The 81,121-nt window shown below is 68.6% G+C and carries 73 protein-coding genes, 1 tRNA gene and 2 pseudogenes (1 of these 76 running past the window's edge); 32 read left to right on the top strand and 44 right to left on the bottom strand.

Annotated features, from left to right (window positions below; genetic code table 11):
• The 7 genes and pseudogenes from P2T65_RS15115 to P2T65_RS15085 all read left to right on the top strand — a co-directional run.
• A pseudogene (locus tag P2T65_RS15115) lies at nt 1-254 on the top strand (DNA cytosine methyltransferase); the annotation flags it as partial.
• A gap of 292 nt (nt 255-546) precedes the next feature.
• On the top strand, nt 547-972 hold the full coding sequence (locus P2T65_RS15110; RefSeq protein WP_276200090.1) for a hypothetical protein: 426 nt from the start codon (nt 547-549) through the stop codon (nt 970-972).
• A gap of 12 nt (nt 973-984) precedes the next feature.
• Entirely contained in the window at nt 985-1,890 is a 906-nt protein-coding gene (locus tag P2T65_RS15105) for a phage Gp37/Gp68 family protein (RefSeq protein WP_276200089.1), read from the top strand.
• 1 nt (nt 1,891) lies between these two features.
• Nucleotides 1,892-2,782 carry a hypothetical protein gene (locus tag P2T65_RS15100; RefSeq protein WP_276200088.1) on the top strand — a complete coding sequence of 297 codons (891 nt, stop codon included), beginning with the start codon at nt 1,892-1,894 and terminating at the stop codon, nt 2,780-2,782.
• Between the two features lie 20 nt (nt 2,783-2,802).
• Nucleotides 2,803-3,828 (top strand): hypothetical protein, encoded by a 1,026-nt coding sequence (locus P2T65_RS15095; protein ID WP_276200087.1) that lies wholly within the window; start codon nt 2,803-2,805, stop codon nt 3,826-3,828.
• Entirely contained in the window at nt 3,821-4,291 is a 471-nt protein-coding gene (locus P2T65_RS15090) for a thermonuclease family protein (protein WP_276200086.1), read from the top strand. The genes P2T65_RS15095 and P2T65_RS15090 overlap by 8 nt, the downstream gene beginning before the upstream one ends.
• A 229-nt stretch (nt 4,292-4,520) precedes the next feature.
• Nucleotides 4,521-6,152 carry a recombinase family protein gene (locus P2T65_RS15085; protein ID WP_276200097.1) on the top strand — a complete coding sequence of 544 codons (1,632 nt, stop codon included), beginning with the start codon at nt 4,521-4,523 and terminating at the stop codon, nt 6,150-6,152.
• Here P2T65_RS15085 and P2T65_RS15080 read toward each other — a convergent pair.
• From P2T65_RS15080 to mnmA, 3 genes are all read right to left on the bottom strand, one after another.
• A tRNA-Met gene (locus P2T65_RS15080) sits at nt 6,109-6,185 on the bottom strand. The two genes, P2T65_RS15085 and P2T65_RS15080, sit on opposite strands and share 44 nt — an antisense overlap.
• Before the next feature lie 159 nt (nt 6,186-6,344).
• Nucleotides 6,345-6,998: a class I SAM-dependent methyltransferase gene (locus P2T65_RS15075; RefSeq protein ID WP_071924255.1), complete on the bottom strand. Its 654-nt coding sequence runs from the start codon at nt 6,996-6,998 to the stop codon at nt 6,345-6,347.
• A gap of 25 nt (nt 6,999-7,023) precedes the next feature.
• Complete coding sequence (mnmA, locus tag P2T65_RS15070) at nt 7,024-8,196, bottom strand: tRNA 2-thiouridine(34) synthase MnmA (protein WP_055460251.1); 1,173 nt, start codon at nt 8,194-8,196, stop codon at nt 7,024-7,026.
• 292 nt (nt 8,197-8,488) lie between these two features.
• Here mnmA and P2T65_RS15065 point away from each other — a divergent pair, with 292 nt between their 5' ends.
• Nucleotides 8,489-8,764 (top strand): DUF1153 domain-containing protein, encoded by a 276-nt coding sequence (locus P2T65_RS15065; RefSeq protein ID WP_026015031.1) that lies wholly within the window; start codon nt 8,489-8,491, stop codon nt 8,762-8,764.
• 429 nt (nt 8,765-9,193) lie between these two features.
• Nucleotides 9,194-9,397 (top strand): annotated as a pseudogene (locus P2T65_RS15060) (helix-turn-helix domain-containing protein); the annotation flags it as partial.
• 13 nt (nt 9,398-9,410) lie between these two features.
• Here P2T65_RS15060 and P2T65_RS15055 read toward each other — a convergent pair.
• Together P2T65_RS15055 and P2T65_RS15050 are read right to left on the bottom strand one after the other, a co-directional pair.
• A complete protein-coding gene (locus P2T65_RS15055) occupies nt 9,411-10,247 on the bottom strand; it encodes a class I SAM-dependent methyltransferase (RefSeq protein ID WP_276200085.1) in 837 nt (278 codons plus the stop codon).
• Nucleotides 10,247-11,248: a lysylphosphatidylglycerol synthase domain-containing protein gene (locus P2T65_RS15050; RefSeq protein ID WP_055460248.1), complete on the bottom strand. Its 1,002-nt coding sequence runs from the start codon at nt 11,246-11,248 to the stop codon at nt 10,247-10,249. The genes P2T65_RS15055 and P2T65_RS15050 overlap by 1 nt, the downstream gene beginning before the upstream one ends.
• A gap of 233 nt (nt 11,249-11,481) precedes the next feature.
• Between P2T65_RS15050 and P2T65_RS15045 the strand changes: the two genes are divergently transcribed.
• Nucleotides 11,482-12,081 carry a GNAT family N-acetyltransferase gene (locus P2T65_RS15045; RefSeq protein WP_055460247.1) on the top strand — a complete coding sequence of 200 codons (600 nt, stop codon included), beginning with the start codon at nt 11,482-11,484 and terminating at the stop codon, nt 12,079-12,081.
• Between the two features lie 13 nt (nt 12,082-12,094).
• On the opposite strand, the gene P2T65_RS15040 is transcribed toward P2T65_RS15045, so the two are convergent.
• Nucleotides 12,095-12,463, bottom strand: a complete 369-nt coding sequence (locus P2T65_RS15040; protein WP_055460246.1) for a flagellar export protein FliJ — start codon at nt 12,461-12,463, stop codon at nt 12,095-12,097.
• 621 nt (nt 12,464-13,084) lie between these two features.
• Here P2T65_RS15040 and P2T65_RS15035 point away from each other — a divergent pair.
• On the top strand, nt 13,085-13,786 hold the full coding sequence (locus P2T65_RS15035) for a response regulator transcription factor (protein WP_019401585.1): 702 nt from the start codon (nt 13,085-13,087) through the stop codon (nt 13,784-13,786).
• 120 nt (nt 13,787-13,906) lie between these two features.
• Here the strand turns inward: P2T65_RS15035 and P2T65_RS15030 are convergent, their stop codons facing one another.
• From P2T65_RS15030 to P2T65_RS15005, 6 genes are all read right to left on the bottom strand, one after another.
• Nucleotides 13,907-14,740: a protein-glutamate O-methyltransferase CheR gene (locus P2T65_RS15030; protein ID WP_055460245.1), complete on the bottom strand. Its 834-nt coding sequence runs from the start codon at nt 14,738-14,740 to the stop codon at nt 13,907-13,909.
• Complete coding sequence (gene cheB / locus P2T65_RS15025; protein WP_276200084.1) at nt 14,733-15,773, bottom strand: chemotaxis-specific protein-glutamate methyltransferase CheB; 1,041 nt, start codon at nt 15,771-15,773, stop codon at nt 14,733-14,735. Before cheB ends, P2T65_RS15030 begins: the two co-directional genes overlap by 8 nt.
• Nucleotides 15,774-15,854: 81 nt before the next feature.
• On the bottom strand, nt 15,855-16,220 hold the full coding sequence (locus P2T65_RS15020) for a response regulator (protein ID WP_055460243.1): 366 nt from the start codon (nt 16,218-16,220) through the stop codon (nt 15,855-15,857).
• Nucleotides 16,221-16,281: 61 nt separating this feature from the next.
• Nucleotides 16,282-16,770 (bottom strand): chemotaxis protein CheW, encoded by a 489-nt coding sequence (locus P2T65_RS15015; RefSeq protein WP_055460242.1) that lies wholly within the window; start codon nt 16,768-16,770, stop codon nt 16,282-16,284.
• A complete protein-coding gene (locus P2T65_RS15010) occupies nt 16,767-19,316 on the bottom strand; it encodes a hybrid sensor histidine kinase/response regulator (protein WP_055460241.1) in 2,550 nt (849 codons plus the stop codon). The genes P2T65_RS15015 and P2T65_RS15010 overlap by 4 nt, the downstream gene beginning before the upstream one ends.
• Before the next feature lie 135 nt (nt 19,317-19,451).
• On the bottom strand, nt 19,452-20,102 hold the full coding sequence (locus P2T65_RS15005) for a histidine phosphotransferase family protein (RefSeq protein WP_063185443.1): 651 nt from the start codon (nt 20,100-20,102) through the stop codon (nt 19,452-19,454).
• Between the two features lie 192 nt (nt 20,103-20,294).
• Here P2T65_RS15005 and P2T65_RS15000 point away from each other — a divergent pair, with 192 nt between their 5' ends.
• The 3 genes from P2T65_RS15000 to P2T65_RS14990 all read left to right on the top strand — a co-directional run bounded on the left by P2T65_RS15000 (nt 20,295) and on the right by P2T65_RS14990 (nt 23,222).
• A complete protein-coding gene (locus P2T65_RS15000) occupies nt 20,295-21,143 on the top strand; it encodes a 3'(2'),5'-bisphosphate nucleotidase CysQ (protein ID WP_071924261.1) in 849 nt (282 codons plus the stop codon).
• Nucleotides 21,144-21,338: 195 nt separating this feature from the next.
• Complete coding sequence (locus P2T65_RS14995; RefSeq protein ID WP_082464864.1) at nt 21,339-21,929, top strand: DUF1134 domain-containing protein; 591 nt, start codon at nt 21,339-21,341, stop codon at nt 21,927-21,929.
• Nucleotides 21,930-22,055: 126 nt separating this feature from the next.
• Complete coding sequence (locus P2T65_RS14990) at nt 22,056-23,222, top strand: hypothetical protein (protein ID WP_055460238.1); 1,167 nt, start codon at nt 22,056-22,058, stop codon at nt 23,220-23,222.
• A 25-nt stretch (nt 23,223-23,247) separates the two neighbouring features.
• Here P2T65_RS14990 and cysN read toward each other — a convergent pair whose 3' ends face one another.
• The 8 genes from cysN to P2T65_RS14950 all read right to left on the bottom strand — a co-directional run bounded on the left by cysN (nt 23,248) and on the right by P2T65_RS14950 (nt 31,135).
• Nucleotides 23,248-25,167 carry a sulfate adenylyltransferase subunit CysN gene (gene cysN / locus P2T65_RS14985; RefSeq protein ID WP_063185436.1) on the bottom strand — a complete coding sequence of 640 codons (1,920 nt, stop codon included), beginning with the start codon at nt 25,165-25,167 and terminating at the stop codon, nt 23,248-23,250.
• Nucleotides 25,167-26,132, bottom strand: coding sequence for a sulfate adenylyltransferase subunit CysD (gene cysD, locus P2T65_RS14980; RefSeq protein WP_245280582.1), 966 nt, complete (start codon nt 26,130-26,132; stop codon nt 25,167-25,169). Before cysD ends, cysN begins: the two co-directional genes overlap by 1 nt.
• Before the next feature lie 23 nt (nt 26,133-26,155).
• Entirely contained in the window at nt 26,156-26,680 is a 525-nt protein-coding gene (locus P2T65_RS14975) for a DUF934 domain-containing protein (protein ID WP_055460236.1), read from the bottom strand.
• Nucleotides 26,680-27,432: a phosphoadenylyl-sulfate reductase gene (locus tag P2T65_RS14970; RefSeq protein WP_055460235.1), complete on the bottom strand. Its 753-nt coding sequence runs from the start codon at nt 27,430-27,432 to the stop codon at nt 26,680-26,682. Before P2T65_RS14970 ends, P2T65_RS14975 begins: the two co-directional genes overlap by 1 nt.
• On the bottom strand, nt 27,419-29,080 hold the full coding sequence (locus P2T65_RS14965; RefSeq protein WP_055460234.1) for a nitrite/sulfite reductase: 1,662 nt from the start codon (nt 29,078-29,080) through the stop codon (nt 27,419-27,421). Before P2T65_RS14965 ends, P2T65_RS14970 begins: the two co-directional genes overlap by 14 nt.
• 27 nt (nt 29,081-29,107) lie before the next feature.
• Nucleotides 29,108-29,437, bottom strand: coding sequence for a DUF2849 domain-containing protein (locus tag P2T65_RS14960; RefSeq protein WP_055460233.1), 330 nt, complete (start codon nt 29,435-29,437; stop codon nt 29,108-29,110).
• A gap of 11 nt (nt 29,438-29,448) precedes the next feature.
• A complete protein-coding gene (gene cysG, locus P2T65_RS14955; protein WP_276200083.1) occupies nt 29,449-30,879 on the bottom strand; it encodes a siroheme synthase CysG in 1,431 nt (476 codons plus the stop codon).
• Between the two features lie 82 nt (nt 30,880-30,961).
• Entirely contained in the window at nt 30,962-31,135 is a 174-nt protein-coding gene (locus P2T65_RS14950; protein WP_157672579.1) for a hypothetical protein, read from the bottom strand.
• A 527-nt stretch (nt 31,136-31,662) separates the two neighbouring features.
• Here P2T65_RS14950 and P2T65_RS14945 point away from each other — a divergent pair.
• The 6 genes from P2T65_RS14945 to P2T65_RS14920 all read left to right on the top strand — a co-directional run bounded on the left by P2T65_RS14945 (nt 31,663) and on the right by P2T65_RS14920 (nt 37,123).
• Nucleotides 31,663-32,469: a MetQ/NlpA family ABC transporter substrate-binding protein gene (locus P2T65_RS14945; protein WP_276200082.1), complete on the top strand. Its 807-nt coding sequence runs from the start codon at nt 31,663-31,665 to the stop codon at nt 32,467-32,469.
• Between the two features lie 102 nt (nt 32,470-32,571).
• Nucleotides 32,572-32,784 carry a hypothetical protein gene (locus P2T65_RS14940; RefSeq protein WP_055460229.1) on the top strand — a complete coding sequence of 71 codons (213 nt, stop codon included), beginning with the start codon at nt 32,572-32,574 and terminating at the stop codon, nt 32,782-32,784.
• Nucleotides 32,785-32,819: 35 nt separating this feature from the next.
• Entirely contained in the window at nt 32,820-33,932 is a 1,113-nt protein-coding gene (locus tag P2T65_RS14935; RefSeq protein WP_071924265.1) for a methionine ABC transporter ATP-binding protein, read from the top strand.
• Nucleotides 33,922-34,587 (top strand): methionine ABC transporter permease, encoded by a 666-nt coding sequence (locus P2T65_RS14930; RefSeq protein ID WP_055460227.1) that lies wholly within the window; start codon nt 33,922-33,924, stop codon nt 34,585-34,587. Before P2T65_RS14935 ends, P2T65_RS14930 begins: the two co-directional genes overlap by 11 nt.
• Before the next feature lie 40 nt (nt 34,588-34,627).
• Nucleotides 34,628-35,410 carry a MetQ/NlpA family ABC transporter substrate-binding protein gene (locus P2T65_RS14925; protein WP_071924266.1) on the top strand — a complete coding sequence of 261 codons (783 nt, stop codon included), beginning with the start codon at nt 34,628-34,630 and terminating at the stop codon, nt 35,408-35,410.
• 135 nt (nt 35,411-35,545) lie between these two features.
• On the top strand, nt 35,546-37,123 hold the full coding sequence (locus tag P2T65_RS14920; protein WP_063185414.1) for an adenylate/guanylate cyclase domain-containing protein: 1,578 nt from the start codon (nt 35,546-35,548) through the stop codon (nt 37,121-37,123).
• Nucleotides 37,124-37,156: 33 nt separating this feature from the next.
• Here the strand turns inward: P2T65_RS14920 and efp are convergent, their stop codons facing one another.
• Nucleotides 37,157-37,723 (bottom strand): elongation factor P, encoded by a 567-nt coding sequence (efp, locus tag P2T65_RS14915; RefSeq protein ID WP_055460224.1) that lies wholly within the window; start codon nt 37,721-37,723, stop codon nt 37,157-37,159.
• Between the two features lie 174 nt (nt 37,724-37,897).
• Between efp and epmA the strand changes: the two genes are divergently transcribed.
• Nucleotides 37,898-38,962 (top strand): EF-P lysine aminoacylase EpmA, encoded by a 1,065-nt coding sequence (gene epmA / locus P2T65_RS14910; protein WP_055460223.1) that lies wholly within the window; start codon nt 37,898-37,900, stop codon nt 38,960-38,962.
• Nucleotides 38,959-40,029, top strand: coding sequence for a lysine-2,3-aminomutase-like protein (locus P2T65_RS14905; protein ID WP_276200081.1), 1,071 nt, complete (start codon nt 38,959-38,961; stop codon nt 40,027-40,029). Before epmA ends, P2T65_RS14905 begins: the two co-directional genes overlap by 4 nt.
• Here the strand turns inward: P2T65_RS14905 and P2T65_RS14900 are convergent.
• From P2T65_RS14900 to mscL, 4 genes are all read right to left on the bottom strand, one after another.
• Nucleotides 40,017-40,349 (bottom strand): hypothetical protein, encoded by a 333-nt coding sequence (locus tag P2T65_RS14900; RefSeq protein ID WP_055460221.1) that lies wholly within the window; start codon nt 40,347-40,349, stop codon nt 40,017-40,019. The genes P2T65_RS14905 and P2T65_RS14900 overlap by 13 nt on opposite strands.
• A 121-nt stretch (nt 40,350-40,470) precedes the next feature.
• Entirely contained in the window at nt 40,471-41,523 is a 1,053-nt protein-coding gene (locus P2T65_RS14895; RefSeq protein WP_055460220.1) for an AbrB family transcriptional regulator, read from the bottom strand.
• A 107-nt stretch (nt 41,524-41,630) separates the two neighbouring features.
• On the bottom strand, nt 41,631-42,803 hold the full coding sequence (locus P2T65_RS14890; RefSeq protein ID WP_055460219.1) for a pyridoxal phosphate-dependent aminotransferase: 1,173 nt from the start codon (nt 42,801-42,803) through the stop codon (nt 41,631-41,633).
• Between the two features lie 130 nt (nt 42,804-42,933).
• Nucleotides 42,934-43,356 (bottom strand): large conductance mechanosensitive channel protein MscL, encoded by a 423-nt coding sequence (gene mscL / locus P2T65_RS14885; protein ID WP_019400206.1) that lies wholly within the window; start codon nt 43,354-43,356, stop codon nt 42,934-42,936.
• A 209-nt stretch (nt 43,357-43,565) separates the two neighbouring features.
• Between mscL and P2T65_RS14880 the strand changes: the two genes are divergently transcribed.
• Nucleotides 43,566-47,090 (top strand): NahK/ErcS family hybrid sensor histidine kinase/response regulator, encoded by a 3,525-nt coding sequence (locus P2T65_RS14880; RefSeq protein ID WP_276200080.1) that lies wholly within the window; start codon nt 43,566-43,568, stop codon nt 47,088-47,090.
• Between the two features lie 3 nt (nt 47,091-47,093).
• Here P2T65_RS14880 and P2T65_RS14875 read toward each other — a convergent pair whose 3' ends face one another.
• The 5 genes from P2T65_RS14875 to P2T65_RS14855 form a co-directional block, all read right to left on the bottom strand.
• A complete protein-coding gene (locus P2T65_RS14875) occupies nt 47,094-47,714 on the bottom strand; it encodes a 2-hydroxychromene-2-carboxylate isomerase (RefSeq protein WP_055460217.1) in 621 nt (206 codons plus the stop codon).
• 34 nt (nt 47,715-47,748) lie between these two features.
• Nucleotides 47,749-48,339: a thioesterase family protein gene (locus tag P2T65_RS14870; RefSeq protein WP_276200079.1), complete on the bottom strand. Its 591-nt coding sequence runs from the start codon at nt 48,337-48,339 to the stop codon at nt 47,749-47,751.
• 144 nt (nt 48,340-48,483) lie between these two features.
• Nucleotides 48,484-50,700, bottom strand: a complete 2,217-nt coding sequence (locus tag P2T65_RS14865; protein ID WP_055460215.1) for a 3-hydroxyacyl-CoA dehydrogenase NAD-binding domain-containing protein — start codon at nt 50,698-50,700, stop codon at nt 48,484-48,486.
• Between the two features lie 7 nt (nt 50,701-50,707).
• Entirely contained in the window at nt 50,708-51,916 is a 1,209-nt protein-coding gene (locus P2T65_RS14860) for an acetyl-CoA C-acetyltransferase (RefSeq protein ID WP_055460214.1), read from the bottom strand.
• Between the two features lie 130 nt (nt 51,917-52,046).
• Nucleotides 52,047-53,837, bottom strand: coding sequence for an acyl-CoA dehydrogenase C-terminal domain-containing protein (locus tag P2T65_RS14855; protein ID WP_276200078.1), 1,791 nt, complete (start codon nt 53,835-53,837; stop codon nt 52,047-52,049).
• Between the two features lie 280 nt (nt 53,838-54,117).
• Between P2T65_RS14855 and P2T65_RS14850 the strand changes: the two genes are divergently transcribed.
• The 3 genes from P2T65_RS14850 (at nt 54,118) to P2T65_RS14840 (ending at nt 59,127) form a co-directional block, all read left to right on the top strand.
• Nucleotides 54,118-57,216 carry a hypothetical protein gene (locus tag P2T65_RS14850; RefSeq protein WP_276200077.1) on the top strand — a complete coding sequence of 1,033 codons (3,099 nt, stop codon included), beginning with the start codon at nt 54,118-54,120 and terminating at the stop codon, nt 57,214-57,216.
• Between the two features lie 190 nt (nt 57,217-57,406).
• Nucleotides 57,407-58,333, top strand: coding sequence for a sulfite exporter TauE/SafE family protein (locus P2T65_RS14845; RefSeq protein WP_055460211.1), 927 nt, complete (start codon nt 57,407-57,409; stop codon nt 58,331-58,333).
• Nucleotides 58,330-59,127 (top strand): TIGR02186 family protein, encoded by a 798-nt coding sequence (locus P2T65_RS14840; RefSeq protein WP_276200076.1) that lies wholly within the window; start codon nt 58,330-58,332, stop codon nt 59,125-59,127. Before P2T65_RS14845 ends, P2T65_RS14840 begins: the two co-directional genes overlap by 4 nt.
• A gap of 6 nt (nt 59,128-59,133) precedes the next feature.
• Here P2T65_RS14840 and pdeM read toward each other — a convergent pair whose 3' ends face one another.
• Genes pdeM through P2T65_RS14825 form a run of 3 tightly spaced genes read right to left on the bottom strand, consistent with a single transcriptional unit; the run spans nt 59,134 to nt 63,335 of the window.
• A complete protein-coding gene (pdeM, locus tag P2T65_RS14835; protein ID WP_276200096.1) occupies nt 59,134-59,832 on the bottom strand; it encodes a ligase-associated DNA damage response endonuclease PdeM in 699 nt (232 codons plus the stop codon).
• A gap of 5 nt (nt 59,833-59,837) precedes the next feature.
• A complete protein-coding gene (locus P2T65_RS14830) occupies nt 59,838-62,339 on the bottom strand; it encodes a ligase-associated DNA damage response DEXH box helicase (RefSeq protein WP_276200095.1) in 2,502 nt (833 codons plus the stop codon).
• Between the two features lie 48 nt (nt 62,340-62,387).
• Nucleotides 62,388-63,335 carry a methyltransferase gene (locus P2T65_RS14825; protein WP_276200075.1) on the bottom strand — a complete coding sequence of 316 codons (948 nt, stop codon included), beginning with the start codon at nt 63,333-63,335 and terminating at the stop codon, nt 62,388-62,390.
• 128 nt (nt 63,336-63,463) lie between these two features.
• Here P2T65_RS14825 and P2T65_RS14820 point away from each other — a divergent pair, with 128 nt between their 5' ends.
• From P2T65_RS14820 to P2T65_RS14810, 3 genes are read left to right on the top strand one after another with little or no spacing between them, the layout of a single operon-like run.
• Nucleotides 63,464-64,498 carry a ligase-associated DNA damage response exonuclease gene (locus P2T65_RS14820; RefSeq protein ID WP_055460206.1) on the top strand — a complete coding sequence of 345 codons (1,035 nt, stop codon included), beginning with the start codon at nt 63,464-63,466 and terminating at the stop codon, nt 64,496-64,498.
• The gene (locus tag P2T65_RS14815; protein WP_276200074.1) at nt 64,495-66,183 is read left to right on the top strand and encodes a cisplatin damage response ATP-dependent DNA ligase; all 1,689 of its coding nucleotides are present in this window, start codon (nt 64,495-64,497) and stop codon (nt 66,181-66,183) included. Before P2T65_RS14820 ends, P2T65_RS14815 begins: the two co-directional genes overlap by 4 nt.
• The gene (locus P2T65_RS14810; protein WP_276200073.1) at nt 66,180-66,668 is read left to right on the top strand and encodes a secondary thiamine-phosphate synthase enzyme YjbQ; all 489 of its coding nucleotides are present in this window, start codon (nt 66,180-66,182) and stop codon (nt 66,666-66,668) included. Before P2T65_RS14815 ends, P2T65_RS14810 begins: the two co-directional genes overlap by 4 nt.
• Here P2T65_RS14810 and P2T65_RS14805 read toward each other — a convergent pair.
• Nucleotides 66,647-68,155, bottom strand: coding sequence for a hypothetical protein (locus tag P2T65_RS14805; protein WP_276200072.1), 1,509 nt, complete (start codon nt 68,153-68,155; stop codon nt 66,647-66,649). The two genes, P2T65_RS14810 and P2T65_RS14805, sit on opposite strands and share 22 nt — an antisense overlap.
• 196 nt (nt 68,156-68,351) lie before the next feature.
• On the opposite strand from P2T65_RS14805, the gene P2T65_RS14800 reads away from it, so the two are divergent.
• On the top strand, nt 68,352-69,035 hold the full coding sequence (locus P2T65_RS14800) for a response regulator transcription factor (RefSeq protein WP_019402562.1): 684 nt from the start codon (nt 68,352-68,354) through the stop codon (nt 69,033-69,035).
• A 1-nt stretch (nt 69,036) separates the two neighbouring features.
• Here P2T65_RS14800 and P2T65_RS14795 read toward each other — a convergent pair whose 3' ends face one another.
• Nucleotides 69,037-69,978 (bottom strand): alpha/beta hydrolase, encoded by a 942-nt coding sequence (locus tag P2T65_RS14795; RefSeq protein WP_276200094.1) that lies wholly within the window; start codon nt 69,976-69,978, stop codon nt 69,037-69,039.
• A gap of 146 nt (nt 69,979-70,124) precedes the next feature.
• On the opposite strand from P2T65_RS14795, the gene P2T65_RS14790 reads away from it, so the two are divergent.
• A complete protein-coding gene (locus P2T65_RS14790; RefSeq protein ID WP_063185383.1) occupies nt 70,125-70,391 on the top strand; it encodes a DUF6460 domain-containing protein in 267 nt (88 codons plus the stop codon).
• 244 nt (nt 70,392-70,635) lie between these two features.
• Here the strand turns inward: P2T65_RS14790 and P2T65_RS14785 are convergent, their stop codons facing one another.
• Together P2T65_RS14785 and P2T65_RS14780 are read right to left on the bottom strand one after the other, a co-directional pair.
• Nucleotides 70,636-71,721: a quinone-dependent dihydroorotate dehydrogenase gene (locus tag P2T65_RS14785; RefSeq protein ID WP_055460202.1), complete on the bottom strand. Its 1,086-nt coding sequence runs from the start codon at nt 71,719-71,721 to the stop codon at nt 70,636-70,638.
• A complete protein-coding gene (locus P2T65_RS14780) occupies nt 71,722-72,063 on the bottom strand; it encodes a DUF952 domain-containing protein (RefSeq protein WP_055460201.1) in 342 nt (113 codons plus the stop codon).
• A gap of 200 nt (nt 72,064-72,263) precedes the next feature.
• On the opposite strand from P2T65_RS14780, the gene P2T65_RS14775 reads away from it, so the two are divergent.
• Nucleotides 72,264-72,893 carry a helix-turn-helix transcriptional regulator gene (locus P2T65_RS14775; RefSeq protein WP_055460267.1) on the top strand — a complete coding sequence of 210 codons (630 nt, stop codon included), beginning with the start codon at nt 72,264-72,266 and terminating at the stop codon, nt 72,891-72,893.
• A 228-nt stretch (nt 72,894-73,121) separates the two neighbouring features.
• Here the strand turns inward: P2T65_RS14775 and pnp are convergent, their stop codons facing one another.
• The 7 genes from pnp to nusA form a co-directional block, all read right to left on the bottom strand.
• Nucleotides 73,122-75,266, bottom strand: coding sequence for a polyribonucleotide nucleotidyltransferase (gene pnp / locus P2T65_RS14770; RefSeq protein ID WP_055460200.1), 2,145 nt, complete (start codon nt 75,264-75,266; stop codon nt 73,122-73,124).
• Nucleotides 75,267-75,578: 312 nt separating this feature from the next.
• The gene (gene rpsO / locus P2T65_RS14765) at nt 75,579-75,848 is read right to left on the bottom strand and encodes a 30S ribosomal protein S15 (protein WP_055460266.1); all 270 of its coding nucleotides are present in this window, start codon (nt 75,846-75,848) and stop codon (nt 75,579-75,581) included.
• 173 nt (nt 75,849-76,021) lie between these two features.
• Entirely contained in the window at nt 76,022-77,038 is a 1,017-nt protein-coding gene (truB, locus tag P2T65_RS14760) for a tRNA pseudouridine(55) synthase TruB (RefSeq protein WP_055460265.1), read from the bottom strand.
• Between the two features lie 20 nt (nt 77,039-77,058).
• Entirely contained in the window at nt 77,059-77,490 is a 432-nt protein-coding gene (rbfA, locus tag P2T65_RS14755) for a 30S ribosome-binding factor RbfA (RefSeq protein WP_063185378.1), read from the bottom strand.
• A 155-nt stretch (nt 77,491-77,645) separates the two neighbouring features.
• Nucleotides 77,646-80,312, bottom strand: a complete 2,667-nt coding sequence (infB, locus tag P2T65_RS14750; protein ID WP_055460198.1) for a translation initiation factor IF-2 — start codon at nt 80,310-80,312, stop codon at nt 77,646-77,648.
• Complete coding sequence (locus tag P2T65_RS14745) at nt 80,305-81,003, bottom strand: RNA-binding protein (protein WP_276200071.1); 699 nt, start codon at nt 81,001-81,003, stop codon at nt 80,305-80,307. Before P2T65_RS14745 ends, infB begins: the two co-directional genes overlap by 8 nt.
• A 58-nt stretch (nt 81,004-81,061) precedes the next feature.
• On the bottom strand, nt 81,062-81,121 hold the end of the coding sequence (gene nusA, locus P2T65_RS14740) for a transcription termination factor NusA (RefSeq protein ID WP_055460196.1). Its footprint extends 1,554 nt past the window's final position; only the last 60 of its 1,614 coding nucleotides appear in the window; its start codon lies beyond the right edge, outside the window — the gene reads right to left on this strand; it ends in the stop codon at nt 81,062-81,064.

Below are 81,121 nucleotides of genomic sequence, written 5' to 3'. Positions count from 1 at the left end.
CGCTGCAGAGCCTCGTAGATCCCGAGGAGGTCGGCACCTGGTGCCTCTCCGGCACCTCAGATAGCGCGTGGCGCGAGCACATCGGCAATGCCGTGCCGCCCGATGCCGCGCAGGCAATCGCCGAAGTAATGGGCCGGACGCTGCTGCTCGCCGAGATGGGCGAGACCTTCATGCTGAGCGCGGATCGCATCTGGGTCCGGCCGATCGAGGTCGCGCTCGCCGTCGACACGCCGGTGCCGGAGGTGAGGCCATGATCTGCGCCCGCTGCAACACCGACACCGTCCAATGGACCGGCAGCATCCTGGCACCGAGCGGGATCCGATGCACCGCCTGCGGCTGGAGCGCCTCGGGCCCGGCGCCCGAACCGGCACAGGACGAGGAGCCCGACGAGGGCGGCCCGTGCCCACATTGCCGGACCATCGGCCTCGAATGGCGCCAGGACGAAGAGATGGGCGGCTGCTCGTGCCATCGGGGACACGCCCCCTGCGGCTACTGCCTGAGCGCGCACCTCTATTGCTCCGAATGCGGATGGGAGGGCGAACGGCCATGAGCGACATCAAGACCATCCCTGATTTCTCGCCGCCGATTTGCACAAGCGATCACTGCCGGCACTACAGCTTCGATCTCGACGGGTTCCTCTCCGGCACCGGCCCGCGATGCGCCAAGGGGATCGACATCTCGGGACCGGGCGAAGCCAGTCCTTGCCTGCCGGCTGGCAGCCAGTTCCGCGCAAGGATCGATTGCCCACTGCGCGAGGACTACACCGATGAGGAGCGGGTTGCCTGGCGCGCATGGGTCGATGAAAGCCATGAGCGCGTCCGGATCGTCATGGCGGCGATCCCGAAGGGCCAGGGCGGCGTGATCAATTGCCCGGCCTGCAAGGTCGGCCGCGTTCATTGGTCCCGATCCCCGCGCAACGGCCACCTGCACGCCCAGTGCACGACCCCGAATTGCTTCTCGGTCATGCAGTAGAGGGCCGACGTCATGGCTTCCAACACCAAAATCGAATGGGCGCATCACACCTTCAATCCGTGGGTCGGTTGCACGGCCGTCTCGCCGGCCTGTGACCACTGCTACGCCGAAAGCTGGGCGAAGCGCACCGGGCAAGCACACCTCTGGAAAGGCGACCGCCGCCGGACGTCAGAGGCCAACTGGCGCCTGCCCCTGAAATGGAACCGACAGGCTGAAGCGGCCGGTATCCGATTTCGCGTGTTCTGCGCCAGCCTCGCCGACGTGTTCGACAACCAGGTCCCCCAAATCTGGCGCTCGGACCTGTTCGCCCTGATCGAGGACACACCGCACCTCGACTGGCTGCTTCTGACGAAGCGTCCGCAGAACATCCAGAAGATGATCTGGCCGAAATGGGATGCCGGACTGACCAGGAATATCTGGCTCGGCACGACTGCCGAAGACCAGCACGAGGCCAACCGTCGCATCCCGCATCTTCTGGAGGCGCCGGCGGCCGTGCGGTTCGTCTCGGCGGAGCCACTGCTCGGCGCGATCGACTTCGAGCCGTGGCTTGACCGGATCGACTGGGTCATCGTCGGCGGCGAGAGCGGCGCTGGCGCCAGGCCGATGCATCCCCACTGGGCCCGATCGATCCGCGACCAATGCGAGGCGGCGGGCACGGCGTTCTTCTTCAAGCAGTGGGGCGCGTGGGTGCCACACCGGCCGTGGACGGCGGAGACCATCACGGTTTGGCCCGATGGTTCCGTGGGCGCCGGGAACGCCAATGAGAACGGCGGAGGCGGCTGCGACATGCGGAAGGTCGCCAAGAACGCTGCCGGCCGCTTCCTCGACGGGCGCGAGCACAACGCCATGCCGGAGGCGCGGGTGGCCGTCTACGGCTTCCGGCCCGTCCTCGCGAACATCGACGCCATGGAGGGCTGAGATGGGATCGGAACCGTTCACGCTAGTTGCGCCTCCCGCCCCGAAGAAACCCCGCGTCCGCCGCGGCGGCTGGTCTTGGGGACCGGTCGAGGGTGCAAAGCTAAGGGCCCTATCGCTCGGAGGCGGCATCCAATCCACAACGCTGGCGCTGAAGGCCGCCCACGGCGAAATCGTGCCAATGCCAGATCTCGCCATCTATGCGCCCGTCAATGACGCTGAGGCCACCCGTGAGCATATCCGGTGGCTCGGGTCGGGGAATGTCCTGCCGTTTCCTGTCGTGTGGCTGGAGGAACCGGAGGTGCCACTACGCCAAGCAATAGAGAGGCGGGCGAAACAGTCCGGGCGCTATGTTTCTATTCCCGCGTTTCTCGACGGAGAAAAGCAGGGCCAAGACCGACGCCAATGCACACGTGAGTACAAAACAGACCGGCTGAATGCGAAGCAGCGTGAGCTGATGGGCTTCACACCCCGTCAACGCATCCCGGCCGGTTCCGCCGAAATATGGATCGGATACTCGACGGACGAGGTTGTTCGTGCCGGTGCCGCGTTCGAGAGATGGGCCGTCAATCGTTTCCCTCTACTCGAAGAGCGCATGTCGCTGCACGACTGCATTGCATGGCTTGCGAACCACGGATACCCGGTTCCTCCCCGTAGTAAATGCACCTTTTGCCCGTTCCGCACGAATGCTGAATGGCGGTGGCTTAAGGAGAACGAACCGGACGCTTGGGCCGACGCCATCGAAATCGATCGGCTTATCCGTGAGACGCCGGGCATGCGGGCCCGGAGCTACCTGCATTCCTCCCGCGCGCCGCTCGACCAGGTCGACCTTTCGACGGCGGAAGAGCGCGGCCAGGGCATGCTCATGGTCTGCGAAGCGGGGTGCGGCCTATGAGCGAGAACAGGAGCCCACCCATGACTGACATCGACACGAAAGAGCTGCGGCGGCTGATGGAGGAGGCAACGGCGGGGCCGGTGAAATGGTGGACGAGCAATTCGTGGCGGCGGCTGCGTCGAGATGATCGCGGCATCGCGCAGTCCATCGCAGAGCCCTATGTGGCTCGGGACGGACACCCTGACCTCGACATCAAACAGGCCGACATGGATTTCATTGCGGCGCTGTGGAACTCGGCCCCCGCCCTCCTCTCCGAAGCAGAGGAGGCAGCAAGGCTGAGGGAGGAACTCGCCGCCCTCCGCGCCGCGCCGACCGCTGAGCCGATGGCCTCGCCTAGGTGTCCAATGCACGGCTCCCCGGACAGCTTACCGGCGGAGTGCCCGTCTTGCGGGCGCGCGCTCCATACTGGCTGCGGCCTCTTTGACGGAGAGATTCCCCTCGCCGCCCCGCCTGTGGCTGGGCACGACATGAAAAGCCCGTTCATGTTCGACGGCCCTATTCACCGAGTATCGGCTAAGACAATGCCGCCCCTAGGCAGGGAGATGCCCACCGCCTCGTTGGCAGAAGGCGAATTGCCATCGTTTTCGGATGATATTGATATGGCCTGGACGGAGCTATGCCTAACCAAGCGCGACCACACGTCACCGACCGAGTACCCCGACATGCGCCTGATCACACGTGACGAACTTGCTGAGTTCATGTCGCGCAGGATGCCGCCCGCGCCGGCCGCTGAGCCGGTGATGTGGCGATTTCGATTTTTGAGCAACGGGGAGCCGGGCGGGTGGTATTTCACGATGGAGCCCCCTCGCGAGACGGGGAATAGATCGGCCGAGTATCAAGCCCTCTACACGGCCCCGCCTGTGGCTAATGGTAGGCGGGATCGCTACCGCCGTGCCGCCGAGTTCGCCGCCAAGATGGCGTGGCGTGAAGACCCGCCGAATGCCCATCAAAAGCTGACGGATAGCGAGCGGCTGTCCGCGATCAAGTACCACCCCGATATCAAGGCGCTCGCCGTCGCGCCCACGGAGGCGGGACGAGATGAGTGAGTGGCCGGATCCCGTCCCGCCGCGCGAAGTGCAGGAGCGCATGCGCACCGGCTGCCTCGTCGTGATCGCAGCCTGCCTGCTCGGGATCGTGCTGGCGCTACTCGTCGAACACGCCTGGGGCGCCGAACCGCCTATCGTCGCGGTCGACGGCGACACGATCTATCTCGGCGAGGAGAAGGTGCGCATCGTCGGCCTCGACGCGCCGGAGACCTACCAGGCGCGCTGTGACAGCGAGCGGCAGCGGGGCCACTCCGCCACCGCCTATCTGCGGCGCCTTCTCACCTCCGGCACCGTCACCTTCCGTCGGCAGGGCCGCGACCGGTACGGCCGGACGCTCGCCCGTGTCTATGTGGACGGCCGCGACGTCGCCGGCCTCATGATCCGCGCGGGCCATGCTGTGCCCTATGTTTGCCCACGCGGCCGCTGCCCAAGGCGCATCGACTGGTGCAGCGCCACCCCATGACCCTTCCCCACCTGCAAAGAAGAGCTCGCCAGATGTGCGGAGCGGAAAGGCCTCCCTTGAATGACGACGAAATCCACAGCGGCTCTGCCGCCGGGGACAACGTCTGGTCCATCCCTCGATCCCGAATTGCGCGCCAAGGCAAAGCCCGCTTTGATCAGGTTCGTGGAGGCGCTCGCCGATCGGCAAGCTCTGATCGACCACGAGGCGGCGCTAGGCAAGGGTAGCCCCAATGACCAGACACGCTCGAGGAACCCGCGCCGCCGTTTACGCCCGGTTCTCGACTGACCTTCAGCGCGACCGGTCCATCGACGATCAGGTCGCGCTCTGCCGTACCTTCGCCGAGCGCAACGGGTACGAAGTTGTCGCCACCTTCCACGATCGGGCGCGCTCCGGCGCATCCATATTCGGCCGGGACGGCTTGATGCGCCTGATAGAGGCCGCGCGTGCGCAGGCCTTCGACATACTGGTCGTCGAAGCCCTCGATCGTCTCTCGCGCGACCAGGAAGACCTCGCCGGCCTCTACAAGCGCCTCACGTTCCAAGGCGTGAAAATTATCGCCGTACACGACGGCGCGGCCGATCCGGTGCAGATCGGCGTGCGCGGCATGCTCGGAAGCCTTTATCTGCTCGACCTGGCGAACAAGGTGCGCCGCGGCATGGATGGTGTGATCCGCGACGGCCGCCACGCTGGCGGCCGCGCCTACGGCTATCGGCCGATCCCGGGCAAGCCCGGCGAGCTCGAGATCGTCCCGGAGGAGGCCGAGGTGGTGCGCCGCATCTTCAGCCTCTATCGCAATGGCACCTCGCCGCGTTCAATCGCCGCTATGCTCAATAAGGAAGGCGTTCCACCGCCGCGCGGCCGCGCCTGGAACGCCTCCACGATCAACGGCAACAAGGCGCGCGGACACGGCATTATCCAGAACCCGCTCTACCGCGGCCAGATCGTCTGGAACCGGGTCCGCATGGTGCTCGACCCGGACACGGGCAAGCGCATCTCGCGGGTCAATCCCGAATCGGAATGGCGCTATGCCGACGCTCCTCACCTGCGCATTGTTGAAGACGATGATGCGAAAGCGGCGCTGCGACGGAAGGAAGAGACGACGCGCGAAGGGACGCTGAAAGTGCCGAGGACCAAGCGGATGCTTTCCGGGCTGCTGGAGTGCGGATGCTGCGGCGGCGGTATGGCTATCGTGGGCCGGGATTTCAGTGGCCAGCGCATCCAATGCAGCACCTTTCGGGAGAGTTCGTCATGCACCAATGGTAGCCGTTACTACGTCGAGAAGATCGAGCGGATCGTGCTCGACGCGCTCCGGCAGCAGCTGGCTGACCCCGACCTCATCGCGGCCTATCTCCAGCGGTATCAGGCACAACGGCGCGCCTTGGCTTCGGAAGCGCGACGCGAGCGGGCGCGGATCGAGCGGCGCCTCGACGACGTCGAGGGCGCGATTAAGCGGCTGGTGGATGCGCTGGTCGACGGCACGGTCGAGAAAGACGACGTCGCCCCGCGGATGGCGGAACTCAAGGCCGAGCGCGAAGATCTGAAGAGGCAGATCGCGCTGGCGGGCGACAACAGCAACGTGGTCGAGCTCCATCCGACGGCGATCGAGCGCTACCGGCAGAACGTCGCCGAACTCGGGATGATCATGAGCGGCAGCGGAAACCCGCCTTGGGAGATCGTCCAGCCGCTGCGCGAAGTCGTCGACAGCGTCATCGTAATGCCGCGCGCTGCGCGCGAGCCTTACGAGATCCGGATCATGGGCGTTCTGAGCGCCCTGACAGGCCAGGAAATCTGGCCGGCCGAAGTTTCGGCTATAGCGGTGGTAGCGGAGGAGGGACTCGAACCCCCGACACGCGGATTATGATTCCGCTGCTCTAACCAGCTGAGCTACTCCGCCCCGTTCGGGCACGGCGCCTGACACCGTGCGGCGGGATATAAGGAGGTGGCGCGGCGGCTGTCAAGGAAGCTCGCGCGCTTTCCACGCATTGTGCAGCAGGCGGTGCGCCCTTGGATTGCCCGCCGGGAGAGACCCGCGGTGTCTCGCCTTCCCCGATGGTCAGGCAAACTTGCGCAGTTGCATGACCTTGAAGAAGCCGCCGGGGAAGACCGACTCGAGCGAGACGACTTCGGCCACCCCGCGCGAGCGCGCCCAGCGGGCGATGCGCTCCGCCTTGAAGGCCGAGCTCCAGCCCACCTTGCTGGCGAGCGGCGCCACCGCCTCCTCGAGGCTGGCGAGCGCGCCGCCGGCAGCACCGAAATGATTGGCGAGGACGATTTCGCCGCCCGGCCGCAGCACCCGCGCGAATTCGTCGAGCGCGGCCTCGGGATCGGGCACGAGGGTGATGACGAACTGCGAGACCACGGCATCGAAGGTCCCGTCCGGGAAGCCGAGGCGGCAGGCGTCCATCACCGCGAGCGCCTCGACCTGGCGAAGGCCGAGCCGGTCGACCTTCTGCTGCGCCCGCCGCAGCATGTGTTCGGACAGGTCGACGCCGGTCACCCGCGCGCTCGTCGGATAAGCCTCGAGCGACAGGCCGGTGCCCACGCCCACCTCGAGGATGTGTGTGCCGCAGGCGAGCGCAGCCGCAACCGCCCGCTGGCGCGCCGGCGCCGTCAGCTTGTCGTAGACCACATCGTAGACCGGCGCCCATCGCGCGTAGGCCTTGCGCATCGAGGCCGTATCAGGCCCCCGGATGTCGGCCGCTGCCATCGTCCCCCTCGTCGAACCGTCCGCGTCAGGCCGCCGCTCCCTCCCCGAGCGCTTCACGCATCGGCATCGGGCGCGTGGCGCGGATGGTGCCGCCGCCCAGCACCTGCGCCCGCCCATCTACACCATCGTAGATGACACAGGCTTGACCGGGTGCAACACCCTCCTCGGCGCTGGCCAGCACGATCTCCACACCTTCCGCATCGCGTCGCAGGAAGGCCGGGCAGGGCTGGCGCGTGGAGCGCACCCGCACGGCCACCTCCAGGCCCTCGGGCGGCAGCGCGTCGAGCGCCACCGGGCCAAGCCAGTTGACGTCGCGCAGCCTGATGCTCTCGGTGCCGAGCATCTCGCGCGGACCGACGATGACCCGGCCCTTCTCCGCATCGAGCTTGAGGACGAATAGCGGCTCGCCGACCGACAGGCCGAGGCCGCGCCGCTGGCCGACGGTGTAGTGGATGATGCCCTCGTGCCGGCCGAGCACCCGGCCGTCCACGTGCACGATGTCGCCGGGCGCCACGGCGCCGGGCTTCAGCCGCTCGATGATGTCGGTATAGCGCCCGTTGGGCACGAAGCAGATGTCTTGGCTGTCGGCCTTGTCGGCCACCGTGAGGCCGAATTCGTGGGCGAGCGCCCGCGTTTCGGTCTTTGCCATGTCCCCGAGCGGAAACCGCAGGAAATCGAGCTGCGCGGCTGTCGTCGCATAGAGGAAGTAGCTCTGGTCACGGTCCGGGTCGGCGGCGCGGAAGAGGCCGCGGCGGCCGTTCGCCAGAAGGCGGCTGGCCACGTAATGGCCGGTCGCCAGCACGTCGGCGCCGAGGTCGCGCGCCGTCTCCAGAAGATCGGCGAATTTCACCGACCGGTTGCACTCAACGCAGGGGATCGGTGTCTCGCCGGCGAGATAGCTCTCGGCGAAACGCTCGATCACGGCGTCACGGAAGCGCGATTCGTAATCGAGCACGTAATGGGCGATGCCGAGCCGCTCGGCCACCCGGCGCGCATCGTGGATGTCCTGGCCGGCGCAGCAGGCCCCCCGGCGGTGGACTGCGGCGCCGTGGTCGTAAAGCTGCAAGGTGATGCCGATGACATCGTAGCCGTCGCGCTTCATCATCGCGGCGACGACGGAGGAATCGACCCCGCCCGACATGGCGACGACCACGCGCGTCTCGGCGGGTGGCTTGGCGAGATCAAGGCTGTTGAGCATGGCTCATCCTCTCCTCCCCGCCCGGCAATGCGGGGGTGCAGCTGGCTTGGGCATACATATAATGCCCGACAAGCGCAGTAAAACCCGGTGTTCCCCTTAGGCGCGCCGTGTGTCGGCTTTGCGGCGGCGGACGTCTCGCTCTGCCAGGACCGGGCAATTCCTGCCGCCTTCGCAGCGTCGTGACGGCTTCATCGGCCAGGAAGCGTTGCAGCCTTTGCTTTAGGCAAATCTTAAATCACGCAGGTCTAAGCTCCCTCTCGACGTTGGTCAGTCGAGTTAGTGTGAGCGTATCATGACCGAACCCCAACGCCCGAGGGTGAAATACGTCATCGGGCCCGACGGCAGTCCATTGACGATTGCCGACCTGCCGCCGTCGTCCACCAAGCGCTGGGTCATCCGGCGCAAGGCGGAGGTCGTCGCCGCCGTACGCGGTGGCCTGCTGAGCCTCGACGAGGCTTGCCAGCGCTACACGCTGACGGTGGAGGAGTTCCTGAGCTGGCAGCAATCCATCGACCAGCACGGCCTCGCCGGCCTGCGGACGACGCGCATCCAGCACTACAGACAGTGAACCATCTCCGCCGGGTGGTGCGGTCTCCCGGACGCAACCTCGGAAAGACAAGGAAACGCCGGCCCAGGGGTCGGCGTTTCCGCTTCCGAAGCAACGGCAGGCGCCCTCGGTGACCGTTTTCCATCCGGACACGACAATTGTCGCGAGCTGTTTAACCGCTCCCTAACCATAAGCGCGAAAACATCCGCACGCACAGCGGCGGGGGCTTGCGGCTCGCGCCATCACGCACGGAGACGGCGGTATGGGAATGAAGCCCTCACGGCACGCAGGGTCGCTTCGGCAGGGATGGGCATATCGGCAGACATGGGCCTATCGGGGACATGGCCGGTTCGTTGTCGGACCTTCGCTGATGACGGCATGCGATGCCGGTGCGGCCCGATGAGCGATGCGACCCCACGGGAGTTCCCGCCCACCCTCCCCGCCGCGCTTGCGCTCGTCGGCCAGCCCATGGCCGTCGTCGAGCGGGAACTGATCCTCGCGACGCTCGTCCACTGCGGCGGCAACCGAACCCATGCCGCGCGCATGCTGGGCATCTCTATCCGCACCCTGCGCAACAAGCTCGCCGATTACACGGCCGCCGGCTTTGCCGTGCCGGAGGCCGGCAGCGGCATCGCGCGCAACGCTCCCGCCTGAACCAGCGGATTCCTCAGCGCTTGCGCAGCCACAGGCTCGTCTCGAAGGCACCGTCCACCAGCGGCAGCATGCCTGCGGCGCTCGCCGCAACCGCCCCTTCGAGGCGGGTTGCGGCGTAGTGGCTCGTGAAGACGATGTCATAGCCGCCGCCCTGTAACAGGGCTGCGACGAGCATCTGCTCGTTGTAGCCGCGCCAGCCCCACGCCTGCGGATAGGCGTCGGGCAGGAAGATGTCGTGCACATGCACGAGGACGCCGGCCGGCAGCCCCGGCAGGATGTCGAGGAACAGCCGGTCGACGTCGTTGCCCGGCATGGCGATGTGGCTCGAATCGATGAACAGGACGTCGCCCGCCGCCAATGGCGGAAAATCGTCGCTCTCCACATCCTCGACCACGACCGGCCGGTGCGTCACGGTAAGGGCTGTGATGTCGGCGCGCGGCGCCGGATCGATGCAGGTGATCGCGGTCGCGAGGCCGCCGTCCGCGACGGCACGGGCCATGAAGCGGGTGGAATGGCCGGAGCCGATCTCGACGATGCGCGTCGGCTTCTCGCGGCGCACGATGGCATAGGCCGCCGCCGCGTCGAGCCGGGGAAACCACATCTGCCGCCACCGCAGCCCCGCTCCCTCGGCCGGAATGGCGAAAAGCTCCGCCGCCACCGCGTCGATCGCCGCGAGCGTCGCCTCCATCGCCGGCTCGGCGGCCGCGAACAAAGGTTCGAGCGCGGCATAGGGTGCGGAGCGTGCCTCGCGGGCGTGCCGGTAGGGGATGAAATAGCCGCGGCGCGCAAGACCGGTGACGGTACCGAGACCGAAGGCGAGCCGGCGCAGGCGCGTGCGCAGCGCCGGCATCAGGACGCGCCGTCTCCCGAACGCGACGCGCCGGCCTTGCCGGTGCCGACCTTCGCCGTGACCCGCTCCTTGAGCGTGCGGGCGATGCGCGAGCGCTCGAACAGCACCACGACGACGATCGAGAAGGCGAGCGGGATCAGCAGGTAGAACAGCCGGAAGACGAGCAGCGCCGCGAGCACGTCCGCCGGATCCATGTCCGGCATCGCCTTGAGGAAGACGAATTCGAGCACCCCGAGGCCGCCGGGTGCGTGCGAGATGAGCGCCGCCGAAAAGGAGGCGAGGAAGACGCCGAGGACGACGAAATAGCCCGGGTTGCCGGCTTCCGGCAGCGCAAAATAGATGATGCCGGCGGCGCCGAGCAGCTCGAGCGGAGCCGCGAACAGCTGGCGCAGCGTGATGTTGAGCCGCGGATAGTAGATGGCGAAATTGCCGATCTTCAGCGGCTTGAACTCACGCCACGACCCGAGCACGTAGAGCGCAACGAAGGCGAGCATGGCTATGCCAGCGAGCCGCGACAACCATATGGGCGCGTCCTCGACGAGCCGGTTGACGATCTCCGGCTCACCGACGAGCACGAGCCCGCCGAGCAGGACACTGCCGAGACCGAAGGTGAAGGAGCACAGAGCGACGAGTACACCGACCTCGGCGAGGCTGAGCCCCATGGTGCCATAGGCCCTGAGGCGCACCATGGCGCCTGACAGCACCGAGGCGCCGATGTTGTGCGACAGCGCGTAAGTCGTGAAGGAGACGAGCGAGATGACAGCCCAGGATAGCTTCTTGCCAAGATGCAGGAGCGCTATGCGGTCGTACCAGGCCAGCGCACCATAGGCGATGATAGTGGACAGGCCGGCGAGCAGCCACTGCTTCGGCTGGATGGCGGCGATGCTGTCGAGCACCTCGCTGGCAGAAATGTCCTTCAGCTCCCGGTAAAGGAGCCAGACGGAAAAGACGACCGCAGCAAGGCCGATGACCGGCCAGACATACTCGAGCTTCTTCTTCATCGATCCTTGAGCTTCGCCCCTGCTGCCAAATGCTTCCGCAGTGCAGTCCCGGATGCACCGCGGGGTGCACTCTTCGCCAATCCCTGCCGGCATCTGTGCCCGACCGGGGGCGCGCCCGCAAGGCTTTCTTGACGCCAGGGCACCTTGTCGTGCAAGGGCTGGGACAGGCTCCCGCCACTGACTCCAGGGGCTGCGGCAAAAGGGCCCGATCAGGATCAGGAGAAGCGCCGGCCATGCTTTGCGACGGCTATACCGACATTCCCGCCGGCAAGCTCGCCACGGTCGTCACCTACCTCGAGATGACCGCGCCGCCGGCGGTCGGCAGGATGGGCAGCGTCGATTTGTCCCTGCTGAGGCTCGATGCACCGGATGTCGAGCATTATCTTGGGCTGTTCAGGACCGTCGGCGGACCGTGGCTGTGGGTCAGCCGCCTAGCAATGCCGATCCCGGAGGTGGCCCGGATCCTCGCCGATCCGGACGTCGAGGCCTATGCCGTCGTGCTCGCCGGCGAGGACGCCGGCCTGCTGGAGCTCGACTTCCGTGGCGGCGACGAGGCCGAGATCGTCTATTTCGGGCTCGTGGAAGCAGCCGTGGGCCGCGGCGCCGGGCGAGCGCTGATGCAGCTTGCCCTCGCCCGGGCGTGGTCTCGGCCGATCCGACGGCTGATGGTGCACACCTGCCATCTCGACCACCCCGGCGCCCTGCCCTTTTATGTCCGGATGGGGTTTCGTCCCTACAAGCGGGCCGTCGAGGTCATGGAAGACCCGCGTCTCGCCGGCCTGCTGCCGCCAGAGGCTGCGCCACACGTTCCGCTGATCGCGCCGCCGCGCTGAACCGCCGGCGCGTTCAGGCGTGGGCGACGATCTCGCGGTTGGAATCGCGAACCGCCTCGCGATCGTCGAGCAGTTCGACCTTGCGCAGTTCCTCCAGAGCCTCGTCGAGTTCGGCCCGGGCGTCGTCGAGCTGACCACGCAGTTCCTCGGCCGAGCGCACCAGGTTGTCGCGCCGCTGCGCCGCCGCCTTCGCATAGGTCGGATAGGCGAAATGAGCCGGATCGGTGATGCCGGCCCGCGCTTCCTCGGCTGCAATCTCGCGTGCCAGTTCGTCGGCCATGCGCGTGAACTCGGCCGACATGGTCTCGATCTGGTGGACCCTGCGGCGCTTCTCCTCCACATGGAAGCGCTTCAGGCGAATAAGCGTGTTCCGCGACTTCATCGCTTGTACTACTCCTCGACAAGCCGCCAAAGACGGGGGCACAGCCGCCGCAAAAAGGCCGCTGACCTGTCGAACCATCGCCGACGGAGGTTAGTTCTTCCTTACTCTCCGGCATTCGCCGCCGTGGCGACGGCGATGACATCGCCGTTGCGACATTCCTGCAACAGCGCAACCCGGAGAACCCCTGCGGGAGCGTCCGCAAGTGCGCGAGTTATCCAACGGGGGGCGAGGATGGACCCCCTCCTGTGGCGAGGATGGGCCCGTCAACCTTTCATTTACCGAGGTCGTTAAGACTGCGGCTACGTCGGCTCTGCCGGCAGCGCGGCCTGCCGTGTCGGAGCAAGCGAGTCACATGAATCACTTGCGCCGATTTCCTCATGCGTTGCGTTAACTGTGTAGAGACTGGAAACCGACTGCGATTCAATCTTTTACGTCGACTTTCACATGTTTCGACGAGAGGTTCTTGCAAGAGGGAATCAGTTTTTGTTAACCATTTGGGCGTAGCGTCGCGAGTCGGAACGAGTGGGAAGATCGGACGCCAGCACCGCGGCGTAACGCGGGCAGCGTCGGAAAGCCGGGACACCGCCAGCGCGGGCCTCGGGGCGAGGTTGGGGACCTGACATGCGCGTATTGCTCATCGAAGACGACAGCGCCACCGCGCAAAGCATCGAGCTCATGCTCAAGTCCGAGAATTTCAACGTCTACACGACCGATCTCGGCGAGGAGGGCGTGGATCTCGGCAAGCTCTACGACTACGACATCATTCTCCTCGACCTCAACCTGCCGGACATGTCCGGCTACGAAGTGCTGCGGAGCCTGCGTGTCGCCAAGGTCAAGACGCCGATCCTGATCCTGTCCGGCCTTGCGGGTATCGAGGACAAGGTCAAGGGTCTCGGCTTCGGCGCCGACGACTACCTGACCAAGCCCTTCCACAAGGATGAACTCGTCGCGCGCATCCACGCCATCGTGCGCCGCTCCAAGGGCCACGCCCAGTCGGTCATCACGACCGGCGACCTCGTGGTGAACCTGGACACCAAGACGGTGGAGGTGGCAGGCAACCGCGTGCATCTCACCGGCAAGGAGTACCAGATGCTGGAGCTCCTCTCCCTGCGCAAGGGCACCACGCTGACCAAGGAGATGTTCCTCAACCATCTCTACGGCGGCATGGACGAGCCGGAGCTCAAGATCATCGACGTCTTCATCTGCAAGCTGCGCAAGAAGCTCGCCAATGCCTCGAGCGGCAAGAACTACATCGAGACCGTCTGGGGCCGCGGCTATGTGCTGCGCGAGCCCGGCGAGATCGAGGAGCGCATCTCCGCCTGAGGCCGCCTCCCAACCGGCAAGAGGCGCCACGACAGAAAGCCCCGCATCGCGGGGCTTTTTTCTTGTCCACCTCTCACCATGGAGGCCGGCAGCGACGATGGCCCCTGCCGGCTGCCCCGTTCACGCGGCCCGGGTCGCGCCGCGCCGCCGCGGCACGTAGACGCCGCGCAGGGTGGGATGCATCTCCACCTCCTCGCCGAGGCCGATCACCGTCTCGGCCGCGCCGAGGAACAGGCAGCCGTCCGGCGCAATCTGCCGCCCGATCCGCGCCAGGATGTCCGCCTTCATCGCCATGTCGAAATACAGCAAGACGTTGCGGCAGAACACGACGTCGAACGTGCCCAGTGGCGCGAAGTCACGCATCAGGTTGAACGGCCGGAAGGTGATGCGCCCACGCAACTCTGGCGCGATCTGCCATTGATCGCCCGCTTGCGTGAAATAGCGCAGCAGGAGCTGGACGGGCAGGCCGCGCTGCACCTCGAACTGGCTGTAGAGCCCGGCGCGGGCTCGCTCAAGCGCCTGGGTGGAAAGGTCCGTCGCCAGGATCTCGATGCGCCAGCCGGCGAGCCGTTCGCCCATCTGATCGAGCATCATGGCGAGCGAATAGGGCTCCTGTCCGGTGGAGGCCGCGGCGCACCAGATGCGCAGCATCCGTGTGCTGGCCCGCGCCTCCAGAAGCCGGGGCAGGACGTCGTTGCGCAACGTGTCGAAGGGCGTCTTGTCGCGGAAGAAGAAGGTCTCGTTGGTCGTCATCGCCTCGACGACGGCCCGCTCGAGGTCCGCATCGCCGCCGGCCCGCAGCGCCCTCACCAGCGCCTCCAGCGTCTCGAAGCCCCGCGTGCGACCGAGCGGCTGCAGGCGGCTTTCGAGGAGATAGCGTTTTTCGGGCGTCAGCGCGAGGCCCGAGCGGGCGCGGATGAATGTGCACAGGTAATCGAAATCGGCGTCAGTCATCGGCGCCCCCCTCCATGAAAACGCAAATCGCCGGCGCGATGCGGTCGAGCGGCAGAATGGCGTGCGCCAGCCCTTCGCGCGCGATCGCACCCGGCATACCCCAGACAATGCTGGTAACCTCGTCCTGCACCACGATGGGCGCGCCGGCGGCCGCGAGGCTGCGCGCCCCGACAAGCCCGTCCCGGCCCATGCCCGTGAGCACGATGGCGAGCGCCGCGCCACCGTAGACGGCGGCCGCCGCCTCGAACAGGACATTGACGGACGGCCGGCAGACGTTGGTCGGCGGGCCATCATGGACGTGCAGGAGAATGTCGGCTCCCCGCCGGACGAGCCCCGTGTGCAGCCCGCCGGGCGCGACATGGATCACGCCTGGCCGCACAGCCTCGCCGTCGCGCGCTTCGCGCACCTCGCAGCCTGCGATGGCGGCGAGGTGCTCTGCAAAAACAGCCGTGAAAATCGGCGGCATGTGCTGCACCACGACAACCGGCAGGCGCGCGAGGACAGATGCCGGCAACTGGCCGATCAGGCGCATCATCGCCCGCGGGCCGCCGGTCGAGGCGCCCACAACAAGACAAGCCGGCCTCGTGGCAACGGAACGGGACGCGGCAAGGCGCGGAGGCCCGGCAGCGGCATCCGGATTCGCCCCACGCCCTGCGATCGCCCGGATCTTCTCGACGAGTTCGTTGCGAAAGGCAACAAGCGCCTCCGCATCCCCACGCGAAGAGGGCTTCGGCACGTAATCCGCCGCGCCGCGCGCCAAGCAGTGCAGCGAGATCTCCGCATTGCGTCGCGTAAGCGTCGAGACAACGAGAACGGCGACGCCGGGCCTCGCCGCGAGCAGCTCAGGCAGGGCGGTCAAACCGTCCATGTCCGGCATGTCGAGGTCGAGCACGATGACGTCAGGGTCGGCGCGCGCGACAAGGGCCAGCGCGACGCGGCCGGTCTCGGCCTCGGCCACCACGTCGATGCCAGGCTCCTCGCTCAGCCAGCGCAGCGCAAGGGCGCGCGCAACGGCCGAATCGTCGACGACCATGACCCGTATCACGATACCGCCCCCGCCGATGCCTCTGGCGCGGATCGGCCACAGCCGGCCCTGCCGCCCTTGCGCAGCGCCTTAGACCAGCCCGACTTCCTGAAACTTCGCTTCCACGATGTCCTTGTCGAAGGGCTTCATGATGTATTCGTCGGCACCGGCTTGCAGGGCCTTGGCGATATGGGCGACGTCGTTCTCTGTAGTGCAAAAGATGACCTTCGGACGATCACCACCGGGCAACTGGCGCAGCGCCTTGAGGAACTCGTAGCCGTCCATCACGGGCATGTTCCAGTCGAGCAGCACGGCCTCGGGCATGGCCTGCTGGCATCGGGCGAGGGCCTGGGCCCCATCTTCGGCCTCACTCACCTCGAAGGCGAGCGCCTCGAGGATGCGGCGCGCCACCTTGCGAATGACCGCCGAGTCGTCGACGACAAGACAATGCTTCATGCTGCGAGACTCCCAGTCAACGCTCGATCATATTCGGCCAGGGCGGCATAGGGGACAAAGATCAACTGGCCCCTCCCTCCCCATCGAAGGCAAGCACCGCATCCACATCGAGCACGACGAGTAGGCGGTCGTCCAGCCTGTGGATGTGCGACGCCAGGGATGCCCAGCGGCCGCCGAGATGGGGCGGTCTGGGCTCGCGCGTCTCGGCCGGCACGCGCAACACCTCACCCACCCCGTCGACGATCAGGCCAAAGCTCTCATCGCCCTGTTCCAGGCCGACGGCCATCACGGTCCCCCCCGCCCCCTCCTCACGTGCCGGCAGACCCAAGCGGCGGCGCATGCACACGGCTGTGACGACGCGGCCCCTGAGGTTCACGAGCCCCCGGATCTCGGGCGGCGCGAGCGGGACGGGCGTCAGCCCACCGACGACGAACACATCGCGCACCCGGTCGATCGGAATGCCGAATAGCTGCTCGCCAACCGTCACCGTGACATACTGGATGCCATCGTCGACGGCGCTGGCGCTGATGGCGGGATCGATCGCGCTCATGCCGCCGCTCCATAACCATCGACGGTCGCCGCCAGCGCCGCAAGCAGGCCGCCGCGGTCGAACTTCGCCACGAATTCCACCCCGCTGTAGCGCCTCGCCCGCTCGACGATGGCCGGGCTGATATAGGACGACAGAGCGATCACCGGCAGATGCCGCGTGCGCTGGTCGATCCGCATGCTCTCGATGAGATCGAAGCCCGTTTTTCCGGGCATTTCTATGTCGCTCACCACCACATCGATGACACGTTGCGAGGCAAGCACCTCGAGCGCCTCGTCGACGCTGCTGGCAAGCACCAGGCGATAGCCGGCCGCCTTGAGAACCGGGGCCAGCATGCCGCGGAAGAAGTCGGAATCGTCGACGAGCAGAACGGTGCGCACCGGGGCATTGGGCAGCGCCGCCCGGCGCAGCCAGTCCTCGTGCGCGAGCGGCAGGAAATGCGCGATATTGAGGAGTTCCGTCGCCTGCCCACGCACCACGGCCGAACCGACGAGGTCCGGACGCTGCGGTACCGGATCGATGGCAAGCCGCTCGTCCACGATGTCGACGATCTCGTCGACGATCAGCCCCATGGCCCGCTCGGCATCGGAGAAGACGAGGATCGGCTGCATCCCCTCCTTGCGGATCACCAGCCGCTCGCTGGCTGTAACGAGTGGCATTAGGCGGCCACGGTACTGAACGAAGGGGCGGTCGCCGATCCACTCGATCCTCGTCGCATCGATCTCTTCGAGCCGCGTGACGAGGGAGAGTTGCACCGCTTTCTGCCCGGGCCCGCCGGCGCGGAAGACGAGCAGCGCCGTGGCCTCGACCTCCTCCTCCCGCGTCTCCTCCATGTCCGCCAGGGCATCGGCAAAGGCCGCCGCATCGACCCCCTGCGCGCCGAGCATGCGCGACACGCCGTTGGGATCGATGATGAGGACCACGGCCCCGTCACCCAGGATGGTGTTGCCGGAGAACACCTGCAGATGCCGTAGCTTGCGCGACATCGGCTTGACCACGATCTCCTCGGTATGGAAGACGCCTTCGACGAGCAGCCCGAAGCGCTGCCGCCCGACCTGGATGACGACGATGAAGCCGTCGTCATCCTCTTTCGTACCGGCGCGGCCGAGGAGGCGCGCAAGGGACATCACCGGCAATAGCCGCTCGCGCAACCTGAGCACGGGCGCGCCGTTGACCGTCTCGACTCGTTGCTCGGCACCGGGCCGCACGCGCACCAGCTCGAGCACAGCCATCTGGGGAATGGCAAAGCGCTGGTCGCCGACGCTGACGATGAGCGCCGCGATGATGGCCAGTGTGAGCGGGATCTTCACAGTGAAGATCGTGCCGCGTCCGGGCTCGGAATGAATGTCGATGACGCCGCCGATGAGTTCGATGTTGGTCTTGACGACATCCATGCCGACGCCACGCCCCGACACCGCAGTCACCGCTTCGGCCGTCGAGAAGCCGGGATGGAAGATGAACTTGGCGGCCTGCGCCTCGCTCATGCGCTCCACCTCGGCAGCCGGCGCGAGCCCACGGGCGATCGCCTTGGCCTTGATGGCTGGAAGGTCGAGGCCGCGTCCGTCGTCGGCGATCTCGATCGTGATGGTTCCGCCTTCGTGATAGGCGTCGAGGCGAATGGTGCCGCGCTCCGGCTTGCCCAGCGCCCGCCGCTCGGCAGGACTCTCGAGCCCGTGGTCCGCAGCGTTGCGCACCATGTGCGTCAGCGGATCCTTGATGATGTCGAGCACCTGACGGTCGAGCTCGGTGTCGGCGCCGCGCATGACGAGATCGATCGGCTTGCCGAGCTCGGCCGAGAGGTCGCGCACGAGCCGCGGCATCTTCTGCCAGGCCGTACCGATGGGCTGCATGCGGGTCTTCATGACGCTTTCCTGCAGCTCCGCCGTTACGTGCGACAGGCGCTGCAGCGGCACATTGAAGGTGTTGTCCTCATGCCGGCGGGCGATATCGAGCAGTTGATTGCGCGTCAGGACGAGTTCCGAGACCATGGTCATCAAATGCTCGAGCGTGTTCACCGCCACGCGGATGGTCTGCTGCCGGCCGCCCGCGGCATCCGCGCTTTCGGCGGCGACCGCGCCCTGCTGCGACGGCGCGGAGCTCCCCTCACCGGGGGGCTGCACATCCGGCTCGTCGAAGGCGACGAGGATGGCAGGATCGATGCCGCGCCGCCCGGGACCGCCGCTGGAGCGCTCGAGGGGAAGGATGAGGTCGTCGTCGCGACCCGGCGGCTCGACCGAGGTGCGCTCGAGCTCGGTGATGATGTGCTTGATCCGGTCGATCGTCGCCAGGATCAGCGTGACATCGCGGCTCGTGACCGCCTGCTCGCCGTCGCGGAAGCGCCCCATCAGCGTTTCTGCGGCGTGGGCGAGCGCCTCGAGCCGCGGCAGGCCCAGGAAGCCGCAGGTGCCCTTGATGGTGTGAACGAGGCGGAAGATGTTGCGGAGGATGGCGCTGTCGTTTGGGTTGCGCTCGAAGCGCACGAGTTCCATGTCGACGGTGTCGAGATACTCGCTCGTCTCCGTCAGGAACTCGCGCAGCAGTTCATCCATGACGCACACCCGAAAAGCGCGCGCGCGGCCAATGGCGGCCGCCCACGCCTCTGCGATCCGAGGGGCAGTGTCAGGGCTAAGAGTTTAAGTTAGGTTGAAATCCCGCGCCATCCTGCACGGATGACGCGCAGGTGCTCAGTCACCAGCCGGGCCGGCCTTGATCAGCACGGTGTCGTCCACAAGCGAGAAGCGCGCGTCCATGCCCGCCGCCCGCGCCACGAGCCCGGTGTAGAACGGCTGGATCGCATGCGCATCGACGCTGCCGCCTTCCGCCTTGCCCGCGAGCAACTGCTCCGCATGGGTCGGAATGCGCGCACTCACGCCCTTGGCGGCGATGGTGAAGCGCGCATCGTCGCCGTCCACCTCGGCGTCGACCGTGATGGAGCCGCCGCGCGGGATCGCGTTGGTGGCGAGGAGAATGAGGTTGAGCAGCAGCTTGACCTTGTTCTTCGGCAGGAGCAGGCGCGGCACGTTCCAGATGAGTGCGACCTTGTCGTCCTGGATGAAGCCCTTGGCGACGTTCTCCGCGTCGCCGAGATCGATCGAGGCTCCGGCGGAGCCGGCCGCGCCGAAGGCAAGGCGCGCGAACTGCAACCGGGCCGAGGCTTGCCGGGCGCTCTTCTTGATGAGGTCGAGCGCGAATTCCTGCATCGCCGCATCGTTCTCGTCCTCGAGCACTTCAAGCCCGTTGACGATGGCGCCCACCGGGCTGATGACGTCGTGGCACACGCGGCTGCACAGGAGAGCGGCGAGATCGAGCGCATCGAGCGTAACGGCGGCGGTCATGGCGGCTCCGCGAAAGGGGCTAACGCGAGGTGGATGCACCCCGGAACGGGGCGCGAACGATTTTCGGTGATACACTGCTTCGCGCGGGGCCGGAAGCCCCGACAAGACCTAGAAGAGCGCCCCGTGCGCAGCTTGCAATTCGTTGCCATTTTGCGCACAACCGCCCCTGTTCGCCATGACCCAGCGCCTCTGATGCCGTCCTTCCCTGCCGACGCCGACGCCCTCGCCTTGACCCTCGCCGCCATTGCCCACGGTGCCGGCGCGCGGATCCTCGAAAGCCGTGCCCAGGGTTTCGCCACCCGCACCAAGGACGACGGCAGCCCCTGCTCGGACGCCGACATCGCGGCGGAGACCTTCATCTCGGGCGCGCTTGCCCGCGCCTTCCCGCACGTGAGCGTGATCTCGGAGGAGAGCGCCGATGCTGCGGCGCCTCTGGGCGAGGGGCAGGCCTTCTTCCTCGTCGATCCGCTCGACGGCACGCGCGATTTCGTGGCCGGCGGATCGGAATTCACGGTTAACATCGCTGCCGTCGTCGCGGGCCGCCCGATCGCCGGCGTCATCCATACGCCCGCGGACGGCCGTTTCTGGATTGGCGGCGCAGCAGCCTACGCGACAACCGCGCCTGCCGGCGGCCCACCGCCAGCGCGACATAATCTGCGCCCTATCCGCACCCGGCCAGCCTCGCGCGAGGGGTTGACGGCGCTGGCCAGCGCCCGCCACGGCGATCCGGAAACGGACCGTTTCCTCGCCGCCCTTGCCCCGCGCGAGCGGCGCAGCGCTTCCTCGGCCCTCAAGTTCTGTCTCATCGCCGCGGGCGAGGCGGACGTCTACCCCCGCTTCGGACGTACCATGCAGTGGGACGTCGCCGCGGGCGATGCGCTCGTCAGCGCGGCAGGTGGCCTCGTGACGACGCCGGACGGCGTGCGCCTTACCTACGGCAACACGACGGGCGGCTTCGCCAACGGCCCTTTCATCGCCTGGGGCGACCCGGCACTTGCCCGCGACGCCGCACCGATCGCCGCAGCAGGCCGCAGGCCCTGAGCGCGCTGCCTTCGCACCGACATTTTTGGCGCAGAGCGTATCGTTCGCGATTCGCTGCCACAATACCTCGCAGAAGGGCTGCCGGAGCGATCCTTGCGGGAAACGAACGGCCTTTCGCCTCCGTTTAGCAATCTCGTTAACGATTTGTGCGCCATGATGGGAAGCGGGCGGGCTTAAGTGAATGGAGTATTGCTGATGCGAGCCAGCTGGAAAGCGGCCTGGCGTGCCGCCATGACGATCGTCGCGGCACTCCTTCTCGTGGCGCCCGGTGTCGCACTCGCCCAGGGCGCGCCGGCACGGCAGGACACGTTCTCGCCCCAGGAACTCGTCCAATCGGGCCACAAGGCCTTCGGCAACGTCTCGCGCGGGCTCGCGCTGACGATCGAGGAAGCCGTACGCCGCTGGGGCGAGCCCAATGGCTACATCGTCGGCCAGGAGGCGTCGGGCGCCTTCGTCGGCGGCCTGCGCTACGGCGAGGGCGTGCTCTACACCCGCAATGCCGGCGATCAGCGCGTGTTCTGGCAGGGCCCCTCGGTGGGCTTCGACTTCGGCGGAGACGGCGCGCGCACCATGATGCTCGTCTACAATCTGCCGACGGTGAACGCGCTGTTCCAGCGCTTTGCCGGCGTCAACGGCTCGGCCTATCTGGTCGCCGGCTTCGGCATGACGGCATTGAATGCCAACGGCATCACCATTGTCCCGATCCGCACCGGCGTCGGCGCCCGCCTCGGCCTCAACCTCGGCTACCTGAAGTTCACGCCCGAAGCGACGTGGAATCCCTTCTGAGCGTCCAGCCGCAGCGGTTCGCTCGACGGAGGCCTGACTGGAAAGAGCGGCAGAGGCGTGCCATTTTCAGGAAAAGCCGGCCTCGGGGCGGGCCGGTCGCAACGGGCGTGAAGGGGAAGCGGGGCCGTGATCGAAGCGCTGATGATCTTCGCGCTCGGGTTCCTCGCGGCCACGCTCCTGGCGGTCGTCGTGCTTCCCGCCGTAAACCGCCGGGCCGAGCGCCTGATCCGCCGGCGACTCGAAGCACAGTTTCCCCTGTCGATCGCGGAGCTGACGGCCGAGAAGGACCACCTGCGGGCCGAGTTCGCCGTGGCGCTGCGCCGTCTCGAGCAACAGCTCGAACGGGCGCGGAACCGGCATGCGTCGGCGCTCGCGGACATCGGCCGGCGAACGGCGGAACTGAAGCAGCTCGAGGATGAAGGCGCGACCCTCGCCGCCACCATCGCCGATCTCGAAAGCCGCCTCGCGGAAACCCTCGCCACGCTGGAGGCGACGCGCGAGGAAGCGGCGCGGCTCGAGGCGGCTCTCAAGGAGACGACCGACAGGCTCGGCGCCCGCGACGAGGCCTACCGCGCGCTCGATGCGGCCCACAAGGATGCGCTGATCGACATCGATACGAAACGCATCGCCGTGGCGGGCCTCGAAACACAGCTCGCCAACCATAGCGATCGTATCGCCGATCTCGAGCAAACACTCGCCGCCACGCGGGCCGATCTCGCCGCCGCGCAGGCCGGCCTTGCCGAGCGCGACCAACTGCTCGAGAGCGCACGCACGCATGAGGAGGTGCTGTCGGCCCGCATCCGCTCGCTCGACGAGATGCGCCGCGAGCAGGCGACACGCATCGAGGTGCTGGAGGCGAGCGAGGTCGATTATGCCGCGCGCCTGACCGAGGCATCGGCCGCCGCCTCGCGGCGCGAGAACGTCGTCGCCGAGCGCGATGCGGATCTGGCCCATGCGCACGATCTCATCGCTAAGCTCCGGGCCGAGGCGGCAGCGGCTGACGAGAGGGGGCGGTCGACTGTCCGCGCCTTGGAAGAGGAGGTCGAACTGATGCGCGCCGAGAAACTGTCGCTCGAAGGGGCGTTGCAGCAGGCCCGCGCCGACCGGGCCCGCCTGCAGCGGGAACTCAACCGCCTGCAACGCGACATTCGCAAGCTGCCGGCTGAAGTGGACGATGATGCCTCGCTGCTGCAGCGCATCGACCAGCTGGCCGACGCGATCATGGCAGCTCCGCAGCCCGAGCCCGACCGGCCGGATGAGGAGAAGAAGCCGGTCGCGCGCCAGACGGCGTGAGGCCGTTTCCGCGGGCCGGCGACGCTCACAGCGCCGCCGAATCCTCCGCCGTCAGGCTCGCGCCCGAGATACGCGGCTCGATGAAGGCGACGACCCGCTCGGCGAGTGCCTCGGCATCGGCCGCGGCCGCGTCGAGCACGAGGTCCGGCGACAGCGGCGGCTCGTAGCCCTGGCCGACGCCAGTGAAGGTCGCGATCTTTCCGTCCTGCGCCTTCGCATACAGCCCCTTGGGATCGCGCGCGGCGCAGACCTCCGCCGGCGTGTCGACGAAGACCTCGACGAACTCGCCCGGCGCGAAGCGCTCGCGCAGCCGCTCCCGATCCGCCCGCACGGGCGAGACGAAGGCGCAGAGAACGACGAGGCCCGCATCCAGCATCAGCCGCGCCACCTCGCCGGCCCGTCGCACGTTCTCGGCGCGGCTCGCAAGGTCGAAACCAAGATCGGCGTTGAGCCCCTGGCGCAGGTCGTCACCGTCGAGCACCGTCGTATGGCGACCGAGGGCGTGCAGCTTGCGCTCCACCAGATTGGCGATGGTCGACTTGCCGGAGCCCGGCAGGCCGGTGAACCAGACGGCGAGCGAGCGCTGGTGCTTGAGCCCCGCGCGCGCCGCCCGATCCACGTCGAAGCCATGGCGGTGCACGTTCGTCGCCCCGAGGGCCTCGACCGCCATGCCCGCCGCGACCGTCGCATTGGTGAAGCGGTCGATGAGGATGAAGGCGCCCGTGGCGCGGTTCTCGTCATAGGGGTCGAAAACCACCGGAGCCACGGTGTCGATCTCGACGACACCGATGCCGTTGAGGGCGAGACTGCCCGCCTCGCGCGCGTCGAAGGTCTCGACATCGATGGCGCTGCGGATCGTCCGGACGGTGGCCGGCACGGTGCGCGTCCCGAGCCTCATGAGATAGGACCGGCCCGGCGCGAGCGTGTCCTCGCTCATCCACACGAGCCGGGCGGCGAGGCGGGAGGCGACCGCCGGCCGCGCCTTCGGGTCGGCCAGCACCTCGCCGCGCGGGGCGTCGATCTCATCGGCGAGCACCAGCGTCACGGCATCGCCGGCACGGGCCGTCTCCCGGTCGCCGTCGAACGTGACAATGCGCGTCACGCGGCTCGTTTTGCCGGAGGAGGAGGCCACCACCTCGTCGCCGACGCGCACGACGCCGCCGGCGAGCGTGCCCGAGAAGCCGCGGAAGTCGAGATTGGGTCGGTTGACCCACTGCACGGGAAAGCGCAGCGGCCCGTCCGTGCGCGCCGCCTCGACCTCCACCTCCTCGAGGTGGCCGACAAGCGTCGGCCCGTTGTACCAGGGGGTGTTGGCGCTCGGCGCGGCGATATTGTCGCCGAAGCGCGCCGAGACCGGGATCGGCACGATGGACGCAAAGCCGAGCTTGCCGGCGAAGGCCGCGTAGTCGGCGACGATGGCGTCGAAGCGCTTCTCGTCGAAACCGACAAGGTCGATCTTGTTGACGGCGAGGATGACGTGCCGGATGCCGGTGAGCGCCGCGATGACGCTGTGGCGCTTCGTCTGCGTCAGGACGCCCTTGCGCGCATCGATGAGGATGATGGCAAGCTCGGCGTTCGAGGCGCCGGTTGCCATGTTGCGGGTGTACTGTTCGTGGCCGGGCGTATCGGCGACAATGAAGGAGCGGCGCGGCGTCGAGAAATAACGATAGGCGACATCGATGGTGATGCCCTGCTCGCGCTCGGCCTCGAGTCCATCGACGAGCAGGGCGAAGTCGATGTCGCCGCCCGTCGTGCCGTGGCGGCGCGAGTCCTTCTCGAGCGCCGCGAACTGGTCCTCGAAGATGGCGCCCGTTTCGTGGAGCAGACGGCCGATCAGCGTCGACTTGCCGTCGTCCACCGAACCGCAGGTAAGGAAACGCAGGAGGCCGCGCGCGGGCGCAGCCGGCAAGGGGGCGGGGCGGGCGAGCGTTGCGACGGCGTTCATCAGAAATACCCCTCGCGCTTCTTGCGCTCCATGGAGGCCTTGTCGTCCCGGTCGATGACCCGGCCCTGCCGTTCCGAGGCGCGCGACGCCATCAGCTCGTCGACGATGGCCTCCAGCGTCTCGGCATCGGATTCGACGGCACCGGTGAGCGGATAGCAGCCGAGCGTGCGGAACCGGACCTTCCGCATTTGGGGCTTTTCGCCAGGGTTGAGCGGCATGCGCTCGTCGTCGACCATGATGAGTGCGCCGTCGCGCTCGACCACCGGCCGCTCCTTGGCGAAATAGAGCGGCACGACGGGGATTTTCTCGGCGAGGATGTAGTGCCACACGTCCCGCTCGGTCCAGTTGGACAGGGGAAAGACGCGCATCGACTCGCCCGGGTTGATGCGGGTGTTGAAGAGGTTCCACAGCTCCGGCCGCTGGCTGCGCGGCTCCCAGCCGTGCTGCGCGTTGCGGTGGGAGAAGATGCGCTCCTTGGCGCGGCTCTTCTCCTCGTCGCGGCGCGCCCCGCCGAAGGCGGCGTCGAAGCCATACTTATCGAGCGCCTGCTTCAGGCTTTCCGTCTTCATGACCTGGGTGTGCAGGGACGAGCCGGAGCGGAACGGGTCGATACCACGCGCCTTGCCCTCCGGATTGATGTGGACGATGAGCTCCCAGCCGAGCTCACGCGCCGTCTGGTCGCGGAAGGCGATCATCTCGCGGAACTTCCACGTCGTGTCCACATGCAGGAGCGGAAATGGCGGCTTGCCCGGGAAGAAGGCTTTGCGGGCGATGTGCAGCATCACCGACGAGTCCTTGCCGATGGAATAGAGCATCACCGGATTGCGGAACTCGGCCGCCACCTCCCGCATGATATGGATCGCCTCCGCCTCGAGGCGGGCAAGATGCGGCGTGAGGCCGGCGTGGGCCGCCTCGGCCCGGGCCGGTTCGAGGATGGAGAGAGCGGCGGCGTCGGAGCGATACATGGTCGTTGGCGTCCTTCGCGAAATCAGAGACGGCCGGCGGAGCTGCGGCGCCAGGGATGCCCGCCGGCAGTGGGCGGGGCAGCCTCGTCGCGGCTCGCGGGCTGATAGTGCAGGGAGACGAGGTTGATGCGGCCGTCGCGAAGCGCCGCAATCGTGCCCTCGTGCGTGATCTCGAGCGCATCGAAGCCACAGCGCAGCATGAAGCGTAGCTGGTCGCGCAGCACGTTGCCGATGGCCCGCAATTCGCCGCGATAGCCGAAGCGCTCACGCAGGATGCGCGCCGTCGAATAGTTGCGCCCGTCGGTGTACTTCGGGAAGGTCAGGACGACGAGCGACAGGCGGTTGATGTCGTCCTCCAGCCCGTCGAGCCCCTCCCCCGCCTCGATGACGACGCCGAGCGGCGCATTGCGCCCGGCGAGCCCGTCACGCTCGGCGATGAAGCGCGCCTTGGGCAGCGCCACCGGCCCCTCGGCCGGCAAGGCCTCGTCCGCGCCGAGGATGCGCCAGGGATCGTCCGCGACGAAGGAACCGTTCCTGTAGAGAGCCATCAGGCGCTCCTCCTCTCGACACCCGCCCTGGAGACGTGGATGCCGCATTCGATCTTGGCCGAACCGCGCCAGCGCCCGGCGCGCGGGTCCTCGCCAGCCACAACCGGCGTGGTGCAGGGCGCGCAGCCGATCGAAGGATAGCCGCGGCTGACGAGCGGATGGACCGGCAGGTCATGCGCGCGGAGATAGGCGCGCACCTCCTCCATGCCCCACGCGGCGAGTGGCGTGACCTTGATATGCGTCGCATCGGCCTCGAAAACCGGCATCGCCGTTCGCGTCGCGGCCTGGTAGCGCTTACGGCCCGTGATCCAGGCCTCGAACGGCGCGATCGCGCGCGCCAGAGGCTCGACCTTGCGCAGCCGGCAGCACTCATCGGCGTCGATGGCGAACATGGCGCCATAGGGGTCGAGCCGCTCCGTCGCCGCAGCATCGGGCCCGACGGTGCGCACATCGGTGAGGCCGAGCAGATCGACGAGTTCGTCGCGATAGGCGAGCGTCTCCGGGAACAGCCGGCCGGTATCGACGAAGGTCACTGGCAGGTCGCGGTCGATGGTCGCGGCCATGTGCAGCAGTACCGCCGATTCGGCGCCGAAACTCGACACGAGCGTGATGCTCCCGGGAAAGAGCTTGCGGATGGCGAGGCGCATGATGGCGAGCGCGCCGAGGTCGCCATGAGCGGCCTCGAGTTCGCTCGCCCGTGCAGCGAGCGCAGGCGCGGCGCTGCCGGGCGTCAACTCCTCAAGCGTCGGCATAGAGCGCCTCCCGGAACGGCGCTTCGCCGAGCCTGCGGAAGGCGGAGAGGAAGGTCTCCTGCGGCCCTTCGCGCAGCCTGAGATAGGTCTCGACGATGGTTTCCACCGCGCCGACGACCTCGTCCGACGAGAACCCCTTGCCGACGATCTCGCCGATCGAGCAGGTCTCGTCGCCCGAGCCGCCGAGCGTGATCTGGTAGAACTCCTCGCCCTTGCGGTCGACGCCGAGGATGCCGATGTGGCCGACGTGGTGATGGCCGCAGGCGTTGATGCAGCCGGAGATTTTGATCTTGAGCTCGCCAATCTCCTTCTGCCGCTCGATGTCGGCGAAGCGCTCCGCGATGCGCTGCGCGACGGGAATGGAGCGGGCGTTCGCCAGCGAGCAGTAGTCGAGCCCGGGGCAGGCGATGATGTCGGTGACGAGCCCGGCGTTCGGCGTCGCAAGGTCGGCCTCGGCGAGCGCCGCGTGGACGGCCGGGATGTCGTCGAGCCTGACGTGCGGCAGCACGAGGTTCTGCTCGTGGCTGACGCGCACCTCGTCGAAGCTGTAGCGCTCCGCGAGGTCGGCGATCAGTTCCATCTGCTCCGCCGTCGCATCCCCGGGCGGGGCACCGATGGCCTTCAGCGAAATGGTGACGATGCCGTAGCCCGGCACCCTGTGCGGAGCCACGTTGCGCTCGACGAAACGGGCGAAGCTGCGGCTGTCGGCTTTGGCCGCCTCGAAGGCGGAGGAGCGTGCGGGCAGCTCCGCGAAGGCCGGCGGCGCGAAATAGGCGCGGATGCGCGCGATCTCCTCCTGCGGCATCGTCAGGGCGCCGCGGGCGCGGATGTCCTCGTATTCGGCCTCGATATCGCGCGCGATCTCGTCGACGCCCGTCTCGTGCACGAGGATCTTGAGACGCGCCTTGTACTTGTTGTCGCGCCGGCCGTGCATGTTGTAGACGCGCAGGATCGCCTCGCAATAGCTGAGCAGTTCCGCCTCGGGCAGGAAGTCGCGCACCTTGCGGCCGATCATCGGCGTGCGACCGAGGCCACCGCCGACCCAGACGGCAAAGCCGGTCTCGCCGGCCTCGTTCCGCTTCACCTGCAGGCCGATGTCGTGCACCTGGATGGCGGCGCGGTCCGCCTCCGCCGCCACGACGGCGATCTTGAACTTGCGCGGCAGGAAGGTGAACTCCGGGTGCAGCGACGACCACTGCCGGAGGATCTCGGCATAGACGCGCGGATCGGCGATCTCGTCCGCGGCCGCGCCGGCGAAATGGTCCGCCGAGACGTTGCGAATGCAATTGCCCGAGGTCTGGATGGCGTGCATCTCGACCTCCGCGAGCTCCTTGAGGATCTCCGGCACCTCTTCGAGCTTGATCCAGTTGAACTGCAGGTTCTGACGCGTCGTGAAATGGCCGAAGCCGCGGTCGTAGCGCCGCGCGATATGGGCGAGCCGCCGGAGCTTGCGGGAATTCAGCGTGCCGTAGGGAATGGCGATGCGCAGCATGTAGGCGTGCAACTGCAGATAGACGCCGTTCATCAGCCGGAGCGGCTTGAACTCGTCTTCCGTCAGCTCGCCCGAGAGGCGGCGCGCCACCTGGTCACGGAATTCCTCCACGCGCTCGGCCACGAACTGCCGGTCGAATTCGTCGTAGCGGTACATGGGACTGTCGTCTCCGGATGCGCAGGTTCAGGCGGCGATGACGGACGGATCTTCGCCCGGCATGACGATGGTGGGGCGCCGCGCGGCGCGGATGGCCTCGCGCAGCAGCACCGGCACGAGCCGACCGTCGTCGCTCTCGGTCATGGCAACGAGATAGACGTCGACCACGAGATTGCGGGCGCTGTCCGCCTCGCCCTGGGCGAGCAGGGCCTCGGCTGCCTCCTTCGTCTCGGCCACCTCGGCTTCGGCGATGTCGGTGGACCAGCGCCCGTCCACCGTGCGGAAGACCACGAGGCCGCTGTCGAGGGCATTGGCGGTCACGACCTTGGGACCGGCGCCCTTCGCATCCTTCTTCATCAGGCGCTCCTTCAGGCGGCGCCGGCGAGCGCCGGCTGCCTGCGGGGGATCGGTTCGGCGATGGGTTCGGCCCCCTTGAGTTCGCCATGGGCGAGCGTGGGGCCGACGAGAATGAGAACGGGACCGTCGACATCGGCCCGCGCAGAGAGCGCCGGCAGGTCGGCGAGCGTGCCGGCGAACAGCCGGCGCGTCATCCGCCCGGCGTTTTCCACGGCGACCACCGGCGTATCCGGCGCGACGCCGGCGGCGATGAAGCGCGCCTGCGTCTCCTCAGCCACCGTGCGTCCCATGTAGACGGCGACGGTGCCGCCGGCAGCGGCGATGGCCGGCCAGCCGGCCGGCTCGCCGCCCTCGGCGCCGTGGCCGGTGGCGAAGGTGAGCGAGGAGGCGACGCCGCGCAGCGTCAGCGAGACCTGCGCATCGGCGGCGGCCGCGAGCGCGGCGGTGACGCCGGGCACCACCTCGGCGCGGATGCCGGCGGCTCTGAGCGCGGCGAGCTCCTCGCCGGCCCGGCCGAAGACGAGCGGATCGCCCGCCTTGAGGCGCGCCACGCGCTTGCCCTGTCGGGCGAGGCGCACCATGAGAGCATCAATGTCCGACTGAGAAACGGAATGTCGCCCCTTGGCCTTTCCGACAGCGATGCGTTCGGCGTCGCGCCGCCCCATGTCGACCACCTCCTGCGGCACGAGCCCGTCATGGACGATGACGTCGGCCTCGAGCAGCAAGCGCTGCGCCCGGAGGGTCAGCAGATCGGACGAACCGGGGCCGGCGCCGATGAGCCAGACGACGCCGTCTTCTGCAGCGCCGGCGGACAGGGCGCTGAGCGCGGCCCGGCGCGCCGCACCGAGATCGCCGGCGAGCGCGAGGCGCCCCGCCGGGCCGTCGAACAGGCGATTCCAGAACCTGAGGCGCGCGCTGTTGGTGGGAATGGCCGCCGTCACGGCCGCGCGCAACGCGCGGGCAAGCTCGCCCAGCCGGCCGAATTCCGGCGCCAGCATCGCTTCGACGGCGGCGCGGATCCGCTGGGCGAGAACCGGCGCGAGCCCGTCCGTTGAGATGGCGACGGCCACGGGAGCGCGGTCGACGATGGCCGGCACGGCGAAATCCGACAGGTGCGGCCGGTCGACCACATTGACGGGCACGCCGGCGGCGCGGGCACGCGCGGCGAGGCGCGCATCCTCGCCCTCGTCTCCCGTGCCGATGAAGACGAGCGCCGCCTCAGCGAGATCGTCGGCAGCGAGAGTGCGGGCGCGGTGATCGATGCCGTTCGTTTCGACGAACGCCGCAAGGGCCTGTTCCAGTGCCGGCGCGACGAGCCGCAGCCGCGCCTGCGACCGTCCGAGCAGCCGCAGCTTGGCAAAAGCCTCGTCTCCACCGCCGACAATCACGACCAGCCGGTCGCCGACATCGTAGGAGATCGGGAAGTAGCGCAGGCCGCCCACGAATTCACCGTTCTTTTGCGTGAATTTGATCTTTAAACACAATACCACGCGAAAATTGGATTAAAAATACAAATCTAACTTGTTATTTATCCCACTGCGAGGTCGTCGGAGCCGCGCCCGCCGCGCCGAGGCGCATGGCGGCAGGACCATCGCCGCCCGGCCGCGGCGCCCCATAGGCGAGCAGCAGGAAGACGAGCCAGGCACCGAGGATGATGACCGCATGGCGGAGCAACGAGAGCTGTTCGGGCGTGAGCACGATATTCCACATCCCAGTCTGATATTTGCCCGATCGTACAATTCTTTGCACTGTATGTGAATAGGACAATTTTACGTCAGAGATGAGTAGTATGTTTCTTAGAAAGGCACAAATCGTCCGGTTTAGCGGAATTTTTCGATTGACAGGCCGGTTGGCCGGATCGATAGTGCGCCCCGTGTCGGCTGCCCGTGCGGCCGCACCGCGGTGATTTGACCCATGCAGCTTGCGCCGCGTCACCAAACGCTAAAGCGCCACGAACGGTCTTCGTGGCTCGAGGATCGGAGATGACGATGACGCCTCTGGCGAAGTTCCATGACGAAGCGACACCCCGGCCCCGCCGGCGAATGTGTTGTCGCGCCATGATGGGCTGACGGACCCTTCCGCAGCCGGCCCGGTGCGGCCGTTTTCTGAAGCTACCTTTCTTTCATCAGCCGGAATCGCGCCTTCTCAGCCGATCCGCTCATCCGTGACCTTCCGGGTGCCTCGCCGGCTTGGCGGGACCGGCACGGACAACGCACGAGGACATCATGATCCGTTTCGCTCTCGACCGCCGCGCCTTCGGGGCGCTCGTCGCAGCCGGCCTCCTCCTTGGCTCCACGGCCCTCGCCGCCGCCGAGACCATCAAGCTCGGCGTCATCGGCGGCGACGAGGAGGAGATCGCGGAGGTCGCCAGGAAGGTCGCGGCCAAGGACGGCCTGACCATCGAGATCATCGCCTTCTCGGACTACACGCTGCCCAACGAGGCGCTCGACCGCGGCGACATCGACGCCAACGCCTTCCAGCACAAGCCCTATCTAGATGCACAGATCGCCGCCCGCGGCTACAAGATCGTGCAGGTCGGCTACACTATCGTCGAGCCGATCGGCTTCTATTCCGCAAAGCACAAGGACTTCGCCGCCCTGCCCGAGGGCGCCAAGATCGGCATCCCCAACGATCCGAGCAACGGCGGCCGTGCGCTGCACCTCCTCGCCGGCAACGGCCTCATCAAGCTCAAGGACGGCACGGGCCTGACGGCGACGCCGCTCGACATCGCCGAGAACCCGAAGAAGGTGAGCTTCGTCGAGACCGACGCCGCCCTCCTGCCGAAGCAGCTGCCGGACCTCGACGGCGCGGTCATCAACACCAACTACGCGCTCGGCGCCGGCTTGAACCCCACCGACGACGCGCTGGTGCAGGAGAGCCGGACCGACAATCCTTACGGCAATTTCGTCGCCGTGCGCGCCGCCGACAAGGACAAGCCCTTCGTCGCCAAGCTGGTCGCCGCCTACCAGTCCAAGGAGGTGGCCGACTTCCTCGCCGAGCGCTTCAAGGGCGCGGTGCTGCCGGCCTGGTGAGGCCGGGCGATCCTCGCCGAGCCGGACCGTCCCTCTCCGCGCAACGTTGGGAGAGGGGCTGCGGTCCCGCCGCTCGCATGCACCACGCCCCGGGAGAACGCCATGTTCCACGCCTACATCATCGAGGTGGGCGGCGAGGCGGCCGGCATCCTGGCGCGCGAGGGGGAGCGGTTCCGCTTTCACGCCACGGCGCGCGCCTACGCGCCGCTCAACGGCCGCATCTTCGCCGACCCGTGGACGGCCCAGCGCGCCGCCCGCCTCGCGCTGAAGGATGATCAACGGGGGGCTCGCGCCCGCGGCCGAATGACGGCATAAGGCGGCAAGGCTACCGCACGCCCCCGGAAAAGAGAATGACCGTGAACGCCCATGCCCCCATCACCGCCGACGCAGCGATCCCCGCGAGCGACGAGACGGAAGATGCCATCATCCGCTTCGAGGGGGTCGCCAAGTCCTTCCCGGCGCGCAAGAGTTCGGCCGCCGTACATGCGCTCGCCGGCATCGACCTTGCCGTGCCTCGCAGCTCCGTCGTCGGCGTCATCGGCCGCTCCGGCGCCGGCAAGTCGACGCTGATCCGCCTCGTCAACGGGCTCGAGAAGCCCACCGCCGGGCGCGTCATCGTCGACGGCACGGACGTTGCCGGGCTCGGCGAGGGCGCGCTGCGCTCCGTGCGCCGCTCGATCGGGATGGTGTTCCAGCACTTCAACCTCCTTTCGTCGCGCACGGTCTTCGACAACGTCGCCCTGCCGCTCGAGATCGCGGGCACCGACGCCGCGACGATCAAGGCGCGGGTCACGCCGCTGCTCGATCTCGTCGGCCTCGCCGACAAGCGCGGGCGCTATCCGGCCGAGCTCTCCGGCGGGCAGAAACAGCGCGTCGGCATCGCCCGCGCGCTCGCCACGCAGCCCAAGGTGCTCCTGTCCGACGAGGCGACCTCCGCGCTCGACCCCGAGACGACGCGCTCGATCCTCGACCTCCTCGGCACCATCAACCGCGAGCTCGGCCTCACCATCCTGCTCATCACCCACGAGATGGCGGTGATCCGCGCGATCGCGCAGCGCGTCGCGGTGCTCGACGCCGGCCGCATCGTCGAACAGGGCGACGTCTTCGACCTGTTCACCCGGCCGCAGCACGAGACGACGCGGAGCTTCCTCGCCGCCGAATCCGGCCGCGAGCTGCCGGCCTTCGTCGCCGACCAGATCCGGGACGAGCCGATCCCCGGCGGACAGGTGGTCGTGCGCATCGTCTTCCGCGGCCCCTTCGCCACCCATCCCGTGCTGTCGCAGGTGACGCGCGAGCTCGGCATCGACGTCAACATCCTCGGCGGCGCGGTCGATTCCATTGCCGGCCGTCCGTTCGGCACGCTCATCGTCGGGCTGCCGAACGACGGCACGTCGCTCGACAAGGCGCTCGCCTTCCTCAAGGAGCGCGATCTCGATACGGAGGTGCTCGGCCATGTCGCCTGAAATCGCCCGCCTCATCCTGCAGGCGACCGCCGATACGCTCTACATGGTGCTCGTCGCGACGGCGCTCGGCACGCTCTTCGGCCTGCCGCTCGGCGTCTTCCTCGCCACGAGCCGCCGCGGCGAACTCCTGTCGGCGCCGTGGCTCAACGGGGCGCTCGGCTTCATCGTCAACGCCACGCGCTCGACGCCCTTCATCATCCTGGTCGTCGCCATCATTCCCTTCACGCGCCTCGTCGCCGGCACCTCAATCGGCACCACGGCGGCCATCGTGCCGCTGACGGTGGCGGCGACGCCCTTCATCGCCCGCCTGATCGAGGCGGCGGTGCGCGAGGTCGACCAAGGGCTTATCGAGGCGGCCCGCGCCATGGGTGCCTCGCCCCTGCAGATCGTCGCCAAGGTGCTCGTGCCCGAGGCACTGCCCGGCATCGTGCTGGGCCTCACCCTCGCCATCGTCAGCCTCATCGGCTACTCGGCCATCGTCGGCGTCGTCGGCGGCGGCGGGCTGGGCGACCTTGGCATTCGCTACGGCTACCAGCGCTTCATGCCCGAGGTGATGGCCTCCGTCGTCATCGTGCTCATCGTCCTCGTGCAGGGCGTGCAGAGCCTCGGTGATCGCCTGGCGCTCAGGCTCAACAAGCGCCTGCGCCACGCCTGATCTCGTTTCCGCAGTTCCACACCACTGGGGGTTATTCCTTATGTCCATCCGCATTCTCACCGCCGCCCTTGCCGCCGCCATCGGCCTCGGCGCGGCCTCCGCCCAGGCGGAGACGATCAAGATCGGCGTGACGCCCGGCCCGCACGCCCAGATCCTTGAGGCGGTGAAGCCCGTCGCCGCCAAGAAGGGCCTCGACATCGAGATCATCGAGTTCTCGGACTATGTCGTGCCTAACACCGCGCTCGACGCCGGCGAGCTGCAGGCCAACTCGTTCCAGAACCAGCCCTATCTCGACAACCAGGTGGCCGACCGCGGCTTCAAGATCGAGAGCGTCGGCCTCACGGTGAACTTCCCGCTCGGCATCTACTCGAAGAAGCACAAGTCGTGGGACGAGGTGCCGGACGGCGCCACCATCGCCATCCAGAACGACCCGACGAACGGCGGGCGCTCGCTCCTCCTCCTGCAGGACAAGGGCGTCATCAAGCTGAAGGACGGCGTCGGCTTCAAGCCCACCGTCGCCGACATCGTCGAGAATCCGAAGAAGCTGAAGTTCCTCGAGGTCGACGCCGCCCAGACGCCGCGCTCGCTCGACGACGTCGCCGCCGCGGCGGTCAACACGAACTATGCCGTCTCGGCGGGCCTCAAGCCGCAGGATGCCATCCTGCGCGAGGACGCCAAGGGTCCCTATGTCAACCTGATCGCCGTGCGCAGTGCCGACAAGGACAAGCCCTGGGTGAAGACGCTGCTCGAATCGTACCACTCACCGGAGGTGAAGGCCTTCGTCGAGGAGACCTTCAAGGGCGCCGTCCTGCCGAGCTGGTAAGCGCTGTCTTTTCCTCCCGAGCCTTGCCCCGGCCCCTGGCCGGGGCTTTTTTGTCCGGCGCCCTCGAAGGCGCAGGCGTTGCACCGTGCGCCGGGGGCTCTATCCTGCCGCGGGAAGGCAATGGGGAGGCAACACTTGTCGATCGCGCGGGTCCTGGCCTGGTCGCTCGCCTATTTCGTGCTGGCGTACTACGCGCAGATGTTCGCCGGCGGCGCCGACGGCATCGTGCCGGTCTGGCCGGCCATCGGCATCGCACTGTTCCTCGTCCTCCGGCACGGGCCGGCCGGCCTCCTGCCGGTGGCCATCGGCGGCGCGGCAACGGTCGCCAACGCCTATGCGGAGCCGCTGCGCCTCGCCGCCGAGCTCCTCCTTGTCGGGGCGACGATCGTCGGCGCCCTCGCCGCCCGCCATGCCTGCCGCCTGGCCGGCGGTGCCGACGACATGTTCGGCCGCACGCGGGACATGGTCGTCTTCCTCATTGCCGGCTGCCTCGTCATCTCCGCCGTCGCGGCCCTGATCGGCGTTCTCGTCCTCTACCTGACCGGCGCCTTCCCGGGCACAGAGCGCCTCGTCGACCTGCCGCCGCGCTTCATGACCTGGTTCATCTCGGACCTTGCCGGGACCGTGCTCGTCACGCCGCTGCTGATGGCCTGGAACGGCCGCGAGGAGTTCGGCCGGCCGTCACTCGTCAGCCTCGCCTGCTGGCTGGCGCTGATCGTCGCTGCCGTCGCCGCCTGGCTTGTCGACTTCACGCCCGATGTCGAGAATGCGGCCATGCTGCTCCTGTTCGGGCCGACGCTCGCCGCAGCGGCACTGACCACAAAGCCGCGCGCCTTCACGGCCATCGTCCTGTCCGGCGCGTTCATCGCCGTGACCGTGGTGGCGGACAATATCTACGCCGCGCAGCAGGGCCTGCGCCGGGAGACCGTGGCGCTGCTTCTCGTGCAGCTCTACCTCGTCTCCATCGTGGAGACGCATCTCGTGCTCTATGCCGCGATCACGGAGAGCCGCCGCTCCATTGCCGAGCGGGTCAACCTTTCCAAGCACTTCTCGCCCAACATGGTCGATCTCATCGCCCGACTCGGCCGCCCCTTCGAGAAGCCACACCGCCAGCCGGCAACCGTCCTGTTCTGTGACCTGCGCAACTTCACCCTCCTGTCGGAGGCGGAGGGCCCCGAGGCGACCATCGCCCTCCTCAGGGATTTCCACGCCACCATGACGGATATCGTCTTCCGCCACGAGGGGACGCTTGACCGCTATCTCGGCGACGGCCTCATGGCAGTGTTCGGCATGCCCGAGCCATCGCCCGACGATGCGCTGCGCGCGATCGCCTGCGCGCGCGAGATGCAGGACGGGCTCGCCGGCATCAACGAGCGGCGGCGCGCGCGCGGCGAGGCGCCGCTCGACATGGGCATCGGCCTGCATACGGGCGAGGTGATGCTCGGCGACATCGGCTCGGAGACGACACGGTCGGTGACCGTCATCGGCGACACGGTGAACGTGGCGAGCCGGCTGCAGAGCCTGAGCAAGGAAATCGATGCCGCCATCGTGCTGAGCACGGAGACGCGGGCGGCGGCGCTGAAGGCCTGCGATGGCGATGCGGGCCCGCTGTCCGGCCTCGTCCATGTGGGCATCATGACGCTGCGCGGGCACAGCCGGCCCACCGATACCTGGTCGCTGCCGCGCTTGCGCCCGGCGGTGCCCGCCGCCTGAGGCGGCAGGCTCGCTTGCTGCATCTCGCGCCCGTCAGTCCTTGGCGCGTTCCACGTAGGAGCCATCGGCCGTCATGATGACGATGCGGGTGCCGGTGCCGATGTGCGGGGGCACCATGGTGCGCACGCCGTTCGACAGGATGGCCGGCTTGTAGGACGACGAGGCGGTCTGGCCCTTCACCGTCGGCTCCGTCTCGACGACCTCGAGTATCACGCGCTGCGGCAGGTCGATGGCAACGGCATTGCCTTCGTAGATGGAGATCATGCAGGCCATGCCCTCCTGCAAGTAGACGGCCTGATCGCCAACGACGTCCGCCGGCACGGGCAGCTGGTCGTACGTCTCGGGGTTCATGAAGATGTAGTTGTCGCCATCCTGATAGAGATAGGTGTGCTCGCGATCCTCGACATAAGCGCGCTCGACCTGCTCGGTCGTCTTGTAGCGCTGGCTCGTCTTGGTGCCGTCGGACAGGCGGCGCATGTCGATCTGCGTGGTCGGCGTGCCCTTGCCGGGAAAGAAGCTCTCGGCCGAAAGGACGACGTAGAGCTGACCGTCCACCTCAAGAATGTTGCCCTTGCGCACGGAACTGGCGATGACCTTCACTGAAGTAACCTCTGTTGTCGCTTGTCCTTGGGCAGCCCCGGTTCGAATATCCGACCAGCCCGCGAAACGTCGGCGCGCACCATAGAGCATCGGAGCGGAAAGTGGGAACCGCTTTTCGCTTCCCCCACGTCGCGCGGCTTCTCACGCTCGCCCGACCGCGCTAGAAGTCCCGCCATGCTCGACACGACCGCCTGGTGGCGCCCCCATTTCCATGCCGATCGCCGGCCGCTGCTGCTCACGCGCGGCCGCGTGAAAGAGGCCCTGCGCCGCCTGTTCGCCGACGAGGGCTTCACCGAGGTCGAAAGCGGCATCCTGCAGGTCTCACCGGGCAACGAGACGCACCTGCACGCCTTCGCCAGCGCCCTTCTCGGCGCCGATGGCGCGCCGCGCCCGCTCTACCTGCACACCTCGCCGGAATTCGGCTGCAAGAAGCTGCTGGCGGCGGGGGAGACGCGGATCTTCGATTTCGCCCGCGTCTTCCGCAACCGCGAGCGCAGCGACCTGCACCATCCCGAGTTCACCATGCTCGAATGGTACAGGGCCGAAACCGACTATCGCGCCATGATGGCGGACTGCGCCCGCCTCCTGCCGCGCGCCGCCGAGGCGGCGGGCGCCACGCGCCTCGCCTTCCGCGGCCGCGAGGCGGACCCCTTCGCCGAGCCGGAGGAACTCACCGTCGTCGAGGCCTTCGCGCGCCATGCCGACATCGATCTTGCCCCGACCCTCGGGCCGGACGGGGCGGACAACGACCGCGACCGGCTCGCCACGCTCGCCGGCGAGCGTGGCATCCGCGCCGCCGCCGACGACACCTGGTCGGACATCTTCAGCCGCATCCTGTCCGAGCGCATCGAGCCCGGGCTCGGCTGCGGCCGGCCGACCCTCCTCACCGACTATCCGGCAAGCGAGGCGGCCCTTGCCCGCCGCAAGCCGGATGACCCGCGCCTCGCCGAGCGCTTCGAGCTCTATGCCTGCGGCGTCGAGCTCGCCAATGCCTTCAGCGAGCTGACGGACCCACACGAGCAGCGCCGGCGCTTCGAGGCCGACATGGCCGAGAAGGAGCGCATCTACGGCGAGCGCTACCCCATCGACGAGGAGTTCCTTGCCGCGCTTGCCCTGATGCCGGCAGCGAGCGGCTGCGCGCTCGGCTTCGACCGGCTGGTGATGCTGCTCGCCGGCGCCCGGCGCATCGAGGACGTCATCTGGACACCGATGCCGCGCGAAGAGGAGAGCCGGCCATGACCGCTCCGTTCAGGCGCCCGCTCACGCGGGCCCGGCAACTCGTCGACGCCGGTCTTGCGCCCCCGGAGAAGCTCGAAGCGCTCGAGGCCGTCGCCGCGCGCTATGCCGTCTCCATCACGCCGACCGTGGCGGGGCTGATCGACGCGGACGACCCCGACGATCCCATCGCCCGCCAGTTCGTGCCCGATGCAGCCGAGCTCGTCACAAGCCCCGAGGAGAGGGCCGATCCCATCGGCGACGATGCCCATAGCCCCATCGAGGGCATCGTCCACCGCTATCCCGACCGGGTGCTCCTGAAGCTCGTGCACGTCTGCCCGGTCTATTGCCGCTTCTGCTTCCGCCGCGAGATGGTGGGCCCCTCCGGCCACGGCACGCTCTCGGGCGACGCGCTCGCCGCGGCCCTCGCCTATATCCGCGACACCGAGGCGATCTGGGAGGTCATCCTGACCGGCGGCGACCCGCTCGTCGCCTCACCCCGCCGCCTGGGCGAGGTGATGCAGGCGCTGGCGGGCATCGATCATGTCAAGGTGGTGCGCTTCCACAGCCGGGTGCCCGTGGTGGAGCCCGGCCGCATCGACGATGCGCTGGTTGAAGCCCTCAAGGCGTCGGGCAAGGCGACCTATGTCGTCGTCCACGCCAACCACCCGCGCGAACTGGGCGAGGAGGCATGCCAGGCCCTCGCGCGACTGGCGGATGCCGGCATCGTGCTGCTCAGCCAGACGGTGCTGCTCGCCGGCGTCAATGACGATCCCGCCGTTCTCGGGGCCCTGATGCGCCGTTTGGTCGAGAACCGCATCAAGCCCTACTACCTGCACCACGGCGATCTCGCCCCGGGCACCAGCCATTTCCGGACGGGTATCGGCGAGGGACAGGCCCTGATGCGCGCACTGCGCGGACGCTGGTCGGGCCTGTGCCAGCCCACCTATGTGCTCGACATTCCCGGCGGCCATGGCAAGGTGCCGATTGGCCCGTCCTATATCGAGACATCCCCTGACACAGAACGGCTCATCCGCGACACCGATGGTGGCAGGCACAGCTACCCGCCCGGAACGGATCAGGACGGGTAGAGCGGCAGGCCGGAAATCGCTGCGCCGTCTTCGCTCAGAACCACGTAGCGGAAGCCGGCCTGCCGTGCATGAGCAAGCACGAGCGCGAGGTCCGGAGCCGCTGCACACAGGTCGGCATCCTCGAGCGCTGTCACGGGAAGGGCATGCCCGTCCTTGACCGAAATGACGGACCACAGGCGCGGATCATAGTCGGCGATGCGCCGTCTCGTCTCGCCGCACAGGTGCAGGATGGAACAGACCAGCGTGCCCTTGCGGACCCGCTTGCGCCGGCCGGCCGGCCGGCTGCGTTCGTAGGCCGAAGTTGACGCAGAACCCATCATCGGCACCTCCCCTCATGAAACATCGAGAGGAAGCTCAGCACGCGCCGTGCCAGGCCGCCTGTGCGAGACCGCACCGGCATCCGGGTGGACGACGATGAAGGGGCCCGCCGTGTGCGGGCGATCACGCGCGCCGGCGGCGACCCATCCAGCCGACGATCATCGGCAGCGCGATGCCGATACCGAGGAAGCGGGCGAGGTGGTGCGACCCGACGAAGATCGGATCAAGCCCCATGATGAGCGCGAGCACCGTCATCGCCTCGAGCCCGCCGGGCGCGAAGGCGACCAGTGCCGTGCCGAAGGGCACATGGGCAAGGCCCGCCGCCGCGAAGGCGAAGACCGAGGCGACGATGATGGACAGGACGAAGGAGGCGAAGGCGGCCGGCATGCTGGCGACGAGCGCGTGCCGGTCGACCGAGCGGAAGCGCGCACCGATGAAACAGCCGAGCAGCACGAGGCCGAAGGTGGTGATGCTGGGCGGCATCAGCCCATCGACGATGGAGAGCGCATGCGCCGTGCCGCTGACCAGCGTGGCGCCGAGCAGCAGCGGCGCGGCCATGCGCAGCCGGCGCAGGACCTCGCCGACGCCCCAGCCGAGGAGGAGCACCGCGCCGAGCGACAGGGCGCTCATCGCCACGCCGCCGAAGACGATGCCGCCCTGCCCGCCCTCGAGCGCGAAGAGCACGCTCGGCAGGACGACGACGAGGACGGCGAGGCGGAAGGACTGGACGACCGCGATGGGGCCGACGCTGGCGTTCCTGTCGGCCGCGACGGCCATGACGGTGGACAATGCACCCGGCATGGAGGCGAGCAGCGCATCGAGCCGGTTCCACCGCGACAGCCGCACCAGCCACAGGCCGGATGTGATGACGACGGCCGCGACGCTCAGCGCCAGCAGCATGAGGCTCGCCGGATAGCGGGCGAAGGCGGCCATCGCTTCCGGCGTCGCGGCTGCCCCCATGGAGGTGCCCGCGAGCAGCATGGCCGCATCGGCGAGGCCGGGCGCCATCGGCACCGCGCGGCGGGCGGCGCACAGCAGTCCGACCGCGACGACGGAGCCGGACAGCCAGGCGGCCGGAACGTCGAGGAGATGGAAAACGAAGCCGCCGGCCGCCGCAACGAGGATCTGGCCAACCTGCCGAAGGCCGTTTCGCACCGTCTCGCGATCGCGCAGCATTCGCCCGTCCGTCTCCCTGTCTTCGGCGATGTCCCTTCAATGCACCGCCCGAACGGCTTCGCCAAGGGCGCCCGGCGCAGGGCGGCCCTGCCGGGGGCGAAGGACGCTCAGGTCAACGCGCGGGCGAGGCGGGCGACAGCCTCCTCGAGATCCTCCGCCTTGCGGGCGAAGCACAGGCGCAGGAAGCGCTCGCCGCCGGCGCCGAAGGCCGTGCCGGGCGCAAGGCCGACATTCGCCTCGTCGACGAGGCGGATGGCGAGGCGGCGCGTATCGTCCTCGCCGTCGACGCTGAAGAAGAGATAGAAGGCCCCGGTCGGCTCCGCGAAGCGCACGCGGCCCGTCGCGGAAAGGCCCCGGCAGACGATGTCGCGCCCGGCCCTCGCCCGCGCGATCTGGTGGGCGATGAAGCCCTCGCCTTGGTCGAGCGCGGCGATGCAGGCGCGCTGGATGAAAACGGCAACGCCGGAGGTCGCATATTGAATGAGATTCTCGATCACGTCGCCGAGGGCGGGCGGGGCCTCGAGCCAGCCGACGCGCCAGCCGGTCATCGCCCAGTTCTTCGAGAAGGTCTGCACGAAGACGATGCGGTCTTCCGCATCCATCACGTCACGGAAGGACGGCGCGCGCTCCGAGCCGTCATAGACGAAGCGGCCGTAGATCTCGTCGGCGATGATCCACAGGCCGTGCCGGCGTGCGAGCGCCAGGATGGCGGCGAGTTCCTCGCGGCTCGCGGTCCAGCCGGTCGGGTTGGCGGGGGAATTGACGCAGATGACCCGCGTCGCCGGTGTGATTGCGCCCGCCAGCCGGTCGAGATCCAGCGTCCAGCCGGCATTGCTGAGCTGCATCGGCACGGGGACAGGCGTCGCGCCGGCGATGCCGATGGCTGCCCCGAAATTCGGCCAGGCCGGCGTCGGCACGACAACCTCGTCGCCGCTGCCGACCAGCATGCGCACGGCGATCTGCAGCGCCTGCATGCCGGAGCCGGTGACATAGAAGCGCTCAGCCTCATAGGTCTTGCCGTAGAGGCGCGAGATGTAGCGTGCGAGAGCCTCGCGCAGCTCCGGAATGCCGCGCTGCCAGGTGTAGAAGGTCTCGCCCGCCACGAGCGAGCGTGTCGCCGCCTCGGCTATGAAGGCCGGCGTCGACATGTCGCCCTCGCCGACCCACAGGGGGATGAGGCCGGGGCGCGTGCGGCCGTGGTTGACGACGTCGACGATGCCGCTGGCGGGGGCCTCGCGGGCTTCGCGACGCAGGCTGGACAACAGGGAAAGATCAGTCACGAGGGTATGCTCGCCGGCAGTTTGGACTGCCGCGCTCCTACACCATCGCAGAGCCACGAGCCATGACTTGTGGCGATGAACCGATCAAACTTCATGAAGGATGCGCGGGCGACGGCCGCCGCACGCGCTCTCAGACACTCCGGCTCCTGAGAAGGTCGCGGATCTCGGTGAGCAGCTTGACGTCCGCCGGCGGCTCGGGGGCCGTCTCCGGCGCCTTCTCCTGCTGGCGCTTCAGCCGATTCATCGCCTTGACGACCATGAAGAGCACCCAGGCAATGATGACGAACTTGAGCGCGATGGTGAGAAAATTGCCCCAGGCGAGCACTGCTCCCTGCCTCCGCGCCTCCTCCAGCGAATTGGCCGTCACCTCGGATGCAAGCGGCAGGAAGTAGTTGGAGAAATCGAGCCCGCCGGTGATGGCGCCGACGATCGGCATGATGATATCGTCGACCATCGACGATACGATCGCGCCGAAGGCCGCGCCGATGATGACGCCTATGGCAAGGTCGACGACATTGCCCTTGAGCGCGAATTCCCTGAATTCCTTCAGCATCCTGCCCCTCCCTGCCGAAAGCGACGTGGTGTCGTGACGCGCCGCAGGTTACTCCAAGCACGGAGGCGATACACGGGCAAATTGCACATGCCGCCTCGTCGCCGACCCTGGCGGCTGCGCTTTAGTTCAATGGCCATCGCCGCGCGGCGGCGGTAGGCTTCCTGAAGGTCGCGCGGCGCGACCGGGTGTCGTTGGAGGCGTTGTCGGACATGCTCGCCGGCTGGGTGGTCGTTCTCGCAGCCCTCGTCTATCTGTGCGGTCTCTTCGCCGTCGCCCATGCGGGCGACACCTTCGCCCGAGGCGTGATGGACGGGCGTATGCGCGCCACCATCTACGCGCTCGCCCTCGCCGTCTATTGCACGAGCTGGACCTTCTTCGGTTCGGTCGGCCTCGCCGAGCGCTCGGGGCTCGATTTTCTCACCATCTATGTCGGGCCGATCCTCGTCATAGGGCTCGGCCATCGCCTTGTCGGACGCATCGTGCAACTCGCCAAGGCGCAGAACATCACCTCGATCGCCGACTTCGTGGCCGCGCGTTACGGCAAGAGCGACCGCGTTGCCGCGCTTGTCGCCGTCATCGCGGTGGTCGGGGCCGTGCCCTACATCGCCCTGCAGCTCAAGGCGGTGTCGTCCTCGCTCGAGGTCTTCCTCGCGGCGACGGAGGATCATGGGCTCGGCCGCTCGATCTTCGGCGACCTCGCCCTCCTCGTCGCCGGCGTGCTCGCCGCCTTTGCCGTCGCCTTCGGCACGCGCCAGATCGATGCGACGGAGCATCACGACGGCCTCGTCCTCGCCATCTCGCTCGAGAGTGTCGTCAAGCTATTCGCCTTCCTCGCCGTCGGTTTCTTCGTCACCTTCTGGATGTTCGACGGCCTCGGCGACCTGTGGCGGCGGGCGGGCGAGGCTGCCGACCCCGGCATTGTCGCGCGCACGTCCGAGCCGGTGAGCTTCCTCACGCTCACGCTGCTCGCCGCCGGCGCCGCCATCCTGCTGCCGCGCCAGTTCCACATGATGATCGTCGAGAACCGGCATCCGGCCGACATCCGGCGTGCAGCCTGGATGTTCCCGCTCTATCTCGTGCTCATCAACCTCTTCGTCATTCCCATCGCGCTCGCCGGCGAGGTGATCTTCCCGCGCGGTTCCATCGACTACGACATGACGGTTCTGGCCCTGCCGCTGCACGACGGCGCGGTGCTGATGGCGCTCGTCGCCTTCATCGGCGGCCTCTCGGCCGCCACCGCCATGGTCATCGTCGATTCGGTAGCGCTCGCCATCATGATCTCGAACGATCTCGTCATGCCCCTCGTGCTGCGCCGGCGGGGCCGCCGCGGCGAGGACGAACGGACGGATGCCGGCGACCTCGGCCGCTTCGTCGTCATGGTCCGGCGCATCGCCATCGTCGCCGTCATCCTCTTCGCCTATGTCTATTATCGCGCCTCCGGCGAGGCGGCGCTTGCCGCCATCGGCCTCCTGTCCTTCGCCGCGGTGGCCCAGATCGGCCCGGCCTTCTTCGGTGGCCTCGTCTGGCGGCGCGGCACAGCGCTCGGCGCGAGCGCCGGCCTCGCCGCCGGCTTTGCCATCTGGGCCTATACGCTGCTGCTGCCGAGCCTCTCCGGCAGCGAGGGTTTCTGGCACGACGTCGTCCGCAACGGGCCCTTCGGGCTCGCCGCCCTGAAGCCCACGGCCCTTCTCGGCACCGACCTGCCGCAGCTGACACACGGCGTCGTCTGGAGCCTCGCCGTGAACCTCACCGCCTATGTCGGCTTCTCGCTCATGCGCCCGGCCAATCCCATGGAGCGGCTGCAGGCCAACGTCTTCATCGCCCGCGACAGCGCCCCCATGGCCCAGGCCTTCCGCCTGCGCCGCTCGGCCGTTACCGTCGACGACCTGCGCTCCACCGTCGGACGCTATCTCGGCACGGAACGGACGGACGCTGCTTTCATGAGTTTCGCCGCCAGCCGTGGCGTCACTCCAAACGGCAACGCCGAGGCGGACATCCACCTCCTGCGCTTTGCCGAGCATTTGCTCGCCTCGGCCATCGGCGCGGCCTCCTCGCGCCTTGTGCTGTCGCTGCTGCTGCGCCGGCGCAACGTCTCCACCAAGGCGGCTCTCAAGCTGCTCGACGACGCCTCGGCGGCCATCCAGTACAATCGCGACCTGCTGCAGCATGCCCTCGACCACGCGCGCCAGGGCATCACGGTGCTCGACAAGGACCTGCGCCTGATGTGCTGGAACCGGGCCTTCCGCGAGCTCTACGACCTTCCGGAGGAACTCGTGCATGTGGGCGTCGGTCTCGAGGAGATCGTGCGCTTCAATGCCGAGCGCGGCTCCTACGGCAAGGGCAACCCCGATGACCTCATCGCCGCGCGCCTCGAGAGCTTCGTCAACGACACCGAGCCGGTCCGGCTGAGGCTCTATCCCTCCGGCAAGGTCATCGAGATCCGCTCCAACCACCTGCCCGACGGCGGCCTCGTCACTACCTACGCCGACATTACCGAAACCGTCGGCGCCGAGGAGGCGCTCGAGCGCGCCAACGAGACGCTGGAGCGGCGCGTGCGCGAGCGGACGGAAGAGCTCATGCGCCTCAATGAGGAGTTGCGCGGCGCCAAGGCCGCTGCCGACGAGGCCAATGCCTCCAAGACCCGCTTCCTCGCCGCCGCCAGCCACGATATCCTGCAGCCGCTCAACGCGGCGCGCCTCTATGCCACCTCGCTGGTCGAGCGCGACCGCAAGTCCGGAGACGCGGCGCTCGCCGAGAACATCGACGGCGCCCTCGACGCGGTGGAGGAGATCCTCACCGCCCTTCTCGACATCTCGCGCCTCGACACTGGCGCGCTCAAGGCCGAGCCGTCGCTCTTCCGCCTGGACGACATGTTCCGCGCCCTCCGGCGCGAGTTCGGCCCGATGGCGCGCGAGAAGGGCCTTGAACTTGCCTTCGTCGATACCTCGGGCACGGTCAGGACCGATCGGCGGCTTCTGCGCCGCCTCCTGCAGAACCTGATCTCCAACGCCATCAAATATACGCCGACCGGCAAGGTACTTGTCGGCTGCCGCCGGCGCGGCAACAAGCTGCGTATCGAGGTGTGGGATACGGGTCTTGGTATACCGGCCTCGAAACAGAAGGTCGTCTTTCGTGAGTTCCTGCGGCTCGAACAGGGCGCGCGCGAGGCGCGCGGCCTCGGTCTCGGCCTCTCCATCGTCGAGCGCATCGCCCGCGTGCTTGACCATCCGCTGTCGCTGCGCTCGATCCCTGGCCGCGGCTCCGTCTTCGCTGTCGAGGTCCCTCTCGTCACGGCCCTGCCGGCGGGTCAGGTCGCCACCGAGGTGGAGCCCGCGCCGGCCGCCCCGCTCGATGGCCTCGTCGTCCTTACCATCGACAACGAAAAGCAGATCACGCAGGGTATGCAGGTGCTGCTCGGCGGCTGGGGTTGCACCGTCCTGGCCGCGTCCGGCCTGAAGCAGGCCCAGGACGTGCTGCGTCGCAAGGGAGCCCGGCCGGACGTCATCATCGCCGACTACCACCTCGATGAGGGCGACGGCATCGAGGCGATCGTCGCCCTGCGCTGGAAGCTTGCGCGCGAGCTGCCGGCGGTACTGCTCACCGCCGACCGCTCGCCCTCCGTGCGCGCCGAGGCCGCCGCCAAGGACATCCACGTGCTGCACAAGCCGCTGAAGCCGGCGGCCCTGCGCGCACTGCTAACGCGCTGGAAGGCGCTCAGGATCGCCGCGGAATAGGGCTCAGACGTCGCTCGAGTAGGCCGGCCGCCCGCTCGCCAGCATGTCGGCGAGAAGGTCGAGCCGGTCTTGACCCCAGAACACCTCGCCGTCGATGACGTAGGACGGAGAACCGAAGACCTCCGCTGCGATGGCGTCCGCAATGTTGCCGGCATAGGTGGCCTTGGCCGACTCACCGTGGGCGCCCGCGAGCATCATCCCGGCATCGACGCCGACCTCCGTCGCGATCGCCGCCAGCACCGCCTCGTCGGCAAGATTCTCGTCTCGCGCCCACACACCGGCGAAGGCGCGCGCGGTGAAGGCGGCCGGATCGATGCCCGCCGCCTGCAGGGCGATGACGCAGCGGTCGGCGAGCGACACCTCGAAGGGCCAGAATGCCGGCTGGAGATTGAGCGGCACGCCCCGCTTCTCGCGCCAGCGCTGCAGCTCGACGAGCCGGTACCGCTGGCGCACGGGATGGCGCCTGGCGAGCGGCAGCCCGCCCGTCTCGGAAAAGACCTCGCCGAGGAAGACAGGCTTGTAGGTGACGGTGCATCCGTGCCGTTGAGCGGTGGCGAGAAAGGGCGCGTGGCCGAAATAGGCCCAGGGGCTGACGAGCGAGAAATAATAATCGATCTGGCGCATGCGGCGGGGCCTCCCGATTCCATTAGGGGACAGGTTAGCCGCCCGGCGCCTCGGTGCCAGCCCGCTTCGGCGCATCCCTGGCTGTGTGGCTCATCGCCGCCTCCGCAGCGAGGAAGGCCCGGACCTCCTCCGGCGGTTCGGGTGAGGCGGCATTGACGCCCACCGTTGCAAGCAATTGCGCCACGGGCACGAAGGCCTTGGCGCGGCGATCGTAGAGCCCGCCGCGCAGCAGCGCGACGGCCGCCACCATCTCCTCGCCGCGGCGGTTGCGCGCGATGAAGCGCTGCTCCATCACGAACCAGCTGTCGCCCCACGCAACGATGCGGCTGTCGAGCCGGAAGCGGCGGAACAGCCGCAGCTCGCGCCGGTAGCGGATGCTCGCCGCCGACAATACGGGCGTCCATTTGTTGGCGAGCACCGCCCGCCACAGCCCGCTGCGCAGGATGAGGTCCATGCGCCCGAGATCCATGAGCGTGAGATAGCGGCCGTTGTTCATGTGGCCGTTGGTGTCGAGATCAAGGAGCCCGACGTGAAACCACAGACGCGAGACGCCGTCGGGCACGGCGAGCCGGTCGCGGAACGGCGTCGCGAGGAGGAGCCAGAGAAGGCGCAACCAGAGGTTCATGGAAAATAGCCGCCGGGCTATGACACCTGCATCGCGGCGTCATGCCCGCGCTTGTCGCGGGCATCCACGCCTTTGCGGGTTGAGCAACGACGAGGCGTGGATGGCCGGAACACGCCCGGCATGACACGCCTACGACGCCTTCTCTTACGCTGCCTTCTTCCGGTCTGGCTTCTCGGCGGGTGCCGCATAGAAGCTCGTGCGCTCGCGGGCCATACGCATCAGGAGGCGGCAGGGTTTGAAGCGCTCACCGTGCTTCTTCGCCAGTGACTTGGCGAGATCGACGAAGGCCGCGACGCCCATGCCGTCGATGTAGGACAGCGTGCCGCCGGTGAACGGCGCGAAGCCGAAGCCGAGGATGGAGCCGACGTCCGCCTCGCGCGGATCGGTGATGACCTTCTCCTCGACCGCCCGCGCCGCCTCCAGCGCCTGCGCCACGAGGAAGCGCTGCTTCAGCTCCTCGATGTCGATGGCGTCGGGGTCGAGCTTCGTCTCCTGCAACTCGGCAAGGCCGGGCCACAGCCGCTTTTTGCCGCCTTCGGGATAGTCGTAGAAGCCCTTGCCGTTCTTGCGGCCGAGGCGGCCGCGCTTCTCTACCATCTCTACGAGAAGCTGCTCCTGCGCCGGGTCGATAGCCTCGGGCCCCACCTGCGCCTTCGTCGCCTTGAGGATCTTGAGCGCAAGATCGAGCGCCACCTCGTCGTTGAGCGACAGCGGGCCGACGGGCATGCCTGCCATGCGCGCCACGTTTTCGATCATGGCCGGCGGCACGCCCTCGACGAGCATCTGGTGTCCCTCGCGCACATAGGCCATGACGCAGCGGTTGGCGTAAAAGCCGCGCGCATCGTTGACGACGATGGGCGTCTTCCTGATGGCGCGCACGTAGTCGAGCGCCACGGCGAGCGCCCGGTCGCCCGTCTTCTTGCCGAGGATGACCTCCACCAGCATCATCTTCTCGACCGGCGAGAAGAAGTGGATGCCGACGAACTGCTTCGGCCGCTCCGAATTGGCGGCAAGCCCAGTAATGGGCAAGGTCGAGGTGTTGGAGGCGAAGATGGCGCGCGGGCGCATCGCCGCCTCCGCCTTGGCGATGACCTCGGCCTTGACCTTCGGGTCCTCGAATACCGCCTCGATGACGAGGTCGCAGTCCTTCAGGAGCCCGTAGTCGTCGCTCGCCGTGATGCGGGCGAGCAATGCCTCGCGGTCGGCCGTCTTGGCACGCCCCTTCATGATCTGGTCGGTCATCAGCTTGTGCGAATGGGCCTTGCCCCTCTCGGCGGCCTCCACGCTCTGGTCGATGAGCACGACCTCCATGCCGGCGAGCGCGGTGACATAGGCGATGCTTGCGCCCATGAAGCCGGCTCCTATGACGCCGACGCGGCGCAGCTTCGCCTGAGGCACGTCCGCCGGCCGACGCGCACCCTTGTTGAGCTCCTGCATGGAGACGAAGAGCGTGCGGATCATCGCCGCCGCCTCCTTCGAGCGCAGGATCTTAGCGAAATAGCGGCTCTCCACCTCGAGCGCGAGGTCCATCGGCAGTTGCAGGCCCTCGTAGACCGCCTGCAGGATCGCCTTCGCCGCCGGATAATTGTCGTGCGTCTCGCGCCGGTAGATGGCGTTGGCCGCCGGCCACACCTGCATGCCGGCGGGCGAATAGACGCGGCCGGAGGGGTTCTTGAAGCCCTTCTCGTCCCACGGCGCAACGGCGCTGCCGCCGGCACGCAGCCATTCCTTGGCTGTCTCGACGATCTTGTCGCGCGGCGCCACGGCGTGGACGAGGCCCATGTTGCGCGCCATCAGCGGGCGGATCTGCTCGCCCTTGAAGAGCATCTGCAGGGCATCGCCCGTCTGCATCAGCCGCGCCACGCGCTGCGTGCCGCCGGCACCGGGGAAGAGGCCGACCTTGACCTCCGGCAGGCCGACCCGCGTCGCGTCGACATCCGAGACCACGCGGAAGTGGCAGGCGAGCGCGAGCTCAAAGGCGCCGCCCAGGCACACGCCGTGGATCGCGGCCGCGAACGGCTTGCCGCAAGTCTCCAGCCGCCGATAGAGCTGCGAGAGCTTGCGCGATTCCGCAAAGAAATGGGCGATCGCCGCCTCTTCGCCTTTCGTCCTCGCGAGCTTCGCATATTCGGCGCCGAGACCTTGCAGCATGGTCAGGTCCGCGCCGCCGGAGAACGCTTCCTTGCCGGAGGTGATGATGCAGCCCTTGATGGCGGCATCGGCCGCCACCGTGTCGATGATGGCGGCGAGTTCCTCCATCACCTGAGGCGTGATGACGTTCATCGAGCGGCCGGGCATGTCCCAGGTCGCGACCGCGATGCCCTCGGCGTCGGTCTCGAAGCGGAAGTTCTCGAACTTCATCTTGTCCTCACACCCGTTCGATGATGGTGGCGGTGCCCATGCCGGCGCCGATGCACAGCGTCACCAGGGCAGTCTCCTTGCCGGTGCGCTCCAGTTCGTCGAGCACCGTGCCGAGGATCATGGCACCCGTGGCGCCGAGCGGGTGGCCCATGGCGATGGCGCCGCCGTTGACATTGACCTTGGCCGGATCGAGCGCAAAGGCCTGCATGTAGCGCAACACGACGGAGGCGAAGGCCTCGTTGATCTCGAAGAGGTCGATGTCGGCAATGGTCATGCCGGCACGCTTCAACACCTTCTTCGTCACATCCACCGGCCCGGTGAGCATCAACGCCGGCTCCGAGCCGATGTTGGCGAAGGCGCGGATACGCGCCCGCGGCTTCAGGCCGGCCGAGCGGCCCGCCTTGCGCGAACCGACGAGCACGGCCGCTGCCCCATCGACGATGCCGGACGAATTGCCGGCGTGGTGCACATGGTCGAGCGCCTCGACCTCGGGATGGGCATCGATGGCGACGGCTGAAAAGCCGCCCATGTCGGCCATCTGGACGAAGGAGGGCTTGAGCTGGCCGAGCGTCTGCATGTCCGTGCCCGGCCGCATGTGCTCGTCCTTGTCGAGGAGGACGATGCCGTTGACGTCGGTGACCGGCGCGACGGACTTCTTGAAATAACCCCTCTCCCAGGCCTTGGCAGCGCGCTTCTGGCTTTCCACCGCATAGGCGTCGCAATCGTCGCGGGTGAAGCCGTATTTGGTGGCGATGAGATCGGCCGAAACGCCCTGCGGCATGAAATAGGACTTCACCGCGATCTCCGGCTCGACCGGCCAGGCCCCGCCCGAGGCGCCGATACCGACGCGGCTCATGGATTCGACGCCGCCGCCCACCACCAGGTCGTGCTGGCCGGACATGACCTGCGCCGCGGCGAAGTTCACCGCATCAAGGCCGGAGGCGCAGAAGCGGTTGATCTGCACGCCCGGCACGTGGTGGCCGTAATCGGCATTGAGCGCCGCCGCGCGGGCGACGTCGCCGCCCGCCTCGCCGACGGGATCGACGCAGCCGAGCACCACGTCGTCGACGAGGCGCGTGTCGAGGTCGTTGCGCTCGCGCAGCGCCCTGAGCGCCGTCGTCGCGAGCTGCAGCGTCGTCACCTGGTGCAGCGCGCCGTCCGCCTTGCCGCGGCCGCGCGGCGTACGCAAATGGTCATAGATGTAAGCGTCAGGCATGAAGGCCTCCCGGCATTGGGCTCCCCTCCCCTTGGGGAGGAGCAGGGCTTGGGGTGGGACCGGCAGAGCCCGGCCTTCCCACCCCGCTCGCTTGGCTCACTGCGCCTCTCCGCGATGGGAAAGGCCGAACTCAGAACATCTCCGCAGGCATCGCCATCACGGTGTCGGCGCCGGAGGAGATCCGGGCAAGATGCACGGCGCTCTCCGGCATCGTCCGCTCCATGAAGAAGCGGCCGGCGAGCAGCTTCGCCTCCATGTCCGCCGCATCGCCGCCGTTCGCCTTCTTCGCGAGCGCAGTCCTGGCGATCTGCGCCCACATGTAGCCGAGGGCCACGAGCCCGAAGAGATGCATGTAGTCGTAGGACCCGGCGCCCGCATTGTCCGGCTTGGCCATGGCGTTGTTCATGAACCACATGGTCGCCTGCTGCAGGTGGCCGAGCGCGGCCTCGAGCGGCTTCACGTAGGGCGCCATGGCCTCGTCGCCGGCGTGCTGCTTCACGAAGCCGCCAACCTCATTGAAGAAGGCCATGACGGCCCGCCCGCCGTCGCGCGGCAGCTTGCGGCCGACGAGGTCGAGCGCCTGGATGCCGTTGGCACCCTCGTAGATCATGGCGATACGGGCATCGCGCACGAACTGCTCCATGCCCCATTCGGCGATGTAGCCGTGGCCGCCGAACATCTGCTGCGCCTTCACCGCATTGTCGAAACCGACATCGGTGAGGACGCCCTTGAGGACCGGCGTGAGCAGGCCGAGCTGGTCGTCCGCCGCCTGCTTCTCCGCCGCATCGCCAGAGCGATGCGCGACGTCGCTCTTCAGGGCCGTCCATAGCACGAGCGCCCGCGCCGCCTCGTTGAAGGCACGGATGGAGAGAAGGTTCCGCCGCACGTCCGGGTGGACGAGGATGGGGTCGGCCGGCTTGTCCGGATCCTTGGCGCCGGTGAGCGAGCGGCCCTGCAGGCGCTCGCGCGCATAGGCGACGGCGTTCTGGTAGGCGACCTCCGACTGGGCGAGGCCCTGGATGGCGACGCCGAGCCGCGCCTCGTTCATCATCACGAACATGGCGTTGAGGCCCTTGTTCTCGGTCCCGACGAGCCAGCCCCTGGCCCCATCGTAGTTCATGACGCAGGTGGCATTGCCGTGAATGCCCATCTTGTGCTCGAGGGAGCCGCAGGACACGCCATTCGCCGCGCCGAGCGAGCCGTCACCTTTGACGAGCCGCTTCGGCACCACGAAGAGCGAGATGCCCTTGGTGCCCTCCGGCGCCCCCTCGATGCGGGCGAGCACCAGGTGGACGATATTTTCGGTGAGATCATGCTCGCCGGCCGAGATGAAGATCTTGGTGCCGGTGATGGCATAGGAGCCGTCGCCGTTCGGCACGGCCTTTGTCTTGATGAGCCCTAGGTCGGTGCCGCAATGCGGCTCGGTGAGGTTCATGGTGCCGGACCAGGCGCCGGCGATCATCTTGGGCAGATAGGTCTTCTTCTGTTCCTCTGTGCCGTGGGTCATCAGCGCCGCGATGGCGCCCATGGTCAGGCCCGGATACATGGCGAGCGCCATGTTGGCCGCGGAGGCGAATTCGTTCATCACCGCCGCGAGCGTATAGGGCAGGCCCTGGCCGCCGTAGTCCGGATCGGCCGCGAGCCCGATCCAGCCGCCCTCGGCGAAGGCGTCATAGGCCGCCTTGAAGCCCTTCGGCGTCGTCACGCGCCCGTCGTCGTGGCGGGTGCAGCCTTCGAGATCCCCGGTACGGTTGAGCGGCTGTAGCACCTCCTCGCAGAGCTTCGCGCCTTCCTGGAGAATGGCCGCGATCAGGTCCGGGCTCGCCTCGGCGAAACCCGGCAGATTGTTGTAGCGCTCGATCCCGAAGACGTCCTCGAGCAGGAAACGGACATTCTCGACTGGTGCCTTGTAGCTCGGCATTCCGTGGCTCCTCCCGCATTGCGCCCGCCCGGCAACCGCCAGCAGAGCGGGGGGCGGGGCACATCATGGTTCATATATAAACCATATCGGCGCCTGTCGAAAGGGCGTGCGTCGGGCCGCCTTCATTGCGCTGCCGTCCCGGCGCCCCACGCGCCCCGCGGACAGGCCGTACGCGCAATCCTGTCTGTTATGGTTAACGGCTTCTTTACCATAATCAGGAGAACTTGACCCACCGGCAGCATCGCGCAGGACGTGCCTGCGGCAGCGCAGTGGGATCACGATGGCACAGACCGCCCCCTGGAGTGTGAAGGGCATCGACCCGCAGGCGCGGGATGCGGCCAAGGAGGCGGCGCGCAAGGCGGGAATGACGCTCGGCGCATGGCTCAGCACCGTCATCGCCGACCAGGCGGCCGACGGCGACACCCGCGTGGCCCCATCGGGACACGATTCGCTCGCCGAGGTCAGCGAGCGGCTCGCCCGGTTCGCCCGCGAACGCATGCAAACCGCCGCCGCCCCGCGTCGTCCCGAGGCTGGCGCCGGCCTCGACATGCCGAGCCTCGACGAGATCGTGGCGCGCGTCAGTGAGCGCACCCTCGCCGAGACGCGGGGCGCCGCAGCCCGCACGGCCAGCGCACTCGACTCGATTGCCCGCTGGATGGAGCGCACTGAATCGCATGTCGCGCAAAGCACCCGCTCGATGGCCGAGCGGCAGGACGAGACGACCGGCGCCATTGGTAAGGCCCTTCTGGCCATCGGCCGGCGGCTCGACGACATCGAGCGGCATCTCACTGCCGACAGGACACCTGCTGCCGTCTCGCGCTGGTACGAAGACGCCGCCGCGCTCCGCGACGCGCTCGACGACGTCGGGGACCGGCTTGAGGCCGTCGCCGCCGGGGCGGGAAACGACGCTGGCGAAGAAGAGACCGTCGGCCCGCTGATAACCGAGGAGCAAACGGCCCGTCGGCGGCTCGAGGCGGCCGTCGCCGAGATCCGTCGTCGGCAGCGCGAACTCGACGACAGCCCAACCCTTGGCGAGCGCTTTGCCGCCATGAACCGGCGGCTCGACGAGCGGCCGCGCCGCAACCAGACGCCGATTGCACGGGAGGTCGGAACGCCTGGCCACGCCGCCCCCCGCCTCGAACAGGAGGCCGTTGTCGCCCGCCTGGAGGCGCTGTCGCGCAAGATCGACGAGGCCCTGCGACCAGTGGCGGCGATGCCGATCGGCGACGTCCTCGCCCGGCTCGACCGTCTGAACGAGCACCTGGAGCGCCCGAGCCCCGCTCCCGATCTCGCGCGCATCGAGGGCATGATCCACGCCTTGACGGCACGCATCGAGGAGGTGCGCGCAGCCGAGACCGATAGCGCTGGCCTCGACGCACTCGAACGGCAGATCGGTCAGCTGGCCGAGCGGATCGATGCGGTGGGCGCGGCCCCGGCACTCGCCGAGCGGGAGCGCATCGCGCACGGCATGTCCTCGCTCGAAAGGACGATGGCCGACCTCCTCGCCGACCTGCGCCATCAGCTGCGTGAGGAGATGCGCGAGTTGCAGGACGGCACGGCCGAAGCCATCGAGCAGGTAGCTCGCCGCGCCGCCGAAGCGGCCCGCAGCGCCCTTCCCGATGCCTACGAGACCATGCCCGCCGAGATCGGCCAGCTCAAACGCGACTTGGCCGCGCTGAGGACGACCCAGGCGAGCACCGACCTGAGGACACAAGATACGCTGGAAGCCGTGCACCAGACGCTGGAGCGGATCGTCGACCGCCTCGCCCTGCTGGAGGAAGACATGGCCGAGGGGCGGCCGGCGCCGGGCACCCTGCCGCGCCTGCCCGACGACGATCCGGCCGATTCGGCCGAGTTCGAAGACCTGCGCACCAGCCTCGACGCTTTGCTGAGGGCAAACCAGCCTTCCCACGGCCGGGAAGACGAGACCGATCGGCCGGCACCGCCGCCTACTCTCGATGCCGCCACGCCATCCGCCGCGTTTCTCGCGGCGCAGCCGACCCTGACGGCCGTGCCTTCGGAGAAGGAGACAGCGGCTGCCGCTCCGGCTTTCGACGAGGCGCCCACCGCGGCGGTCAAAGCAAGCTTCATCGCGGCCGCCCGGCGGGCCGCGCAGGCTGCGGCGGCGGAGACCGCCGCCGCGCTGCCCGATCCGGCCTTGCACGCCAACAAGGTCGAGGTCCTGTCCCGGTCCGAGGACGACTCCGCGCCCGCGCTCAGGGCCGAGCCGCGGCCGACGGCGGCTACGCGCCGTCAGACCGTCGCCTCCCCGGTCGCGCGGCTCAGGAACGGCGTCGCCGCCCGGCGCAAGCCCCTGTTGATCGGTCTCGCCGCCATCGTCATCGCCGTCGGCGCGGCGCAGGTGCTGGGCGGCCTCGCCGGCAAGCCCCACCCCGCTGGCGATGCGGAACCCGCCGCGGCCCATGACGCCACGGCGCCCGCTGCCCGCGAGGAGGCCGAGGCGCGATCATCACCACCGGCACAGGCGGATGCTCCCTCCCCTGACGTCTTGAACCCCTTCGCCGCGAACCCGTTCGTCACCGACAGCGGCCCCGCGACGACGGGTTCCCTACCGGTAATTCCGGCCGTCCCTGACAGCGCCTCGCCGGCCCCCGCCCCGGACCGGAATTCGCGCCTCGAGGAGAGCCCACGGGCCCCCCTTTCCATCCCGCCGAGCAAGGTCGCCGACCTGCCGGCGGAGGGCCTGCCCGCCCCGTTGCGCAAGGCGGCGGCCGCGGGCGACGCCGCCGCCGTCTACGAGGTCGCCAGCCGCCTCGCGGAGGGTCGCGGAGTGCCGCGCGACATGGCCCAAGCCGCCCGGCTGTTCGAGGCGACGGCGACTGCCGGTCTCGTGCCGGCGCAATATCGTATCGCCAGCCACTACGAAAAGGGTATCGGCGTCCCGCGCGACGTCGGCACGGCGCGCATGTGGTACGAGAAGGCGGCTGCGGCCGGCAATGCACGGGCGATGCACAATCTCGGCGTGCTCTATGCCGAGGGCATCACCGGCAAACCGGATTACGAGACGGCCGTGCAATGGTTCCGCAAGGCAGCGGAGTTCGGCGTGCGCGACAGCCAGTTCAATCTCGCCGTTCTCCTGGCGCGCGGTCTCGGCACCGAGCGCGACCTCGTCGCCTCCTATACGTGGCTGTCGGTCCTCGCCCGCGACGGCGACAAGGATGCGGCCGCCAAGCGGGACGAACTCGCCCGCAGCTTGACGGCGAGCGAACTGGCCATCGGCAAGGAGGCTTTCGCGCGCTGGCAGGTCAAGGTGCCCGACCGCATCGCCAATGAAGTGCCCGCGGGCGGCTGGGAGCTGAGCACCGCTGCCCCCTCGCCGGGGGCGCCGAAACCGCCCGGGACGGTGTCACAACTCTGACGGCCCGTACGCGCTCACGGCAGCCTCCGGGCTGTGGCGACGGGACGGCACACGGGCTTGTGCATAACCGTGGCTGTCATGCCTTGGTTTTGACCCCACGTTAAGGGACGCTCCCTAGACTGACGAAGCAGCCGCGTGCCGACGGCCCGCGGCCGCTGTCGCATTCGACCGAGCGTCCGAGTACCGTGCCGTGCACATCTACCTGCCCATCGCCGAAATGTCCGTCAACATGTTCACCCTCCTCGCCATGGGCGCGGCGGTGGGCTTCATCTCGGGCATGTTCGGCGTCGGCGGCGGTTTCCTGATGACGCCGCTTCTGATCTTCCTCGGCATCCCGCCGGCGATCGCGGTCGCCACCCAGGCCTCGCAGATCACGGCTTCCTCGGTCACCGGTGCGCTCGGCTACTGGCGGCGCAAGGCGCTCGACTTCAAGCTCGGCGGCGTGCTGGTCGCGGGTGGCTTCGTCGGCACGCTGCTCGGGGTGTGGTTCTTCAACGTGATGAGCCGCCTCGGCCAGCTCGAATTCGTCATTGTCGTCAGCTACGTGACGCTCTTCGGCATCATCGGCTCGCTGATGCTGGCCGAAAGCCTCAAGACCATGTGGGCGACGCGCCGCGGCGTCGTCCCCCTCTCGCGTCGCTCGGGCGAGCATCCGTGGTATCTCGGCCTACCGTGGAAGATGCGTTTCCACCGCTCCAAGCTTTATGGCAGCGTCATCCCCATCGTCACGCTCGCCATACTCATCGGCTTCGCCGGAGCGGTGCTCGGCATTGGCGGCGGCTTCATTCTCGTTCCTGCGCTCATCTATCTCTTCCGCATCCCCGCCGCCGTGGTGGTCGGCACATCCCTCTTCCAGATCCTCTTCACGATGATGGCAGCGACGCTGCTGCACGCCTTCACCAACCAGTCGGTGGACGTGGTGCTGGCGATGCTGCTCATCATCGGCGGTGTCATGGGAGCGCAATTCGGCGCCCGCGCCGGCCAGAATCTCAAGGGCGAGTCCTTCCGCCTGCTCCTTGCCATTCTCGTCCTCGGGGTCGGTATCCGCTTTGCCATCGATCTCGTGGTGAGACCGCAGGAGCCCTTCTCGCTCGTCACCGTGGGGGCACGGCCATGACGGCGACGAGGTGGGCAAGAACGGCGATGCCCCGGCTGCTGTTCACCGCGGCCGCTCTCGCAGCGCTCTGCGCATCGCTCGCGCCGGCGGCTGCCGAGACACTGATCCTGTCCCTGTCGACACACAGGGTCGCGATCACGTCCACCTACACGGGTTCGTCCATCGTTGTCTTCGGCGCCATTGAACGTGATGAGCGCACGGTGGCACGGGCCGCACCTTATGACGTCGTCATCACCGTGCGCGGCCCCCGGCGCACGACCATCGTGCGCGAGAAGGAGCGGGTCGGGCCGCTCTGGCTCAACACATCGCAGCGCCGCTTCGTCGACCTTCCGACTTATCTCGCCGTTCTCTCGTCGCGGCCGATCGACGAGATCGCGGGCGGGGCTTTTCTCACGCGCTACCGGCTCGGCCTCGATATGCAGATCGCGACGCCAGGCATGGAACATCTGGCGAGCGAGGAGCCGTTCCGGGAGGCCCTGCTGCGGCTCAAGAACGACCAGGGGCTGTTCACCGAGGAGCCGCGCGGCGTCACCTTCCTGACGCCGTCAATCTTCCGCGCGCCCATCACCCTGCCCGCTGTCGCCCCCACCGGCAATTACGACGTCGAGGTGGCTCTCTTCGTCGACGGGGCGCAACTCGCCCGGCAGACCACCAATTTCGAGGTGGTGAAAACCGGCTTCGAACAGGCGACGGTCACCCTCGCCCACGATCACGCCATATTCTACGGCCTCGGCGTCGTCGCCATGGCGGTGCTCTTCGGCTGGCTCGCGACGATCATCTTCCGGCGGGACTGACGAAGCTCAATCCGGCAGCAGCAGCGGCCAGCCGATGGCGTAGAGCCGTTGGCCGAGCACGTGGGCCGTGACGCCTTGGGGAAAGAGCGGCCGGAAGGCGGCATCGCGCAGGTTGAGCCCGCCCGTCAGAGCACCGAAAGCCGGCATGACGATGCGCCGCGCCCCCACAGCGAAGCAGCGGCGACGCAGGGAGCGGCCGGTGAGCCGCACCTTGGCCGCCGGATGCATGTGCCCGACGATCTCCGCCGTGCCGTCTTCGGCAGGCTCGTGCCGCAGCACCACGTCGGCGAGGCGCAGCTCCGCAGCGCTCTCGCCGCCAGCCGTGCGCGGCATCCGCGGATCGTGATTGCCTGTCACCCACAGCCAGTCGCGGCCGCGCTGCAGGGCGGCGAGCGCTTTGCGGTCGCGTGGATCGAGACGCGCGTGCGCATCCGCATCGTGGAAGCTGTCGCCGAGCGCGACGACGGCCCGAGGCGCATAGCGGGCGACGAGGCGCGCCACCGCGGCGAGCGTGGCGCGCGTGTCGTACGGCGGCAGGAAGATGCCATGGCTGGCGAAGGATGACGCCTTCTCGAGATGGAGATCAGCGACGACGAGCAGCCCCTGGTCCGCGACGAAGAGCGCACCGGCGGGATCGGCGACAAGATCGAGCCGCCCCAGGCGCAGAACCTGCGCCGCGCCCGCTGTGCTGGTCTCGCCATCCATCGCGTTCACCGCATCGCCTCGTCCATCATCGCCGCCTCGGCCTCCGCCAGCATGTGCTCGGCGGCCTCGCCATAGACCATCTCGCGGCCGATCTCGAGCATCACCGCCACCGATAGCGGCGAGAGATGATCGAGCGGCGCATGCACGATTCGCCCCGCGACGCGCACCAGCATATCGCCGAGCCGGCGCACGTCGAGCAGCCCCGTTGCGGCATCGGCGCGCGCCGCGCGCAGGAGGACGTGGTCCGGCTCGTGCCGGCGCAGCACGTCATAGACGAGGTCGGTCGACATGGTGACTTGGCGGCCGGTCTTCTCCTGCCCAGGAAAGCGCCGTTCGATCATGCCGGCGATGATCGCGCAATGGCGGAAGGTGCGCTTCATCAGCGCCGATTCCGCCAGCCAGTCCTCGAGGTCGTCGCCGAGCATGTCGGGGGCGAAGAGCTCGACGAGCGACAGGCGCCCCTGGGTGACCGCGAGGCCGATGTCGGCGATACCCCAGGCGGCGAGGCCGTAGTCGTTGGCGACGAAGCCGAGCGGCTTGAGGCGCGCCCGCTCCAGGCGCCGCGTCAGCAACATGCCGAGCGTCTGATGCGCGAGCCGCCCCTCGAAGGGATAGGCGACGAGATAGTGGCGCCCGGCGCGCGGGAAGGTCTCGACGAGCAGTTGCCCCGGCCGCGGCAGACGCGACTTCATCTTCTGTGCCCTCAGCCAGTTTGCCACTGGCCTCGGCAGGCGGTGCCAGTCGTCCGGGCTTGCGATCATCGTGCGCACGCGGCTCGCCAGGAAGCTCGACAGCGAGAACTTGCCGCCGGCATAGGACGGCACCTTCGGGTCCGTGCCCGCCGCCGTGCGCGAGGCGATCACCTCGTTTTCATAGATGCCCTCGAAGCGCAGCACCTCGCCGGCGAAGACGAAGGTGTCGCCCGGCGTCAGCCCCTCCGCGAAATATTCCTCCACCTCGCCGAGCACCCGCCCGCCGCGCACGACGGTCATGCCGCCCGCCCGGCGCGGGCGGGCGAGGCGCACGCGCAGCATCGGCTCTTCGACGATGGTCCCGACGTTGAGCCGATACTGCTGGGCAACGCGCGGGGTGGTGACGCGCCACAGCCCGTCCTTACCCTTGACGATCCGCGCGAAGCGCTCGTAGCTCCTCAGCGCATAGCCGCCAGTGGCGACGAAGGCGAGGACATCGTCGAAATCCCGGCGCGGCAGGTCGGCATAGGGCGCAGCGCCGCGCACCTCCTCGTATAACGCATCGGCATCGAAGGGCCCGGCGCAGGCCCGGCCCAGCACGTGCTGGGCGAGTACGTCGAGGGCGCCGGTGCGCGCGTCCGGCGTATCCTGCGCCGCCTCCGCAACGGCGTCGAGCGCGGCCCGGCATTCCAGCACCTCAAAGCGATTGGCTGGCACCAGGAACGCCTTCGACGGCTCGTCGAGGCGATGGTTGGCGCGGCCGATCCGCTGCATCAGCCGGCTCGCGCCCTTCGGCGCGCCGACATTAATGACGAGATCGACGTCGCCCCAGTCGATGCCGAGGTCGAGCGTCGAGGTGCAGACCACTGCCTTGAGCCGCCCTTCGGCCATCGCCGCTTCGACGCGCCGGCGCTGGCCGGCGTCGAGCGAGCCGTGATGCAGCGCGATGGCGAGGCCATCGTCGTTCATCCGCCACAGCTCCTGGAAGACGAACTCGGCCTGCATGCGCGTGTTGACGAAGACGAGCGACAGGCGATGCTCCCGGATCGCCCGATAGATCTCCTCCATGGCATGCAGCGCCGTGTGGCCCGCAAGCGGCGGCGCGAGCCGGCTCTCGAGGATGCCGATATGCGGCCGCGCGCCCTCCTTCACCGTGATGATGTCGGGTGAAGCCACCCCCTCGCGCTGCGGCACGAGATAGCGGGCGAGCACTTCCGGCTCGCGCACCGTCGCCGAGAGGCCGACCGTCGTCACCTGCGGCGCGAGCGCGAGCAGCCGCACGAGGCCAAGCGACAGGAGGTCGCCCCGCTTCGACGTCACGAGCGCGTGCAGTTCGTCGAGCACGATGCGCCGCAGGCCCGCGAAGAACGCCTCAGCCTCGCGATGCGCGATGAGCAGCGCGAGTTGCTCGGGCGTGGTGAGGAGGATATGCGGCGAGCGCTCGATCTGCCGCGCGCGCTTGTGGGCCGGCGTATCGCCGGTGCGCGTCTCGACCTTGACCGGCAGCCCCATCTCCGTGACCGGCGCCTCGAGGTTGCGCGCGATGTCGACGGCGAGCGCCTTGAGCGGCGAGATGTAGAGCGTGTGGAGGCCGGCCCGGTCCGGCGCCTCCGCGAGCTCGACCAGACTCGGCAGGAAGCCGGCGAGCGTCTTGCCGGCCCCCGTCGGGGCAACGAGCAGGGCCGAGCGCCCGGCCCGCGCGCTCGCGAGGAGATCGAGCTGGTGCGCACGCACGTGCCATCCGCGCCTGGCGAACCAGGCGGAGAAGGCAGGCGGCAGAGCAGCCGCGGCGGGCGACGGAAGATGCGGCGTCACCCCCAAGAGGTAGCGCCTCGTGCGCGATCCGTCATCCCGCGCCCACTGTCAAAGGGGCCGGACCGGCTTCTGCGCCGCGACGACGAAACCAGGCACCGGCCGGCCGCCGTCATGGCGCAGGACAGCGGGATCGCACGCCACGCCATCGAGCCCGACCGCGGCGAGCAGCGTCTCGACATGGCCGGTGCTGTGGGCGAAGCGCATGTCCTCGCCGAGCACGAAGCCAAGCGGCGCGTCGCCGACGTCCTGCACGGTGAACAGGAAGAGACCGCCGTCGCCGAGCGCCCGGGCAGTCGCTTCGAAAACGGGTGCGAGGTCGCCGACATAGATGAACACGTCGGCCGCGAGCACGAGGTCGGCGCTGCCCGGAGCCTCGCCGTCGAGGAACGCGGTCAGTTCGGCGACCGCGAGCCGGTCGTAGCAGCCGCGCCGGCGCGCCCGCTGCACCATGCGCGGGGCGATATCGCAGCCGGCAAGCGTGACGGCATAAGGACGCACGGCCTCGCCCATCAGCCCCGTGCCGCAGCCGAGGTCGAGCGCCAGGCGGAAATGAGGCGGCCGGCCGGTCGCCCCGCAGATGCCACACAGCGTCTCGAGGATGAGATCGGGGCCGCGATAGGCCAGCTTCTCGACGAGATGACGGTCGAAATGCCCCGCATACTCGTCAAAGAGCGCCCGCACATAGCCGGCCGACATGGCGCCGGTCGGGGGCAGCGCACCGAGGCGGGCGAGGCGCAGCCCAGCACCGAGCTCGTCTTCAGGCGACAACCTGAGCGCCGTCGTGAAGGCATCGCGCGCCTCGTCCTTCCGGCCGAGCGCCGCCAGCGTTTCGCCGAGGCTGATCCAGGCCGGCGCCCAGTGCGGCGCAAGGCGCACAATCTCGCCGATGAGTTCGGCGGCCGCCTCCCAGTCCTTTTCCCGCATCAGGCTCTCGGCAAAGGTGTAGCGTCGATCGACGAGGAGGTCGCCGGAGGTCATCAGCTTCGTGGGCCGCATGGGGGTGGGGGTCATGAGGTTGGAGGCGGCGGAAAGAACGTCAGGCGGTCGTCTTCGTCAAGCCGAAAGTGACGGCACCCGGGACTCGCGGGCTTAACCGGTCCGGAGGAAGCACCTATCTTGCGTCCATGCAGGCGCGCGACATTCTTTCGCTCACTCCGGCCGGGCTCTATTGCCCCCTTGCGGACGTCCATATCGACCCGCTGCGGCCGGTGCCGCGCGCGCTGATCACCCACGGTCATTCCGACCACGCCCGCGCCGGCCACGGCGCCGTGCTCGCGACGGCGCAGACGCTCGCCATCATGGCGGCGCGCTATGGCGAGGGCTTCTGCGGCACCGCCCAGGCGGTGCGCTACGGCGAGGCGGTGACGCTCGGGCCCGTGCGCGTCACCTTCCTGCCGGCGGGTCACGTGCTCGGCTCGGCGCAGATCCTCATCGAGGCGAACGGCCTGCGCATTGTCATCTCCGGCGACTACAAGCGCGTGGGCGACCCCACCTGCGCACCCTTCGAGCCCGTGCGCTGCGACGTCTTCATCACGGAGGCGACCTTCGGCCTGCCGGTCTTCCGTCATCCCGATGTCGTCGGCGAGATCGACAAGCTGCTGCACTCCCTGACGCTCTTTCCCGAGCGGGCGCACCTCCTCGGCGCCTATCCTCTCGGCAAGGCGCAGCGGCTCATCGCCCTCCTGCGCCAGCGCGGCTACGACCGGCCCGTCTACCTGCACGGCGCCATGGAGCGGCTGATGCAGCTCTACGGCGAGCTCGGCATCGCCCTCGGCGACCTGCGCAAGGTCGAGCCCGGCAGTCGCGAGAGCCTCGGCGGCGCGGTCGTGCTGTGCCCGCCGGGCGCCCTACAGGACCTGTGGGCGCGGCGCTTCCCCGATCCGGTCGCCGCCTTCGCCTCGGGCTGGATGCGGGTGCGCGCTCGCGCCCGCCAGCGCGGCGTCGAGCTGCCGCTCGTCGTCTCCGACCATGCCGGCTGGGACGAATTGTGCGCCACGATCCGCGAGACCGGCGCCGGCGAGGTCTGGGTGACGCACGGCGAGGAGGAGGCGCTGGTGCACTGGTGCACGCGCGAGGGGCTCGCGGCACGTCCCCTCAACATGCTTGGCTACGGCGACGACGAGGCGGAGGCGGAAGCCGTCGCGGAGCCTTCGGCATGAACGACTTCGCAGAGTTGCTCGACCGCCTCGCCTTCGAGCCGCGCCGCAACGCCAAGCTGCGGCTGATGGAGGACTTCTTCCGCACGACGCCGGATCCCGAGCGCGGCTATGCCCTCGCCGCCCTCACGGGCGGGCTCTCCTTCCGCAACGCCAAGCCCGGTCTCGTGCGCGCGCTCATTGCCGAGCGCACCGATCCGGTGCTCTTCGCCCTCTCCTACGACTATGTCGGCGACCTGTCCGAAACCGTCGCTCTCATGTGGCCGCCGCCATCGCAGGCGGGCACTGGCCACAACGCCCCGCCGCCGCGCCTCGCCGACGTGGTCGAGGGCCTCTCGATGGCGGCGAAGACCGAACTGCCCGGCCTTCTCGCGCGCTGGCTCGATGCGCTCGACGAGACCGGGCGCTGGGCGCTGCTCAAGCTCATCACCGGGGCGCTGCGCATCGGCGTCTCCGCCCGCCTCGCCAAGACGGCCGTCGCCGGGCTCGGCAGGGTCGATCCCAATGCGGTCGAGGAATTGTGGCACGGCCTGACGCCGCCCTACGAGCCGCTCTTCGCCTGGCTCGAAGGTCGTGCGGATCGGCCGGAGGGGCTTGTGGTCGCCCCCTTCCGCCCGCCGATGCTGTCGCACCCGCTCGACGAGGAGGAGCTTTCGCGCCTCGACCCGGCCGAATTCTGCGCCGAATGGAAATGGGACGGCATCCGCATCGAGGCCGTGCGCGAGCTGACGCCGGAGGGCCGGCGCATCGTCCGGCTTTATTCCCGTACCGGCGAGGATATCACCGGCTCTTTTCCCGACCTGTGCGAGGCCCTCATCGCGGAGGACGCCTTCGTCGGAGCGCTCGACGGTGAGCTTCTCGTCCTGCGCGGGGGGCGCGTCGAGAGCTTCAATGTCCTGCAGCAGCGCCTCAACCGCAAGGCGATCACACCGCGCCTGATGCAGGAATTCCCCGCCCATATCCGCGCCTATGACCTGCTCGGCGAGGGCGAGGAGGATCTGCGCCCCCTGCCCTTCGCGGAGCGGCGCCGGCGGCTCGAGGCGCTCGTCGCGCGGCTCGCGGGCGGGCGCGTCGACCTCTCCCCCCTAGTACCCTTCGTTAGCTGGGAGGAACTGGTCGCGGCGCGTGCCCGGCCAGGCGAAGCCGGCGCCGGCATCGATGCCGAGGCCGTCGAGGGCGTCATGCTCAAGCGCCGCGACAGCCCCTATGTCCCCGGCCGGCCCAAGGGCCTGTGGTACAAGTGGAAGCACGACCCGCACGTCGTCGACGCGGTGCTGATGTATGCCCAGCGTGGCCACGGCAAGCGCTCGTCCTATTATTCCGACTACACCTTCGGCCTGTGGCGGAGCGGGCCCGAGGGCGAGGAGCTCGTGCCCGTCGGCAAGGCCTATTTCGGCTTCACTGACGAGGAGCTGAAGGAACTCGACCGCTTCGTGCGGCGGGAGACGGTCAACCGCTTCGGCCCGGTGCGCGAGGTCGTCCACACGGGCGAGCGCGGCCTCGTGCTCGAGGTCGCCTTCGAGGGCGTCCAGCAGTCGACGCGCCACAAGTCCGGCGTCGCCATGCGCTTTCCGCGCATCAGCCGCATCCGCTGGGACAAGCCGCCGCGCGAGGCCGACCGGCTCGACTATCTCGCCGGCCTCCTGCCGCGCGGGGAAACGATGAAGACGAGGGCGGGGAAGACATGACGCAACGCGACGCCATCGAGACGACGCCCCTCGGCGCCGGGCCCGTGACGCGCCAGGCGAGCGCGCGCCTCGTGGTGCGCACGCGCGGGCCCGGCTTCACCGATATCACCCATGCCATCCGGCGGTGGCTCGCGACGAGCGGCATCGCCGACGGGCTCCTCACGGTCTTCTGCCGGCACACCTCGGCCTCGCTGACCATCCAGGAGAATGCCGATCCGGATGTGCGCGCGGATCTCGCGACGGCCCTCGACCATCTCGCCCCGCGCAACCGAGCCTATGTGCACGCCATCGAGGGGCCGGACGACATGCCGGCCCATATCCGCACCATGCTGACCGACGCCTCGCTCGCCGTGCCCGTCGTCTCGGGGCGGCTGGCGCTCGGCACCTGGCAGGGCATCTATCTCATCGAGCACCGCGAACGTCCGCACGCGCGGGAGGTGCTCGTCACGGCGATCGGCGCCGCTCAGGACGATGCGAGCGCCTGACCGGCGGTGCCGCCCCGCCAGCGCGACAGCGCGAGGCCGAGCGCCATCACGGCGACGGTCCAGGCCGCCGCCCACAGCGGCGCCGCCGAGCCGAGCCACGCGGCAGGCCAGGCGAGCGCTGGCGTGCCGGCGATGAGGGCCGGCGCCAGCGCGGGCAGCTCGGTCGAGGCGACGATCGCCGCACCGCCGAGAATGGCGATCGCGACCGCCCAGCCCCGCCCGCCGGGAAGCAGCGCGAAGAGAAGCGCCGGCAGGAGCGTGCCGGCGGAAACGCCGAGGATGAGGTTCACCGCGACCGCTGGCGCAATGCTGCCCGCAAGCGGACCGGCTGCCGCGGCGCCTCCCAAGGCCGCGAGCACGGCGAGCCGCGCGATGACGGTCTTGCGGGCGGTGGAGGCCCGCGGCGCGCTGATCCGATAGACGTCGCGCGACAGGATGAGGCCGAGAAGGAAACCGAGGGCGGCGACGCCCGCCAGCATCGTCGACAGATGCGCGACGGCCGACATCTGCCTGAGCAGCCAGGAGCCTTCGAGCAGCGCCCCCGGAAGATAGACCGCGGCGGCGTCGGCGACGAGGACGACCGCCGCAAGCACCACCGCCGCCCGCAACGAGACGCGGCCGGCAAGGCCCCTGCCCGGCAGGGCCCCGGAAAGGCAGGTCACGATGGGCAAAGCCGCGACGCCCAGCATCGCGACGAGGAAGGGCGCCAGCACGATCTCCTCCCCCGGCCCGGCCGCGAGCCAGGTCAGAAGCGGCGCGCCCGCCCGGGTAAAGGGCATCACGGTGTCCATCCCCGAGCGCAGGCTTGCGACGAAGGTGTGCCACCACGCCGCGGCAAGGGCCGCGGCCAGCAGTCCGGCAAAGCCTGCCACCAGCCCACCCTGGACGGCCAGCGTCGCGGCGACGGCCCTCAGCCCGCCCACCATGGCGACCACCGCGGCGAGGACGAAGAGAAGGCGCAAGGCGGCGGGATAGCCGACGGCGAGCGATTGCGCGAGGACGACGGCCGCATCCTGCAGCATCAGGGCGAGCGCGATGAAGGTGACGGGCACGAGGACGACGACAACGGCGAAGCGCGCCGGCGCGCCGAAGCGCCCGGCGAGGGTGCCGGCGGGCGTCGGGGCGGCGACATCGTGGAGGAAGGGAGCGAGGACCGCATGCAGCACGAGCCCGGCGACGGCGCCCCAGCGCAGGGCGGGTGCATTGCCGGCGAGCACGAGGAGTGCCAGCACGACGACCGGCAGGGCGAGGGTCGCCACCGCCGCCGGCAGGCTGCGGTCGGCGGCATCGAAGGTGGCGAGGCTCATCGTCCGCGCCCCCAGACCGACGAGGAGGAACAGCATCAGCGGCAGGCTGAGCAGCACGGGGGTCAGGAGCGATTCGGGCACGCCGACCCGCTCGAGCAGCCACATCAGCCCGATCACGGACGCCATCGCCGCCGCTAGCAGAAGGCGCTGCGCCTGACCCACCGGCCTGCCGCCAGCCATCATGCACCGAGCCTCCCGCTCCCGCTATTGTCCGCAGTATCTTGGTGTGACATGACGCACCGCTCATGGCAAACTCGTGCTCGGCTCAGTCCCGCAAGGTTCGGCGATTGTGCGGATTTTGCCTGACGGGTGCGGGACCGACGAACGCGGGGCTTGCCGTCTCGTCGCCCCGGGGCGAAAAATAGCACGGCAGAGCATGGGGTGGGCCGTGAGCGATTCCGCAGCACGCATCATCATAGCGGACGACCATCCGCTGTTCCGCGGCGCCTTGCGCCAGGCGCTGGCGGGGGTGGTCGCCGACGCGAGCATCGTCGAGGCCGGCTCCTTCGCCGACATGTGCGCCGCGCTCAATGCGGACGCCTCCGCCGATCTCGTGCTGCTCGACCTCGCCATGCCCGGCGTGCAGGGGTTCTCCGGGCTGATGTACCTGCGCGCCCAGCATCCGGACATCCCGGTCGTCATCGTCTCGGCCAACGACGAACCCTCGGTCATCCGCCGCTGCATCGATTTCGGCGCCGCCGGCTTCATCCCCAAGGCGCTCGACGCCGAGGACATGCGCACGGCCATCCGCACCGTGCTCGCCGGCGGCAACTGGACGCCAGCCGACATCGACCTCGCCGCCCCCGTCGACCGCGAGACGGGCGAGCTCGTCAAGCGCCTCGCCAGCCTCACGCCGCAGCAGGTGCGCGTGCTGATGATGCTGTCGGAGGGCCTGCTCAACAAGCAGATCGCCTATGAGCTCTCCGTGTCCGAGGCGACCGTCAAGGCCCATGTCTCGGCCATCCTGCAGAAGCTCGGCGTCGAGAGCCGCACGCAGGCGGTGATCGCCGCGGCCAAGATCGCCGCCGCCGGGCAGGTGCCCGCGCCGAGCGCGGCCTGATCTAGAGCAACGCCACAAAACCTTCCATCCGCGCCAGCGCCTCGCGCGTCAGGCCGATGTCGAAGCGCGTGAAGACATGGCAGCCGCCCGGCCAGACGGCGAGTTCGCTGCGGTTGCCGGCCGCCGCCCAGCGCCCTGCCATGAAGAGCGAATCGTCGATGAGCGGATCGCGCGTGCCGATGGTGAAGAGCGCCGGCGGCAGGCCGGAAAGATCGGCATGGATCGGCGAGACGTCGGGAGCGCGCACGTCCCCCTCCCGGCGCAGGAAGCCTTGCACGAAGAGGAAGATGTCGCGCGTGTTGAGGATGAGCTTCTCCTCCCCCCAGCGCCGGACGCTCGGCGTCAGCGCGAGGTCGTAGACGCCCGCGATGAGATTGGCGCCGGCAAAGGGCGTGAGGCCGTGCCGCTCCCTCAGGCGCAGCATCGTCACCACCGACAGGTGCGCCCCGGCGGAATCGCCGCCGATGATGAAGCGCTCGGTGCCGAAGCGCTCGCGCCCCTCGCGCACCAGCCACAGCGCCGCCGCCTCGCAATCGTCCGGCCCGGCCGGGTAGGGATGCTCGGGCGCGAGGCGATAGTCGACAGATACGGCGGCGAAACCGAGCCGCTCGGCGAAAAATTCGAGGAAGGGGTCCTGCTCGTCGGCCGCGCCCAGCATCCACCCGCCGCCGTGGATGTGGAGGAAGACGCCCCGCGGCGTCTCGGGCGCGATGACGCGCAGGTGAAGCGGCCCGCTTGGCCCGTCGATGGTGACGACCTTCGCCCGCGGGCTCTTCGGCAGCGGCGGAAAGGGCCCGAGCCCCTTGGCGCGGTTCTCGCGCACCACGGCCGCGGGTGCGCTCCACTGGTCGGGCGCGCCGGTGAGTCGGGCGAGGATGTCCGCGTTGAGGGCGGCGGTTTCGGCATCGACGGCATCGGGATGGAAGAGGCGGGGATCGAGCATCGGGACCTTGCGCGCGAGGAAGGGATCGTCCATGTCACGTTGCATGCGACATGCGCGGCGGCCGGCAGGCGCCGATGCGAGGAAACCATGCGAGGCCAGCCCGGTCCAGAGCGAAGGGCCGGCCGCAGCACACAGGGGATTGGACGATGGCGAACGGCTCGCTTCAGCGTTTTCTCGGCGGCTCGCCCCTGTCGGTCCTGATCAAGCTCATCTTCCTGTCGATTCTCGTCGGCGCCATCATGGCCTTCCTCGGCATCACGCCACTCGGCCTCATCGACGGGACCGTCGACTTCATCCGCCGCGTCGTCGGCCGTGGCTTCGCGGCCCTGCACGAAGTCGGCCAATGGCTGCTGTACGGCGCCATCATCGTCGTGCCGGTCTGGCTGATCGTGCGACTGTTCGGCCGCCGCTAGGGGTGCGCCGGCCGTGAGCGGAGTCCGCGCCGTTCCCGCCATCGCCGCGCGCCGGTTCGAGGCCACCCATCGACACTTGGTGTTGCTGGCGCCGCCAACACGCAGGCACATGTGACGACGCAACCGCTCGGTCTCGCAACGGCGCTCGTCGGCGCCAGCAGCGTCGTGGCCGCAGCATCGGCCAGGAGCTCCCTCCCCTCACCTTGCCCGCGCGGCCCTCTCCTCCGGTGGCTGGCTGAACCGCTCAGGCCTTCAGGGCGAGGTCGGCCGCGTTTCGGCCGACAACAGCCGACAGGCTGTCTAGTTTCTCGCGCGCCAGCCGCGCGCGCAGCCCTGCCTTGATGTCGCGCACGAGGCCGGGCCCCTTGTAGACGAGGGCCGTGTAGAGTTGCAGCAGCGTGGCACCGGCAGTGATCTTCGTCCAGGCCGTCTCCGCCGAATCGATGCCCCCGACGCCAATGAGCGGGAAAGCTCCTTCAACGCGCTGGTAGGTGGCCGCGAGCATCGCCGTGGCGAGCGGAAAGAGCGGCTTGCCGGACAGGCCCCCAGCCTCCTGGCCGACCATCGTCTCCACGAGGCCGGGCGGGCGCGTCACCGTGGTGTTGGATACGATCAACCCGTCGATGCTGCGGCGGCGCGCCACCGAGACGACGGCATCGAGCTCCGGCAGCGTCAGGTCCGGCGCAATCTTGATGAGGACGGGCCGTCGCCCCTGCTCGCCGGCCACGGCATCCCGCATGTCGAGCACACGGGCGATGAGGTCATCGAGAGCTGCGGCATGTTGCAGGTCGCGCAGGCCGGGCGTGTTCGGCGAGGAGATGTTGACGGTGAAATAGGCGGCATGCGGCGCGAAGGCACGGATGCCGGCAACATAGTCGCTGATCCGGTCCTCGGTATCCTTGTTCGCCCCGATGTTGACGCCGACGACGCCGGGCCGTCCGCCACGGCGGCGAAGCCGCGCAACCCCGGCCGCGTGGCCCTCGTTGTTGAAACCGAGCCGGTTGATGACCGCCTCGTCCCGCACCAGGCGGAACAACCGCGGCCGACTGTTGCCCGGCTGCGGACGCGGCGTCATCGTGCCCACCTCGACGAAGCCGAAGCCGAGGCCGAGCGCCCCCTCGATCGCCTCGGCGTTCTTGTCGAAGCCCGCCGCCAGGCCAACGGGATTGGGAAATTCGAGCCCAAAGGCCCTCACGCTCAGCGCCGGCGCGTCGGGCTCGGGCGTCGCGGCCGAAGCCATCGAGAGCGCCCGGATCGCCAGGCGATGGCCGAGTTCCGGATCGAGGGCGAGCAGCGCCGGCCGCGCCAAGGATGCGAGGAGCGAGAACATTTACGGGTCGTCCGGAAACTGATGGAGCCCATCCGCGCCGAGCGGCAGCGGCCTGACCGAGCGGACCGCCGAAAGGGCAAGCGGCCCGTAGAGATGCGGAAAGAGGTCCCCGCCGCGCGATGGCTCCCAGCGCAGCGCCTCACCAAGGGCCGCTGCCTCGATGGCTACCAGCACGAGGTCATTCTGGCCGGCGAAGTGCTTCGCCGCCGTCTCGCGCATCTGCGCGGCCGTCGAGAAGTGAATGAAGCCGTCCGCGACATCGACGGGAGCGCCGGAAAACACACCGGCAGCCTCCGCTTCGGCCCACATCTGCCGCGGACAGATCTTGTATACCAACGCCACCGCCATGCTCCCGCGAGTGCCCACCCGCTGTAGGGGCTCGCGCTGCGAAGATCAATGCGCAGGCCCCTCCATTCAGGGGCTCTTGCGTCAAGAATTCGCACGAGACAAACGGGGCAATAAGTCCTATAGTTAGATTGTCATCCTAACGTGGCGGTGCCCCCGCTGCGCGATGCGCCATTCCCAAGGAGCGGGAGGTGGGCATGCTGTCGCACGAAGCGATCTGGAACGCGATCGACGCCCTGGCGTCCCGGCACGGCCTCAGCGCCTCGGGCCTTGCGCGCAAGGCCGGACTCGACCCGACGGCCTTCAACCGCTCCAAGCGTACCGGAGCGGACGGACGGCCGCGCTGGCCCTCGACGGAATCGATCGCCAAGGTGTTGGATGCGACTGGCGCGACGATCGACGACTTCCTGTCGGTCGTCCGCCATCAGGAACAGGTGCCTCACCGTACAATTCCGCTCATCGGCTTCGCCCAGGCCGGACGCGGCGGCTTCTTCGACGACGGTGGCTTCCCCGTCGGCTCCGGCTGGGACGAGGTGTCCTTTCCGGACGGCATCGACGAGAAGGTCTATGCGCTGGAAATCTCCGGCGATTCGATGCTGCCGCTCTACCGTGACGGTGACGTCATCATCGTATCGCCGACATCGAGCGTCCGACGCGGTGACCGGGTCGTCGTCAAGACGACCGATGGCGAGTTCATGGCCAAGGAGCTGAAGCGCCGCACCGCCCGCACGGTGGAGCTGCGCTCGCTCAACCCCGAGCACGAGGACCGCGCTCTTCCCCTCGGTGACATCGCCTGGATGGCTCGCATCATCTGGTCGAGCCAGTAGCCGGGGTCGGAAGCCTCCCGCAAAGGAGAAAGCCGCCGGATCACTCCGGCGGCTTTGTGTCAGTCGCGTCGTCTCCGCCATCATGCCCGCGCTGGTTGCAGGCATCGACGCCCTGCAGGCTGGAGCGACAGGCACAGGCGCCGCGGCCGCGACGAGCATCGGTGAGGCCGATAGGAGCGCTTCCCCCAGGGCCGGACAGCACAGGTTTGCCCGGACCCTGGCCGATCGTTACTCAGCCGCCGTCTCGGCGTCGGACTTACCCTTGGCCTCGAGGTCCTCGCCCGTCTCCTGGTCGACGACCTTCATCGACAGGCGCACCTTGCCGCGCTCGTCGAAGCCGAGCAGCTTGACCTTGACCTTCTGGCCTTCCTTGACGACGTCCGTCACCTTCTGCACGCGCTGCGGCGCGAGCTGCGAGATGTGGACGAGGCCGTCGCGCGAGCCGAAGAAGTTGACGAAGGCGCCGAAGTCCGTGGTCTTTACCACCGTACCCTCGTAGATGACGCCGACTTCCGGCTCGGCCGCGATGCCCTTGATCCAGTTGATCGCCGCGGTGATCGACTTGAGGTCGGACGAGGCGACCTTGACGGTGCCGTCGTCGGAGATGTCGACCTTGGCGCCGGTCTTCTCCACGATCTCGCGGATGACCTTGCCGCCCGAGCCGATGACCTCGCGGATCTTGTCCTGCGGGATCTTGATGGTCTCGATGCGCGGAGCGTACTGGCCGAGCTCGGCGCGGGCGCCCGAGAGCGCCTTGCCCATCTCGCCGAGGATGTGCATGCGCCCGGCCTTCGCCTGGTCGAGGGCGACGCGCATGATCTCCTCGGTGATGCCGGCGATCTTGATGTCCATCTGCAGCGCGGTCACGCCCTGGTCGGTGCCGGCCACCTTGAAGTCCATGTCGCCGAGGTGGTCCTCGTCGCCGAGGATGTCCGACAGCACCGCATAGCGCTCGCCCTCCAGGATCAGACCCATGGCGATGCCGGCCACCGGACGGCGCAGCGGAACGCCCGCGTCCATCAGCGACAGCGAGGCGCCGCACACCGTCGCCATCGACGAGGAGCCGTTCGACTCGGTGATCTCGGAGACCACGCGGATGGTGTAGGGGAACTCGTGATGCGGCGGCAGCATCGGGTGGATGGCGCGCCAAGCGAGCTTGCCGTGGCCGATCTCGCGACGCCCGGGCGAACCGATGCGGCCCGTTTCGCCCACGGAATAGGGCGGGAAGTTGTAGTGCAGCAGGAAGGTTTCCTTATAGGTGCCTTCCAGCGAGTCGATGAACTGCTCGTCATCGCCCGTGCCGAGCGTCGCGACCACCAGGGCCTGCGTCTCCCCGCGAGTGAACAGCGCCGAGCCGTGCGCGCGCGGCAGGAAGCCGGCCTGGGCAACGATCTGGCGCACGGTCGTGACGTCGCGGCCGTCGATGCGCGTGCCGGTATCGAGAATGTTCCAGCGCACGATCTTGGCCTGAACCTCCTTGAAGACGGCCTTGACCTTTTCGGCCTCGAAACGGGCCTCGCCCTCTTCGGGGCAAAGCGCGGCCATGACCTTGGCCTTGGCGGCGTCCACCGCGGCGTAGCGGTCCTGCTTTTCGACGATCTGGTAGGCAGCGCGCAGGTCCGCCTCGGCGATCTCGAGCACGGCCTTTTCCACATCCGAGACGTCCGCCGCCTCGAGGTTGCGCGGCTCCTTCGCGGCCTTCTCCGCAAGGCGGATGATGGCGTCGATCACCGGCTGGAAATGGGCGTGGCCGTGCATGACGGCACCCAGCATCACGTCTTCCGGCAGTTCCTTGGCTTCCGACTCCACCATCAGCACCGCATCGGCCGTGCCAGCGACGACGAGGTCGAGGTCGGAACCTTCCATCTCGGCGGAGGTCGGGTTGACCTTGTACTCGCCCCCGATATAGGCGACACGCGCCGCGCCCACGGGGCCCATGAAGGGCACGCCCGAAAGGGTCAGCGCCGCCGAGGCTGCCACCATCGAGACGATGTCGGGATCGTTCTCGAGGTCATGGCTCAGCACCGTGATGATGACCTGGGTGTCGCAGCGCCAGCCGTCGACGAAGAGCGGGCGGATCGGCCGGTCGATGAGGCGCGAGATCAGCGTCTCGCGCTCGCTCGGCCGGCCCTCGCGCTTGAAGTAGCCGCCCGGGATGCGGCCCGCTGCATAGGCCTTTTCCTGGTAGTTGACGGTGAGCGGCATGAAGTCGACGCCGGGCTTGGGCTCCTTCGCCGCCACCACGGTGGCGAGCACGGTGGTCTCGCCATAGGTCGCGAGCACGGCGCCGTCGGCCTGGCGGGCGACGCGGCCGGTCTCGAGGGTCAGCTTCTTGCCGGCCCAGTCCAGTTCCACGCGTTGGATATCGAACATGTCTTTTCTCTCATGGTCGGGCCATATGGTCGACGCCATGAGCAAGACGGCGAGAGGCTGCCCGCCCCGCCGGCCCTGAAGGGCGCGAACGGCGGGAAGCGTCTGGCGATCCTGCCATGGTCGTCAGCCTGGCCGGTTCGCGGCCCCTCCCCATGGAAGGACCTGACGCAGAGCCGAAGGGTTGCATCGACATGCAACGGCCCTTCCAGCTCGAGGTGCTGCGCCCCGGGAGCGCCACACCAGTCTTCGGCCGCATCGCATGATGCGGCACCTGGCAAAATGCCCGGAGCGCGGACGCTCCGGGCAGAAGTCTCAGCGACGAAGGCCGAGACGCTCGATAAGGGTGCGGTAGCGGCCCTCATCCTTCTTCTTCAGGTAGTCGAGCAGCGAACGACGCTGCGACACGAGCTTGAGAAGGCCACGCCGGGAATGATTGTCCTTGGCGTGGACCTTGAAATGCTCCGTCAGGTTGACGATGCGCTCCGTGAGGATCGCAACCTGCACTTCCGGGGAGCCCGTATCGTTCGCCTCGCGGGCATATTCCTTGAGAAGCGCCTGCTTGCGCTCGGCCGTGATCGACATCGGTTCATCCTTTCGCTTGATGTCATCCATGCCGCCGCCGCTCTCGCGGGAGGCGGTTTGCCGCCGGCCGGGCCGGGATGTCGTCCAGCGCGGTCGGCATGCTGCGCGCGAAGACATGCCCCACGCGAAGCGGTCTCTATATACCCATTGGCGCGCCAAGGCCAGAGCGGCCGTCAGCGCGCCTGCGGCAGGTTGAAGATGCGCCGCGGATGCAGCTCCCCGTGCTCCAGATCCCCCAGCGCGATCAGCGCTCCGTGGGCGAAGACGGCGACACAGCCCTCGTCGAGCGGCGCATCGCGCCCGCGCAAGAGCACGGACTGGCCGCGCATCAGCCGGCCGGCGTCCGAGCGTGTGACCGTGACCTGCGGCAGGCCCCCAAGTCCGACAGCCACGGGCCTCAGACCCTTCTCGGCCCGGGCCGCATCGTCGAGCCCCTCGAGCTCGCGCAGGGCGTCGATGGAGATGCCGTCGGCCTCCTCGAAAGGGCCGACGCGCGTGCGCCGGAGCGTCGCGACATGGCCGAGGCAGCCGAGCGCCCGGCCGAGATCGCGGGCGATGGCCCTGACATATGTGCCCTTGCCGCACTCGGCGGCGAAGACGCTCGACTGCCCGTCATGCGCAACGAGGCTCAGGCGGTCGATCTGCACCGGGCGGGCCTGCAGTTCCACCACCTCGCCGTCGCGGGCAAGGTCGTAGGCCCGCTCGCCGTCGATCTTGATGGCGGAGAAACGCGGCGGCACCTGCATGACGGTGCCCGTGAAACGCGGCAGCAGCGCCTCGATGGCGGCGCGGTCGGGCCGCGCCTCGCTCGTCGCCACCACCGTGCCCTCGGCGTCGTCGGTGTCCGTCTCCGCGCCCCAGCTGACGGTGAAGGCATAGGCCTTGCGCCCGTCCATGACGAAAGGCACGGTCTTCGTCGCCTCGCCCAGTGCCACGGGCAGGAGCCCGGAGGCGAGCGGATCGAGCGTGCCGGCATGGCCGGCCTTCTTGGCGTTGAAGATGCGCTTGATGATGGCAACCGCGTGGGTCGAGGTCATGCCGACCGGCTTGTCGAGCACCACCCATCCGTGCACGTCGCGCTTCTTTGGCCGCGGTGGCCGCGGTCCACGCTGGCCCTCGCGCGGCTGAGGGCCGCCTTCCCCGGTGCCCGGCGCGACGCCGCCGCCCGGCCGTTCCTTGTCCTGGCTCATCGAGAGGTGATCCATGCCCGTCAGGCTTCGTCGTCGTCATTGTCGTCCGCCCCTTGGGGGCGGGCGATGTCGCGTCGGACCTTGTCGCTCTGCAGGAGCGTGTCGATCCGCCGCGCCTCGTCGAAGCTCTCGTCGAGACGAAAGCGCACGTCGGGCGCGAACTTGAGGTTGATGCGGCGTGCCAATTCACCGCGCAGGAAGCGGCGGTTGCGCTCGAGCGCAGCGAGCACCGGCTCCGCGTCCTGCCCGCCGAGTGGCATGACGAAAACCGTCGCCAGCTTGAGGTCCGGACTCATCCGCACCTCGGGCACGGTGATGACGTGCGAGGCGATCACCTCGTCCATTACCTCGCCGCGCGCGAGGATCTCGGCGATCGCGTGGCGCACCGCCTCGCCGACCCGCAGTTGCCGCTGGGACGGGCCGGCGCCCGTGTCGAAACGTGATTTGGCCATGTCTTCTCCCCGGGATCGGACCGGGTCCTGCAGCCTCGCGGCCGGTTGCAACAACACGCCCGCACCGCGGCCGAAGAAGGGGCCGCAGGTCGCGCGCCAATATCCGCCGGGAAGAGCCTCTGCCCTGCCCGGCGGACCTGCCTTCTATGCAGCCCTCACAGCGTGCGCTTGATTTCCTCGACGCGATAGCACTCGATGACGTCGCCCGCGCGCATGTCCTGGTAGTTCTCGAAGGCCATGCCGCATTCCTGGCCGGCAAGGACTTCTTTGGCGTCGTCCTTGAAGCGCTTGAGCTGGCTGAGCTTGCCCTCGTGGATGACGACATTGTCGCGGATGAGGCGCACGTTGGCCCCGCGCTGCACGACGCCGTCGGTGACGCGGCAGCCCGCGATCTTGCCGACCTTCGTGATGTTGAAGATCTCGAGGATCTGCGCATTGCCCAGCATGTGCTCGCGCAGCGTCGGCGCCAGCATGCCCGACATCGCCTGCTTCACGTCATCCACGAGGTCGTAGATGATGTTGTAGTAGCGAATCTCGATGCCGAGGCGGTCGGAAGCCTCGCGTGCTTCCTTGTGTGCACGCACGTTGAAGCCGATGACGGCCGCGCCCGAGGCCTCCGCCAGCGTCACGTCGCTCTCGGTGATGCCGCCGACGCCCGCATGAATGACGCGTGCCTGCACCTCCTCGTTGCCGATCTTCTCGAGGGCGCCGACGATGGCCTCAATCGATCCCTGCACGTCGCCCTTGACGACGAGCGGGAACTCCTTGCGGCCGGCGCCTTCCTTGAGGTCGCGCATCATGTCGGCGAGCGAGCGGGCCTGGCTGGCGCCGCGCGCCGCAAGGCGATCGCGCTTCAGGCGCTCGCGGTAGCCGGTGATCTCGCGGGCACGGGCCTCGGATTCGACCACCGCCACGCGATCGCCGGCCTCGGGCGTGCCATTGAAGCCGAGCACCTCGGCCGGCATGGACGGACCGGCCTCCTTGAGCTGCTCGCCATTGTCGGCGACAAGCGCGCGCACTTTGCCCCACTCGGCGCCGGCGACGACGATATCGCCGACCTTGAGCGTGCCGCGCTGCACGAGCACGGTGGCGACGGGGCCGCGGCCGCGATCGAGCTTCGCCTCGATGACGGTGCCTTCGGCCGCGCGTTCCGGATTGGCCTTGAGGTCGAGGATCTCGGCCTGCAACTGCAGTCCCTCGAGCAGCTTGTCGAGATTGGTGCCGGCCTTGGCCGACACCTCGAACTCGAGCGTCTCGCCGCCCATCGATTCCACCACCACCTCGTGCTGCAGCAGCTCCGTGCGCACGCGCTGGGGATTGGCGTCGGGCTTGTCGATCTTGTTGATCGCCACGATCAGCGGCACGCCGGCCGCCTTGGCATGGTTGATGGCCTCGACCGTCTGCGGCATGACACCATCATCGGCAGCGACCACGAGCACCACGATGTCCGTCACCTTGGCACCGCGGGCGCGCATGGCGGTGAAGGCCGCGTGGCCGGGCGTGTCGATAAAGGTGATCTTGCCGCCCAGCGGCGAGGTCACCTGATAGGCGCCGATGTGCTGGGTGATGCCGCCGGCCTCGCCCGCCACCACATTGGCGTGGCGAATTGCGTCGAGCAGCGACGTCTTGCCGTGATCGACGTGGCCCATGATGGTGACGACCGGGGGGCGCGGCAGGAGCGTGCCCTCCGCGTCCGGCTCGTCGAAGAGACCCTCCTCGACATCCGCTTCGGAGACGCGCTTGACCGTGTGACCCATCTCTTCGGCGATGAGCTGCGCGGTGTCGGCATCGATCACGTCCGTGATCTTCATCATCTGCCCCTGCTTCATCAGCAGGCGGATGACGTCCACGCCCCGCTCCGACATGCGATTGGCGAGTTCCTGGATGGTGATCGTCTCTGGAAGGACGACCTCGCGGCTGATCTTCTCCTTCGGCTCGTTGTGGCCGTGACCCTTCATGCGCTGCAGGCGGCGGCGGAAGGCGGCGGCCGAGTGGGTGCGCTCCTCGTCGCCACCCGTCAACGCGGCGGTCACCGTCAGGCGGCCGCGGCGCCGCTCCTCGCCTCCGGCACGGCTCGGCTTGGGAGCGGGCGCCGGGGTCGGACGCGGCGCGGCACCGGGTGCCCGGCGCGGGGCGCGGCTCTCGCCATCGTCCTCGGCGCCGGCCCGACCGGCAGACGTCCCGGCGGGACGGCGCGGCGCCTCGGCCTGGGTCGCCAGACGCATCTCGCCGCGCGGGACGGCGGCGCGCGGCGCCTCAGCGGCAGCCGGGCGCTCGTCCGTCCCGAGCCGGCGGCGTGCCTCGTCCTCAGCCTTACGCTTGCGCTCCTCGTCGAGACGGCGCCGCTCGTCTTCCTCACGCTTGCGCGCCTCGGCGGCCTCGCGCTCGCGACGCTCCTGCTCCTCACGCTCGGCGCGGCGGCGCGCCTCTTCCTCGGCGCGCTGGCGATCCTCGATCTCGCGACGCTTGGCGTCCTGCAGGGCCTGCAGGCGCGCATCGCGCTCGTCGTCGGTGAGGGAACGCAGCACGACGCCGGACGGACGCTGCCCCCCCGGACCACGCCCCTGCGCCGGCCGGCCGCCCTGCGGCTGAGCCGGGCGTGGGGCCGGCGCGGCGGGCGCCGCCTGCGGTTGAGCCGGCGCCGGCTGGTCGCCACCGGGCCCGATGACGCGACGCTTCACCTTCTCGACCACGACCGCCTTCGAGCGGCCGTGGGAAAAGCTCTGGCGCACCACGCCCTGTTCGACGGGGCGCTTCAGCGTGAGCGTCTTGGACGGCGTCACGCTCAGCGTCTTGTCGGTCGGGTTTTTCGTGTCACTCATTCGGCTCGAATCCTGCGCCTTCGTGTTTGTCCAAATCTCGTTCGCGCGGCGCGCCCGGGGCTTCCTCCCCGGGCGGCGTGCCGCCTTCTCCATTGCGGTAGCGCGCCAGCCGGCGCCACCGCGCAAGAAATCCCTCGCTGCCCGGCCCGGCAATCAGGGCAGCATGTATCACATGAGAGCGCCCCAATGCCAAATCCAAATCGTGGCCAGCAAAAACTTCGACCACGTCGACCTCTGCGGCGCGCTCGCCGAGCCCCCGGAAAAGCGCCTGCGCGATCTTGCGCCGCCCATCGGCCGCCGCCTCCGCGGCATGGATGATGGCCTTGACGCGTCCGGCCGCCGCCGCCTCCTCCACCTTGCCGAAGCCGGCGACCACGAGACCCGCCTTGTTGGCCAGGGCGAGCGCCTGCACGCTGTCACGCTGCAGGAGCCCCTCCACGTCGCCCGCCAGCGTCTGGGGCACCGTCACCTGAGCCTTGAGCCCCCTGGCGAAGGCCTTGCGGCGAACAGCTTCCTCGACCAGCGCACGACTGGCACCGACCCATACGCCCCGCCCAGGCAATTTGCGGCGCAAATCGGGCACGATCATGCCGTCCGGCGCCGCGACGAAGCGGATCATCTCGTCCGGATCGCGCTCGGCCCGCGTCACAATGCAGCGCCGGTGCGGCCCTTCGTCCTTGCTGCGCGGCACGTCCAACTCCTCAAGCGGCCGGCGGGAATCCCCGCCGGCACCCGCAGGATACCTCGCGTCAGCCTTCCTGTTCCTGCACCGGCGAGCCGCTGCCGTCGGCCTCACCTTCTGCCTCATC

This window comes from Chelatococcus sp. XZ-Ab1, from assembly GCF_029309855.1.
GTDB lineage: Bacteria > Pseudomonadota > Alphaproteobacteria > Rhizobiales > Beijerinckiaceae > Chelatococcus_A > Chelatococcus_A sambhunathii.
The sequence above is the reverse complement of the archived record's forward strand: the minus strand, read 5'-3'. Positions and strand labels throughout refer to the sequence as shown.

Excerpts from the sequence above, each read along its gene's own strand:
- P2T65_RS15110 (WP_276200090.1), top strand. The coding sequence starts at position 547 with ATGAGCGACATCAAGACCATCCCTGATTTCTCGCCGCCGATTTGCACA.
- P2T65_RS15105 (WP_276200089.1), top strand. The coding sequence starts at position 985 with ATGGCTTCCAACACCAAAATCGAATGGGCGCATCACACCTTCAATCCG.
- P2T65_RS15100 (WP_276200088.1), top strand. The coding sequence starts at position 1,892 with ATGGGATCGGAACCGTTCACGCTAGTTGCGCCTCCCGCCCCGAAGAAA.
- P2T65_RS15095 (WP_276200087.1), top strand. The coding sequence starts at position 2,803 with ATGACTGACATCGACACGAAAGAGCTGCGGCGGCTGATGGAGGAGGCA.
- P2T65_RS15090 (WP_276200086.1), top strand. The coding sequence starts at position 3,821 with ATGAGTGAGTGGCCGGATCCCGTCCCGCCGCGCGAAGTGCAGGAGCGC.
- P2T65_RS15085 (WP_276200097.1), top strand. The coding sequence starts at position 4,521 with ATGACCAGACACGCTCGAGGAACCCGCGCCGCCGTTTACGCCCGGTTC.
- P2T65_RS15075 (WP_071924255.1), bottom strand. The coding sequence starts at position 6,998 with ATGGCAGCGGCCGACATCCGGGGGCCTGATACGGCCTCGATGCGCAAG.
- mnmA (WP_055460251.1), bottom strand. The coding sequence starts at position 8,196 with ATGCTCAACAGCCTTGATCTCGCCAAGCCACCCGCCGAGACGCGCGTG.
- P2T65_RS15065 (WP_026015031.1), top strand. The coding sequence starts at position 8,489 with ATGACCGAACCCCAACGCCCGAGGGTGAAATACGTCATCGGGCCCGAC.
- P2T65_RS15055 (WP_276200085.1), bottom strand. The coding sequence starts at position 10,247 with ATGCCGGCGCTGCGCACGCGCCTGCGCCGGCTCGCCTTCGGTCTCGGT.
- P2T65_RS15050 (WP_055460248.1), bottom strand. The coding sequence starts at position 11,248 with ATGAAGAAGAAGCTCGAGTATGTCTGGCCGGTCATCGGCCTTGCTGCG.
- P2T65_RS15045 (WP_055460247.1), top strand. The coding sequence starts at position 11,482 with ATGCTTTGCGACGGCTATACCGACATTCCCGCCGGCAAGCTCGCCACG.
- P2T65_RS15040 (WP_055460246.1), bottom strand. The coding sequence starts at position 12,463 with ATGAAGTCGCGGAACACGCTTATTCGCCTGAAGCGCTTCCATGTGGAG.
- P2T65_RS15035 (WP_019401585.1), top strand. The coding sequence starts at position 13,085 with ATGCGCGTATTGCTCATCGAAGACGACAGCGCCACCGCGCAAAGCATC.
- P2T65_RS15030 (WP_055460245.1), bottom strand. The coding sequence starts at position 14,740 with ATGACTGACGCCGATTTCGATTACCTGTGCACATTCATCCGCGCCCGC.
- cheB (WP_276200084.1), bottom strand. The coding sequence starts at position 15,773 with ATGGTCGTCGACGATTCGGCCGTTGCGCGCGCCCTTGCGCTGCGCTGG.
- P2T65_RS15020 (WP_055460243.1), bottom strand. The coding sequence starts at position 16,220 with ATGAAGCATTGTCTTGTCGTCGACGACTCGGCGGTCATTCGCAAGGTG.
- P2T65_RS15015 (WP_055460242.1), bottom strand. The coding sequence starts at position 16,770 with ATGAGCGCGATCGATCCCGCCATCAGCGCCAGCGCCGTCGACGATGGC.
- P2T65_RS15010 (WP_055460241.1), bottom strand. The coding sequence starts at position 19,316 with ATGGATGAACTGCTGCGCGAGTTCCTGACGGAGACGAGCGAGTATCTC.
- P2T65_RS15005 (WP_063185443.1), bottom strand. The coding sequence starts at position 20,102 with ATGACCGCCGCCGTTACGCTCGATGCGCTCGATCTCGCCGCTCTCCTG.
- P2T65_RS15000 (WP_071924261.1), top strand. The coding sequence starts at position 20,295 with ATGCCGTCCTTCCCTGCCGACGCCGACGCCCTCGCCTTGACCCTCGCC.
- P2T65_RS14995 (WP_082464864.1), top strand. The coding sequence starts at position 21,339 with ATGCGAGCCAGCTGGAAAGCGGCCTGGCGTGCCGCCATGACGATCGTC.
- cysN (WP_063185436.1), bottom strand. The coding sequence starts at position 25,167 with ATGAACGCCGTCGCAACGCTCGCCCGCCCCGCCCCCTTGCCGGCTGCG.
- cysD (WP_245280582.1), bottom strand. The coding sequence starts at position 26,132 with ATGTATCGCTCCGACGCCGCCGCTCTCTCCATCCTCGAACCGGCCCGG.
- P2T65_RS14975 (WP_055460236.1), bottom strand. The coding sequence starts at position 26,680 with ATGGCTCTCTACAGGAACGGTTCCTTCGTCGCGGACGATCCCTGGCGC.
- P2T65_RS14970 (WP_055460235.1), bottom strand. The coding sequence starts at position 27,432 with ATGCCGACGCTTGAGGAGTTGACGCCCGGCAGCGCCGCGCCTGCGCTC.
- P2T65_RS14965 (WP_055460234.1), bottom strand. The coding sequence starts at position 29,080 with ATGTACCGCTACGACGAATTCGACCGGCAGTTCGTGGCCGAGCGCGTG.
- P2T65_RS14960 (WP_055460233.1), bottom strand. The coding sequence starts at position 29,437 with ATGAAGAAGGATGCGAAGGGCGCCGGTCCCAAGGTCGTGACCGCCAAT.
- P2T65_RS14945 (WP_276200082.1), top strand. The coding sequence starts at position 31,663 with ATGATCCGTTTCGCTCTCGACCGCCGCGCCTTCGGGGCGCTCGTCGCA.
- P2T65_RS14940 (WP_055460229.1), top strand. The coding sequence starts at position 32,572 with ATGTTCCACGCCTACATCATCGAGGTGGGCGGCGAGGCGGCCGGCATC.
- P2T65_RS14935 (WP_071924265.1), top strand. The coding sequence starts at position 32,820 with ATGACCGTGAACGCCCATGCCCCCATCACCGCCGACGCAGCGATCCCC.
- P2T65_RS14930 (WP_055460227.1), top strand. The coding sequence starts at position 33,922 with ATGTCGCCTGAAATCGCCCGCCTCATCCTGCAGGCGACCGCCGATACG.
- P2T65_RS14925 (WP_071924266.1), top strand. The coding sequence starts at position 34,628 with ATGTCCATCCGCATTCTCACCGCCGCCCTTGCCGCCGCCATCGGCCTC.
- epmA (WP_055460223.1), top strand. The coding sequence starts at position 37,898 with ATGCTCGACACGACCGCCTGGTGGCGCCCCCATTTCCATGCCGATCGC.
- P2T65_RS14905 (WP_276200081.1), top strand. The coding sequence starts at position 38,959 with ATGACCGCTCCGTTCAGGCGCCCGCTCACGCGGGCCCGGCAACTCGTC.
- P2T65_RS14900 (WP_055460221.1), bottom strand. The coding sequence starts at position 40,349 with ATGATGGGTTCTGCGTCAACTTCGGCCTACGAACGCAGCCGGCCGGCC.
- P2T65_RS14895 (WP_055460220.1), bottom strand. The coding sequence starts at position 41,523 with ATGCTGCGCGATCGCGAGACGGTGCGAAACGGCCTTCGGCAGGTTGGC.
- mscL (WP_019400206.1), bottom strand. The coding sequence starts at position 43,356 with ATGCTGAAGGAATTCAGGGAATTCGCGCTCAAGGGCAATGTCGTCGAC.
- P2T65_RS14880 (WP_276200080.1), top strand. The coding sequence starts at position 43,566 with ATGCTCGCCGGCTGGGTGGTCGTTCTCGCAGCCCTCGTCTATCTGTGC.
- P2T65_RS14875 (WP_055460217.1), bottom strand. The coding sequence starts at position 47,714 with ATGCGCCAGATCGATTATTATTTCTCGCTCGTCAGCCCCTGGGCCTAT.
- P2T65_RS14870 (WP_276200079.1), bottom strand. The coding sequence starts at position 48,339 with ATGAACCTCTGGTTGCGCCTTCTCTGGCTCCTCCTCGCGACGCCGTTC.
- P2T65_RS14865 (WP_055460215.1), bottom strand. The coding sequence starts at position 50,700 with ATGAAGTTCGAGAACTTCCGCTTCGAGACCGACGCCGAGGGCATCGCG.
- P2T65_RS14860 (WP_055460214.1), bottom strand. The coding sequence starts at position 51,916 with ATGCCTGACGCTTACATCTATGACCATTTGCGTACGCCGCGCGGCCGC.
- P2T65_RS14855 (WP_276200078.1), bottom strand. The coding sequence starts at position 53,837 with ATGCCGAGCTACAAGGCACCAGTCGAGAATGTCCGTTTCCTGCTCGAG.
- P2T65_RS14850 (WP_276200077.1), top strand. The coding sequence starts at position 54,118 with ATGGCACAGACCGCCCCCTGGAGTGTGAAGGGCATCGACCCGCAGGCG.
- P2T65_RS14840 (WP_276200076.1), top strand. The coding sequence starts at position 58,330 with ATGACGGCGACGAGGTGGGCAAGAACGGCGATGCCCCGGCTGCTGTTC.
- pdeM (WP_276200096.1), bottom strand. The coding sequence starts at position 59,832 with ATGGATGGCGAGACCAGCACAGCGGGCGCGGCGCAGGTTCTGCGCCTG.
- P2T65_RS14825 (WP_276200075.1), bottom strand. The coding sequence starts at position 63,335 with ATGCGGCCCACGAAGCTGATGACCTCCGGCGACCTCCTCGTCGATCGA.
- P2T65_RS14820 (WP_055460206.1), top strand. The coding sequence starts at position 63,464 with ATGCAGGCGCGCGACATTCTTTCGCTCACTCCGGCCGGGCTCTATTGC.
- P2T65_RS14815 (WP_276200074.1), top strand. The coding sequence starts at position 64,495 with ATGAACGACTTCGCAGAGTTGCTCGACCGCCTCGCCTTCGAGCCGCGC.
- P2T65_RS14810 (WP_276200073.1), top strand. The coding sequence starts at position 66,180 with ATGACGCAACGCGACGCCATCGAGACGACGCCCCTCGGCGCCGGGCCC.
- P2T65_RS14805 (WP_276200072.1), bottom strand. The coding sequence starts at position 68,155 with ATGGCTGGCGGCAGGCCGGTGGGTCAGGCGCAGCGCCTTCTGCTAGCG.
- P2T65_RS14800 (WP_019402562.1), top strand. The coding sequence starts at position 68,352 with ATGGGGTGGGCCGTGAGCGATTCCGCAGCACGCATCATCATAGCGGAC.
- P2T65_RS14795 (WP_276200094.1), bottom strand. The coding sequence starts at position 69,978 with ATGCTCGATCCCCGCCTCTTCCATCCCGATGCCGTCGATGCCGAAACC.
- P2T65_RS14790 (WP_063185383.1), top strand. The coding sequence starts at position 70,125 with ATGGCGAACGGCTCGCTTCAGCGTTTTCTCGGCGGCTCGCCCCTGTCG.
- P2T65_RS14785 (WP_055460202.1), bottom strand. The coding sequence starts at position 71,721 with ATGTTCTCGCTCCTCGCATCCTTGGCGCGGCCGGCGCTGCTCGCCCTC.
- P2T65_RS14775 (WP_055460267.1), top strand. The coding sequence starts at position 72,264 with ATGCTGTCGCACGAAGCGATCTGGAACGCGATCGACGCCCTGGCGTCC.
- pnp (WP_055460200.1), bottom strand. The coding sequence starts at position 75,266 with ATGTTCGATATCCAACGCGTGGAACTGGACTGGGCCGGCAAGAAGCTG.
- rpsO (WP_055460266.1), bottom strand. The coding sequence starts at position 75,848 with ATGTCGATCACGGCCGAGCGCAAGCAGGCGCTTCTCAAGGAATATGCC.
- truB (WP_055460265.1), bottom strand. The coding sequence starts at position 77,038 with ATGAGCCAGGACAAGGAACGGCCGGGCGGCGGCGTCGCGCCGGGCACC.
- rbfA (WP_063185378.1), bottom strand. The coding sequence starts at position 77,490 with ATGGCCAAATCACGTTTCGACACGGGCGCCGGCCCGTCCCAGCGGCAA.
- infB (WP_055460198.1), bottom strand. The coding sequence starts at position 80,312 with ATGAGTGACACGAAAAACCCGACCGACAAGACGCTGAGCGTGACGCCG.